Annotated in this window: 60 protein-coding genes and 1 pseudogene (1 of these 61 running past the window's edge); 32 read left to right on the top strand and 29 right to left on the bottom strand. The window is 48.4% G+C overall.

Annotation, left to right across the window (positions count from 1 at the left end):
- A protein-coding gene (locus KWJ01_RS04810; RefSeq protein WP_224995291.1) for a hypothetical protein crosses the window boundary here: on the top strand, window positions 1-833 show its 3' portion. It extends 673 nt beyond the left edge of the window; 833 of the gene's 1,506 nt are visible here — the last part of the coding sequence; the start codon falls outside the window, past its left edge; it ends in the stop codon at window positions 831-833.
- A 29-nt stretch (window positions 834-862) separates the two neighbouring features.
- Here the strand turns inward: KWJ01_RS04810 and KWJ01_RS04815 are convergent, their stop codons facing one another.
- The 7 genes from KWJ01_RS04815 to KWJ01_RS04845 form a co-directional block, all read right to left on the bottom strand.
- The gene (locus KWJ01_RS04815; protein WP_224995292.1) at window positions 863-1,078 is read right to left on the bottom strand and encodes a hypothetical protein; all 216 of its coding nucleotides are present in this window, start codon (window positions 1,076-1,078) and stop codon (window positions 863-865) included.
- 131 nt (window positions 1,079-1,209) lie between these two features.
- Window positions 1,210-1,539, bottom strand: coding sequence for a hypothetical protein (locus KWJ01_RS04820; RefSeq protein ID WP_224995293.1), 330 nt, complete (start codon window positions 1,537-1,539; stop codon window positions 1,210-1,212).
- A 166-nt stretch (window positions 1,540-1,705) separates the two neighbouring features.
- Window positions 1,706-2,464 (bottom strand): DUF1080 domain-containing protein, encoded by a 759-nt coding sequence (locus KWJ01_RS04825; RefSeq protein WP_224995294.1) that lies wholly within the window; start codon window positions 2,462-2,464, stop codon window positions 1,706-1,708.
- A 140-nt stretch (window positions 2,465-2,604) separates the two neighbouring features.
- Window positions 2,605-4,170 carry a M28 family peptidase gene (locus tag KWJ01_RS04830; protein ID WP_224995295.1) on the bottom strand — a complete coding sequence of 522 codons (1,566 nt, stop codon included), beginning with the start codon at window positions 4,168-4,170 and terminating at the stop codon, window positions 2,605-2,607.
- 97 nt (window positions 4,171-4,267) lie between these two features.
- Window positions 4,268-4,477, bottom strand: a complete 210-nt coding sequence (locus KWJ01_RS04835) for an alkylphosphonate utilization protein (protein ID WP_224995296.1) — start codon at window positions 4,475-4,477, stop codon at window positions 4,268-4,270.
- A 172-nt stretch (window positions 4,478-4,649) separates the two neighbouring features.
- Window positions 4,650-5,636 (bottom strand): bile acid:sodium symporter family protein, encoded by a 987-nt coding sequence (locus tag KWJ01_RS04840; protein WP_224995297.1) that lies wholly within the window; start codon window positions 5,634-5,636, stop codon window positions 4,650-4,652.
- Window positions 5,637-5,796: 160 nt separating this feature from the next.
- Window positions 5,797-6,399: an outer membrane beta-barrel protein gene (locus tag KWJ01_RS04845; RefSeq protein WP_224995298.1), complete on the bottom strand. Its 603-nt coding sequence runs from the start codon at window positions 6,397-6,399 to the stop codon at window positions 5,797-5,799.
- A gap of 369 nt (window positions 6,400-6,768) precedes the next feature.
- Between KWJ01_RS04845 and KWJ01_RS04850 the strand changes: the two genes are divergently transcribed.
- From KWJ01_RS04850 to lgt, 5 genes are all read left to right on the top strand, one after another.
- Window positions 6,769-7,203 (top strand): LexA family transcriptional regulator, encoded by a 435-nt coding sequence (locus KWJ01_RS04850; protein WP_224995299.1) that lies wholly within the window; start codon window positions 6,769-6,771, stop codon window positions 7,201-7,203.
- Complete coding sequence (locus tag KWJ01_RS04855; RefSeq protein WP_224995300.1) at window positions 7,200-8,465, top strand: Y-family DNA polymerase; 1,266 nt, start codon at window positions 7,200-7,202, stop codon at window positions 8,463-8,465. Before KWJ01_RS04850 ends, KWJ01_RS04855 begins: the two co-directional genes overlap by 4 nt.
- A 373-nt stretch (window positions 8,466-8,838) precedes the next feature.
- Entirely contained in the window at window positions 8,839-9,351 is a 513-nt protein-coding gene (locus KWJ01_RS04860) for an RNA polymerase sigma factor (protein WP_224995301.1), read from the top strand.
- The gene (locus KWJ01_RS04865; protein ID WP_224995302.1) at window positions 9,344-9,526 is read left to right on the top strand and encodes a hypothetical protein; all 183 of its coding nucleotides are present in this window, start codon (window positions 9,344-9,346) and stop codon (window positions 9,524-9,526) included. The genes KWJ01_RS04860 and KWJ01_RS04865 overlap by 8 nt, the downstream gene beginning before the upstream one ends.
- 11 nt (window positions 9,527-9,537) lie before the next feature.
- Window positions 9,538-10,356 (top strand): prolipoprotein diacylglyceryl transferase, encoded by an 819-nt coding sequence (gene lgt / locus KWJ01_RS04870; RefSeq protein ID WP_224995303.1) that lies wholly within the window; start codon window positions 9,538-9,540, stop codon window positions 10,354-10,356.
- Window positions 10,357-10,615: 259 nt separating this feature from the next.
- On the opposite strand, the gene KWJ01_RS04875 is transcribed toward lgt, so the two are convergent.
- Window positions 10,616-11,344 carry a hypothetical protein gene (locus tag KWJ01_RS04875; RefSeq protein ID WP_224995304.1) on the bottom strand — a complete coding sequence of 243 codons (729 nt, stop codon included), beginning with the start codon at window positions 11,342-11,344 and terminating at the stop codon, window positions 10,616-10,618.
- 965 nt (window positions 11,345-12,309) lie between these two features.
- Here KWJ01_RS04875 and KWJ01_RS04880 point away from each other — a divergent pair.
- Window positions 12,310-13,446 (top strand): alpha/beta hydrolase, encoded by a 1,137-nt coding sequence (locus KWJ01_RS04880; protein ID WP_224995305.1) that lies wholly within the window; start codon window positions 12,310-12,312, stop codon window positions 13,444-13,446.
- A gap of 106 nt (window positions 13,447-13,552) precedes the next feature.
- Window positions 13,553-14,551 (top strand): NADP-dependent oxidoreductase, encoded by a 999-nt coding sequence (locus KWJ01_RS04885; protein ID WP_224995306.1) that lies wholly within the window; start codon window positions 13,553-13,555, stop codon window positions 14,549-14,551.
- Between the two features lie 181 nt (window positions 14,552-14,732).
- Here the strand turns inward: KWJ01_RS04885 and KWJ01_RS04890 are convergent, their stop codons facing one another.
- From KWJ01_RS04890 to KWJ01_RS28125, 4 genes are all read right to left on the bottom strand, one after another.
- Window positions 14,733-15,494, bottom strand: coding sequence for an isochorismatase family protein (locus tag KWJ01_RS04890; protein WP_224995307.1), 762 nt, complete (start codon window positions 15,492-15,494; stop codon window positions 14,733-14,735).
- Window positions 15,495-15,748: 254 nt separating this feature from the next.
- A complete protein-coding gene (locus KWJ01_RS04895) occupies window positions 15,749-15,970 on the bottom strand; it encodes a hypothetical protein (protein WP_224995308.1) in 222 nt (73 codons plus the stop codon).
- Between the two features lie 365 nt (window positions 15,971-16,335).
- Complete coding sequence (locus KWJ01_RS04900) at window positions 16,336-18,423, bottom strand: alkaline phosphatase D family protein (RefSeq protein ID WP_224995309.1); 2,088 nt, start codon at window positions 18,421-18,423, stop codon at window positions 16,336-16,338.
- A gap of 139 nt (window positions 18,424-18,562) precedes the next feature.
- On the bottom strand, window positions 18,563-21,043 hold the full coding sequence (locus KWJ01_RS28125) for a helix-turn-helix domain-containing protein (RefSeq protein WP_304502761.1): 2,481 nt from the start codon (window positions 21,041-21,043) through the stop codon (window positions 18,563-18,565).
- A gap of 343 nt (window positions 21,044-21,386) precedes the next feature.
- Between KWJ01_RS28125 and KWJ01_RS04920 the strand changes: the two genes are divergently transcribed.
- Window positions 21,387-21,752 carry a BlaI/MecI/CopY family transcriptional regulator gene (locus KWJ01_RS04920; RefSeq protein ID WP_224995310.1) on the top strand — a complete coding sequence of 122 codons (366 nt, stop codon included), beginning with the start codon at window positions 21,387-21,389 and terminating at the stop codon, window positions 21,750-21,752.
- Window positions 21,753-21,764: 12 nt separating this feature from the next.
- Window positions 21,765-24,011 carry a M56 family metallopeptidase gene (locus KWJ01_RS04925; RefSeq protein WP_224995311.1) on the top strand — a complete coding sequence of 749 codons (2,247 nt, stop codon included), beginning with the start codon at window positions 21,765-21,767 and terminating at the stop codon, window positions 24,009-24,011.
- A 170-nt stretch (window positions 24,012-24,181) separates the two neighbouring features.
- Here KWJ01_RS04925 and pnuC read toward each other — a convergent pair whose 3' ends face one another.
- Complete coding sequence (gene pnuC, locus KWJ01_RS04930; RefSeq protein WP_224995312.1) at window positions 24,182-24,853, bottom strand: nicotinamide riboside transporter PnuC; 672 nt, start codon at window positions 24,851-24,853, stop codon at window positions 24,182-24,184.
- Between the two features lie 224 nt (window positions 24,854-25,077).
- On the opposite strand from pnuC, the gene KWJ01_RS04935 reads away from it, so the two are divergent.
- Both KWJ01_RS04935 and KWJ01_RS04940 read left to right on the top strand, forming a co-directional pair.
- Complete coding sequence (locus KWJ01_RS04935) at window positions 25,078-26,631, top strand: GAF domain-containing protein (protein ID WP_224995313.1); 1,554 nt, start codon at window positions 25,078-25,080, stop codon at window positions 26,629-26,631.
- 67 nt (window positions 26,632-26,698) lie between these two features.
- Window positions 26,699-30,844: a chemotaxis protein CheB gene (locus tag KWJ01_RS04940; protein ID WP_224995314.1), complete on the top strand. Its 4,146-nt coding sequence runs from the start codon at window positions 26,699-26,701 to the stop codon at window positions 30,842-30,844.
- Window positions 30,845-30,962: 118 nt separating this feature from the next.
- On the opposite strand, the gene KWJ01_RS04945 is transcribed toward KWJ01_RS04940, so the two are convergent.
- Window positions 30,963-33,086: an ATP-binding protein gene (locus KWJ01_RS04945; RefSeq protein WP_224995315.1), complete on the bottom strand. Its 2,124-nt coding sequence runs from the start codon at window positions 33,084-33,086 to the stop codon at window positions 30,963-30,965.
- A 301-nt stretch (window positions 33,087-33,387) separates the two neighbouring features.
- Here KWJ01_RS04945 and KWJ01_RS04950 point away from each other — a divergent pair, with 301 nt between their 5' ends.
- Window positions 33,388-34,050 (top strand): acetoacetate decarboxylase family protein, encoded by a 663-nt coding sequence (locus KWJ01_RS04950; RefSeq protein WP_224995316.1) that lies wholly within the window; start codon window positions 33,388-33,390, stop codon window positions 34,048-34,050.
- Between the two features lie 97 nt (window positions 34,051-34,147).
- Here the strand turns inward: KWJ01_RS04950 and KWJ01_RS04955 are convergent, their stop codons facing one another.
- From KWJ01_RS04955 to KWJ01_RS04980, 6 genes are all read right to left on the bottom strand, one after another.
- Window positions 34,148-35,947: a secretin and TonB N-terminal domain-containing protein gene (locus KWJ01_RS04955; protein ID WP_224995317.1), complete on the bottom strand. Its 1,800-nt coding sequence runs from the start codon at window positions 35,945-35,947 to the stop codon at window positions 34,148-34,150.
- A gap of 23 nt (window positions 35,948-35,970) precedes the next feature.
- Complete coding sequence (locus KWJ01_RS04960) at window positions 35,971-37,026, bottom strand: FecR family protein (RefSeq protein ID WP_224995318.1); 1,056 nt, start codon at window positions 37,024-37,026, stop codon at window positions 35,971-35,973.
- 73 nt (window positions 37,027-37,099) lie between these two features.
- Window positions 37,100-37,951 (bottom strand): DUF4249 domain-containing protein, encoded by an 852-nt coding sequence (locus tag KWJ01_RS04965; protein WP_224995319.1) that lies wholly within the window; start codon window positions 37,949-37,951, stop codon window positions 37,100-37,102.
- A gap of 12 nt (window positions 37,952-37,963) precedes the next feature.
- On the bottom strand, window positions 37,964-40,315 hold the full coding sequence (locus KWJ01_RS04970) for a TonB-dependent receptor (protein WP_224995320.1): 2,352 nt from the start codon (window positions 40,313-40,315) through the stop codon (window positions 37,964-37,966).
- Window positions 40,316-40,336: 21 nt separating this feature from the next.
- Window positions 40,337-40,504, bottom strand: a complete 168-nt coding sequence (locus tag KWJ01_RS04975) for a hypothetical protein (protein WP_224995321.1) — start codon at window positions 40,502-40,504, stop codon at window positions 40,337-40,339.
- 104 nt (window positions 40,505-40,608) lie between these two features.
- The gene (locus tag KWJ01_RS04980) at window positions 40,609-41,202 is read right to left on the bottom strand and encodes an RNA polymerase sigma-70 factor (RefSeq protein WP_224995322.1); all 594 of its coding nucleotides are present in this window, start codon (window positions 41,200-41,202) and stop codon (window positions 40,609-40,611) included.
- Window positions 41,203-41,585: 383 nt separating this feature from the next.
- Between KWJ01_RS04980 and KWJ01_RS04985 the strand changes: the two genes are divergently transcribed.
- The 4 genes from KWJ01_RS04985 (at window position 41,586) to KWJ01_RS05000 (ending at window position 49,108) form a co-directional block, all read left to right on the top strand.
- A complete protein-coding gene (locus tag KWJ01_RS04985) occupies window positions 41,586-42,578 on the top strand; it encodes a cation diffusion facilitator family transporter (RefSeq protein WP_224995323.1) in 993 nt (330 codons plus the stop codon).
- 740 nt (window positions 42,579-43,318) lie between these two features.
- The gene (locus KWJ01_RS04990; RefSeq protein WP_224995324.1) at window positions 43,319-46,669 is read left to right on the top strand and encodes a T9SS type A sorting domain-containing protein; all 3,351 of its coding nucleotides are present in this window, start codon (window positions 43,319-43,321) and stop codon (window positions 46,667-46,669) included.
- 376 nt (window positions 46,670-47,045) lie between these two features.
- Window positions 47,046-47,858: an SH3 domain-containing protein gene (locus KWJ01_RS04995; RefSeq protein ID WP_224995325.1), complete on the top strand. Its 813-nt coding sequence runs from the start codon at window positions 47,046-47,048 to the stop codon at window positions 47,856-47,858.
- A gap of 506 nt (window positions 47,859-48,364) precedes the next feature.
- Window positions 48,365-49,108, top strand: a complete 744-nt coding sequence (locus tag KWJ01_RS05000) for a hypothetical protein (RefSeq protein WP_224995326.1) — start codon at window positions 48,365-48,367, stop codon at window positions 49,106-49,108.
- 93 nt (window positions 49,109-49,201) lie between these two features.
- Here the strand turns inward: KWJ01_RS05000 and KWJ01_RS05005 are convergent, their stop codons facing one another.
- Together KWJ01_RS05005 and KWJ01_RS05010 are read right to left on the bottom strand one after the other, a co-directional pair.
- Window positions 49,202-49,561: a damage-inducible protein D gene (locus KWJ01_RS05005; protein WP_224995327.1), complete on the bottom strand. Its 360-nt coding sequence runs from the start codon at window positions 49,559-49,561 to the stop codon at window positions 49,202-49,204.
- On the bottom strand, window positions 49,539-50,507 hold the full coding sequence (locus KWJ01_RS05010; protein WP_224995328.1) for a DnaJ C-terminal domain-containing protein: 969 nt from the start codon (window positions 50,505-50,507) through the stop codon (window positions 49,539-49,541). Before KWJ01_RS05010 ends, KWJ01_RS05005 begins: the two co-directional genes overlap by 23 nt.
- Before the next feature lie 289 nt (window positions 50,508-50,796).
- Between KWJ01_RS05010 and KWJ01_RS05015 the strand changes: the two genes are divergently transcribed.
- The 5 genes and pseudogenes from KWJ01_RS05015 to KWJ01_RS05035 all read left to right on the top strand — a co-directional run bounded on the left by KWJ01_RS05015 (window position 50,797) and on the right by KWJ01_RS05035 (window position 58,129).
- A complete protein-coding gene (locus KWJ01_RS05015; protein ID WP_224995329.1) occupies window positions 50,797-51,219 on the top strand; it encodes a helix-turn-helix domain-containing protein in 423 nt (140 codons plus the stop codon).
- Between the two features lie 256 nt (window positions 51,220-51,475).
- Window positions 51,476-51,730: pseudogene (locus KWJ01_RS05020) on the top strand (DUF4212 domain-containing protein); the annotation flags it as partial.
- An 85-nt stretch (window positions 51,731-51,815) separates the two neighbouring features.
- Window positions 51,816-53,522 carry a sodium:solute symporter family protein gene (locus KWJ01_RS05025; protein ID WP_224995330.1) on the top strand — a complete coding sequence of 569 codons (1,707 nt, stop codon included), beginning with the start codon at window positions 51,816-51,818 and terminating at the stop codon, window positions 53,520-53,522.
- A gap of 191 nt (window positions 53,523-53,713) precedes the next feature.
- Window positions 53,714-54,091: a PleD family two-component system response regulator gene (locus tag KWJ01_RS05030; protein WP_224995331.1), complete on the top strand. Its 378-nt coding sequence runs from the start codon at window positions 53,714-53,716 to the stop codon at window positions 54,089-54,091.
- Between the two features lie 447 nt (window positions 54,092-54,538).
- A complete protein-coding gene (locus tag KWJ01_RS05035; protein WP_224995332.1) occupies window positions 54,539-58,129 on the top strand; it encodes an ATP-binding protein in 3,591 nt (1,196 codons plus the stop codon).
- Between the two features lie 99 nt (window positions 58,130-58,228).
- Here KWJ01_RS05035 and KWJ01_RS05040 read toward each other — a convergent pair whose 3' ends face one another.
- The 4 genes from KWJ01_RS05040 to KWJ01_RS05055 all read right to left on the bottom strand — a co-directional run bounded on the left by KWJ01_RS05040 (window position 58,229) and on the right by KWJ01_RS05055 (window position 61,095).
- Complete coding sequence (locus KWJ01_RS05040) at window positions 58,229-58,510, bottom strand: hypothetical protein (protein ID WP_224995333.1); 282 nt, start codon at window positions 58,508-58,510, stop codon at window positions 58,229-58,231.
- A gap of 140 nt (window positions 58,511-58,650) precedes the next feature.
- Window positions 58,651-59,685, bottom strand: coding sequence for a GNAT family N-acetyltransferase (locus tag KWJ01_RS05045; RefSeq protein ID WP_224995334.1), 1,035 nt, complete (start codon window positions 59,683-59,685; stop codon window positions 58,651-58,653).
- A gap of 5 nt (window positions 59,686-59,690) precedes the next feature.
- Window positions 59,691-60,689 (bottom strand): aldo/keto reductase, encoded by a 999-nt coding sequence (locus KWJ01_RS05050; protein ID WP_224995335.1) that lies wholly within the window; start codon window positions 60,687-60,689, stop codon window positions 59,691-59,693.
- Window positions 60,690-60,699: 10 nt separating this feature from the next.
- Window positions 60,700-61,095: a YccF domain-containing protein gene (locus tag KWJ01_RS05055; RefSeq protein ID WP_224995336.1), complete on the bottom strand. Its 396-nt coding sequence runs from the start codon at window positions 61,093-61,095 to the stop codon at window positions 60,700-60,702.
- A gap of 87 nt (window positions 61,096-61,182) precedes the next feature.
- Here KWJ01_RS05055 and KWJ01_RS05060 point away from each other — a divergent pair, with 87 nt between their 5' ends.
- Window positions 61,183-62,100: a mechanosensitive ion channel family protein gene (locus tag KWJ01_RS05060; protein WP_224995337.1), complete on the top strand. Its 918-nt coding sequence runs from the start codon at window positions 61,183-61,185 to the stop codon at window positions 62,098-62,100.
- Complete coding sequence (locus KWJ01_RS05065) at window positions 62,060-62,425, top strand: MGMT family protein (RefSeq protein ID WP_224995338.1); 366 nt, start codon at window positions 62,060-62,062, stop codon at window positions 62,423-62,425. Before KWJ01_RS05060 ends, KWJ01_RS05065 begins: the two co-directional genes overlap by 41 nt.
- Before the next feature lie 60 nt (window positions 62,426-62,485).
- On the opposite strand, the gene KWJ01_RS05070 is transcribed toward KWJ01_RS05065, so the two are convergent.
- Both KWJ01_RS05070 and KWJ01_RS05075 read right to left on the bottom strand, forming a co-directional pair.
- On the bottom strand, window positions 62,486-63,160 hold the full coding sequence (locus KWJ01_RS05070; RefSeq protein WP_224995339.1) for an SGNH/GDSL hydrolase family protein: 675 nt from the start codon (window positions 63,158-63,160) through the stop codon (window positions 62,486-62,488).
- Window positions 63,161-63,321: 161 nt separating this feature from the next.
- Complete coding sequence (locus KWJ01_RS05075) at window positions 63,322-64,791, bottom strand: sodium:solute symporter (protein WP_224995340.1); 1,470 nt, start codon at window positions 64,789-64,791, stop codon at window positions 63,322-63,324.
- 69 nt (window positions 64,792-64,860) lie between these two features.
- Here KWJ01_RS05075 and KWJ01_RS05080 point away from each other — a divergent pair, with 69 nt between their 5' ends.
- The 5 genes from KWJ01_RS05080 to KWJ01_RS05100 all read left to right on the top strand — a co-directional run bounded on the left by KWJ01_RS05080 (window position 64,861) and on the right by KWJ01_RS05100 (window position 70,186).
- Window positions 64,861-65,142, top strand: coding sequence for an ATP-dependent Clp protease adaptor ClpS (locus KWJ01_RS05080; protein WP_224995341.1), 282 nt, complete (start codon window positions 64,861-64,863; stop codon window positions 65,140-65,142).
- A gap of 189 nt (window positions 65,143-65,331) precedes the next feature.
- Window positions 65,332-65,970 (top strand): recombination mediator RecR, encoded by a 639-nt coding sequence (gene recR / locus KWJ01_RS05085; protein WP_224995342.1) that lies wholly within the window; start codon window positions 65,332-65,334, stop codon window positions 65,968-65,970.
- A gap of 200 nt (window positions 65,971-66,170) precedes the next feature.
- On the top strand, window positions 66,171-67,367 hold the full coding sequence (locus KWJ01_RS05090; RefSeq protein ID WP_224995343.1) for a pyridoxal phosphate-dependent aminotransferase: 1,197 nt from the start codon (window positions 66,171-66,173) through the stop codon (window positions 67,365-67,367).
- Between the two features lie 3 nt (window positions 67,368-67,370).
- Entirely contained in the window at window positions 67,371-68,366 is a 996-nt protein-coding gene (locus KWJ01_RS05095; RefSeq protein WP_224995344.1) for a bifunctional heptose 7-phosphate kinase/heptose 1-phosphate adenyltransferase, read from the top strand.
- Complete coding sequence (locus KWJ01_RS05100; protein WP_224995345.1) at window positions 68,363-70,186, top strand: TrkH family potassium uptake protein; 1,824 nt, start codon at window positions 68,363-68,365, stop codon at window positions 70,184-70,186. Before KWJ01_RS05095 ends, KWJ01_RS05100 begins: the two co-directional genes overlap by 4 nt.
- A 105-nt stretch (window positions 70,187-70,291) precedes the next feature.
- On the opposite strand, the gene KWJ01_RS05105 is transcribed toward KWJ01_RS05100, so the two are convergent.
- Window positions 70,292-71,095: an outer membrane beta-barrel protein gene (locus KWJ01_RS05105; RefSeq protein ID WP_224995346.1), complete on the bottom strand. Its 804-nt coding sequence runs from the start codon at window positions 71,093-71,095 to the stop codon at window positions 70,292-70,294.
- A 318-nt stretch (window positions 71,096-71,413) separates the two neighbouring features.
- Here KWJ01_RS05105 and KWJ01_RS05110 point away from each other — a divergent pair, with 318 nt between their 5' ends.
- From KWJ01_RS05110 to KWJ01_RS05120, 3 genes are all read left to right on the top strand, one after another.
- A complete protein-coding gene (locus tag KWJ01_RS05110) occupies window positions 71,414-72,352 on the top strand; it encodes a PorP/SprF family type IX secretion system membrane protein (protein ID WP_224995347.1) in 939 nt (312 codons plus the stop codon).
- Window positions 72,353-72,362: 10 nt separating this feature from the next.
- A complete protein-coding gene (locus KWJ01_RS05115; RefSeq protein ID WP_304502762.1) occupies window positions 72,363-75,542 on the top strand; it encodes an FG-GAP-like repeat-containing protein in 3,180 nt (1,059 codons plus the stop codon).
- A 159-nt stretch (window positions 75,543-75,701) separates the two neighbouring features.
- On the top strand, window positions 75,702-85,540 hold a 9,839-nt coding region (locus KWJ01_RS05120; RefSeq protein WP_224995348.1), incomplete at its 3' end, for a gliding motility-associated C-terminal domain-containing protein.

Consider the following 85,540-nt stretch of genomic DNA (forward strand, 5'->3'; position numbering starts at 1 on the left):
CCATTACCCGCAGCGCCATGCTGGCCAAAAAGGATTTCTACGCTTTTGAACCTTACATTCTGCAGCAGTACCGCAGCCTATCGCAGCAGCAGGCCTTTACCCGGGCCAACCACTTTTACAAGCTTAGCATTCTGTACATGCTCTGCCATGTGCTGTACCGCAACAGAAAGTTCAGGCAGGCCCTTGCCTACCTGCAGCAGTTCGAAAAAGACCTGCAGGAGCACCAGGGTGCTTATCAACGAAAGTTTCAGGTGCAGTACCTGATGCTGCTGGCAGCTGTAAAAAGCTACCTGGGAGAGAGCATGGAATCTATACAGCTGCTGGAAGAGAGCCTGGAAAACTGCAGTTTCCTTAAAGAAGAAGAGCGACTGCAAATGCTCCTCAACCTGGGGCTCTACTATTTTCAGCACCAGAACCTTAAAAAAGCCAACCAGATCTCCTTGCGCATTGGCCATACCGATGCCTGGTGCGCCAAAAAGCTAGGAAAGGAATGGGTAATGAAAAAGAACCTGATGGAGCTAATTATTCAGTACGAGCTTGGCAATACCGACCTGGTTGATGACCGCCTGCGGGCATTTCACCAACAATACAAGGGCATGTACCGAAATCCGCTGTACAAACGGGTAAAGCTGTACCTCGATTTTCTGCAGCAGATCAATGGCCAGCCGCAGCTACTCCATGATAAAACGCTGGAGCAAAAGATAACCAACAGCCTTACTACTGTGCCGGAGGCGCAGGAAGACCTGCAGGCCATGACTTTCTACAGCTGGCTAAAGGCCAAGCTGCACAAGCGCCCATTTTACGAGGTACTGCTGGAAACGGTGCAGCCTTAATACCAGCCGCTAGCCGCTAGCCGCTACAACTAAAAATGATTGAGTAAGGCTTGTTTGATGTTTTCCTGCTGTTGCTTCCGCATATCCTGTTGCAGCAGGCTTTCCTCCAGCCGGAGCTTATTAATTTCCTTATCCAGCTGCTGAATAGCCCTGAGGCGGCGTTGCTTAATCTGCTCGAGCATACGACGGTGCCTGGCCTTAGCCTCAATGGCCTCCTTCAGTTGATCAATCGAAAAAATTTGCATGAGTAGAGAGTTTCTGCTCTAACTCCTAAAGCCCCTGAATGTTTGAATAATTTTAATGAATTTTTAATAAAATTTTCATTTCACTGGACAGGCACGCCTAATAGCCAGGTCCTTACCTCCTCTTACTCCTATCAGGCAGACTGCTTTAGGCTAAAGAAAAGCTTCATTTGGTATGCATCCTGCTCCTGCCACAGCCTGAATTCAGCAATCTCCAGGCGCTCCCTCAGGTAAGCGTCCATGCGCCTGCCAGCCTGCTCCAGCACATAGCGTCGAAATAAAATATTTTTATGACTGCCCTTGAATCCCTTCTGCTGGTAATATGACCGCAGCCCTTCGGGCAGGCTTTCCAGGAACTCCTCGAAATGCTCCTGCTGTGGCCCATCGGCCAAAAGCTGGTAGTATTCCTTGCTACGCTGCGCTATTTTAGACAATACTTCAAGAGGTTCTATAGCTACACTCATCTATAAACTGTTTAATATCTTTGATGCACAAAGCTATTGCGGCAGTAAAAATTAAGTGTGTTGCCAGTTTTAAGAAATCGTCACATCCCTGGCTCCATATAAAGCTTTTGTAAAGCATTGGGCAAGGCAGCAACAAGTATGCGCCCTTCAGCTGGTAAAGTGTAATTTACAGCTGCCTTAGCTTGATGTTGCGGTACCACACTTCGCTGCCCCAGTCCTGCAGGCCCAGGCGCCCCTTATACTCACCCCGGCTGATGGGTGCTGCTTTTAAGCCGCTGCTGGCTATAGCTTGCTGCCATTCCGGATCGTTCAGGTCAATGTTATGAATCATGGTGCCATTCATGTACACCTTAAAAAATCCATCCTGATGCACAACACGAGTCCTGTTCCACTGCCCAGCGGGTAAAACATAGTTACCGCCCGCACTTGCCAGGCTAAAAAGATCGCCTGCCCGGTGGTTGTTCTCCTCCTCTACGCCTCTATAAATGGCATCATCAAATACCTGGAGCTCCATGCCGGTGTGGTAAATCTCTTTGTAGGTGGTGTCTTCCGTCACAAAGAAAAAGATACCGCTGTTGGACAAATGACCAACTTTCCAGTCGATCATCAGCTCAAAATCGCCTTCAATCACTTTATCGGTTACCAGATCTCCGCCGCCGGGCGTTTTATTTCCTGCACGCCGGGGCACCTTCAGGTGAAGCGCTCCACTATCGACCTGCCAGGCCGGACCTACCCCCTCTTTTCCGTAGTTATGCCAGTTCTGTGTTGTTCTCCCATCGAACAGCAGCTGCCAGCCTTCCTGCTGCTCCTGCTCGCTTAGGGTATTGTGTCCCGCTGCCGGCGACGAAAACAGCCCCGGCTTCAGGAATACCAGCATAACTGCCACTACCATCAATAGTATAAGTACGTACAGGAGCTTTTTCATCTGCTATCAGTATTTTTCTGATAAGATATCCCTTTTTTGAAAAGACACATAGATAAATACAAAAAAGCAGCCCCGGAACCGCTCCAAAGCTGCTTTGCGTACTTCATCCACTCCAGAAGTCCGGAATGGACATGAATTTATTAAGGGTTGCTTTGGGCGGGCGCTTTGTCTACAACTGGGCGGCCATCGCGGTTGGCAAGCTCCCAGGCGGTGTAAAACACCAGCTGCGCACGCTTTTGCAGGGCATCAAATTCTATTTTATCTATGGTATCGCTTGGCTTGTGGTAATCGGCATGTACGCCATTAAAATAAAAGATTACCGGGATACCATTCTTCGCGAAGTTCCAGTGGTCGGAGCGGTAGTAGATCCGGTCGGGATGGTTTTCGTCGTTGTAGGTGTAATCCAGCTTAAGATTGGTGTAGGTTGTATTGGTGCGTTCGCTGATGTCGTGCAGCTCGGTAGAAAGGCGGTTTGAGCCTACCAGGTACACATAATCAGGGTTGCCTTCGTGCTGCGGGTCTATGCGGCCAATCATGTCGATGTTAAGGTTTACCACTGTATTCTTCAGCGGGAATATGGGGTTGGCAGCGTAGTACTCAGAGCCCAGCAGCCCTTTTTCCTCACCTGTTACCAGCATAAACAAGATGCTGCGGCGCGGACCTTTACCCTCTTTTTTCGCCTGCACAAATGCTTCTGCCAGCTCCATAACAGCAGAGGTACCGGAGCCATCATCGTCGGCACCGTTATTGATGTGCTCGCCATCACGGCCAATATGGTCGTAGTGAGCAGTGATCACCAGCAGCTCATCTTTCTTATCGCCACCTTCCAGGTAACCCAGCACGTTCTCCGACATTACGGTATCGAGCTCATGCGTTAGCTGAAAGCTTAGGGCTGCAGGCTTTTGCTTAGCCAGTTTTTTATTCCCGGCTTCCTGCGCAGCCTCCTGCAGCTTCTGAAAAGAGGTGCCCATGATGTTGGCAGCTGCCTCGGGAGAGATGAAAAATGCGCCTGTTGCTATGTTTTCCTGTGCCACTGCCATATCGGGACGCTGCAGGCGCAGGGTAGGATGGCTTTCCATTCGTTCCCTGAGGTTCTGCACCAGCGCCTGATGCGCTGCCTGTGTTGCTGCCGCAACAAAGAAAACGGCATGAGCACCTTTTTTACGTGCACGGGCAGAAAGTCCGCGGTACTTGGTCCAGTCGTCGGTCAGGATCAGAACAGCCTTATCTTTTACATTTATTTTCTCATAATCCTGCTCTTCTCCCTTACCCGCAAACACCAGGCTTACTGTTTTTTCAGCATTGGTGTGGCCGGAGCCCATGTACACAATATCTTCGTAGTTTTTGTAGGTCTGCCCCCTGGCCTTTACATAGATATTACCAGGCTTGCCTGAAAAGAGCACTACCTTTTGTAAGTAGCCGTTGCCCTGGTCTTTTACCGGCCCCTGCAGCCCCAGTTCTTCAAAGTGGTGCTGAATAAAAGCTGCAGCCATTTTCTGTCCGCGCTCACCGGTTTCTCTGCCTTCCAGTGCATCTGAAGCCAATACCGATAAATAATCGTGTAAATCTTCTTTTGTAATGGTAGCTGCATATTTTTCAGCACCTTTTTCAGCATTTACCGCTGTTTGTGCCTGGGCCTGCATTACAAACAATGCTAACATCAGGCCTGCTAAAGTCCTCTTCATCATATCTTTTATCTTGATCATCAATCTATTAACCCTAAAAAATACTAATCCATTCCCGCAGCAGGCACAGCCTAAGGCATTCTTTTACAACGGCTGTCAGAGGGCTGCGGAAAAAATTCTATGCTTTCTTCAGAAATTCTGTTTTCAGCACCACCTGGCTTTTGCCAATGCGGCATTCTACCTCCTGCTCGTTATCTGTGAGGCGAATATTCTTGATTACATTACCCCGTTTTAGGGTGGTAGGCATTCCTTTTACTTTCAGGTCTTTGATTACGTGCACAGAATCGCCATCGCTGAGCAGGTTTCCGTTGCTGTCTTTTACTTCCATAAATTTTCGCCTGGCTTATTTAAATTTTGCCCAATATCGGCTTTTGCTTTTGATTTAACCAATGCGAAACAAATAGCCGCTGCTAAATACCTGGCCAAGCCAGCTCACCTCAGGAGCAGCCAGGGCCAGCTTAATGCTGCAGGCTGCACGCTGGCAGTGCTTTATAGTACAGTTACAGGCCGGTTTTTTTCCCGTAGCGCCCTGCAATGGTGCTGATGATGATGATTTGAATGGCATGAAAAAGCATCAGCGGTAACAGAATAAGCCCAACAGCAGCCGAGTTGCCAAACAGGATTTTCGAAAAGACTGTGCCATGCACCAGCGATTTCTTTGAGCCGCAGAACAGGGCCGTAATCTTATCTTCCAGGCTAAACGACAGCAGGGTGGTGATCCAGTACACCACTCCATAAACAGCAAAAAACAGCGCCAGCACCAGCAGCACAATCACCACCAGGTCTGCAGCACCAATGGCGGAGAAAGCGCCTCCGGCAAAGGATTCTGCAAAGCTTTTATAAACGATCAGCAGGATAACGGCCCGATCGAAAAGGCTTAGCTCTTTGCTGTATTTAACGGCCAGCCAGTGCCCCTTGCGCTGCATCAGGATTCCCAATACCACAGGCAAAAGGATTTCAAGGAGCAGCTTGCCATAGATTTGTGTAAAATCGAATGCGCCCTCTTCCTGGCTTTGCAGAAACAGGCCCATCCAGAGCGGCGTGAGCACAATGCCTATGATGCCCGAAATACTGGCGTTAAAAATAGCAGCCGGTATGTTGCCTTTCGCAATGGAAACCATTACCACCGAAGAGGAAACGGTAGAAGGCAGTGCCGCCAGAAAAAACATTGAGAGCCAGATGGTCTCCTGCTGCTCGCCCTGCAGAAAAGGATGAAAGAGGAGCACCAGCAGGGGGAAGATCAGGAAGGTAGTGCTCTGGATCACCAGGTGGAGCTTCCAGTTCTTCAGCCCCAGCTTAATCTTCTCGGGGCTTAGCTTCAGGCCATAAAAGAAAAAGATAAGCGAAACACCAATACTGCTGATGGTATCCAGTGGAATGGGGCTATCATCAGAACCAAAACCGGGAAAGAGATAGGCAAGCAAAACTGTACACAGGATTGCCAGTACAAAGCGATCTATTTTTACAAAGCTAAATATTGATTTCACGCGCGCTACCTTTTAGCTGCAGGCAGCCAAAGCGCTCCCTGATGATTTTTAGCGAAGGTAGGTCCGCAGCAGGCAAATTTGCAAGCTACTGCACAGAGCAGAAAAGTAGTTTGTATTTGAAAGCAGGCACTACAAGCCTACTCCAGAAGTTAGTTTGCGCTTACCTGGTTCTTATCCCCAGCCTTATGCCTGCATCCAAAATTCGGCCCGGGTTATTCTCACGCTGCACCAGCAGAACACCATGCAGGTTCATATAGGGGTTTAACTGCAGGTATATACTATTGAAGAGAGACAGCTCTCCGCCAATACCGAAGCCTACACCTGCCCCGCTCTGGCTGTTTAAGTTCCTGCTGCTGTCCACCCCCATGTTGTTGCTTAGATCTATATCTGCCATCAGTCCCCCATTGATAAAGAAGTAAGGGGAAATGTTATAGCGTAGAAAAGCTGGCAGGTAGAGCAGGTGAATATCGTATTGTGTAGTGATTTGAGGTATACCGGGATAAAAGGCCGAGGTTTCCGTAAGCTTGCTGTAGTGGTAGAAAATTCCGGTTTCAAACTTTACTTTCTCTCCTATTTGCCGGTAGTAATGAGCGCCAAGCTCAAAATTCCTTTCCAGGTCCAGATCTGGTCCTCCCTCCAGGTTTGATCCTGCTACTATTGCACTACCAGCCCCCGCCATTACACCAAAGCTATTTTTGCTCCCCTCCTGCGCATAGGAAGCAAGGCTTACCACCATTAAACAGAGTATCAGAAACTTTTTCATGATTTAGCAGCACGGTTAAAGTACAAAGCAGCTATCCAGAATAACTCTTTTATAGCCGCAAGAGTAAAAGCACGATCATCTTTTAGCATAAGACAGCCACCTTGTACAAAGGGTTGTTTCCGGGAATAATATTTAGGAGGATATTTTTTAGATTTCTCTGATCTCAGGAGTACTACTACAACAACCTGTCTTACTAAAAATAACCAGCAGATCGCTTTTGATATAGCATTGCCAGACCTTAGTTCTCCCTCTTATCCACAGACGGTCTGTATAAGTTGTTGATAAAAATATTAGCATTACAACATTTTTGTGCCAACGCAGTTCGTATACTTGCTAAGTTAATTAGTATTTCAACCAAACCTGTTAGCTATGGAGCGAGTATTAGTCAGGCTGCACCCTTCCGAATCGGTAGCATCCTTAGGCATTCCTGTTGTTGGTTATGTAGCTGCGGGCTTTCCTTCGCCTGCCCAGGATTACCTGGAAGATAAAATAGACCTGAACCAGGAGCTGATCAGAAACCCCGCCGCCACCTTTCTGGCCCGCGTAAGCGGCATCAGCATGAGCGGTGATATGGAAGAGGGCGACCTGCTGGTGATCGACCGTTCATTGCCCGTAAGGCACGATGCCATTGCCCTCTGCTTTTTGAACGGCGAGTTTACCGTAAAGCGCATTCACCAGAAAAAGGACCGGGTGTTTCTGATGCCCACCAACAAGCTCTTCCCGGTTATTGAGGTAGAGGAGGGCGGCGAGCTGATGATCTGGGGCATTGTTACCTACATCATCAAAAATGCACGCCACACATGATTGCGCTGGTAGACTGCAACAACTTTTACGTGAGCTGTGAGCGGGTTTTTGACCCCGGCCTTAACGGAAAGCCTGTGGTGGTGCTCTCCAACAACGATGGCTGCGTGATTTCGCGCAGCCAGGAAGCCAAAGACCTAGAGATCTGGATGGGTGCCCCCGCCTTTCAGATACGGGAGTTGGTGGAGCAGCACAACATAAAAGTATTTAGCTCCAACTATACCCTCTATGGCGATATGTCGGGGCGGGTGATGCAAACCTTGCGCACCTTTAGCCCTAATGTAGAGGTTTACTCTATTGATGAGGCCTTTCTGGATGTGGCTGGCTTGCCGGAGGGTCTGGACGAGTGGGCGCAAAGACTACGAACAACGGTACGCAAAAATGTAGGCATTCCGGTAGGCGTGGGTATTGGCCCCACCAAGGTACTGGCCAAAGTAGCTAACTGGCTTGCCAAAAAACACCCTGACTACAAAAAAGAAGGTGTTTTTGTACTTCGGGAAGAGGTGCGGGAGCAGGTACTGAAAGAAGTACCAATAGCAGAAGTCTGGGGTATTGGCCGAAAGCATGCCGAGCGGCTAAAGCAAAAAGAGGTCTTTAGCGCGCTGGATTTTATCACCAAACTTCCCGAAAGCTGGGTAAAACAGCATATGTCGGTGGTAGGCCAGCGGCTGCAGCGGGAGCTAAAGGGTCAGTCCTGCCTTTCGCTGGAGCTGATGGCGCAGGCCAAGCAAAACATCTGCACCTCGCGCTCCTTTGCCGATATGCTCGAAGATGTGGAGCTGATCAAGGAAGCTGTAAGCACCCACGCCAGCCGCTGCGCCTTTAAACTGCGCAGAGATGGCAGCTGCGCCGGGGCTATTACTGTTTTTCTGCACACCAACCGCTTTAAGGTAAACGACCTGCAGTACGCCAATGCGCAAACCCTGCTCCTACCCCAGGCCTCGGCCGACAGCCGGGTGCTGGTAAAAGCCGCTATGCGGGGACTGGAGATGATCTACAAAAAAGGCTACCGCTATAAAAAAGCCGGCGTTATTGTAAGCCAGATCGTGCCCCGCCAGCAGGTGCAGCAGGATCTTTTTGCCTGCTCAAGCGAAAACCCGGAGCTGATGAAGGTGGTAGACAAGCTCAACGGCCGCTACGGCCAGGAAAAGGTACGGGTAGCCGCCCTGGGCTACAAAAAGGGCTGGCACCTGCGCCGCGAGCACCTTTCTCCTTGTTATACTACAAACCTGCGGGAGGTGCTAAAAGTAAAGCATGCAGATTAAAAGCATGCTACCCTTAATCTGCTTTTGAATGTAGTAAAACACATGAATTACTTTGAGGGAGCAGTGCTTTAGCAATTGCTTTTAAGCCCTCTGCACTTCAGCCTCCTACTCCCTCTCCTGGTAGTTTCCTGCTGTAAAGCCGAAGGTTTGTATGAACCTGTTCCGGGTATTGATCTGGCAGATTGCCAGCATTTAACAGGCGTTTTTTTCCCTTGCTGAAATACAAAAGCAGGGGGTGAAAAAGCATTATCTGCCGGCAAAAAGCTAAGAGATCCACTCATTCAAGCTGTCTGATATTTTGCTCCGGAAAAAAATTTATCTTTCGCTGTGACATTTTGGCTATGTTCTGCGACTAATAGAGAAACAAGCTATTATGATGGACGATCCTGCTTTAAAGGAACACTTTGTGCAAATGATCAGGGAACATCAGGGTATTATCAATAGCCTGTGCAGCCTCTATTATCAGCACAAGGAAGACCAGCATGATACCAGGCAGGACATTATTCTTCAGCTCTGGAAGTCCTTTCCCTCCTTCAGAAATCAAGCTAAGGAGAGTACCTGGATCTATAAGGTGGGGCTTCACACCATTTTCTCTAAGCTTAGAAAGGAGAAAAAGTGGCCCAAGAGCGAATCACTGGAGGAGATAAAGGCACAAAACCTGTCCATAGAAGCCCCCACAGATGATGATGTGCAGCAGCTGAAACAACTCATCCAGTGCCTGCAGGGGCTTGACAAGGCCATTATAGTGCTCCACCTGGAGGGCTATCAGCATAAAGAAATCGCTTCCATGCTGGAGCTTACGATTACAAACGTAAGCACCCGGATGAACAGGATCAAAACCGCACTTAGAGCAAAGTACAAGAGAGGAAAATATGAGCTTGAATAGATTAAAACCGGCCTGGCAGCAGTTTAAACTGGAGCAGGGGCTGGATCAGCTGGAGAGAGAAGCAGTACTGGCTATTATTGACAGCCCGGAACCGGGGAGACATCGGATGAACAAAATTACCCTCATCAACGGGCTGCTGCTATGTTTTATGATGGCCTGCTGCCAGGGAGGCTAAAACTTATCCATATGCACCCCCTCTACATTGTTTGGGACGTAGATCCCAGGATATTTCCATCATCTGAACTGCTCCGCTGGTATGGCCTGTTCTGGGCCCTGGGCCTTTTTGTAAGCTTTCAGCTGATGTTCTACATTTACCGAAAGGAGGGCAAGCCCCCGCAGCGGCTGGACTCCCTGGCCCTTTACCTTGTTATTGGGGCCATCGCCGGGGCAAGACTGGGACATATATTGTTCTACGATCCGCTTCACTACTGGCAGCACCCTATTGAAATACTGCCCATCCGGCTGGAGCCCCGGCTTGAATTTACCGGCCTGGCAGGACTGGCAAGTCACGGAGGGGTAATAGGGGTTTTGCTGGCTCTTTTTCTTTACTGCCGAAAATATAGTGAAAACTACCTCTGGCTCCTGGACAGACTGGTAATAGCGGCCACCCTGCTGGGTAGTTTTATACGGCTGGGCAACCTGATGAATTCAGAAATAGTGGGCACCCCAACAGAGGTACCCTGGGCTTTTATCTTCACCAGGCTAGATGGGGCCCCGAGGCATCCGGCGCAGCTGTATGAGGCAGTCTTCTATATGCTGCTGTTTGTGCTGCTCTTCATTTTGTGGAAAAGGAGACAGACAGCGCAGCAGGGATTATTGGTAGGCACAGGCATGATTACGGTCTTCAGCCAGAGGTTTATTGTAGAGTTTCTGAAGGTAGACCAGATGCCTTTTGAAAGTGATTTACTTTTTAATATGGGGCAGATCTTAAGCATTCCCTTTATCCTCACTGGCCTGTTCCTGGTGTTAAGATCGCTGGGGCAAAACAAGCAGCTGAGTTCTTAAAACTTCCAGAAGGTACCGAGGGGTGCGGGGATAGTAATCTTATACTGCACTCAAAATTATCACGTGCTCAATCCCGCAGCTAACCTCTGTAGAGAAACACCAGCTGAAACAAATAATGGCTCTTTTCTCTTCCTGTCAGGTCTAAAAGCAGGCGATTAACAGCCATAGTGCGGTAAGTGCATTGCCCCTGATGAGCATAAAAAAAGAGAGCACCCGCTGCTGCAGGTACTCTCTTATAAAACTAAAATCGGAAGATAATTTACTTCTTCATGATTTCGCCACAGGCTACGGGAAGCGCCGGCATGTATTCAGCACCTTCGCTGTACCGCTGCATTACAACCCCGTCTTTCACAAAAGCGCCATGAATCACAATCACACGATTGATCAGCATCAGATCTTTTTCTGTTTGTGTACCATCGTACATATTATCAAAAGCCTGTAACAGCTCTTTTGTGGCTGTCATTTTATGATAAGAAAGATCTCCGGCACCAATACCAACAAATGGAAAACTGCCAGCGTTTAGCGGTACAAGATTATCATCCAGGGGTACCAGCACCGGACCATAGTATGGAAGGCCCTCTGGCAGTGATAATATACCATCATCTCCTGCAGCACTTGCCGGCGGGCACACGGCATCTTTGTTTTTCATATCGCCATCCGGAGCAAAACCATGGATGTGCTGTGGGTGCACCCGGTTCGGCGAGAGACCTTTCGCATTGATCATCACTTCAAAATTTCCGTTCAGGCTGTACTTAATTGTAGCTTTGCCTGTTACACCTGAATTGTTCAAAGGCGTTAAATAAGCTTCGAACATTTTCACTTCCTGCTCTTCTGCTTCATTAATGATGTCTTCCAGCTGCTCCTCTAAGCGATCGCAGCCTGCAAAAACAAATGCACATAGCAAAAGAGCTAAAATGCCTTTCAGGCCTGGTTGCGAATTCTGCTTTACGGAATTCATTACTTTGCTTACAGTCAAATTTGTCTTCATAATTATTGAAAGTTGGGTTAAAAAAATATACCTGTTACTTTATCATTGATACTCCCGGAAGTGTATAGCCCAACTATACTTATTTAAAGTACAGCAACAGAGCTACAGTTTGCTACACGCCACAACCTGCTATACATATAGCGCTGCCACATATATCAAAAGGCCACTACGCGCTTTGCCTGCCTAAAAGAAATGAGAAAAGGCAGCTTTCGTTATTTAAACCATTCAGACACTTATTTTAGCAGGATATGGTAGTTTTTACTCTGCAAAACTTATAAGAACAGATTCAAAGACTGTATTTATTCACTAAAAAGCATGAAACGGAAGCACACCAGCTAAAAAGCAGTGTTTTTAGGTAAAAATATGATTATGAAGAGCATTAGCTTTGGCTGAAAGCTTAACCGTACATCTATGCCATATTCCCAGACCTCAAAATATTAACCCACAAATAAAAAAGACATATAAATACGAAGCCCAGCTTCATCATCCACTTGTGTAGACTTACAACTTAGGCCTTTTAGTAATGTTTCAAAGTATCTTATAAATTTTTAGAGCTATCAAAAGCATATCCCGACCGTGCGGCTATCTCGCGTATTTACACAAATCATAAGCTTCATCAGAATAAGCGCTGTACACTCCGGCAAAAGCTTAATTTGTATAGTTATTCCACAGGCTACAGCCTCACGTAAATAAAAAATACTGCACAAAGTCCATCCTTATAAATGAAAATTGTTTAGCAATAGAGGCCTTTTAAATGCGTTTCTACAAACAAAACCTACTAATTTTCAAAACAACAAAAAGCACCACCTCCCCAGCTTTCAACAATTATTTAAATATTGTATACTTTTTTCACACTTACAGGAAACATACTCCTATAAATCCACTTTTATCATATACAATCAGGTGACGGCCATCACAAGAAACATCAAATTTTAAGATTACATTTTTTTAATAGTTCTATTATCATGGAAACAACTAAAAGGAAAGAAAGAGCATTCTCCTGGAGAAATGCAAAGGGCTGGCTTGTGGCAATTGCAGCTGTTTTAACAGTATCATCCTGCGAAACCATTGATGATATCTTTGAGGAAGAGCCTACTGTTCGGGCAGAACACATCAAACCCAAAGGGCCTGCCCCGGAATGGGCACCAGATATAGACCCACAAATGCTGGCAGTTATTGAGGAGTTTCAAAGCTTTAACCCAGTGCCATACCCTATGCTTACAGCAGAGCAGGCTCGTGAAGAGCCAACGTTCAAAGATGCCCTGGAAGCGCTGCTAAGAGAAAATGACATTAGCCCGGAGCCTGCCAATGTTATGATCAATCACAAAGTAATTCCCAATGGTACCGACGAAGGGCTGCTTGTGCGTACCTACACCCCAAAAACAGGCACAGCGCCATATCCTGTTGTTGTTTATTACCATGGCGGTGGCTGGGTAATCACAAACCTCGACACTTACGAAGCTTCGGCCAGTGAACTTGCCGAGAAATCCGGAGCCATTGTAATTTCTGTTGCTTACCGGCAGGCACCAGAGCATATGTTCCCAACTGCACACGAAGATGCCTTTGCTGCTTACCAGTGGGCCCGCATGCATGCAGCAGAAATAAACGGAAATCCTGAAATGGTGGCTACAGCCGGAGAAAGTGCCGGCGGTAACTTAGCCGTAGCTGTGGCGCTGATGGCAAAGGAGCGCGACGTAGTAATGCCAGCGCATATTGTTTCTGTATATCCAATTGCAGACGGAGACATACAATCGCCTACATACGAACAATACGAAAATGCTTTATTCCTGAACAAGGCCACCATGAAGTGGTTCTTTGATCTGTATGTACCTGACTGGGAATCTGAGGTGCACCCGCTCATCAGCCTGGTCTCTGCCGATCTTAGCGGCTTGCCACCTACAACCATCATCAATGCAGAAATTGACCCGCTGCGCTATGAGGGTGGCGTTTTGGCCGAAAGAATGCAGGCTGCTGGTGTACAGGTGGAGCGCAGGGTTTATGAGGGTGTTACCCATGAGTTCTTTGGCATGAACATCTTATTAGAAGAGGCCGAACATGCACAGAAATTTGCTGCCTCAAGACTCAGAGGAGCTTTTAAATAAGAACAGCCATTTCCTCACAGAATAACAGAAAAGAAAAAAGGCTTAGGGTTTAACTACCTTAAGCCTTTTTTAAAACGAGACAATAGTAACCATTTAAATCCACCGCATGGAAATAAAACAAATAGTACTGGACAGCCGCCCAAAGGGCATGCCGGATCACAAGAACTTCAGGTTTGAAACAGTTACATTGCCCGAATTAAAAGAAGGTGATGTGCAGGTAAAAGGATTATTCTATTCTGTAGATCCTTATATGCGCGGGCGCATGAACGATGCAAAATCATACGTTCCTCCCTACCAGGTAGGTGAGCCTATTTATGGCGGTGTGGTAGCCGAGGTAGTAGCCAGTAAAGGAGAGCAGTTTAAGAAGGGCGATAAAGTTTTGGGCAACCTGCCCTGGGCCACACAGGCTGTGGTGCCGGCAAAATGGCTTACAAAAATAGATGATACCATAGCGCCCGCCAGCTACTATCTGGGCATACTGGGCATGCCGGGCTTAACAGCTTATTTTGGCCTGATGGATATTGGCAAACCAAAGGAAGGCGAAACAGTAGTTATTTCAGGCGCTGCCGGAGCTGTGGGTGTTGTTGTAGGGCAGATAGCAAAAATCCAGGGCTGCCGGGTAGTAGGCATTGCCGGCGAAGATTACAAGCTTAAAATGCTGAAGGAAGCGTTTGGCTTCGATGAGACTATCAACTACAAAACAACCAGTGATATAGCCGCAGCCATCGCAAAAGCCTGCCCTAACATGGTAGATGTTTATTTTGATAATGTAGGGGGCGAAATTTCAGATGCTGTGATCAGGAACATCAATTTCCATGCGCGCATTCCGCTGTGCGGACAGATTGCCTTATACAATGCAACAGAGGTGCCTGTAGGACCCCGCCCGCAACCTACACTGCTCACCCGCAGCGTGTTAATGCAGGGTTTTATTGTGAGCAACTACCAGAGCCGGTTTGGCGAAGGCATTCAGCAGCTGGCGCAATGGGTAAAAGAAGGAAAGCTCAAGTACACCGAAACCATCAGGGAAGGCTTTGAGCAACTACCCGAAGCCTTATTAGGACTCTTTTCTGGCGACAACACCGGTAAAATGATTGTAAAGGCTTAAAGCCCGGTGAGTACAAGCTTAAGATAGTCTATCAATCCTGCAGGGAATGGAAATGTCCCTGCAGGATTGCTTTTTTTGCTTCAGTCGGAGCTTAGGATCAGGCAGGAAAGCTGGTTAAACAGTTAAACATTTCCTGCCCTTACACCCAAAGCCTACACCCCATCCTTTTACATCAGTTTATTCAGGCATTCACCTGATCTGCTGTTTGTTCAGGGGTTATCTCCTTTATTTTAGCGCTCTTTTTTGCTGATTTACGGGAAGAGCCTGCTGACTTGGCAGCCCCATTCTTTCTTTTGCCCTTTTGGGTGGAAGTTGCAGGGGCTGCATCAGCCTCCAGAGCAACCTTTGTTGCCTCCAGAATTGCTTCCTGCTTTGCTGCAGCCTTGCTCTGCTTCTTTCTTTTCTTTTGCTCGGCTTTGATAAAGGCTTTGGTAGTGGATATTTCCACATCTGTATTACGCAGCATTGCCATGGCTACTTTAAGCACTACCTCTGCTTTAAGCTTTTCGCCATCGAGCTTAAGGGTACTGGCAGCGCAGGCATCCTGTACTACTGTACAGTTATAGTTTAACCCCTGGGCCGCCTGTGCAGTGGCCAGTATTTGCTTTTCTGCTGTTAAGCCTGCAATTAACAGGTGATCTGCCTGCAGGCCCTGGAGCATTTCATTTAACTTCTGGTCTGCAAAGGCATTAACTTCACTGGTAACCAGCGTAGCTTCATCCTGGTGAGGCTCAAGCAGCTCATAGGGAATCAATTTATCGGCAGTGATATCTTCCATCTTACCCGTTTGCAGCACATGGATCACTGGCAGCCCGTTTTCCCGGAAGTAAGCCAAAAGTTTCGCGGCAGATTTGGCACTTTGCTTAGCACCCTTAACACGATGGTTGCCTTTTTTCTTAAAGTAAGTGCTTTGAAAAGCAACAAGTAGCAGTACGGTTTGCATGTGCGAAGGTCTAAGGGTTAGTATTTCTAAACTACTACTAAAGGTCTGTACATGAGAGGGGTTTCCCAAGCAGGCAATGTTAAGGCTTTGTTAATTATATCTTAAAAAAAGCACTTATAACTTAACAATGCACTGCTGCCTGGCACCTCTTTGCTGTCACACAGCAGTTTGCGGAATAAAAAGGTGAGCCTCCGGATTTATTCTCCAGGCAAATGACCAGTAGTTCTGATGCACCAGCATCTGTATTTTCGTTATTAGTCCTGTGCTATATCATCCAGGGCACCCTCAATACTATGCAGGGTTACTCCCAGGTATTTAAGGCGGGATACTACATCATCCATTGTATAAGCCTTCCAGTTATCCTGGAGCTTATTTACCTCCTGATGGACATTACCAACCCTGGTATTCACACTCTCCAGCTGAGTCTCCAATAGATTCAGCTTGTTAAGAATTTCCTGTAAGAGGGCTTCATTCATGATAAATATGCTGTTTAATTGCCTCTCAAAGGTCCTGACAAGGGCATAGCTTAGCAAACAGATCAGGTTAAGCTTTGACTAAATTGTGTGCTGCAAACGCAACAGCAACTTCACATTGGTAAAAGCACAAGTAAAACAGGAAAAGAAGCCAGGTAACAGCTTTACACTAAAAGCACCACTGGTATGATGAGCAGCAGCTTTTCTACTTTAAAAGAGGTATTGTACCGCTGGTAACACGGGCAGGAGAATGAGGCATCTGCTAACTGATCAGCAAAAAAAGCCCCGGATTAGGCCGGGGCTGATGCTTTAGCTTCTATTGCTGATAAACTAAGCGGCTGATGCACCTGTGAGGCCAGCCTCTTCTGTTAGCGCACAACAATTCTGTGGGAGAAGCTGCCGCTGGCAGTCTCAAAATACAAGAGGTAAATGCCCTTTTTCAGGTCAGCTGGCAGCTGGTAGGTCATGGTGTGGTTTCCGGCGCTAAGCTGCTGCGCAGGCAGACTTGCCACAACATCTCCATTCATCTTACGGAGACTTATGGTTAACTGACCTCCCGCTACAAGCCCATAGTTAATGTAAAGCATTTTACCCTTTTCAACCGGGTTGGGGTAAACGCCAAACACTGTTCCCTTCTCCTTTTCATCCTCTTCAACAAACTTTCTGAAGGGTTGTGCAGGGGCCAGCGCCGGCTGCTCCTCTTTTGCAGGGGCAGCACCTTCGGCAAACTGCAGTCGCTGCGTGCCATCGGCGGTGTATAATCCTCTCCCAAAAGATTCACTGGTATTTTTCTCAAGTATCGTATGCATAAAAAACCAGTCGGCCTGTGCACGGTCCTCTTTTAGATCCATAATGAAATAACCATGCTGATCAAGGTCCACATACTTCATGTGCGGATTGGGATTGAGGTTATAGGGTGCAGGAAGCGGGTTGTTGATTTGCTTTTCGAAAGCATCGGATAAGGCTTTACCTGCAGCCGCACTGCCCGCTGCCGCCGCCAGGTTTTCATCGAAATTGGCAGAGCTGATGCTGGGGGTGGCAAACTCAACAGCCACGGAACCATTGCCAGTGGCAGGATCATACCCCAGGGTTTTAGCAGCATTCAGCGGGTCCTGGAGGCTGAAAGGCGAAGGAAACTTAGCCACATCGAAAGCAAAGGTAGAATGGAAGTCGCCGGTTAGGATGATCACATTATTGATGTTTTGCGTTGCCAGGGCATCAATAAGGCTGTTGCGCTCTGCCGGATAGCCATCCCAGATATCCAGAAACTGGCTCTCCAGCGCTTGCGGGCTTTGCCCCTGCTGTGCACTGGCAGCCCAACCCACATGAAATTCGGAAAAGATCACCTGGTTCGCCAACACCTTCCACCTGGCTGTAGAAGCCTGCAGTTGGTTCAGCAGCCACTGCTTTTGCGTTTGGCCCAGCAATGTGCGGGTGGGCGAGTAGAGTGCAAGGTTTGTAATATCATTGATCTGCTGGTCACGTGCTTCCAGGCGTGTATCAACCATCATGATATCGGCCAGGTTGCCATAGCGAATGGTGCGGTATAATTTATTTTCTACCTGATCGCGAATGGGCATCCACTCAAAATACACCTTTTTAGAGATGGCTTTTCGCTCTTCCCAGCTACCTTCCCCTTCGTTGTGGTTCTCTGCCCCGTGTTCGTAGGCATCGTTGGCCGATTCATGATCATCCCAGATAGGCAGGAAAGGGTGCTGCTGATGGGCAGCCCGCAGGTCGGGGTCCAGGCGATAAAGCGAGTAACGGGTTCTGTAATCGGCAAGGGTTAAAATCTCGGTATCAGGTACGTTCACACGGTCCGGACGATCAGGAGAATAACCGTAAGTGCCTTCGCCGCCTCCATATTCATATATGTAATCGCCCAGGTGAATAACCGCATCCAGATCCCCGCGGCGGGCAATAGCCTGGTAGGCATTAAAATAACCAGCCTGGTAATTGCTGCAGGATACAACAGCAAAGCGCAGCTGATCTGCCTCTGCATGGGCAGGCGCTGTACGCGTACGGCCAACAAGCGAGTTAGCATTACCTGCGCTGAATAAATAGTAATAAGTAGTGGCAGGCTCCAGTCCGTCTACATCTACTTTTACGGTATAGTCCCTGTCTGCATCTGTAAGCAGATGGCCCCGCTTAACAATGCTCGATGGTTGAAAAGAAGGATCTTTTGCCACCAGGTAGCGCACGTTTACAGGACCGTTTCTGTCGGGGGTTACCCGGGTCCAGATAATTACCCGGTCGCTAAGCGGATCGCCAGAGGCCACTCCGTGGTAGAAAGGCTTGAGGCTTTCGTCGTAAGGCAGCTGCTGATTTTGCTGATCGCCTGCACGCTCCAGCCGTTTGTGGGAAAGGTGCTGCACCTTGGTGGGGCTGTCGAACTGCTGTGCGTAAAGCCCGGCACTGCATAGCATAAACAGCGCTGCTGTAAAAAGTGGTTTCATAAAAAAGTTTTGAAACAAAGATATGGAGCCACTTTCTCCGGCAGGTCAAGGGTGTATTACCCAATCTTGAAGTTATGCAGGCCTGCCTTACACAGAAATAACAAAGTATTAACAAAGAAACCGGAAGTACAACACGGATCTACATCCCCTCCTCGTACTCCAGGTGCCGCATTACGGCACGCAGCTCGAAATAAGAAACAGCATCGCCCAGGGCCTCTTTGGCTTCACCCAGTTTGATGGACCCTTTTTCGCCGTAGTAGCCTAAGATTGTTTCCAGCGTATGCCGCGACATCAGGCGTTTAATGTCAATTTCACCTGTGCTTATGTAGTTAAGCAGGTGTGTTTCTACAGTGCCGGTGGCAAGGCCACGGATTTGGGCAACCTCTTCAATGGATTTGCCCTCCTGAAAAAGCTCAAAGCTCTGCTGTTTGGTATCTTTCTTTTCCTTTTTAGGTTTGGCTGCCTCTTTTTCTTCTTCTATGGCAGCAGCCACTGACTCCTGCTCCGGAATATCTCCTTTGGCCATGCTGTTGATGATGGCCAGCAGGTCTTCGCCCATTTGCTCAATTTTCTTCTTGCCCAGGCCTTTTACCTTCTTCAGGGCGGCCATGGTGCGCGGCTGCCGGGAGGCCAGCTCTTCCATGGTCTTAAGAGGCAGGATCATATAGTGCGGCAAGTCATACTCAATGGCCTTCTCATCGCGGTATTCCCTGATTCGCCTGTAGAGATCAGGATTATCAGAAGCAGCATAATATTGTTCTGATTCCTTCTCCTTCTTTTGCGGCTTTAGGTTTACCTCCTCCAGCGCCGCCTTGGCACGGGCCTCCAGGTAAGTGTGTGCCTTAAACCCTTCGCGGCACGCCAGCAGCGATGCTTCTTTGATAAAGGCTTCCTGGTAAAGGTTTTCGGAGGCCTGCTTCAGGCTTTTCCTTACTTCCTTGTTATCGGTTTCCAGGGTTAGCTCTTTTAGTGGATGCAGCACAAGGTCTCCGAGCTTCTCTGCAAAATAGGTAGCTGCCTGTTTTATCCGTGCCTGCAGGGGCTCATTCTCCTCTACAGATGCTTCGTACAGCCCCAGTTTCACCATCTGGCCGGCAAATTTATGGCTTACATCTGCAATAGTCTTGCGGAAATCAAGCTCCAGGGTACCCACTACTTCTGCGGGCTTCCCAGCCAGGCTGCCCATATGCTCCCGCACAAGTTTGTAGAGATAACCAATTCGTCTGCCGAGCTGATCAAAATCAAAAAGCTCCAGCAGCAGGCGCTGCTGGTAAGCCTGCCGGGCTGCCTGCAAAGCCTGCTGCCCGGGCTGGTTTTGCGCCACCCTTCCGTTAAACCCAAGGATAGAAGCATCGCTGATGATGCTGCCGGGAGAAAGCGGCTGCGTGAGCACAAGCCCCTCCAGCGAACGGCAGCGGCTTAAGGCCACATACACCTGACCGTGGGTAAAAGCGGCATTGGCATCTATAATGGCCCTATCGAAGGTAAGGCCCTGGCTTTTGTGAATGGTAATGGCCCAGGCCAGCTTAAGCGGGTACTGCCGGAATACACCCGCTACACTTTCCTCTATCTCTTTTGTATTATCATTGAGGGCATATTTATAGTTGTGCCACTCTACCCTTTCTACATAAATAGGATCTTCGTCGCCGGGGCACTGCACCACAATCGTATCTTCATATACATCTTTTACCGTGCCTATTTTGCCATTGTAATACCGCTTTTCACGCCCCTGGTCGTTCTTTACAAACATCACCTGCGATTCTTTCTTAAGGATCAGGTGCTGCTCAGTAGGGTAAAGATATTCCGGGAAATCACCTTCCGTAGAGGCGCTGAATTTAAATTCCTTTCCTTTTAGCTTCTGCAGCTCCCGTTCGTTGATTTGCTGCGCCTGGTTGTTGTGGGTGGTAAGTGTTATATAACCTTCGTCGGCACTGGGGCTAAAGCCCTCCAGGCAGCGGCTGTTGAGGTGCTGCAGCAGCTCGCCGTTCAGTTTGTTTTCGCGGATGCCATTGAGGATGTTGATAAAGGTGGAGTCGCTCTGGCGGTAAATGTGCTGCAGCATTATAGGCACATACTCGGTTTGCTGCAGTGCCCGGCTGCCAAAAAAGAACACGGTCTGATAGTATTCCCGCAGCAGCTTCCACTCCTCCTCGCGGGCAATGGGTGCCAGCTGCTGCAGATCGCCGATCATGAGCAATTGCACACCACCAAAAGGCTGGTTGCGGTCTCTGTAACGGCGCAAAACCTCATCAATGGCATCGAGCACATCGGCCCGTACCATACTTATTTCATCGATCACCAGCAGATCCAGGCTGCGGATAATGTTTATTTTTTCGCGGCTGAACTTCTTGATCTGCCGCTCGCTCCCTGCAGCGGCAGCTCCCGGAATGTAGGGCCCGAAAGGTATCTGGAAGAAGGAATGGATGGTAACACCGCCGGCATTCATGGCTGCCACACCTGTAGGGGCTACCACTACCATGCGCTTGGGCAAACGCTTTTTCAGGTTTTGCAGAAAAGTGGTTTTGCCGGTGCCGGCTTTGCCTGTCAGGAAAACGTGCTTGCTGGTGTATTCAACAAAATCGTTGGCCAGCTGTAGCTGTTCGTTCTGGTGTTGCGCCATAGAGGATAAAAGCTGTAGTCTAAAAAGTTTAATCTATAAGCCCAATAGCCACAGTACTATTGAAAGGATATACAGCCCCACAGGTACAGGAAACGCAGCAGATAGTCAGGACCATACTACTAATATCGGCAAAACAGACAAACTTAGCCAGTAAAGGCTTTGCAAATTACAAATAAGCACCTGAAACCAGTTGCACAATATTTTTTCCCTGTGCTCCTAAACACCCTGCAGCCCTCCCTTTTCAGCACCATCCGGAACATAAATTACTAACAGATTAGTTTTACTACTAATTCATTAGGATTATTACTAATCAATTAGTAGTATTGTATAAACACCTAACCCCATGCAGAAATTAGGAAAAAGAGAAGAGCAGATCATGCAGGTAATCTGGAAGCTTAAGAAGGCCTTTATCAAGGATATTATAGATGAGCTGCCAGAGCCCAGGCCCCACTACAATACTGTGGCCACCATGGTAAAAATCTTAAAGGACAAAGGCTTTTTAAGTGATGAAAAGCTGGGCAACACCTACCAGTACACGCCACGGGTTACCCTGGAGGAGTACAGAAAGCAGGATGTGGCAAACATCAAGCAAAAGTACTTTGGCAATTCCTTCACCAGAATGATATCGCACTTTGCAAAAGAAGAGAACCTCTCTGACGAAGAGCTCGATGAGATCATCCGCATCATTAATTCCCAAAAAAGCAACTAAACCCTTACGGCCATGATAGCGCTTCTCTTAAAGGCTTCTTTCGTTATTGGCATTGCCTTACTTTTTTACAAAAGTGTATTACAGCAGGAAAACTTTTTTGCCACCAACCGCCTCTACCTCCTGTGCTGTATTTTTTTAGCCTTTGCCCTGCCCTATGTAGCGCTGCCTAAGCTTGTGCAGCAACAGGGGTACCTGGCGACCATCATCCGGGAAAGCAGCAGTTCGGATTCAGCGCCAGTGCTGGCCGAAACCACGCTCCCAACACCAGCACCGCAGCACGAACACAGTAAGAGTGAAGCAGCCCCCACTACTACCGCTACAGCAGTTGAAAATGCAGTAGAGAATAACCCCAAGGCGCTGGAAAACTCCAGTAGCAGCAGCATAGGAGAAAAGGGCTGGATGTTCTGGCTGCTGATGCTCTACTTTTTTGGTGTAGTCATATTCGCACTCAACCTGCTCCTCCAGGCCGGCAGCATTTTGTATAAAGCCATCAGGGCTACCGATAAGATCGAGGATATGGATTGCACTATTATCAACACCGCTGGCAAGCAAGCCCCCTGCTCCTTTTTCCGCTATATTTTTATCCATCCCGATGATTATGATTACGACACCTACCAGCAGATCATTGCCCACGAAAAAATACACATCAGGCTGGGGCACAGCCTGGATCTGCTGATCGCCGAAATAGCCACAGTAATCCTCTGGTTTAATCCGCTCATCTGGCTGCTCAAACGGGAGATTGAAAAGAACCTGGAGTTCCAGACAGATGCCCTTTTGCTTGAAGAAACCGCCATCAGCAAAAGGGAGTACCAGCTAAGCCTGCTGCAGATTGCCACGCCCCACAAGCCCCTCTCCATCACCACCAATTACAATCAATCACTTTTAAAACAACGGATCCTTATGATGAACGCCAAAAAGTCTACCCTGCACAGCTATTGGAAATATGCGTTCCTGGCACCTCTGCTTTTCGGAACGCTCCTGCTGCTGAACGAACCTGCCACCAGCCAGACTACCCCTCCTCTTACAGAAGAAGCCCCCCTGCAGGAGGAGCAAACAGAAACCGTATCCGAGCAGGAGGAGATGACGATCCCCATCGAAGCGCACGAAGATATTTCGGAAGGTTACTGGTACAGCCAGCAAAGCAACGATCAGTACTGCCTTGCATTAAAAGGAAAACCGCTTGCTTCCAGAGAGTCTGACCGCAATACCTACGACTGGAGCATAACAGAATGTTTCGATAAGGCACTCATCGAAAAGAAAGAAGCACAGGTATTTGAGCTGAAAAGAGAAAGCGGCACCCTAAGCCTGATGGGAGCGCTGGACCAGGAAGTAAGCCAGGGTAAATACAAGTTCACCAAAGACCCTTCTTTTGAAAATTACCTGGCCAGCAACAACATCAGGAGCGGAGATAAAAATCTTATCTTTTTCCTGTTCATGAATGATGTAGACAGAAAGTATATCGATTTTCTGAAGGAGCACTATAGCACCATCAACGGAGACCGGCTGCTGGAGCTTGCCGTACATGATATCTCCATAGCCGAGTTTAAGGACCTGATCGCGCTCTTCAACACCTACAACAACAGCAAACCAACCATGCAGGAGGTGGTGGAGGCCCACATTCACGATATCGATGCAGCCTATGTGCAGGAGATCCAGGCCATGGGCTTCAAAAACTTAAGCCTTAGGAAAATGATGGAGATGAAGATCCACGACATCAGCCCCACTTTTATCAATGGATTGAAGGAAGCTGGTTATGAAGCCCTTTCTGCCGATAAGATCATTGAGGCCAAAGTACATGACCTTAACCCACAGGCTATCCAGGAGATCCGCGCACTGGGTTATAACCTAAGCATGGATAAAATCATCCAGTTCAAGATTCATGAGGTGAATGCTGATTATATAGCAGAGCTGAATGCAGCCGGCTTTCAAAACCTGGATGCCGACCAGATCCTGACGGCCAGGATCCACGACATCAGCGCCAGCACCATTCAGGAAATCAGGAGGCTTGGCTTTGATCGTTTAAGCTTCGATGATGTTGTTCAGGCGAACATCCATGAAATTGATGCAGCCTACCTTGCCGGGCTTAAAGCCGCCGGCTTCGACAACTTAAGCATGGATGAGATTGTAGCAGCCAGGGTACATGATATTAACGGTGACTTCATCAAGAAAGCCAGGGAGAAGGGTTTTAATTTTGATGACCTAGACCGCTATGTAGCCCTGAAAATTCATGGCTTTGCCGACAATATTGATGTAGACTAAGCTCCTTCCACTACCTGTACGCAGGCGCTGATGAGGGAACCAATCTCCCCATCAGCGCCTGCTTTCTTCCAGGCATTTCTACTTACCCTACATATAGTAAGTTTACCAATAATGAAGTGGTGAAGCCTCACTGAAAGAGTTCAAAGTATAGCGTGTACTGCTGTAGAAACCTAATTCAATACTTTTTCCTGCTGTACCGCACGCTCCTGGTAAAGCTTTTGCCACTGCCACAGGCCCCACACAGACATCAGCAGAAACACCACATACTCCGCAGCAATAAAGCGGATATCCTTAGCCCAGTATATGCCAATGGCTACTACATCAAGGGCAATCCAGAGCCACCAGCTCTCCAGCTTTTTGCGGGCCTGCAGGATAATGGCCAGCACACTGGCCGCTGTGGTAAAAGCATCGCCATAGGGAAAGGCTGCGGGCAGTGTAAAGATTGCGGGCAGCCAGAGATGAATGCGTGTCATCACAGCGCCAAGCCCTGCCGTAATAAGCACCAGCACCAGCATGTGCCACAACCTGGCCTGCCGGCTAAGCCTGCTTACCGGCACCTGGTGGTGCAAGCCACTTTGCCAGTTGCGCCATCCCCACACACTTACACCAAAGAATACCAGCTGCAGCAGCATATCGGAATAGAGCTGCACCTGGTAAAAAAGCAGGAAAAAGAAGATCTGGTTAATAATGCCGGTAGGCCAGGTAAGCACACTGGCCCTGCTGGCATAGTAAACCGAAGCCAGCCCGGTAAGCGTACCTGCCAGCTCCAGAAAGCTTAAAGGGTAATCGCCAATATGTACCAATACCTGGTTTGCATCCCAGAGGTATCTTAATATTTCCATTAAATAATTATCATCAGCCTGTACTGCGCCAGCATTGAATTTTCCCTTCGGGCAATGCCCAATGAGGGCGCAAGATACAAAACGGGCAGGCTTTTCAGCCAATGCAGCTATTGTGGTGCAGGCAATTTTTGTTAAAACTTTATATTGAATTGCCAGTTAATGTTCTTTGAAAAACTAATGAAAATTACTTATCATGTGCCTTTTATTGAGAAGGAACCTCTATTTTGACTAACAACAACCTTCACTTTTCTGAAAGAAAGAACTATGATTCAGATTTTTGTGGTAGCATACCGCTAAATTTCATCAATCTGATACAAGGCCATGGTGTGCTGCTTGTTCTTGAGCCGGCCTCTTACACCATTGTACAGGCCAGTGAAAATGCATCTGCAATTCTTGGCAGTGCAGCAGCAGCACTGGTGCAACAGCCCCTGCAAAACTACATTGGAGAAAAGCAGCTGCAGACCCTAAGCAGTGAACTTGGCAGAAAAGATACAGGCAGTAATATTCCCCTTACCCTTCAGTGGCAAGCCAGCGGGGGCAGCAATGTATTATCAGCCACACTTCATAACCGCGAGCTATACCTGCTCCTGGAGCTGGAGCCTGCCCGGCAAACATCGGGCAGTGCCTTTGTAAGTACTTACCAGGCTATTAGTTACACCATTTCCTCTCTGAAGGAGGCCACAAACCTGGATGAGGTGAGCAGGGTTGCCGTTACGGAATTAAAGAAGCTATCGGGCTTTGACCGGGTGATGGTTTACCAGTTTGATGATAACTGGAACGGCACCGTGATTGCCGAGGCACAGGAAGAGAGCATGGGAGAATCCTACCTGGGCCTGCGCTTCCCGGCCTCAGATGTACCTAAACAAGCCCGCGACCTCTACTTTAAAACGCCCTTTCGTATTATTCCGGATATAGCAGCCCCAACAGCAAAGCTGTATCCTGTTATAAACCCCATAACCAGCAGCCTTACAGATATTTCGGATTGTACCCTGCGGGCAGTACCGCTGGTACACATTGAGTACCTGCAAAACATGGGCGTTATGGCATCCATGTCTACGCCTATTATTGTTAATAATAAGCTGTGGGGCCTTATCTCCTGCCATCACCGCAAGGCAATGCCTGTTGGTTTTGAGCTGCGAACCTCTTTTGAGATTGTTTCAGGCATTATTGCCTCCCAGATCAGCAACCGCGAAAAGGAAGACAGCTTTCAGTACCGCAGCATGCTGCACGAAATAGAACTAAAGCTTATGGAGCAGGTGTACACCAGCAAAAACCTTAGCGATGGTTTACTGGAAAACCCCGCCTACCTGCTGGAGCTCCTTGGCGTAAATGGCCTGGCATTGGTTTTTAACAACGAATACTTAACGGCAGGCGAAGTACCGGATGTGCGCATGATCCGCAATCTTGTAAAATGGCTAAGCCGCTACAGCAAGGATAAAATCTTCACAACCGACTCGCTTCCCGCTTTTTTTGAGGAAGCTACGCAATACCGCGATACAGCCAGCGGACTAATTGCGCTACAGATAACGGGCGGTAAACACTACCTGCTGGGGTTCAGGCCAGAGGTAAGCAAGTCTGTTAACTGGGGCGGGAATCCCAATGAAGCCATAAAATTTGAAGCGAACAGTAAAAAATATCATCCCAGAAATTCGTTTAATTTGTGGCGGGAACAGGTAGAATTTACCTCTCATCCCTGGAGACAGGAGGTGGTGGAAGTAGCACAGCATGTACGCACAGCCATGCTGGAAAAATTACTAAAAGAGGAAGAAATTTATTAAAAATTTCCCGCAGCTATTGTAAATTAGATTAAGCAGGCACTTCCCGGTGCTGAATGTAGGAACCTATATGCGCTCTTCTGCTCCAGAAAATAAACTTGCCTCCTCTCCAAAAGAGAAGTCCGGTTCAAAGAAACAGGACGATCACTATGTTGTAGGCATTGGGGCCTCCGCAGGAGGGTTGGAGGCTATCAACGAACTCTTCGATAATATTCCCCACGGTGGTAACTTTTCTTTTGTGGTAATTCAGCACCTCTCGCCCAACCACAAAAGCATGATGGATGAGCTGCTGGCCAAGCATACACAAATGGAAATAGTACGGGCCGAAGAAGGTACCCGCCTGCGGCCCAACCATGTGTACCTCATCCCCAGCAAAAAGAACATGACGGTAAAGCATGGCAAGCTGCACCTTACCGAAAAGCCTGCTACTACCGGTGCCAACCAAACCATCGACATTTTTCTGGAATCGCTGGCCAGGGATAAAAAAGATCATGCCATTGCCATTATTCTTTCCGGCACAGGCTCCGATGGCACCAAGGGTATAGAAAGCATAAAAGAACATGGCGGGATGGTGATTGCCCAGGACCCTGCCACTGCCAAGTTCGATGGCATGCCCAACAGCGCCATTGCCTCCGGCTGTACCGATCTTATTCTGCCCCCGGAGCTGATGCCCGAGGAGATTTTCCGCTACCCTGAGCATGCCAGCCATAAGGAAGCCGGCAAGCTTATGCTCCAGGATGCCGACATCAACCAGCTGGTAGAAATCATATCGCTGGTGCGGGAGCAAACCTCTCACGATTTCTCTTCTTATAAAGAGCAAACCCTGCACCGCCGCATTCTCAGAAGAATAGCCCAGGTAGACATTGACAGCCCCAAGGAATACATTCACTACCTGCGCAATAACCCCGACGAGGTAAGCTACCTTGGAAAGGAGTTTCTGATTGGTGTTACCCGCTTTTTCCGCGATCCGGAGGCATTTGCTTTTCTGGAAGAAAAAGTGCTGCCGGAAATCATTTCCAAAAAATCAATGGATTCTCCGGTAAAGATATGGGTAACAGCCTGTAGCACCGGCGAAGAAGCCTATACCCTTGCCATGCTTGTTTGCGAGGGGCTGGCAAAGCTAAAAAAAGACCTTGATGTAAAGATTTTTGCCACCGACATAGATGGCAGCGCCCTGGAGTATGCCGCAAAAGGAGCCTATCCGGAGAGCATCCAGAAAGATGTTTCGCCCGAGCGGCTGGAGAAGTTCTTTACGAAGGAGGGTAAAAAATACTGTGTGAACCAGAAAATAAGGCGCATGGTAATTTTTGCCCAGCACAATGTGATCAAAGATCCGCCATTTAGTAAAATGGACCTGGTGAGCTGCCGCAACATGCTCATTTACATGAAGCCTGCCCTGCAGCGTAAGGTGCTGGCTACTTTCCATTTTTCGTTAAAAGTAGGTGGTTACCTCTTTTTAGGCCCCAGCGAAAGCAGCGAAGAACTGCTGCCCTCGCTAAAGGTGCTGAATAAGAAGTGGAACATTTATAAGATTATCTCCAAGAGCAGAAATTTTATTTTTGATGGCAATGTGCTGGAGAAAGAAAAGCAGCTTGCCCAGCGCATACCAGATGTACAACCCAAACGCCGCTCTGCCGAGCAGGAAATGCAGGAGGCTTTTCATGAGCTGGTAACCGAGGAACTTGGCTTTGCAACAGTGTTCATCAATGAAGATTATGAACTGCTGCAGGCCATTGGCGACTATAAGCGCTTTCTGGAAATGCCCGATAAGGTGTTGCAGAACAACCTGCTCAAAATGGTTCCGCGCGAGCTTTCCCTGGCACTTAACCTGGCCCTGCGCAAAGCTACCCGCGATAATGAAAAGGTGGTTTCCAAACGTATTGAGCTACTGAAGAAGGGCAACATCCACTATGTTTCGCTCATTGTAAAGCCTTACCTCTCTGCCGATCAGTACAGCCGTAAGTTTATAACAGTGCTGTTCAAAGAAGACAGTTCTGAAAAAATAAAGCCTGGCGAACGGGCACTCTTTGAGCAGCAGGTAAGCATTGAGCGGCTCATTGAACTGGAAAATGAACTGAAACAGACCAAGCACGATCTGCAGGCAATGGTAGAGGAGCTGGAAACCTCTAACGAGGAAATGCAGTCGAGCAACGAAGAGCTGATCTCCAGCAACGAAGAACTCCAGAGCACAAACGAAGAGCTGCAGTCGGTAAACGAAGAGCTGCATACGGTAAATGCCGAGCACCAGCAAAAGATCCGGGAGCTGGAAGAGCTTAACGACGACCTGAACAACTACTTCCGCAGCACCGATATCGGGCAGATCTTTGTAGACAGAAACCTGGTGATCCGCAAATTTACACCCAGCATCAAGCAGCAGATCAACCTTATTGAGTCTGATATCGGGCGGCCAATCAACCACCTCTCCTACAACATCCGGCACGAGGATCTGATAGAAGACATTACCTCTGTGCTTAAAAGCTCACAGGTAGTGCAAAAAGAGATAGAAACACGCAATGGCAAGTACTACCTCATGAAAATTCAGCCTTACCTCAGGCATGATAAAAGCGTGGATGGTGCAATTGTTTCTTTCGTGGACATTTCTGAGGTTAAAGGCCTCAACAACCTGCTGGAAGGCGTACTGAACAGCTCCATGAGCGGCATTATGGCCTTTAGTCTGGTTACCGATCAGCAGGGTAAGCCTCTGGACCTGGAGTGGACACTCATTAATAAGGCAGGCAAACGTATTTTCGGAAAAGAAGGCATGGAGCTGGAAGGCAAGCGCCTGCTGCAGGAGCTGCCAGGCTTTAAAAAAGAAGGCCTGTTTAAAAAGCTACTGTCTGTTTCTTCTGCCAAAAGGCCCCTGCACCTCGAGCAGCACTATACCTTCGATGGCATAGATGCCTGGCTGGAAATTATTGCTGTTCCGCTGGATGCTACCGGAATAGCCCTCACCATTGTAGACATCACAGAAAAGAAAGCTGCCGAAGAAGAGCTGATTGCCACCTACGATGAGGTAAAGGATGCAGAAGAAAAGCTGCGCAAGCTTAACCTGGAGCTGGAGAAACGGGTAAAAGACCGCACCAAGGAGCTTTCGGAAAGCGAAGAACGTTTCAGGCTGCTCTCAAGGGCAACCAACGATGCCGTATGGGACTGGGACCTGGTAACCAGCGAATTCTGGTGGAATGAAGGCTTCCAGGAGATCTTTGGGTTTAAGGAACAGGATATTGAGCCCGGCGTAGAATCCTGGTTTAACCGCCTGCAGGCCGATGAGCGCAAAACCATTATCGATGAGCTTAACGAAGCAATTAATAATGGTGAAAAGCAGTGGGCTGCCGAGCATCAGTTCTTAAAAGCAGATGGCAGCTATACCTGGGTGTACAACCGGGGCTACATCCTGAAGAATGAGTACGGCATACCCTGCCGGATGCTTGGCTCTATGGTAGATCTCTCCAGCCTTAAGAAAGCACAGGACGAGCTGGAACAAAGCAATAAAAACCTGCGGAAGATCAATGCCGACCTCGACAACTTTGTTTACACCGCCTCGCACGACCTGCGCGCCCCGGTAGCAAACCTCGAGGGCCTGCTGATGCTGCTCAAACCCAAGTTCAGGGAGTATATGCCGCAGCAGGAGCAAAAGCTTATTCAGCTGGTAGAGGCTTCTATCGAAAAGCTGAAGCGCACCATTCATGGCCTGCTGGAGATCACCAAAGTGCAGAAAGACCTTGAGCGTAAGGTAGAGGATGTATCGTTTGCCGAAGTACTGGCAGATGTTGAGGGTGATATCCGGAACCAGATTCAGGATACCGCTGCCCACATTACTACCAATTTTAAGGTGGAGCGGCTAAAATATAACCGTGTTAACCTGCAGAGCATTCTTTATAACCTGCTAAGCAATTCGCTGAAGTATAAGTCTCATGACCTGCCTCCGCAAATTAAGATCAGCACCGAGCGTAACGAGGGGCATGTGGTGCTAACCTTCTCCGACAATGGCCTGGGCATGACCACCCAGCAGCAGAAAAAGCTGTTTACCATGTTTAACCGTTTCCACACCCATGTAGATGGTACCGGTATTGGATTGTACATGGTAAAGCGGATTATAGAAAACAACGAAGGCCGCATAAAAGTAGAGAGCAAAGAAGGCAAAGGCACCACCTTTAAAATATACTTTAAGGAAAAGGCTTCTGAAAAAGAGGTAGACCAGGCAGTGCTGGTGTAGTTGCCATACAAGTTAAATGCCAGATGCTGATGATGGAACGGCAGCATCTGGCGCTTAGCCCATTTCGGGGAGGCGCTTTCAGAAACATAGAGGTTTTAGAGTACCGGTTTCTCCTCAATCATGAGGCATAGCGTTTAAAGAATACCCTAAAGGTTGAGCCAACCCCTACCTCACTTTCTACTTCAATTTTGCCTCCTGCATTTTCCACTACTTTTTTTACAATATACAGGCCAACCCCCGAGCCCTCTACATGATCGTGCAGCCGCTTAAACATGGAGAACATTTTATGCTCCTGCGCCAGGTCAATACCCAGGCCATTATCCGATACTGAAAGAATGATGTACTCGGGTGTATTTTCTGTGGCAATTCTGATAAAAGGGGTGCGCCTGGCAGCCCGGTACTTAATTGCATTGCTAAGCAGGTTGTATACCACGCTGCGCACATTTTTTGCTGAAAAGCGAACGTACGAATCCTTTGGAAACTCCAGCTCCAGCGCTGCCCCTGATTCGATGATGGCAGACTCAAGATCCAGCTGTACCTCTGCCACCACTTCGGCCAGATTCACATACTGCACATCTTCGCCAGACTCCCGCTGTATTCTGGCAACTTTGGTAAGCTCTGTTACCGTTCTTTTAAACCGGTCTATAGAAGCTTTTATATAGTCCAGAAGCTGTTTTACGGTAGGTGATTCGAGCACCTCAGGGGGTAGTTGCATGCGCAGGGCATTCATCAGCCCTTCTATGTTGGAAATGGGTGCCTTTAAATCATGCGAGGCAGAATAAACAAAGTTATCCAGATCTGCATTTGTTGCCAGCAGCTGTTTGTTAACTTCTTCAGTTTCGTACCTGGCTTCTACCTGCTCATTAATGCTGACAGCCACTACAATAACCCCTGCAATACCATCCTGAGCATTACGGAGGGGGTGGTAAACCAGGTTAAAGTAGTTATTTTCCAGCTGACCGCTACGCATGAGCTTTACCGGCAGTTCGTTGGCTACGTAGGGCTCTCCTGTGTTGTAAACACTATCAAGCAATTCCTTTATGCCCTGATCCCTTATTTCAGGCAGGGCTTCCAGCACTGGCTTGCCCAGTACATCTTTGGGGCGGCGGCCCCACAGCTCACAAATACCCGGGTTGGCAAGATCTATAATATACTCTGGGCCTTTTAGGATGGCAATGGCCACAGGCGCCTGCTGAAAAATATCGTTCAGGTACCGCTGTTGCTGCACGATCTGTTCGCGTGCCTGCACACTGGCAACAGAGGTAGCTATTTGCCCGGTCAGCAGGGCATGAAAACCCTGGTAGTTGCTGTCGTACTCTAATTTTGGGGAAATGCCGGCTATAAAAAAACCAATCACATTATCCTGTGCAGGTTTGAAAACAGGATAAATCACTGCCTGTTCCGGCAGTTCATCATCCTCAGCTGCGGAATGCAGTACACCGGCAGCCGGCAGCCCATGCATGATCAGAACTCTTTTTTCCTCCTTTACCTTTGCCAGGGGCCACACAGCTTTTTCATCAGTTATGTCAATGAAAAGGGGAGCCCCTTCAGCGCTTAATCCTCCTGATTTTCCCCAAAGGCGTGCCATGGTACCCTTGCCGTCTAAAAGATAGATCAGGCTGAAGGGAATATCGCGATTGTCTACATTCAGGAACTCGCAGGTTAGCTGGCAGGCCTGCTCCAGTGTCAGTACCTGGTTCATGGCCTCGGATATATCCTTTATTGTTCTTTGTCGTCTTTGTGCCAGTACTGTATTGGTTACCTCAAAGCAGGCACAAAAAACACCTTGCACCTCCCCTGCATCATTAAAGGCAGGGCTGTAGGAGAAAGTCCAGTAGGTTTCTTCTATAAAGCCTTTCCTGTCCAACTGAATCAGGAGACTATCTGCATAAAACTGCCTGGCATTTTCTAAGATGCCCTCGGCTACTACACCCAGCTGCTCCCATATTTCAGCCCACATATCGCGCGCCCTTGCGCCTAATGCAGCAGGATGCTTTTTCCCCAGGGCAGGCAGGTAGGCATCGTTGTGGAACATGTAAAATTTATCAGACCACCAGATAAACATCGGAAAGCCGGAGTTGAGCATCAAACGGATGCACGATTTCAGGCTTTCGGGCCAGCCTTCCGGGTTTCCAAGAGGATGATCGTTCCAGTTATAGGCCCTCATCAGGGCTCCCATCTCCCCTCCTCCGAGAAAGATGTTGGATTCATTAACTGGCGAATTGGATTCTTCATGAAGCATCTGAAAAAATTTTGGCTGACAGTGGTCTTTTTACTGATCACTACAATATAATAATAAAAATAAACTGATGAGTAGCAGCACCGTAAACTGTTTGCTGTACTGTACTCCTAACACCTTCTGCACAGTCTGCTTATAAATCCATAAGCTTCCCCTGGTGATCCTGGAAAAGGAAATCATTTATACAGGGACTTTGCGCTCGTCATAGCGCTTTACAGACATCGAAAATAATACCTAACAACCTACTAACAGTTTGGTTGTAGAAGGCAAATCCTTTGCAATAAACAACCAAAACTGCGTAGCCATGGCCTCTACTACCATTGCGCCGGCACCCTGGCATTTAAGCGGCAGGGGTGCCGTACTCCTCTATCATTTCACCCACAACTTTAACGCCCGCTACGGCTTTATGGAGGAGTACCAGCGCCAGGGCTACCTGGGCTGGCTTGGTGCTGTGATGATGGTAGATTACACTGCCTCGAACGTAGGTCCTTACCAGGAACTGCTTTTTATTCCGGGCCTCTTTCGGCTGGGAGGCAGGTGGTCCTTTTCTGTTTCTAAAATATTTGTTTCTACAGAAGACAGTATGCTGAATGGACAGCGGAACTGGGGCATTCCTAAAGAACTGGCAAAGTTTGATGTAAAGCAGCAGGCAGGTGGCAGCCAGCATTTCAGGGTAAGCAAAAACAGCACTACTTTTTTCGAAGCCTCTTTAAAAACCGGCGGCTTTTCACTCCCCTTCTGGAGCCGCCTGCTGCCGCTAACCCGCATTACCCAGCAGGCACTGCAGCAACTGCTCTTTACCAGAATTCAGGTGCAGGGCCACACCCAGTTTGCAAAACTGCAAAAAATAACCAGCGACGAAGACTACTTCCCGCCCCTGCAGGGCCTGCGCCCCCTCCTGGCTTTATCAGTAAAAGATTTTCAGATGACATTCCCTCAGCCAGAAGTATTGGCGCAAAGAAGGTAGATGTTAGAAGAGGGTCAACAGACAATAGATCATAGACAATAGATAGCGGGCAGCAGGCAATAGCCTGTGGCAGCAAAGTTAATACCCCACATTCCCTCTAAAACCTGACACCAGCATTAAAACCTATCCACATTTTTACGTTGGTGCTGCCCCGGGTCTCATCGTAAAAGGAATAAGAAGGTAGCTGCGATCCAATCACACCTTCCTCATTCTCCACCTGCGAAACCATTACATTATAGGTAGGGCCGGCGAAGATGCTGAAGTGACGGGCAAATTGCCAGCCAGCCAGCAATCTGAATTTACTTAACTGGTTAAGCTCCCATTCCCAATCCCAGCCTTCATCAATTCCACTTTCAAACACATGATAGCTGATGGCATCTGTATTTAACCTAAAGCGATTGCTTAAGCGCCATTGGGCGCCTATACCATAGCCAAAGCCCCAGCGGTTAGGATCCTGCACCTGGCCGCCTGCAGCAAATATGTTATAAAAGCGCTCCACACCTGTTTTAAAGGCAAGATTTGCTTCAAAATCGTCGGCAGTCCACAGTTCCAGGCTACGATGCCCGTTCTTAACGATGCTCAAAAAGCCAATAGGAATACCATTCATGCTGTCGGCAATATTGATAAAGCCTAACTGCACCCCTTTTACATAGCTGGCCGCATTCAAAAAGCCAGCCATTTGCACACCCTCTACCCTGCCGGCAATGTTACCAAAGCCTGCAGCCTGCACCCCTTTAATGGATCCGGCAATATTGCCAAAGCCGCCAAACTGGGCTCCTCTGCCTACAGAATCTGCTATGTTGCCGAAGCCGGCCGCCTGCAAACCCTCTACATCAGCAGCAATATTTCCAAAGCCACCAAGCTGGGCTCCTTCCAGATCTCCTGTAATGTTTCCAAAACCTCCTGCCTGCAAACCATAAATGCTACCGGCCAGGTTACCAAAACCGCCCGCCTGCACCCCGTACATGTAGTTGCGGGTAAAGTTAGAAAAGCCGCCAAACTGGCCTCCTCTAAGGCTATCGCCACTAAAATTGGTAAAGCCACTGGCCTGCACCCCCCGCACACTATGGTTTACCACGTTAAAGATGCCGGCAAACTGCGCTCCCTGCACATAATTGTTTTCAATATTGCCAATGGAGGAGGCCTCCACACCCTCCAGACCTGCGCTGTAGCCAATGAGCAGGTGTAACGACAGGCGGTTTACATACTGGCGGGAGTTAACGCCCAGGTTGCTTAAGGGATATACAAGGCCTACATGCACAGGATTGATTTCAGGATCGGACTCTGTTTCAATCTTAGAGAAAATGGCTCTGTCTACAGAAGCGTATAATAAGCCGCTGGGCGGCTCCACCACGTTTGGCGATGGGCTCTCATCAGTATATTCCGGCCTTGGTGCAACCGCAGGCACCTTAGCTGGTTCTTCAGGCTGGCTGCCCTGCGCCGGGGCAGACTCCGCCGGGGCCTCCTCTTCCTCCTCTTCCTCTTCCTCATCATCCTCCTTTGGCTCTGGTGCCTCCTGCTTTACCTCATTTACCTCAGGGGCGGCAGGAGCTGCTACCGGCACTGCAGAAGCCTGCTTTTTTGGCAGATTTTTACTGATAATGATGCGGCCGTTATGTTCCCTATAGCCCAGGTTTGTGCTTGCCAGTAAGCGCTCCAGCACCTCATCGAGCGGAGCGTTTTTAAGCTGCAGCTTTACCTTAGGCGTGGCTGGCAGGTCGTTGTTAAAGTAAGAGAACTGTATGCCGTGTTGGGTATGTATTTCTTCCAGTGCAGTTTGCAGGCTTACATCTTTAAAGCTGATGCTTATTTTTTTCTGCAAAACCTGTGCAAAAACAGGCAGGCTAAGGCATAGGAAGAGCCAGCCTAAAACAATCGTTTTATGTATAAGTGACATGATATGTAAAATTGAAATTGGGTTTACTGGCAACCCTGACCTGAAATCAGGTAACCTTTTTGTGTTTGGGTAATGGTAAAATTACCAGTGAGGCGCAGTACCTCCAGCACTTCTTCAAGACTTGGATTTTCGAAGGTGGCTGTAAAACGACAGTTGCTTAGCGCAGGATCCTGCAGCACCACTTCCTGATCGAAATAATCTGACAGGGTGTGGCTTAGCTGCTCCAGGCTGGTGTTGGCAAATTGTAGCTCACCATTTTGCCAGGCCCTGAAATTAGGATTGCTGATCTCCTGCCTTTGCACCTCTGCCGCTGCAGCACCAGCCACGTTTCCGCCAAAAGTGGCCTGCTCGCCCGGGCCCAGGAAAACAGCTTCTTCTTTTTGTGCATCAGCAAAAGCCACACGACCCGTTACTACCTGTACCGTAACAGGCTGCTGGCTGTAGGCATTTACGTTAAAGGAGGTGCCTATTACTTCTGTAATGGTGCCGCCTGCCAAAATAGTAAAGCGCTTGCCCTCGGCTTTTTGTACTTCAAAAAAAGCTTCGCCTGATAGCTCCACCCGCCTGTCGTCTACCGAAAAGCTTTTTGCGTAGGTGAGGATACTGTTTTCGTTCAGCCACACCTTGCTGCCATCGGGCAGCAGTACCTCCTGCTTTTCGTTGGCGGCTGTAGCAACTTTCATAATTTCTGCCTCTGCCGGTGTTTGGCGAACCACCCACACCCCCAGCAGTAACAGCATAACAGCTGCTGCCGATGCCAGCCACCAGCGCAACGAACTTGTGGTCTGTAGCTGGCGCTCCCTGCCCTGGGGCTGAATTGTGTTGCCTGCAGGTGCTATGGGTCTATCTGCTGCTGGCATTTGCTGCTCCCGCGCCATTGCTTTTATGCTGAAGCGCTGCCAGGCTTTATCGACGTCGGGCTCCCAATTATCCATAGCACCCGTTTTATCCCACAGCTTTTTGGCCTTATCCCATTCCTCTCCCCCTTCTCCCTTAGCAGCAGCGCGCTCCTGCTCAGTGGCATTGCCACTAAGTAGTTTGGCTAGTTTTTCCATTTGCTCCTGCTGCTTATCCTGCATAAGGTTACATAAGAGGGTGATGTTGGGCTACCTAAGGTACGAAGATAGCAGTTCGTTAAATTACTTCCAGCATTTAGCGGTTAATTACACCACTTTCGGCACTAATGGTACCTTCTATGGTATCTATGGAGGCCCCTGCAAAGTAGCCGGCAGCTTTTTTACCCTCGCTGCTGGTGTTTACCACATTGGTGCGCACGTTGGCAATCGGGTTTGGAAACATGCCTCCATTGTTGATCTGCTGCGAAAGTTCCAGCAAAAACTGGTAGGTATCTTCTGTGATCACCAGCATTTCCAGCTTTACCTTGTCGTTAAGGGAAAAGGGCTCCCAGTTAAGCTGCAGGTCGTGAATATAATTGCCATCTACCATCTGGTCTGATACAAAGATCAGCTGACCGGGCTCGCTCAGGTACTGGTCGTTCTGGTACATGCGCAGGTGGTAATGATCGCCTTCTGTTTCCAGCTCCTGCCCAAAGAACTTCAGGAAATAACCTTCGTCCATGCCACCGCTCTCCTCCTTAAACTCATAGGTAAGATAATCTACTGTTACCCCCGGCTTGATATTAGTTACAGCCCTGTAGCTTTCGCCATCGTAGTCGATGCTAAGGGTGTAGGTGTTGCCCACCTTGCCCCGTATATTTTGCGTCTGGTACTTGCCGGGTGCTACCTCTATCAGTTCTTCGGTAAAGCCCTCATTATCGGCAATGCGTACCGTTGCGCCGGTAACCCTTGGGGTTTCGGCGTTGCCAAAATAGGGAGCTGTGGTAGAAAGCGTAATGGTATAGGGGCCGGGGGTATCGTAAATCCAGCCATCTACCACCAGCAGGGGCTCTCCCTCCGGCAGCTCTACATCAATTACATCGGTACAGGCAGCCCCGGTGAGCAGCAGGGCCAGCATCAGCATATATGTTTTTAAGTGCTTGATCATTGGAAGAAAAGATTAGAATTTAAAGTTGTAGGTAACCGCAGGGATCACAGAACCAAAGAGGGCAAAGCGTACGGCCTCGGTCTGTTTGGGATTATCCTCGTTCTGGCGGAAATAAACTGTAAAAGCATTTTTGCGGCCGTACACATTATAGAGGGTAAACACCCAGTCGCTCTCCCACTTTCTGCCGGGGTGTTTGCGGCCTGCCAGCGTAGCCGACAGATCGAGCCTGTGGTAAGCAGGTACCCGGTAGTTGTTGCGCACACCCAGGGTGTTGTGCGGTACAGTGTAACCACCCCATTCGTACCTGCCGTTGGGGAAGGTAGTGGCCACACCAGTGGCATAAGAGAAATTACTGCTTAGGCTCCAGCGCTCGTTCAGGTCGTAAAGGGCTACAACCGAGAGGTTGTGGGTACGGTCGTATTTGGCGTTGTACCATTCGCCATTGTTAATCCCCGCTATCTTACGTTCAGATTTAGAGAGCGTATAGCTCACCCAGCCAGTGAGAAGGCCTTTGCTCTTCTTTGCGAACAGTTCCAGGCCATAGGCCCGGCCCCGTCCGTACAGCAGTTCCCCTTCCAGGTGCTCATTCAGCAGGGTTTCAGCTCCATCAATAAAGTCTACCCCATTCTGCATGTCTTTATAGAAAACCTCTGCAGATGCTTCTACCGTATTTTCCCTGAAGTTGCGGAAGTAGCCCAGTGCCACCTGGTCGGCCAGCTCCGGCTTTATATTGTTGGTAGTAGGGCGCCAGATATCCCAGGGCGATGCGGCCGTTGTGCTGGAGATCAGGTGAATGTACTGCGCCATGCGGTTATAGCTGAACTTAAGCGAGCTGCGGTGGTCCAGGGAATAGCGCAGTGAAAAGCGCGGCTCGGGATTGGTATACTGAGAAACAGTTTCTCCTTTTCCGTATTCTTTTGGGTTAACGGGTGCTTTGCTGTCGCCATCCACACCCGCATACTCATATACCGTGGTGCCCCCCAGGTAGCGGAAGTGCGAAAGCCTAAGCCCTGCCTGTACCGAAAGCTTGTCAGAAACAGTCCATTCGTCATCAGCATAAATACCCAGCTCAACCGCATTTTGCTGGTCCATTTCCATACCATTGTAAATAGACTCGCTGCCCACGCTAATTTTACCTGGCGAGAACTGGTAACGGATGGCACTGGCACCAAAGTTTACCGTATTGCTTGGGTTCAGGTACCAGGAGAAATCGGTTTTACCACTGTAGTTGATGATGTGCGAGGTCCACTTAAAAGCTTCGGCGCCATCTGGTATGCCAAGGGAGTAGTTGTAGCGGCTGGCCACGCCTGTAAAGTTGGCAAACAGCTTGTCGCTGATAAGCCTGTTCCAGCGGATGGTGCCGGTGGCGTTGCCCCAGTCGGTGCCAAAATCGTCGCCAAAGCCTGCTACATCACGGCCAAAATAACCGGAAAGGTAAACGGTGTTCTTATCATCCAGCTTGTAGTTAACCTTGGCAGTAAGGTCGTAGAAGTAAAGGGTATTGTTGTTGAGCTCCGGATCTGAGCTGGCCTTCAGGAACAAATCGGCATAAGAACGACGACCTGTGATGATAAAAGAGCTCCTGTCTTTCACAATGGGCGCCTCTACCGTTAAGCGGCTGGAAACAGTACCAATACCACCAGATACCGAAAGTTGCTTGGCGTTCCCTTCTTTCATGCGTACATCCAGCAGGGAGCTAAGGCGCCCGCCGTATTGCGCAGGGATTCCGCCCTTGAGCAGCTTTACATCTTTTACGGCATCGGGGTTAAAAACAGAAAAGAAACCAAAGAGGTGTGAACTGTTGTATACGGGGGCTTCATCCAGTAAAATCAGGTTCTGGTCTATGCTGCCACCGCGTACGTTAAAACCGGTTGCACCCTCACCTACCGAGCTTACACCGGGCAGTAGCTGAATGGAGCGTACAATATCTACCTCACCCATCAGGGCTGGCATTTTGCTTACCGTTTTTATCTCCAGCGTGTTGGCACTCATTTCGGTGCTCACTACGTTGGCATCGGGTCGTTCGGCAGTTACCACCACCTCCTGCATCTGATCAGACTCTTCGCTTAGCTGAATGTTGAGGGTGTGGTTCTGGTTTACATTGAGTTTTGTTTGCTGCGGCACATAGCCAATGTAGCTAAAGGTAAGGGTGTAAACCTCTTGTGGCAGGGTGAGGGAATAAAAGCCGTACTGGTTGGTAACGGCACCGGTTTTCAGTTCCTGAACATATACAGTAACGCCAATAAGGTCTTCGCCATTGGCCGCATCTTTTACATAGCCGCTGACGGTAAACTTTTGTTGTGCAGCGGCAGTGAAATATAGTAGGGTTAGGACCAGTAGCAGTCCTGTTTTCTTAAGGTTCATGGGTAAGGAAAAAAATAAGGTCTAGATTAGGGAGCTGGCAGGTTTGGTCTGCTGCAGCCATTGTTCCAGCATGCGTTGTGCTAACTGCCAGCCCTTGCGGTAGCTGGCGACAGTAGTGGCTTTTTCCTGTTGGGTAGCAACCCGTAACACAGGGCTCCCCTCGGGCAATCCCTTTACTTTACTATTCATGGTTGATAATTTTAAGGTTAATGGTTAAAAGGGCTATGCATGGCCTGGGGATTCTCTCCCCTTTGTAGATAAAACACCTAAGCCTTCTGCTACCCTACCCTGCCCTAGAAAAATTTCTTAAAAAAGATGGAGGAGATCAGCAGCAGGAGGCAGAGCAGGTCGCTCAGCTGGTAACGTAAGCGCCCCAGGGCAATGCCCATATGTTTTTCAACAGCTTTTACTGATATATCTAAATGCTCCGCAATGGTTTTGTAAGACATTTCTTCGTAACGGCTTAGCGAAAAAACCATGCGTGTATTTGGGGGTAAGGATTCTATCGCCTGTGCGATACGTTCTTCCACCTCCATCAGCTGCATGCTTTTATCGGCAGTATCGTCGCTGGCCAGCATGGCTGCGGCAGCCTCGGGCTGCTCCTGCGGCTTGCGCTGGCGTAGTACATTAAGTGCCGTGTTATAGCAGGCCCTGTATAAATAGGAGATGGTGGCTGGCCCAAGTTCCAGGCTCTGGCGGCGGTCCCACAACTTCAGAAAGGTTTCCTGCACAATATCTTCTGCCTCTTCCGTATTGCGTAAGATGCGGTACAGGCTTTTGCAAAGCATGGGGTAGCAGGAGCGGAAAAGGGCTTCTATCTTTTCTTCCGGCGACTGGTAGTCATAGAGGGATACTATATCTTTTGCCTGCTCCACTTTTAAAAACACAAGAAGCGCTGAATTACAGGGCAAACTTAAGGAGAAGTGGAGCGAATGTTTCTTCCGCCTGTGTAATTTTTTTGCCGGTCCTCAAAAGCTTAACAAGGCGTTAATCTATTGTTTAAACACCAGTAAAGCAGACTATAAATTATCTTCAGGCAAATTTCTGAAACACTTCACAACCAGGTCAGAAGCCTGCAGGCAGAAAATTTGCCGGATTGCCCCTGCTTCAGAATAAATCTAAAGCAAACAGGGCTGCTCAAAAAGCTCTTTAAAAACATCGTTCTTACTAAACCTGCGTAGAATTTACAAAGCTTTGTATTGGGCGCTTAGTCCGGCAGATTGCTTAACTTGCACCCCCTGCGGTTTTAATTTGTAGCCATACGCTAGTTTTGACAGATACCAAGAAAAAATACCAGCGAATTGCCTTAACTGTTGGCATTGTTCTGATGCTGATAAAATTTACAGCCTGGTGGATCACCGGCTCCAATGCCATTTTATCTGATGCGCTGGAATCTATCGTAAATGTAGTAGCCAGTGGCTTTGCCCTTTACAGCATAGGCTATGCCGCCCGCCCGCAGGACCTTGACCATCCCTATGGCCATGGTAAGATTGAATTTCTGTCTGCCGGACTGGAGGGCGCCCTCATTGGCATAGCCGGTGTGGCGGCAATGGGCAAAGGTATATACAACCTCTTACACCCCCAGCCGGTGGAGGCGTTAGGGCTAGGTATTGTGTTTACCCTGCTTACCGGCGGTGTTAACTTTTTACTGGCACGCATGCTGTTGCAACGAGGAAGGGAGCTCAATTCCATCAGCATGCAGGCCGATGGCCGCCACCTGATGACCGATGTGGTAACCAGCGGTGGCCTGATCCTGGGCCTGGGCCTTATCTTTCTCACCGGCCTGGTGTGGATTGATAACATCATTGCCATTATTTTCGGCGGCATCATTATCTTTTCCGGCTATCGTCTGCTGCGCGATTTTGTGGGGGGCATTCTGGACGAAGCTGATCTTACACTGGTAGAGCGGGTAATTAAGCTCCTGAACCAGCACCGCAGCAAAAACTGGATGGATGTGCATAACCTGCGCATCCAGCGTTTTGGCGCTAACATTCACCTCGACTTTCATTTTACCCTCCCCTACTATTTTACCCTGGAGGAAGGGCACCGGGAGATTGATGTAGTCACGGGGCTGGTAAGCCAGTCGCTGCCCCATGAGGTAGAGTTTTCCATCCACGCCGACCCCTGCGTTCCGCCTATCTCCTGCGGCATCTGCATGAAAGACGACTGCCCTGTGCGCAAGCAGCCTTTCAGACGCAGGATTGAGTGGGATGTAAGCAACGCTTTCCTGAATGAAAAGCACAGCCTGCAAACGCCGGAGTAGCTACTCACAATACATGTAAGATAAGCCCATCTTGTTCTACTTTTTCATAAAAGCCTGCACAGATAGCCTCCTATTAACTTAAGGGAGGTTCTCTGACAATCTGCTTTTCAATAATCGGGCTTTCAGTGCATTAACCAGGCTTATTTTTACGAACGCTCCATCTATGAGTTGTGAGAGAACCCGTAAAAGCACAAAAACTTATTTTATCGATTTAATTTTTTTTTAATGTAAGGTTTATTGTTTGATGTTGAAACAATCCTTAGCTTCGTACTAAATATTCTGGAAAAGTGACAAAGCTTTCCTAGGGTCTTGGCTTATATTTTCATAAACACATAGTACCGGATGAGCACTTTTAATTTCCGACTATTCAGAGGCAAATGTTCTTATATATCTGCATCTGTCTACTACACGGAAACATCTGGTAAAAGAGCTATACTCCTACCCTATAATCTTTATTGCCGGCCCGAGGCTTTGGTCAAAAAGCGATCACCAAAGCACTCTCAAAAATAAAAAGCTCCCTCTGTGCGTATTGCAGCAGGGATGTTGCAGGCGCACGCACCACGTGCTAACAGACAATACAAGATCACACCCCATTGACACCAGATGCTGCCCTTAGTGGGCAGCTGCATATAACAAATAACAGGTCTGTACGGAACCGCCGCCTCAAGTGCTTTAGGGCACTTGAGGCGGCGGTCGACAACCATTCTGCTAAAACATCTAACAACAAAATCCAAATACACATGAACGAACTTTTACGAATCGGGTGGAGTACAACCAGGAATAGTCTGGCCCACTACACCCTCACCCTCCTCGCCCTGCTGCTCTTTGTGAGTAGTGGCTTTGCGCAAGAAACAACTACCACCACTGAGCCTACATCAACCAAAGTGGTGTATGGAACAGCAGCCACCTACAGCACTCTTCCTACTGTTAGTTCAGACAAGGATGATTATGCTCCCGGTGAAACTGCTATTATCACCGGCACAGGCTGGACATTAGATAGTCTGGTAGATATTCACTTAGAAGAGGAACCCGCTCATGATCACCACCATGGCTATCATGATACTAAAGTGAATGCTGATGGTACTTGGGAGATTAGGTATCCAATCGAGGAGCGGCACTTAGGTACCAAGTTCACAGTGGTTGTGGATGGCCAACAGACAGGTTATCAGGGTTTGGCTTATTTTACAGATGGATTTGTAAGAGTTAGATCGGATTCACCCGATGTTAGTTTCTATGTCAGCTACAAGGTGACAAATACATCAAATTGTAGTGGAGATGCAATAACACAGGCAGATACCCATGAAAATCCTAGTAGTAGAAACAATGTTCTAATCAATGATTCAGGGGGTGATGGCACAACTTTGTATAATGTTTCCCCCGGAGATAAAAATACTCCCACTCAGTACATTCAAATAACAGCAGCTTCAACGTCAGTACAAGGTGGAAATTTTATCAGTTGGACAGGACCGAATGGGTTCGTAAGTAATAGTCCTACTATATGTATAAGCGGAACAACTCCTACAAGATTATACACTGCAAATTATGCTTCTTGTACCACTCCTACCGCAACTATAAGCAGTAGTGATGCCGATGATACTATTTGTGAAGGTAATTCTGTAACCTTTACTGCAGGAGCTATCACAGGCGCAACATATGAATTTTTTGTAAATGGTACATCTACTGGTGCAGCAAGTACAAATAATGCTTATACTACAACTTCACTTACTAATGGTCTGACAGTAACAGTACAAGTAACCAATGGAGGCTGTTCAGCTACAAGTGCAGGTATAACTACCACTGTTAACCCAAACCCAGCTACGCCTACAATAAGTACTACTACAAGCACAATAGTTTGCCCTAGTAGTTCAGTTGTATTAACATCATCTGCTACTACGGGTAATCAGTGGTATAGGAATGATGTTTTGATTTCTATGGCAAATGGCCAAACTTATACTGCAACAGAAAGTGGTTCTTACACTGTGATAGTGACAGAAAATGGTTGTTCTTCAGCTGCGTCTGAACCTATTACCGTAACGGTAGAGGATACACAGGCACCAAATGCACCAGCTACTTTTGAAGCAGCCACAGGCGAGTGCGCTGTAACGGTTGTTGCTCCAACAGTTGAAGACAACTGCGCAGGCACCATCACTGGTACAACTACAGACCCTTTGACCTACACAGAACAGGGCGAGTATGAAATCACCTTCACCTTCAATGACGGCAACGGCAACACTTCCACTACGACCCAGCAGGTGATCGTGAATGATGTAACAGCTCCAGTACTCACTGCCGCTGCCAATCAGGATGTAAACCTTGGTACAGAATGCTCTATCGTTGTTCCAGATGTAACTGGTTCTGCTATTGACAACTGCGCAGGCACTACCATCACCCAAGCTCCAGTAGCTGGCACCGTGGTAACTGCAGTAGATGGTCAGACCATCAATGTAGTGGTAACCGCTACTGATGCCGCCGGTAACACAGATGAAGCAACTGTAGTCTTAACAGCACAGGATGTAACAGCTCCAGTACTCACTGCCGCTGCCAATCAGGATGTAAACCTTGGTACAGAATGCTCTATCGTTGTTCCAGATGTAACTGGTTCTGCTATTGACAACTGCGCAGGCACTACCATCACCCAAGCTCCAGTAGCTGGCACCGTGGTAACTGCAGTAGATGGTCAGACCATCAATGTAGTGGTAACCGCTACTGATGCCGCCGGTAACACAGATGAAGCAACTGTAGTCTTAACAGCACAGGATGTAACAGCTCCAGCTATTGCATGCCCTGAAGATCAAACAAGACCAAATAACTCAGGAACTTGTACATATACAGCGGTAGGTAATGAATTTGACCCCACTTATGACGACAATTGTGGTGTGGAGTCCATTACTAATGACTACAATAATTCTGCAACCTTAGCAGGCGCTGTATTTGAAGAAGGAGAAACAGAAGTTACGTGGACAGTAAAAGATGCCGCCGGAAATGAATCTACCTGCTCGTTAACAGTAACAGTAACTAACGAAGCTCCAGTGATTAATAGCATCACTGGTCCTGCAGGTCCTGTACAAGTTAGAACGGGAGTAACGTTAACCGCAAACTTTACAGATACTAATCTTGAGTCCGCAACATGGAGATTAATAACCAATGATGCTGTTGTAAATGAATACTCTTGTAAAAACTGTATAGAAGGCAATACGATTTCAGGAAGTTTAAATCCTGAACCAGGAGTCTACATTGTAGAACTGGAAGTTTCAGATGCTTGTGGAATAACTCATAAACTGCAGTACGAATATGTAGTTATATATGATCCTAACGGTGGTTTTGTAACCGGAGGCGGATGGATTGAATCTCCTGCAAATGCAATGCTTTCTGGAGTTTCTGGTAGAGCTAACTTCGGTTTCAATGCTAAGTACAAGAATGGTAAGACTAACACTGCTGAAGTGGACGGACATACTAACTTCCAGTTTAAGGCAGGAAATCTTCATTTCTCAAGCTTTGAGCACGAGGATATGAGTTTAGTGATTTCAGGTAAGAAAGCTACCTATACCGGTTACGGAACTGTGAATGGTTCTGGAGTACACCGATTTAGAGTGATCGCAATAGACGGTGACGCCAATGGTGGAAGTGGTCCGGATCAATTCAGGATCAAAATCTGGGGTAACGGATCTAACAGTGACGAAGACGTGCTTTACGACAACCATCGTGGCATAGCAGAGAGCTCAGACCTTGCCACAGTACTTGGCGGCGGCTCCATTGTAATCCACAAACCAACTACAAAAACCACCACTACCGCTACCACCAAACGTGTAATCGAGGAGCCTACTACAGTTTCTGAGATCAGCACTGTTACTGCTTACCCGAATCCACTGAAACAGCAGCTGTTTGTGGAGCTTCCTGAGATGGAAGAGCAGCAGGTGGCGCTGACCATCTACACCCTGGACGGACGTGTGATAACACAGAAGAAGGTTCAGACCAGCGGTCCTGCTATGCGTGTGGAACTGGAAGAGCACTTCGATCAGTGGTCTGCTGGCATCTACCTCTTGAAAGTGGAAGCTAAAGGACAACAAAAAGTAATCAGACTTGTGAAATAATAGATGTTAAACGCGTGAAGAAGCCCGGCCTTTTGGTCGGGCTTCTTTTGTTTTAAGCCAGAGCCAACTCCACATCAGGCTTATGTATCATTACACTACACCTAAAATGCAAAACAGCCCCTGAATGATTCTTTATTTATTACAAAAAACATATATGTAAGAGTTTTGAGCTTTATGTGAAAAATAAGAGCCGTCATTACTAATATCTTGCAGCATATTTCTGTACAAGACAGGCTTCTAGCAACGAGACACATACATTAGTCATAATTCAGATAAAAACACGACCCAAAGATTCCCTGAACAGAAATTGAACCACACTTATTAAAAAATTATTAAAATCACAAAAACCCCTTACACCTAACCTCTGATTAATACAATGAAGAAACTCTTACTCACACTCATGCTCCTTGCATTCAGCACGGTAATGTTTGCCCAAACCCTGCGTAACGGGTCAGGCAATGGCTTAAACCTTAGGAGCGAACCGAGCACAAATTCAAGTGTCCTTACCTCTATTCCAGCCAATGCGAAAGTAACCGTTGTAGACAGCAGCAACAGCGAGTGGACCAAAGTAAAATATGACGGAAAAACCGGTTATGTGGCTTCAAAATACTTAACCGAAGAAAACAACCCAAACCGCAACAACAGTAACAACAACAATAACAGCGGAAGCAACAATCGTAGCAGCAACAACAATTCTTCCGCAAAGAGCAAAAGCTCTAATGGAGGTGGCACCGATTATACCACTGGTATTGGTGTACGTTTGGGCAACTGGGAAAGTGGCTTAACCATTAAGCACTTCTTCAAAAGCACTGCTGCCATTGAAGGCATCATCAGCAGCGGCTGGTACCACCGCGGCACCCGCCTTACGGCACTCTACGAAGTACAGAAACCTTTAGGCGGCAACGGCTTTTACTGGTTCTGGGGTGTTGGTGGTCACCTGGGTCTGTACAACGACCGTTACTGGAACGATGGCGACTGCAAAGATGGTGGCTACTGGCATAAAGGCAAGTGGTACCCATGCGATGGCGGTACAAGGGCAACCCTGGGCATCGACGGTATCATAGGTCTTGAATATAAATTTCCTACTGCACCTTTTACCCTGGGCTTAGACTTTAAACCTTCTATCGACATTCTGGGATGGGGCCGCCACTATGGTGATGGTGCCTTTACCGCCCGTTATGTTTTCTAAAACTTAGCACTTAAACAAGATAAAGGGTTTGCCTCTGTGGATGCAAACCTTTTTTTTATGGTTAAAGCTTTACTTTAAAGAATGTATGATACATACAAGCCTACAGGACACAAAAGCAGCGGAATACGAGAATAACTGCAGTTTATTGCACGTAGTGACTTACAAAAGATAAGACCGGTACCGCTATACCCCTTCATTGTACCCCCAGAATGCAATTCTTAATTCAGCATCCATCTCTTCTGCAATAAACATAATCTATGTAAGAGATTGGACTATTGAGAAAAGTATTACCGCTACAATAATTGAAATTTTGTAAGGTCGCCTAACGGTACTTATCCCTGATGCAGGTAACAACTATTAGTAACACCGTTAAGCCATTTTAGGTAAAGCGAGAGACTCAACTGCCCCTTAACTCTACTGATTGCCCAAAGTACGCCGGGCATACCAATGTGGGGGGAATGTTGATGGTCAAAACAAACTATACTATCAAACCTTTGATTATGCTCATGAAAAAGCTTACGCTAACTCTTTCCGCCCTGGCGTTTAGCACTGTTCTTTTTGCTCAGTCTGGTCATGCTATTGCTGATGCTCACATAGGTCTGGAAGAAGCCCCTGCGAATGCCAGCGCCAGCTACACAAACGATCAGTGGGAAAACAACTGCTCTGACAGTCAGTCTGAAAGTATTTCCCTACAACATATTTCTGAAGAGAGTACAGCAGAATGCAGCAGCAGCCTTCCGCCCAGGAAGCGGCACAATGTGCCCAACAAAGCTTATTCTGTGAGAGGCGGTGTATCCTACATCACAAGCTTTGGCCTGCGTTTGGGCGCCAACGAAGGTGGCTTAACCATCAAACACCTGCTTACCAGCAACACTGCAATTGAAGGCATTTTAAGCACCAGCTGGCGCTACCGTGGCGCCCGCGTTACCGGTTTGTTTGAAAAGCAGCGGGCCATTGGCAGCGAAGGCTTTTACTGGATGTGGGGCGTAGGTGCCCATGGCGCTTATGAAACCCAACGCCCCTGGAACAGCAAAGACTGCAACGACGACCGCTACGTTTATAATGGCGAAGTGTACAACTGCGACGGAAGCAAAGTTACTGCCGGCATAGATGCACTGATTGGATTTGAATATCACTTCAGCGATGCACCTTTCACTGCAGGTATTGACCTGAAGCCATCACTGGACCTGTTGGGCTGGGGCAGCCGTAACTATGGCGATGCCGCATTCACGATCAGGTACGTGTTTTAAAAAATACAGCACTTAGCAACAGATAGGTTTTGCCGCGGGGCAAAACCTTTTTTGTTTTACAGGCCCTGCCCTCTTTATGCCTGCACAAGCCCTCTACTGTCCATTAAAGCTTTTCCCGATCAGGGCTAGCTGCATGCGCGATACCTCCGGATGCTTTGGGTTTGCATTGATGAGTACCAGGCACCAGGCCAGCGGCGATAGCTTCCAGTCTTTTACTACGCCCGTTTCCTCACATCTATAAACAGGCTTAAAATGCTCTGCCAGCTCCAGGTGCTGGCTCCGGCATACCTCCATTGCCCGCCGCAGGGCTTCCTCCAGCTCTAACAGGCTGGGCAGGTCCAGGATCTTCTGCAGTTCGCTGGCATAATAAAGCAGCTTACTCTCCTGCAGGCTGTGAAGAAAAGATTCAAAATGTGGATTATTGCTCTGATCAACTTGAATGTGTACCAGCATATTTCTGCTCTTTTAGGCGCTTAAGCTCTTCGAACAAATGTTTCTCTTCGCTACTGAGCTGGCTGGGCAGCTCCACCTGAATACGTACATACAAATCTCCAAACTGGCCCGGGTTGTTATACCTGGGCATGCCTTTATCACGTAAACGCAGCACCTTGCCATTTTGTGTTAGCGCAGGCAACTGCATGTTCACAGGACCAGACAATGTATTAACAGTAACTTTACCTCCTAAAAGGACTGTATACAGATCTACCGGCAGATCTGTGTGAAGATCATCCCCCTTGCGCTCAAACTGCTGATGGGGAGCCACATGTACGGTCAGGTACAAATCGCCTGCCGGGCCTCCGTTTACACCGGGAGCTCCTTTCCCTTTTAGCTTCAGTGTTTGCTTATCTTCTATACCAGGCTTTAGCTTTATGCGCAGCTGCTCACCATGCACATTCATGATGTGGGTAGTGCCATCGTAAGCATCCTGCAGGCTAATGCCCATTTCACTTTGCAGATCCTGGCCCTTGAATCCGGAAGCCTGCCTGCTGCCGGCACCTTCGAAACCACCGCCAAAGAAGTTCTGAAAGAAATCAGAAAAGCCTCCCCTGCCTCCAGACTTGGTGTTCCCTCCAAAAACATCTCCAAAATCGTAAGCCTGGTAAGTACGCCCACCCTGTTGCTGGCGTGCATATTCTGTCCAGTTAAAACCTCCGGCACCACCCGTTTGCTGGTAGCGGTTCCAGTTTGAGCCAAGCTCATCATACTGCCTGCGCTTTTCAGGATCACTCAGCACATTGTTGGCCTCGCTGATCTCCTTAAACTTTTCCTCGGCTACCTTATCTCCCTTATTCTTGTCGGGATGGTACTTCACTGCCAGCTTCCGGTAGGCTTTCTTGATCTCATCCTGGGATGCTGTTTTACTTACCCCTAATATCTTATAGTAGTCTTTGTAGTCCATGCAATAAATCTTCGTGTAGTTCACATAAGTAACAAAATTGGAGCCACACTTTCTCCAATCACTAAAAAAAATACTTTATAAATATTCAAATAATCCAGCTTAAAGCATGTTCCAGCCATAGCTGGCCACTACTTCCCCTACCCCTGCTTTCAGAAATAAAGCGGCTGTTTACCCCCCACTCTTCAGAACAAGCCAAAGGCATCTGGGCATCAATTCAGAATAATATTCTGAGTGCAATTGCTAAATTAGTATATGTTTGCTAAGTTGGTATAGTAAATTTTTTCCAGTCATGAATACTCTTTCCTGTCCAAAATGTCAGCATGACAAAACTGCCAAAAGCGGCATAGTAAAAAACCGGCAGCGGTATCGCTGCAAGCAGTGCAATTATCATTTTACTGTTGAAAAGGCAGGAAAACAGATTGATAGTTACTACGTAATAAAAGCCCTGCAGCTGCACCTGGAAGGTGTTGGGTACCGCGAGATAGAACGCCTGCTTGGCGTGAGCCATGTTACCGTTATGAACTGGGTAAAGAAATGGGGCATCAAAGCGCCGGACCAGCTGGAGTATCGCCCCACCTACAGCGTGATGAACCACCAGGAGCTGCTGCATTTCATGAAAGATAACCGCCAGCTGAAAGGCATGGGCATGCTGGTAACAGAACTGGGCGATAAGTACATGGTGATCCGCTGGGAAAGATTCAGAGTACAGTAACTATACCGTTAGCACAGCTATACCAGCAGGCAAGCCTCCCCACAAACGTTTTCTGAAATTAAATCTGACAAGTGCTACAGCATGCCGGCACTGCCGGCTTACGCTACCTTTTTACTACAGCCACATGAGTCAGAGCAGGAAGTGTGCGGCAGAGCTCCGTTCATCCATTTCCCCTGACCTTAGCGGCTAGCGTAATGCACCACAGGCAGGCTGAAAGCACAAGCGCTTATACCGACACTATTACCAAATCTAAATTATGCAAAAACGCAACCTGGAGGGCTACTGGCGTAAAAACATACGTTACGTGCTCGCACTACTGGCAGTATGGTTCCTGGCCTCTTACGGAGCAGGCATCCTGTTTGCCGACGAGCTGAACAACATTCGTATGGGTGGTTTCAAACTTGGCTTCTGGTTTGCCCAACAGGGCGCTATTTACATTTTTGTGGTCATTATTTTTATATATGTGTACCTGATGAACAAGCTGGACAAAGAGTATGATGTAGATGAGGAAGAAGCAGAAGCACTTCCGAAAAAATCTTTCTCCGACCGCTTCCGCAGCCAGAAACCTAATCCTTCCAAAGTAAACAGCTAAACGCATGGACGTTCAAACCTGGACCTACATTATCGTAGGGTTCACCTTTGCCCTATATATTGGTATCGCTATCTGGTCACGCGCAGGTTCTACCAAAGAATTTTATGTAGCCGGTGGCGGGGTATCTCCCCTGGCCAACGGCATGGCTACCGCCGCCGACTGGATGTCTGCCGCCTCTTTTATATCCATGGCAGGCCTTATCTCCTTTATGGGCTACGATGGTGCCGTGTACCTCATGGGCTGGACGGGCGGCTATGTGCTGCTGGCCCTGCTGCTGGCCCCTTACCTCAGGAAGTTTGGCAAGTTTACAGTTCCTGACTTTGTAGGCGACCGCTATTACTCTCAAACCGCCCGCCAGGTAGCTGTAGTATGCGCCCTGTTTGTAAGCTTTACCTATGTAGCAGGCCAGATGCGCGGCGTAGGCGTGGTGTTCTCGCGCTTCCTGGAGGTTTCTGTTGAGTGGGGCGTGGCCATTGGCATGCTCATCGTTTTCTTTTATGCCACCCTGGGCGGCATGAAAGGCATTACGTACACACAGGTGGCCCAGTATTGCGTACTGATCTTTGCTTTTATGGTGCCGGCCATTTTCATCTCTATCATGATGACGGACAATCCGATTCCGCAGCTGGGATTTGGAGGCACCCTGGAAGATGGCACCTACCTGCTGGATAAGCTGGATAACCTGCACCAGGAACTTGGCTTTGCTGCCTACACCAGCGGCTCCAAAACGATGATCGATGTGTTTTTTATTACAGCAGCCTTAATGGTGGGCACTGCCGGTTTACCGCACGTGATTGTCCGTTTCTTTACGGTAGCCAGGGTAAAAGATGCCCGGATTTCAGCAGGATATGCCCTTGTATTTATTGCCATTTTGTACACCACCGCACCTGCAATTGCTGCATTTGCCCGCACCAATCTTATAGAAACAGTTCGGGATGCAGAATATGCCAGCGTGCCCGAGTGGTTCAGCAAATGGGAAACAACAGGGCTCATTCAGTTTGAAGATAAAAATGGCGATGGCCAGATCAGGTATGTAAAAGATGCCTCCATCAATGAGCTAACCATCGATAAAGACATTATGGTACTGGCAAACCCGGAAATTGCAAACCTGCCAAACTGGGTCATTGCCCTGGTAGCAGCGGGTGGCCTGGCAGCAGCGCTCTCTACAGCAGCGGGCCTGCTCCTGGTAATTTCAGCCTCCGTTAGCCACGACTTTATCAAGAAAATGGTGAACCCCAACATTAGTGAGCAGGGCGAGCTTTGGGCTGCGCGTGGTTCTGCAGCTGTTGCTGTACTCATTGCCGGTTACTTTGGCATTAACCCACCTGGTTTTGTGGCCGAAGTGGTAGCCTTCGCCTTTGGTCTGGCGGCTTCAAGTTTCTTCCCGGCCATTATACTGGGTATTTTCAGCAAGCGCATGAACAAGCAGGGTGCTATCTGTGGCATGATCTCGGGCTTACTGTTTACCCTGGGGTACATTATTTACTTTAAGTTTGGCGAAGTGCTTTTTGGGCTGAGCCCTGAAGCGGTAGCACCGGCAAACTGGTGGTTCGGCATTTCTCCGGAGGGCATTGGTACCCTGGGCATGCTCATCAATTTTGCTGTTTCTTTTATTGTGATGAGCCTGACACCACCCCCTCCTGCCCATGTGCAGGACCTGGTAGAGAACATCCGCTATCCCAGGGGTGCCGGTGCCGCATCGCAGCATTAGCATAAAAAATGCAGCTGCGGTCTCCTGCCGCAGCTGCATTTTACATTGCCTGCTTCCAAAATATATGTGGTTTATCCATGATGGCCGCCAAACAACAAACATGGCTGGAGAACATCCCTGGAGAAGGCTCCATTTTTCCCTTTCTTCCTGTTTTGTAGCCCTACATCGTCAACAAGGAAATCACCTGCTCAATGCATATACAACGCAAAGCTAAAGTACTGGTGGTGGATGGTGAGCCTAACATCCTGATGTCGCTTGAATTTTTAATGCGAAAGAGCGGCTACGAGGTTTTTATTGCCCGCGATGGTGCCGAAGCGCTCCAGCTGGTACATGAGCAGCGCCCCAATGTGCTGGTGCTCGATGCAATGATGCCGGAAGCAGACGGCTACAAAGTCTGCCGGCTGATAAAGGCCAACCCTGATCTAAAGCAGACACGCGTTATCTTTCTATCAGCCAAAAACAAAGAATCCGATATTGAAAAAGGCTACGCAGCCGGTGCCGACCTATACCTTACCAAACCATTCTCCACCAAAGAACTGGTAAAGCGCATACAGGAATTTCTCCCCTAGTAAACAGTGAATCAACAGCTTGCTCATTAGCACAAGCAGATCTGGCCTGCTCAGGATTACGAAGCTGCTTGTACAAAATGTTTCAATAAGTCGGGGGGGCTGGTCGGCAACTAATTGATGCCTTTTGTAAAGCTAAGAGCATCTTCACCAGTGTCTTTCATCACCGCTACACCCTTACTTTCAGAAGGTAAAACAAAACTTTAACCTTACATGGGCAAATTAATGCAATTAGTGTACATAAACGCCAGCAACATTGTGAATAAGCAGATCAGGTATTGCATGCACACTATTTGATAAAACAACACTCAACAATAAGCCCAGCATACAGCCCAATACTATAGGAAACATTACAGGCATTCAGGCTTCAGAAAGCAGCTACAACATCTAATGTTCTGAAAATTAAGGTATTTTCAGGGATAAACTATCTGAAAAGTGCCTGCTGCCGCTATGCCAAGGTTACTCCCCACTTGTTTATTTGTGCTTTTGATATGCCTGTACCCGGGCATAATTAATGTTTATGGCCAGCACCAGCTATTAAAAAAGTTTAATACCCGCAGCTACTACGAAGAAAACGATGGCCTGATTTCTAAAAACATTTTTGTTTCGGCCCAGGCTAGCTCCGGCGAAATATGGTTTGGTACGCAAAAAGGCATCAGTACCTTTGATGGCATTCGCTGGAGCACCATAGAAGGGTCTGAGAACCTGCCGTTTCATTACAGCAGTTTATTGAAGGCATTGCCCGGGGACAGCATGCTGCAGATAAGCTACACGCCTAACAGAACACTGGGCCTTCGCTTATTTCATCATAAAAAAGCCGTAGAACTGCAAAATCTACCAAAAGATTTTGGTGTAGTAAATCAATCGGGCCTCAATGCGGCGGTACTGAAGCGGGGCAACGAACTGGAAATAGCCATTCAGGCAGATAGTGCTCTGTGGCTTGGCAATACTGCAGACAAGCAGTGGCAGCAGTTTGCACTGCCGGAAGATGTAAGCCCTGCAGACATCACCAAGCTGGTCTACTACCAGAAAACCCTGCTTATGCTTACCACAAAGGGTTTGTACAGTTTTCATCCTGCTACCAGGCACTACAGCACGATGTGGCCTGCTCAACTAAAAAACAGAGAAGTTATATCGGCCACTACCTCTCCCGATGCCGGTAAACTGTACCTGCTTGGCAACGACTGGATTGGGGAGTGGGATGATAAAGGCTTCAGGTTTCTGGCACAGCAGCTGTACCAGGAAAAAAACTCTTACCTGCCCACCAGCTTTTACAATATTACTGCCACCAACTCCGGACTGGTTATTTTTCAGCACAACAACTCCCTGATGCTGTACAATACCGGCAATAAAAACATACTACCCTTCCGGCTGGCCGGTTCGTTTTCTTCTTCGGTTCCTACCTCTATCCTGGAAGACCGGGAAAATAACCTTTGGTTTACCAGCATGCGTGGTGTTGCCATGGTAAATAACCTTGGCTTTGCCACTGTAGATATTGTGGCAGGCCTGCCAGACAGCGAAGTAAGCACCATTCTGCCCATAGACTCCTCTACAGTACTGCTGGGCAGCAATATTGGTGTTAACGTTCTTAAAAGCGGAAACTGGCACAGCGAAACACAGGGCAAGCGTATCTACAGCATCAATAACTACCGCATTATGGATGCCCGCAGAGTTGACCAGCAAATATTTATTGCAGGCAATAAGCATGGCCTTGGCGTGATGGAAAATGACTATACCATAAAATGGTATACACTACCCAATGAGTTCTGGGGCTCATGTGTTGGTTACTGGCAAGGGCAGGTTCTGGTCGGTACAGACAATGGCAAAATATTAAAGTTCGAGAACGGAAAATTCCAGACCTTTTCCGATTTTAAGCAGAGCCTCTACATCCGTAAACTATTCACTGATAAGGAAAACCGCTTACTAGTACTTACACCTAAAGGGCTTTTTCATTTTGATGGCGCAAACCTCAGCCGGATTGAAGCAGAAAACCTACACCACAACAGCCTTTTCAGCTATGCCCAGTGGCAGGGGCGCATACTGTTTGGAACATCACAGGGCGTTTGTGAGCTTATAGACAATAAAGTGGTTCCTGTTTCCGGCATTGCTGTAGACAGGCCGGTGTATGCCCTGCTGCCAGATAAGAAAGGCAGGCTATGGATGGGAACCGACAAAGGGGTGTACATTCTGGACAATGGCCAGCTAAAAAACTACAACCGCAACAACGGACTGGTAGGGCATGAAATTAACCGGAGCGCCCTTGTTGAAATGACAGATGGAAGCATCTGGATTGGTACCGACAGGGGCTTGTCTGTTTTTGACCCGGTGCTGTACCGGGAGCCTACTGTTGTTCCAACGCTTACACTGGAAACAGTAAAATCAAACGATAAACTGCTAAGTGCAGAAACTGGCTACAGGGTAGATTATAACCAGAACACACTGGAGTTTAGCTTTAAGCCTGTTACCTTTTACCTGCCTGAAGCTTTGCAGTACCGCTATCGCCTGGAGGGGCTGGAGAAAGAATGGACATACTCCGATAATTACCTGCAGAACAGTGTACGCTTTACCAGTCTGCCCCCGGGAACCTACAGCTTCAGCATACAGGCGAGGGTGCAAAACGGTTCCTGGAGTCCTGTGGCAAGCAGCCCTGCAGTAATTATTGCGCCACCTTTTTATACCCGCTGGTGGTTTATTACACTCCTGATCCTGGGCGTTGGCTTTGTGGGCTACACCATACACTCCTTTATCTTCTATAAAAGCAACGAAAGCCGCCTTAAAGCAGCTATTCAGAACAAAAAGAGCCAGATCAGGCAAAGCGAATCCAAGTTTAAGGCTATATGGGAAACCATGGATACCGGCGTGGTGCTCACCACCCGCGAGGCAAAGATCGTAATGGCTAACCCTTCGTTTTGCCGCATGTTTCAGCAGCCTGAGGATGCGCTGGTTGGAAACGATATTGCAAACCTGTTAGAGCACGAGCGTTTTTCCAAAGCCTTTATTGAAGACTGGTACCAGAACCCCAGGGTGCTAAGGTTTGAGGTGGAAGCAAAGGTTGGCAGAATGCCCCTGTACCTGCTGGTAACTTTCTCGTTCCTGAATAAGCTTACCCCAAAAGAACCCCTGCTGGTTATTGGCCTTAAGGATGTTTCTGACCAGAAAGAAGCTGAAATTAAAAACCTGCGGCTGAATGAACTGCTCATTCGCCAGAACAGGGACCTGGTGAAAAAAGAGCTGGAGCTGGCCACCTTTAACAGCGAACTGCTGGAGCGCCAGACTGAACTGCAGCAAGCCCTGCAGATCCTGGAAGACCGCAATTTTGAGCTAGACCAGTTTGTGTATAAAACCTCGCACGACCTGCGCGCACCTATTGCCTCTGCCATTGGCCTGCTCAACATCATGAAAATGGAGGATAAGCCGGAAGCCTGGCCCCGCTACGTTGACCTGATTATGCGCTCACTGCAAAAGCAGGATAATTTTATAAAGGCCATGCTTAATTTCTCAAAAACGGCAAGGGCCATGGAAAAAGCTGAACTGATCCTTTTTGAACCGCTTATCACACAATGCCTGCTGGACCTGCAGTACCTGCCCGGCCTGGAAGAGATCAGCAGACACATAAAGGTGAATGAGCAGGGCGCAGGATTCTATTCCGATAAGATGAAGATCAACATCATCCTGTCGAACATATTTTCAAACTGCATCAAGTACCGCGATACCACTAAGGCATCCTCTTACCTGGAGGTTTGCGTGGAAGCAGACGAACAGCAGGCCAGGATCAGGATTAGCGACAATGGAATTGGCATCAATGAGGCTTACCTGAAGAACATATTTGATATGTTTTACCGGGCTACCGAACGCTCAGATGGCTCCGGCCTTGGCCTTTACATTGTAAAACAAACCGTGGAGCGCCTGGGCGGTAAAATAGAGGTAAGCTCTGAGCTGGGCACCGGAAGCTGCTTTACTATTATCATTCCCAATATGGAAGCAAAAGCAGAGACCGCAGCTGCCCAACAGACAGAAGTTGCCTCCGCTTTTAATTCATAAGCTGCCATAGCTCTGCCTGGCAGCCAGTTTAACCGCTGCATGCCCATCTTTATCCCTCTTAGTAAAGGATTAGAATAAATAATTTATGCTAAGTGGCTCTTAGCGGTTTGTGGTGGTGGTAGGCGGTTTAGTTTGCTCTTCCTTGTTATTGGCAGGTACCTGCTTGCCGGTATTGCCGCCCGATTGTTCCTTTGCTGCCGGGGTTCTGTCAGTTCCGGCATCAGGTGCTTTTCCTGATTTTTCATTTCCGCCCTCTCCTCCTTCAGCACTTGCTCTGTTCCCGGGGTCTTTCTTCTGCGGGGGTTCGGGTGTTTTGATGCCTTTGTTTGGCTCTACACCCTCATCGTTCTGCTGTATGTTTTCTTTGTTGTTGTCTTTCATGCCTGATAGCTTTCTTTTCTACAACAACTTGCCTGCCAGGCAAATGTTGAAAGCATGCATAAAAAAGCTTTGTGTGTGGGTACATATCTGCACTGGTGCAGCAGATCCGAAGATGGGAGCCAAGCAGCAGGAGTAGGTAGTTATACAAAAAGCGGGTACAGTGCCTGGCTGAACGATTGGGTACGGTCTGCGGGCAGCTTATTCTGCACCACAATGCTGGCCATCTGGTTTACCATACCTTTCAGCTTAGTTTCCAGCGCCTGCGGAAAGCCTGGCGGATATAAGCTATAGCTGTAAATAGAGGAGCGCCTGCCTCCCATATTGTCCTTAAAGCGTATCAACCCACGGGTCTCGTCCAAATCGCTAAGGCCAAGGTCCAGTACCTGGCAACCAGTATTGCCAGCATGTCGAATCAGCTCACTGAACAGCAGGTTATTAGGCCGCATGTACAGATGCTCCCGGCTGGAGCAGCCCCACTTATAGTAGAGGGTATTTCCATCTCTGATAATAACAGCACTGGCCAGTAACTGCTCTCCTTTTCTTACTTCAAAAAAATAGCCCCGCTCCTGTTGTATGAACTGTTCGTACACCTGCTCAAAAAATGAAAAAGCTTGTGGTATAAGGCCTAGCTTCTCGGTGCGTAAACGGTAAAAAAGATGGTAAAACTGGTGCAGGGAGTTTCTGCTTGTGCTAATGAACACCTCCAGGTTGTTGCGCTGCGCCTTTTTTATGCCACGCCTGAAGGAGGCCGACATATACATTTCGGGATAAGCCGTTACCTGAACCCGGTGCAGGCAAGCCGCAGCAACTGGTTTGCCAAGGAAGCGTAGCTCATGCGGGCTTGCATAGAAATCTGCCGCCTTTATCAGAATAGGAGCATTTTGGTAAAGCCTTTGCAGTGCTGCAATGTGAAGCGGAACACGATCTGGTGCAAGCTGTGGAATGGTGTAATCTGAAAAAGGCAAGCTTACCAGCTTTGGCCCAAGAAGGCCGTTTACCTTTGCAAAAAGCATGTATTCACCCCCTGGTCCGCTGGTCAGCAAAAAATGATAACCATAGTGCTGCCTGAGCAGGCGCAGCCAGTTAGTGTGATAGAACAGATGCCCCGGCCTACGCTGCTCATCAATGGCACCGGCAAGTGTGAGCTCTGTTACTTCTATGCTTTTATCAGGCATACAGCTTAGTTCCACTCCAGGGTACTTCTGGTTTGCCAGTAGCTTTCTGCAGGCTCCTGCAGGGCAGATAGCCGCTCAAGCTGGCTGGTATTCAATTTTAAAGTAAGGGCTTTCAGGTTTGACTGCAGCTGGGCTGTGGTAGCCGCACCACTAAGCACCACATCGGCCCAGGGCTTTGCCAGAATTGCAGCAAGCGCAATGGCATCGGCAGGGCAGCCTGTTTCCTGGCTTACTTCCTGCAAAACTGCTAGCTTTTGAGCAAAAGCAGGATCGGTATTACGGTGGGTAAGGCGTCCGTTTGCAAGACCTTCCTTAATAATAACCCCCCAACCGGCAGCATGTGCTTCGGCAAGCGCATCGCCGGCTGCCTGCTCCAGCAGGTTCCAGGTAGCTTGCACGGTTTCAAAGAGCTGCTCTCCATCGTAACGAATGGCCTGTGCCTTTCTGATGGCCTCTGCCTGGCGTGGTCCGCTCACGGTAAGGCCAATGTGCATGCCATGCATTTTAAGCGCATGCAGCCTGTCAAGCACCAGGCGGTTCTCCAGCACACCGGATTCCAGCGTTACCGAGTGAATCTGGTACAGCTTCAGGTAGCCGCCCAGCAAAAGATTACTTTCTTCCCGCTGCTTATCCAGCTGCGTAATAGAGTGCTGCTTTACCTCGTGCTCCTCGGCCTTTACCTGCCAGTTTGCGGTATAGGTATAGCCCCATTTGGAGCCAACAATCACCTCGCTTTCCGGTATGTTACGTTCTCTAAGCCAGCTTCCTAAAAATTTCTCAGCACGCCCGTAAGAGCGTGCCGTATCAAAGTACCTGATACCCCTTCGCCAGGCCTCATCCAGCACCTGCCGGTTATGCTCCTCCAGGGCAGCTGTGTTATGCTTGCCCTGCAGATCTTCCATATGGCCTATATTGATGTAACCAGGCCGCCCAAGGGCGGCCAGTCCAAGGCCAATACGCGATACCCGTAGTTCTGAAGAAGTAATTTTGCGATTATGCATCATAGATTATGCATCATAATTGTTTGCCCTGTGCTATTCTACGAATTTCGTAACCAAAGGGCGTAAATGATAAAACAGCCAGCTTCATATGCTGGCGGGCAAATGGAATTCCGATAATGGTAATTGCCAAAAGCAGAGCAAAGATAGCATGGGTAAGCGCTACCCAAATGCCTCCCACCAGTATCCACACAATATTCATAATGGTGGAGAGGCAGCCTCCTGTTTGCCGGGTCTGCACCACTTCTCTCCCAAAGGGAGTAAGCGCAAGACCCGCCAGCTTAAATGCCTGCAGGCCAAAGGGTATCCCGATAATGGTAAGGCAAAGAATAAGACCGCCGATCAGATATTCCAGAAAAATAAATATTCCTCCGCCAAGAATAATCCAAAGTACATTTCCAAGCGTTTTCATCCTATCTGGTATATCTTTGCATTGAACATAAAAGCTTCCGGCGTATCAATTTGTTATTTGCCAAACTATGCTGGCAGCTATTTAAATATGGAACACAAAAAAGCGACAGATAAAACAAGTATCAAAGAAAGCCGCCGCCGGTTAGAGTTTCTGGTAAAGCTAATTCTTTTTGTTGGAGTTGTTGTATGGCGCATTTATTATCCTGATCTGCTGGAGCAGGACTATGGCATTCCGCGCAACCTCATTAGTGCTGTTACATTTTATCTTACTGCACACATCATTATCTCCTTCAGCCGCTTAACGCTGGTTGCCATTTACCTGCGCCGCCGGCAGCGGCAAATCGACTATCGTGATAATTTCATCATCGGCATTAACCAGATTGCCTCTATTCTTTCATTCATGGCGCTGGTATTCAGTGCATTTTTCCTGTTTGAGATATCACCCAAGGACTTTGTAACCTCTATCTCCATTTTTGCAGCTGCCATTGCCATCCTGTTCAAGGATTACATCAACAACATGATCAATGGACTTATCCTGATGTTTTCCAGCCACTTAAGCATCGACGACTATGTTGGCATCGGTAACTACCGTGGCCGAATCATAGACATTACACTCATGAATGTGCACCTGCTCACCGATGATGATGATGTGATCTACGTTGCCAACAGCACCATTCTTACCAGCAACATTGTAAACTTTACCATACGCAACCATAGAAAGCTAATTATCGAATTTGCCCTTCAGCCCGATAAGATCGAAGGGCTTAATGAGCTGGAAACCCACCTGGTGAACTCCCTGGATGAATGGAAAGCGCAGATGTTACCGGAGTCCGCTCACCTGCGGGTGGTAGACATTAACACCTCTACGGTACTCATCAAATTTCAGCTTATTTTACAGCGCACCAACCGCCGGCTGGAGCGCGATATACGCCGGCACCTGAACTGGCAAATCATCAGCTACATCAATGAGCGTAAAAAAACAGAAAGCCTCAACCCCCAAACCTGATAATTTTTTTGAGGATGTATATGCCGTGGTGAGGCTTATACCCGCTGGCAGGGTAAGCAGCTATGGCGCCATTGCCCGCTACCTGGGCCGCAGTGGCAGTGCCAGAATGGTAGGCTGGGCGCTTAATAACGCCCTGGTACTGCACGATGTACCTGCCCAGCGGGTGGTAAACCGCGAGGGCCGTTTAAGCGGTAAAATTCATTTTGGCAGCCCCACCCGCATGCAGGAACTCCTGGAAGCCGAAGGCATAAAAGTTGAAAACGACCAGGTAGTGGATTTTAAGGAGCGCTTCTGGGACCCGGAGCTGGAGCTGGGAAGTACTTAATGTGCTGATTTGCTCATTTAAGGAATAACAGAACAGCCAATGCAGGTGCCTCACTCACTCTCACTCACTCACCAAATACGGCTCAATCACCTCCGTCCAGATCCTGTAGCCCTTAGCGTTCATGTGCAGCTTGTCTTCTAAAAATATATCGGCTTTAGGATTGCCGCTTTCGTCGAGCATAGGGTTATATATATCGATGTACTGAGCATTGGGCTTGTCTTTCAGATAGTCTTTAACCAGGGCATTTGCCTCTTCCAGCACCGGCATGTACTGCTCCCTGCTGGGGCTTGGTTTCATGGATACAAAGGCTATTGGCACCCGGGGCATTTCTGCTCTGATTCCCTCAAATACTTTCTGAAAACGCTGCAGCAGCTCCTCGGCACTGATGTTTCCACCAGCAACATCGTTCTCGCCGGAGTAAATAATGATCTGCTTTGGCTTGTAAGGCAACACAATATCGTTCAGGTAGTAATCCAGGTCTCTTAGGGTAGAACCGCCAAAGCCCCTGTTCAGCACTGTGCGCTCAGGAAAATCGCTTTCAAGGCTTTTCCACATACGGATCGAGGAGCTTCCTACAAATAAGATTGCATCCTGCGGCGGCGGATTTTGCTTATCCTGCTCTTTAAAGTTCTGGATTTCCTGCCAGAAGGGCGGTTTGCTAAGCTGTGCACAGGCAGGTAAAATAAGGCAGCTGCATATCAGCAAAAAAATAAGGAAGTACGGAAGCTTTTTCATATTAAAGTTTAAACACCTTTATAGGCAACAGACGATGGTTTATCGCCTGAAGATGGAAATTAAAAAATTTTAACCCTGCCGGCTTGGCACTGCACAGGAGCCCGGACAGCCCTGCCGGAAATAACAGAACACAAACAACATTCCCTGCGCTACCCCACTCCCTACACATTTGCAAGCCTACGGCCTGCACCCAGTGAGATCAGCCACAGGCCTATCAGCATCAGGGCTCCGTTTAGCAACAAGATAAAAAAACCAAACTTAAAGCCACCAAACCACTCTTCTGAATTATAATCGATAATAAAGGAAAGCACCGGCGCCAGCACACAAACCAGGGGAGCCCAGCCGTCTCTGATGCTTCTCTTTGTTAATATACCAAACATGAACAAGCCAAGCAAAGGACCATAGGTAAAGCCAGCTGCTTTGAACAGCACTGTTATTACACTTCTGTCGTTAAGGGCATTAAAAAGTACAATCACCAGCAGGGTAAGAATCGAAAAGCCAATGTGCACCAGCAGGCGGGTACGCTGCTTACCGGCTTCTTCCGTTCGTTTCTCAAAGCCCAGAATATCTACACAAAAAGAAGTAGTAAGGGCTGTAAGGGCAGAGTCGGCAGAGCTGTAAGCTGCCGCTATAATGCCCAGCAGGAATAAAATACCCGCCAGCGGCGGAAAATAGTTCAGGGCCAGCAGGGGGTAAAGGCTGTCGCTGCGCTCGGGCAGCGCAATGCCTTTGGTCTCTACATACAGGTACAGCATGGCGCCCAGGGTGAGGAAAACAAGGTTGGCAAACACCAGCACAACCGTAAACCAGAACATGTTTTTCTGGGCATCACCCAGGGTACGCACGGTCAGGTTTTTCTGCATCATATCCTGGTCAAGGCCAGTCATTACAATGGCTATGAAAGCACCCGATATAAACTGTTTCCAGAAATAGTTGGGGCTGTTCACATCATCGAAGAAAAATATCTTGGAAAAGCGGCTCTCTTCTACGGCACTCACCAGCCCGCCAAGGCCCATACCCAGCTCCTGCCCGATCAGGTAAATACTAACCCCCACAGCCAGCAGCATAAACAAGGTTTGCAGGGTATCGGTAAAAACAATGGTTTTGATGCCCCCTTTAAATGTATAGAGCCAGATGAGTACAATGGTAACGGCCACTGTAACAAAAAATGGCACATCCCATGCATCGAAAACAGCCAGCTGCAATACGTTGGCTGCCAGGTACAAACGAAAGCTGGAGCCAATCATGCGGGAGACCAGGAAGAAAGCTGCCCCGGTTTTATACGACCAAAAGCCAAAACGTTCTTCCAGATATCCATAAATACTTACTAAATTGAGGCGATAATAGAGCGGCAGCAGCACCAGGCCTATAACAGCGTAGCCAACTACATAACCCAGCACTACCTGAAAATAGCTGAAAAAGCTGGTTCCGACCTCTCCCGGTATGGAGATAAAAGTAACCCCGCTTAAAGATGCACCGATCATGCCAAAGGCTACCAGGTACCAGGGGCTCTGCCGGTTTGCTGTAAAAAAAGTTTTGTTGTCGGACTCCCCGCGGGAGGTTAACCAGGCAATAAAGATCAGGAGCAGAAAGTAGGCCACAATAATGCCAACAACCAAAGCAGGACTCATATCGTAACAAAGAGGTAAAGAGTAAAATTGAACATTATTCCTTATTTTGCCAACTTAAAGGCTTAAAGTATGAAGTTTACAACCGCTTACGAAGAAGAGGTCGAGGTACTTGAAGTAGTAGTGGATGTAGATGAGCGAGACCTGATGGTCTATAACGACGACTACAACACCTTCGACCATGTAACCAACACACTTGTGCGTGTATGCAAACACGATTTGCAGCAGGCAGAACAATGCACCTGGCTCATCCACTACAAGGGCAAGTGCTCTGTAAAAAAAGGCAGTTACGAAGACCTCAAACCCATGCGTGACGGCATCCGCGAAGCAGGCATTGATGCTAAAATTATTTAATTTTTCAACCCCTTTAAATTACCCGGCCTGATTTGCTTCAGGCTTTTTTTGTATGCACTATCCAGAGTAAAGAATGGCTGATACTCCGTAAAATAGACCGTTTTTAAGGGTTTTCCACCCTCTTTAGCCCCACATTCGGCGAATGTTTTTATCAGATATTATGTTGATATAACAGCAAAAAAGTACAAAATGCAATACCCATCTCAGCATATAGAAAAAGCCGTAGAAGAGATCTCTAAATTACCCGGCATAGGCCGCAAAACAGCCCTGCGCCTTGCTCTGCACCTGCTGCGCCGCGAAGAAACAGAAACCAGCGCACTGGCACAGGCACTCATAGACCTGCGCACCAAAACCCGCAACTGCAGCAACTGCCATAACCTGGCCGACAGCGAAATCTGCAGCATATGCGCCAACCCACGCCGCGATGCATCTGTTATTTGCGTAGTAGAAAACCCGCAGGATGTAATGGCTATTGAAAATACAGCACAATACCATGGTCTCTACCATGTTCTAGGAGGTGTTATATCGCCTATTGAAGGTGTAGGCCCCTCAGACCTGCGCATTGATTCCCTGGTGAACCGAGTGGCTGGTGGCAACTCAGCCGGCGGCGGCCCCAAAGAAATAATTCTGGCCATTAGCCCAACCATGGAAGGCGATACCACTGCTTTTTACCTTACCCGCAAGCTTAAGCCATTTGGCATACGCATCAGCTCCATTGCCCGTGGCGTACCTGTTGGCGGAGAGCTGGAGTATACCGACGAAATTACGCTGGGCCGCAGCATTTTAAGCCGCACCCTTTACAACACCAGCGGAGAAGATAAAGAGTAAGCCGCAGCACCTGGTCCCGCCATTGTTGTTCCCGATTTGCCTAAAGCGCATAATCGGGATTTTTTTTATCCTGCTCCAATATGGGAGCAAACACATATTAAATATAAAGATCCACAATATCAGGCAATAGCACATATACATTTGAGTTGATTTAGTAACTTGGGGCCGAATATTTAATTAGCGCCTAAAACAACCCCAGTATGAATCTCTTAAGTGAGCGTATTGCCAACCTGGAAGAGTCGGCTACCATTGCAATGGCCACCAAAGCCCGGGAGTACAAAGAAAAAGGCATTCAAATCATTAACCTTAGCCTTGGCGAACCCGATTTCCCTACCCCGGGGTACATCAACGAGGCAGCCAAAGAGGCCATCGACAGCGGTAAGTACTTTACCTACCCTCCTGTACCAGGCTACCTTGATCTGCGCGAAGCCCTTGCCCAAAAGCTGCAGAAAGAAAACGGCATTAAGTGTACTGCCGCCAACATCGTAGTAAGCACCGGTGCCAAGCAGTCTATTGCCAATGTGGTGATGTGCCTGGTAAACCCCGGCGACGAGGTTATTGTGTACACCCCATACTGGGTGAGCTATAAAGCTATTGTAGAGCTGGCCGGCGGTGTTTGTGTGGAGATCAAGGGCAGCATAGAAGAAAACTACAAAGCCTCTGCCGAACAGCTGAAGGCAGCCATTACCCCACGCACTAAAGCGGTGGTATACTCTTCGCCAAGCAACCCTACCGGCGCTGTTTTCACAAAAGAAGAAATAGCTGCTATTGCAGGAGTACTCAAGGATCATCCGAACATCATGATCATTGCCGACGAAATCTATGAGTACATTAATTTCCAGGGCGATCATGTAAGCCTGGGCGCCTTCCCCGAGGTAGCCGATCGTGTTGCCACGGTAAATGGCTTTTCTAAAGGCTACGCCATGACTGGCTGGCGCATTGGTTATGTTTGTGCTCCAAAGTGGCTGGCCGACGCCTGCAATAAAATGCAGGGACAGTTTACCTCTGCCACCAGCAGCATAACCCAGCGTGCAGCACTGGCAGCCGTTAAAGGCGGTCTGGAAGCCCCCTCCAAAATGCGCGACGCCTACCTGCGCCGCCGCGACCTGGTACTGGGCCTGCTGAAGGAGATCCCCGGCCTGAAAACATATGTACCGAACGGTGCCTTCTACATCATGCCTGATGTTAGCTCCTACTTTGGCAAAAGCCATGAAGGATCAACCATTAAAGATGCCGACGATCTGGCCCTGTTCCTGATTGATCATGCGCATGTATCGCTGGTATCCGGTGGTGCATTTGGTGCTCCTGAAAGCATTCGCATTTCTTATGCTGCTTCTGATGATGACCTGCGCGAAGCTATGAAACGCATTAAAAACGCTCTTGCACTGCTCAGCTAAAGAATGAGTAAGCATTCCTTAGAGGATATATTCGAAGGTTTTAACCACTTAACTGCCCTGATTGTAGGCGACGTAATGGTCGACGCCTACATCTGGGGCAAAGTGGAACGCATTTCGCCGGAGGCCCCTGTACCAGTGGTACAGGTGACCCACCGGGAAAGAAGAATGGGAGGCGCTGCCAACGTAGCCCTCAATGTATTGGCCATGGGTGCCACTCCCCTGCTCTGCAGCGTGGTGGGCAACGATGCCGATGCACTTATTTTTGAAGAACTGCTCCATAAAAGAGGTATCTCTGATGAAGGGCTGGTAAAAAGCCCCCACCGGATCACCACCATCAAAGAGCGGGTGCTCTCGGGCTCCCAGCATATTTTGAGGGTAGATTCGGAACACGACAAAAACCTACTGGCCGAAGAAGAAGACCTGCTGCTGGAACGCATCGAAAAGCTGCTGCCCCGCTGCCAGGTAGTTATTTTTGAAGACTACGACAAAGGTGCCCTCACGCCGCGCATCATTTCCGAAACCATTCGGCTGGCGCGCAGCCAGGACATACCAACTGTTGTAGACCCCAAAAAGCGTAATTTCTTTGCCTACCAGCAGGCCACACTCTTCAAGCCAAATTTAAAAGAACTCAGGGAAGGCCTTAAAACCGACTTTGACAAAGACGACCAGACCGCCCTGCAGGCCGCTGTGCATGAGCTAAAAGAACGGCTGGAGCTTGAGTATGCCCTGATTACTCTGTCAGAACGCGGGGTATATATTGATGCTCCTGAAGAACACTACCTCCTGCCTGCCCATGTGCGTACCATTTCGGATGTATCAGGCGCAGGCGATACGGTTGTGAGCATAGCGGCGCTGGCCCTGGCCCTGCAATTACCCCCACGCAGCATTGCAGCACTGGCCAACCTGGGTGGCGGCCTTGTTTGCGAGCACGTAGGTGTTGTACCGATAGACAAAGCCCGGCTTTACGAGGAAGCAAAACAAAACCTCCTGCATGCATGAACTTTAAGAGACTGAAGGACGATTTTGCTGAAAACCTCAACAGAATTCTCTACGAAAGCCGGGGCAAAGCCTATACTTCCATCAGGGCTGTTACCTTTATCAGCTCACTGGCAGCCATTGCCCTGCTGATTTATAACCTGGGTTTTGACCTGGAGCCTTACCAGCAACGCCAGGTATACTACGGCCTCGACCTGGTCTTTGCCATTTTTGTACTCTCTTATATGGCCAGATGGCTCTATGCCTTCCGGCGAACAGACTTTGTGCAAAGACACCGGTTTGAAGGGGTACTGATGCTGCTGATCCTGCTCAACGGCTTATCGGTTTACCTGCTCGATTATCCACTGATACCGGAAATACTCAGATCCTTTGGTCTGGAAAACCCGGTACAGTTCTATCACTTCTTTATTGGCTGTTTTATGTTTCTGCTGCTGGTGTACGAGTTTGGCGTTGCCAGCACACGCCTGGGCAATCTTAACTTAAAGCCTGCAGCAGCATTCATCATCAGCTTTCTGGTACTGATTGGCATAGGCACTGCCGTGCTTATGCTCCCCGATATGACCAGGGCACCCGGCAGCATGCCATTGCTGGAAGCACTTTTTACCGCTACCAGTGCCGTGTGTGTTACCGGGTTAATTGTAGTAGACACTGCCACCTATTTTACCATCAAAGGGCAGCTTGTTATACTGGTACTTATACAGCTGGGTGGTCTGGGTATTCTTTCATTTGCCTCCTTTTTCACCCTGGTTTTCAGGCAGGGCGTAGGGATCAGGCACCAGGTTATGCTGCAGGACTTCCTTAGCAGCGAGTCTTTGCTTACCGCTAAAGACCTGCTGCGCCAGATTGTGTTCATGACCTTTTTCATAGAGTTTATCGGCTTTCTGCTGATTTTTGCAACCTGGGGCGACGATATTACCTTTACCTCGCTGGACCAGAAAATATTCTTCTCGGCCTTTCACTCTGTATCGGCCTTTTGTAATGCCGGCTTTAGCCTGTATACCAATGGCCTTTACGAAGGGCTGGTGCGCGAGGCATACGTAATGCACCTAGTAGTAGCAGGCCTTGTAATTTTTGGGGGTATTGGTTTTCCTGTTATTCAGGACCTGTTTTCGCGCAAAAGGCTTCGGGAGCGCCTGCGTAATCCATGGCGCGAATGGCAGCTGGGCACTAAAATAGCCGTGTATGTTTCTGCTGCACTGCTGGCGTTTGGTACCATTACCTTTTACCTGCTGGAGATTAACAACACGCTGGCAGATTACACTTTTATGGAGGCACTGGTAACCAGCTTTTTCCAGTCTACCATTACCCGTACTGCAGGCTTTAACTCAGTAGATATTGGTGCACTGCGCACACCTACCTATATCATCTTCCTGTTCCTGATGTTTATAGGAGCCTCTTCCGGCTCCATCGGGGGTGGTATTAAAACCTCTACCTTCTTTCTGGTGGTAGCCTCTACCGCTGCTACCGTTCAGGGAAAAATGAAGCTGGAGATCGGTAAAAACTACATCAGCAATTCACTGGTATTCAGGGCACTTTCTATTTTTGTGTTTGCTGTTGGCATTAACATGATAGCCGTGCTGCTGCTCACCATTACCGAGCCTGGCATGGAGCTGATAGATATAACCTTTGAACAGGTATCGGCTTTTGCCACGGTAGGCTTAAGTACCGGCATTACCTCGCAGCTATCTGATTTAAGCCGGATCATCATTATTTTCAGTATGTTTATTGGCCGTGTTGGCACACTTACCTTTGCACTGGCCTTCTCCAGCAGGGCAGTAACCCGCTCTTACCAATACCCCAAAGCACACATTATGGTGGGCTGATGTATTTAAGAGGAGTAGTCTGCAGCACACACCACAAATGGCAGTAAGCACCAGAAACATCAGCTGCACACATTGTACTATAACAAGGCGGCGGTTAAGCTGGCATTAACCGCTGCCTTTAGGCCTTCTGATTACCCTTTTAGACTTTTTCTTAGTTGCAGAAGGCCGCCTGTTTACCGATTTACCCTTTTTCAGCACTGCCCGCACATCTATATCCTGCATAAATCCAGCCGATAAACTCCAGCTCATGATCGACGACTGCAGGTTATCTTTGTAAAGCTGCAGGCCAAAATCACCTCCCTTTTCAGCACTTGAGAAATAACTCTTGGCCGGTCCAAGACTGGTTCGTGCATCCAGCCATATGTGGCGGCCAAAGCCTAAATCGAAAATAACTCCACCACCTGCATACAGCGACATCTGCCAGCGGTTTGCAGGGTTAACATACTCAGAACTACCATACTCTCCGACTTCGCCAAAGCGTACCTGATAATTCATGCTGCCGTTTTCGAGAAAGGAGGCCTGCTCATTTGTCTGTAGCTTACCCCGGCCACCCATCCAGTAGTGAAGTGCCGGCCCTGCATTTAGGTACCACTCCTGGTGGCTTTTCTTAAATTCAGAATGAAAACTTACCCGGTACAGGATAGGTACTGTAAGATAATTAAGGCTTGCCTGGTCTCTTACTGCCAGCATTCCTCTGTTATAGGATACATCTTTCTGGCGGTATACATACAACCACTCCAGATGTAGTGAATAACGATCGTTTACTTTGTAATTTGTGGCAATACCACCGTGGTAGCCTGGTTTTCTGTTGCTTGAGTAGTACTCGCTGCCCTCTGCTTCAGCAAAGCGCACGCGGTTTAAGGATGCACCCGCCAGAGGCCCGATCCGCAACTGAGCAAACCCACACATGGGCACCAAAAATGTGAAAGAAAGTAATAGAAATACTATAGGTCTCATTCTGTTTGCTGGAAAAATAACAATTAGTACTTTCGTTATCCCAAAAGGAAGCCGGGGCTCCTGTAATGGCATCAATCATGAAATGCATACCCGGGAAAGGCCTGTAATGCAGCTTTATCGGGAGTTTAAAGTTACGTGCTGCTGATCTTGTAAAAGTTTAAAAAAAGTTTGAATTGTTACGTAAGGCATGAAGTTGTAAAAAAAGAAGAGGTTGCCGGCCGGCCATACATTAATTTAGCATCCATATCTCTGGTACATTAAAAAGATATCATGCTATACCGGCTGTTTAAACTTGGGCTCTTTTGTATCCTATTTTCATGCACCTGGGCTTATGCACAGGAAGCCCCCCTGTACAGCCAGTATTTCTCTAATCCCTACCTCTACAATCCTTCTTTTGCAGGCACTGATGGTTACCCGGTTCTTTTCCTGACCCACCGCAGACAATGGGCCGGCATAGAGGGTGCTCCCACCGCTTACGCCCTTAGCTATCATAGCCCTGTAAGTAAGGTACTGGCAATAGGGGCACACATCCGTACCGAGAGCCGCGGCGTTCTACGGTCTTCACTTGCAATGGGTTCCCTGGCATATGTGGCTCATTTTTCAGAGAAACATTTTCTTAGAATGGGATTGTCGGCGGGAGTGAGCCATCATACGGCAGATTTTACCGAGGCAACAGAGGCACAGCAACCCTACCTGGCCAACTGGGCCAGCAAAGCCCTTCGGTTTGAGGCTGCCTTTGGCATAAATTACCACCTGAAGAATTTAAACCTGGGCCTGGCACTGCCTTACCTAACCGAGCAAAAAGTGCTGGGCAGTGAAACCCAGGGCATGTTTACCTTCTCTCCCCTGGATCAGTGGGTGGCAACTGCCAGCTATTTTGCAGAATTAGCACCCGATAAACTGGCACTGGAACCCCTGCTGGTGGTGCAAAAGGTAGGCGAACAGAAAACAAGGCTGGAAGCAGGAACCGTGCTGTACATGAACAAAGCCCTCTGGGCAGGAGCCACCTACCGTCATCAATATGGTATTACAGCGCTTGCAGGTGTTAACATCAAACCGGGCATCAGCTTTGGCTATGCCTACGAAATGGCACATGCCTATACCGGCAGCTGGCTGCAAAGCACACATGAGTTGCAGCTAAAGTTTAAGCTCGGGGCCGAAAAAGAATACGGAAAAGAAGTGCAGCATAAGCCACGCTTTGAAATGTAATTTTAAACTGATGAAAAAGCTGATTTTTATAGCCTTATCCCTTTTGCTGCCACAACTGGCCGTATTTGCCCAGCGCCCGACAGTGACCGGCATAAGCCCCGTTACAGCTACTGTAAACGAAGCAGTTATTATTACCGGTACAAACTTTCCGGCAGCCACCGATCTGCTGGTATATTTTGGTGCAGCTAAAGCCAGTGTTGTAGAGGCTAACAGCACCATGATCAAGGCTTTAGTTCCTGCAGGCGCTACTTACGAACCCATTACAGTTACCAATCTTGTATCAGGTCTTTCGGCTAAAAGTCTTAGCCCGTTCCAGCTTTCTTTCGGAGGTGGCACCTTCGATCCTGCTCTTATAGCAGCTGAAACAGGCTTTTCGGCCGGCACTACCGACATGGGGGCTATGTATGAGCTTTGCACCTGTGATTTTAACAATGATGGCAAGGTAGATGCTATTACCACAAATTATAGCCGGACCTCTATTTCAGCATTTCGCAATTTCAGTACCCTGGGAACCATAAATTTTGCTAAAACCGATGTTATCATCAATGCAAGCAGCCGCAATGTGGTATGTGGCGATCTGGATGGCGACGGCCGGCCGGATCTTGTAGTCTCAGGCGCAGGCAATTCTGTCGACAGGATCTATGTTTTGCGGAACCTGAGTGCAACTGGCGGAGCACTTACTTTTAGCGCCCCCACTGTTATTCCGATTGGCAATTCCGGGGCTGCCCGCCTGGCCCTGCATGACCTGAACACCGACGGACGCCCTGAGATCATCATGACGAACCGCTCGCTTAATATTGTTTCTATTTTCAAGAATGCTTCTTCTCCGGGATATATACAGTTTGATGCACAACCGCAGAACATATCCATAACCGGCCCTCCAAATACCTACGGCCTAAGCGTACAGGACCTGGATGGCGATGGATTACCCGACCTGGCCGTTAGCCCCCTGCAGGGTAGCAACGTTTATTTACTGCGCAACACCAGCAGCGGAAACACCATCAGCTTTAACAGCGATTACTCCATTACAACAGATCCTGGCCTTGCAAACATTACAGCCGCTGATTTAAACAACGACGGCAAGCCAGATCTGGCAGCCACTCTTTTTTATGATAAAGGAGTGATTATATGGCTTAATAATAGTAGCAGCGGCAATCTTCAGTTTGCTTCAGAGTATATAATTATAACTAGTGGTAGCGCTCCCTGGGGAATTACTGCCGGCGATATTAATGGCGACGGTAAAACAGATCTGTTGGTTGATTATGTTGGAAATCCTGACGATGCTAATTTCAACGTAGCGCTCATCAACCAAACCACCTCTGCCCTTCAACTACAGGAACACCAGGTAAACACCCGGCAAAACGGAAGATACATAAAGCTGGCAGATGTTAATGGTGATGCCAAACCAGATATACTGTATACCGGTGTTGCGGGGAACCAACAGAAGGGCGTTGCAGGGAACCAGCTGGAGGTAATGCGAAACAAACATTGTGTGGTACCCCGTCTTTCGCATACTGGCACTGTTACCCTTTGCAGCGGGCAAAGCATGCTCTTAGCAACTACAAAAGCGCTGGGGGTAACTTATAAATGGACCCGTAACGGGGTAGCTTTAAGTACCACCGAACCTTTCATTACAGTTACCGATGCAGGTATATATGGAGTAACAATCACTTCTACCCTGGATGGCTGTGCCCTTACCTCAGAAACTGTGCAGTTTATATCCGGTACAGGTGGCGGCGGCAGCAGTGCTGTTGCAATAGACCCTATACCGGCAGTATGTGTGGGAGGCACTGTAGAATTAAAAGCTACAGCAATCAATGGGGCTACTTATGTATGGAATGGTCCCAATGGATTTACAGCTACTACAACAACACCTTCTTATTCGCTAAGCAATGTACAACCGGCAGCAGCAGGCTCTTACAGTGTCGTGATCAGATCAGGTGAGTGCCAGTTTACAACTACTGCACAAACCTTATCGGTAAACCAGAATCCGCAACCACAGATCACCTCCTCTGCCACTGCGTTTTGTGCCGGCACTACGGTAAGTCTGCAGGCCCCTGCCGGCTTTACCAGTTACCAATGGAAACTCAATGGTGCTAATTATACCGGCCCGGGCGCTACTACTGCCAGCATTACTACCGGCACTGCAGGTAACTATTCGGTAGTGGTAAGCAATGCAACAGGCTGTAGCGGAGAAAGCGGCATGCTTGCCATTGCCCAGACACAGGCACCGGTAGCCGCATTTAATGCACCTGCAACCGCTTGTTTACAGCAGCCGGTGGCCTTACAAAACACCTCTACCTATGCTGCCGGCAGTACGCCAACGTTCCTGTGGACTTTCGGAGACGGACAAACCTCCACCGAGGCCAATCCTTCTCACACCTACACCAATACTGGTACCTACACTGTTAACTTAACCGTTAAATATGGGTCACAAAGCTGCAGCAGCAACACCAGTAAAACAATTTCAGTGGTTGTGTCTCCGGTTGTGCAACTTGTTGCCGAAGGCGGCACAACTACCTTCTGCCCGGGAGATAGCGTACTGCTAAGCCTGGAAGGAGATGTACAGAATGTTCTATGGAGTACAGGAGAAACTACACCCGCCATATATGCTAGAGATAGCGGTATTGTTAGTGCACAGGTAGTTACCAGCGCCGGTTGTACTCTAGATAAAGCCATTACACTCACGCACCTGGAGCAGCCACAGCTAACGCTTAGCGCCTCCTCTACCAGCCTTGCTGTTGGTGAAATTGCCACTCTAACTATTGGTGGCGCTCTACAGTATGAATGGGAGCAGGCCGACGGGCTCGACGATCTATATAGCTCATCCGTTAGTGTAAAGCCGCTTAAAACTACTACTTACACCGTTAGAGGCTGGGGAGAAAATGGCTGTGCTGCACAGGCTTCCGTAACAATAGAAGTAGACAACACTTTACGCATCAACCCGCCTAAAATATTTGTACCACAGGTAGATGGCACCTGGACCATCAGCAACATAGAATCATACCCCGACCTGCACCTCAGCCTGGTAAACAGCCTGGGACGCACCATTCTGGAAGCCGCTCCCTACAACAACAGCTGGGATGGCTCCGACAGCGGAAGACCACTGGAAGCGGGCGTTTATTATTACATATTCAAGGACGCCAGTGGTAAAGTACTGAAGACGGGCAGCATTACCCTACTCAGGTAAAATCCTATTCTTTCTCCTCATAAAATAACAGCAGGCTTTCCGCCCGAGCAATCTATAGTGATATATTACATGTTTCTCTAGTGAGAATCTAAAGTGCGTAATTTAGTTCCCTGGCATCCTGCCGCTTACTAAACTACTAAAACCATTCTGCCTCCCTTTATGAAGCAGTTTTACGCACTTTTCATTTTACTGATAAGCTTTACGCCTGCCTTCAGCAGCAACTTAGTATTATCCAATTCCGAAGATTTTGCCTGTGGCTGGACGATCAAAGTATCCACTACTCCGCAGACAAAATGTAAACAAAGCCTTATAGACGGCACTGTTAGTGCTGAGGTTTTCAGTGGCAACAAAGCAGTAGAGGGTCTCCACTACACCTGGTACTACTCCGGCACTGTAACCAAACTGGGTACAGGACCAAGCCTTAGCATGCTGGAAGCCGGCTCCTACTATGTAGAAGTTAGAGATCCCGTAAGCAAATGTATCCAAAGGGCCGAAGCTACTGTTGAATTCAAAGGCGAAAAGCCCTGGTTCGTGGTAGAGCACGTAGAAAACGTGCTGACCTGTAATGCAGATCCCTACGGCAGGATAGTGATGAGAAGCGAAAATAAATGGAAGTCTGTCTGGTTCCGGGGCGATCAGGTGCTGGATGGAAAAGGCATTACCATCTGTATGAGCACAGACGAATGTAATGATATACCTCCCGGCACATATACTATTGTATATGAAGATCCCTCCTCCGGCTGCAGATCCGACCCTTATACTTTAACTGTAGAAGGCTGGCCAACAACACCGGTGGTTAATGCCGCCATCATTGCAGATACTACCTGCTCCGGCACAGGCAGTGGCTCCCTTAGCTTAACCGCCATTACCCCATCTCCAGGTACAGAGCCCGAGATGGGGTATTCCTATGTATGGCGCAACAGCAGTGGTGTTGTTCTTAGCCAGTTTGCCAATCAGGCTGTAGCAAGCCCCTTAGCTGCGGGCACCTATACAGTAGTAGTACAAGGAAACTACAGCAACCCAAGCCTTGAGTGTGGTACCTCAGCAACTTTTACAGTACCACATCAGCCTGTAATCCCTGTAGTAAGCGCTACCGCTACTCCCAATACTATATGCACACCGCCCGCCGGCGGCAGCTACAACGGCACCATCACTGCAGCAGCCACCTATAAAGGGCAAACCGTAACCAACTTCAGCAACTACACTTTTACCTGGACTGACACAAACGGTAATACCGGTTCTGTTACCGGAACAAACAAGATTGAGCAGCTGAACGGTGGCACCTACACGATCACGGCCAGGCAGATTACTACGGGCTGTACATCAGACCCCTATACTGTTACCGTCAATAATCAGCTACCTGTACAGACACTTACACTTAGCCCGGTAGCACAAACCAATTGTAACAGCAGCGCACCAAACGGCTCCATCACAGCCAGCTACAGTATTACTCCTGCCAATACAAGTACTCCTGTATTCAAGTGGTACAAAGGCACTACGGTAAGTGCAGCCAATGAGATCAGCGGTGTTACCGGCAATGAAGCCTCTGGTCTGGCCGGTGGTGTAACCTATACTGTTGTAGTTACTGATCCAGGCTCCGGTTGCCAGATCAGCAGGTCTGTTGAGGTACCTCTGCAATCAGGGGTGGTAACTATCACAGCCGCCGCAAAACCTAATTTAGTGTGTGCTCCGGCCACCAGTGTAAATGGCAGCATTGATGTTACAGAAGTCCGCTTCAATGATACCCCGGTTACTGATCTGAGCGGCTATACCTTCAGCTGGTATAAAGGCAGCAGCACTACTCCAATTGCAGGGCAGTCTTCAGCTACACTAACAGGACTGGCCGCAGGCATGTATAGCGTAACTGCCACCAGAACCGACCTGGGCTGTACCTCTGATCCCATCACTGTAGAGATCAAAGACCAGCTGCCCCTGCTTAGCCTCTCCCTTACCCCTGTTGCACAAACCAACTGTAACAATGCTGCTCCCAATGGAGAGCTTACTGCTGCCTTTACGGTAGCTGGCACTACTGCCACAGCAGGTTCTTACAGGCTCAACTGGTACAGAGGAACAACGGTAAGTGCAGCTACTGAAATCACCGGCATTACCGGCAACACTGCCACTGATCTGGCCGGTGGTGTAACCTATACTGTTGTGGCTACTGATGTTGCCTCCGGCTGTAGCACTACTGCTGCTGTTGAGGTACCCCTGCAGCCGGCTGTTATCACCTTTGATGCCACTCCTGCTGCTAATGCTATCTGTGCTCCGGAGAGTGCGGCCAATGGTGAGATAACCGTAGATCAGCTCTACCTCAATGGAAAGGCTGTTACCGGCTTCACTGGCTATACCTTTAGCTGGGCTAAAGAAGTGAACGGCACCTTTACTGCCATTGCAGTTGCAGATGCCAGCAGCAACAAACTAACAGGACAGGCTGCAGGCAGATACCAGGTAAGGGTAACACACAGCCTGCTGGAGTGTACCTCTGATCCCATCACCTTAGAAATAGTCAACCAGCTGCCAGTACAGACACTGACACTGAACCCAACGCCACAGACCAACTGCGACAACACTGCTCCTAACGGTTCCATCACTGCCAGCTACACCATAGTACCTGGTACTGCCACACCACAGCTAAGCTGGTACAGAGGAACAACGGTAAGTGCAGCAACTGAAATCACCGGCATTACCGGCAACACTGCCACTGATCTGGCCGGTGGTGTAACCTACACTGTTGTGGCTACTGATGTTGCCTCCGGCTGTAGCACCACTGCTGCTGTTGAGGTACCCCTGCAGCCGGCTGTTATCACCTTTGATGCCACTCCTGCTGCTAATGCTATCTGTGCGCCTGTAAGTGCGGCCAATGGTGAGATAACCGTAGATCAGCTCTACCTCAATGGAAAGGCTGTTACCGGCTTCACTGGCTATACCTTTAGCTGGGCTAAAGAAGTGAACGGCACCTTTACTGCCATTGCAGTTGCAGATGCCAGCAGCAACAAACTAACAGGACAGGCTGCAGGCAGATACCAGGTAAGGGTAACACACAGCCTGCTGGAGTGTACCTCTGATCCCATCACTGTAGAGATCAAAGACCAGCTGCCCCTGCTTAGCCTCTCCCTTACCCCTTTTGCACAGACTAGCTGTAATGGTACCCCCAATGGTGAGATTGCTGCAGTATTAAGCATCGATGGTGCTACTGTTAGCAGCAGCGCCTACAATCTGGAGTGGTTTGCCGGCACCGACACCAGCACCCCGCTTACTACCGGCACTTTAACTGATGATCTTGCCAAGAACATAGCAGGTGCTCTTTATTATACTGTAAGAGCCACTGATATTAACAGCGGCTGCCAGACTGTAGCTTCTGTTTATGTACCAGCCAAAGAAGGAGTTATTACGTTAGCCTACAGCACCTTTGCTAATAAGATCTGTGACCCAGACAAGATTGTTGGCGGATCATACGATGGTAACATCGAACTCACCTCTGTGATGTTCAATGGAGCTGATCAGGCAGATGTTAGCCGCTATGAGTTTGTCTGGTACAATCAGGTTGGTGGTGTATTTACTGAGTACCACAGGGAACAAGGATCTGCAGGTAAAAAACTCAGCAACTTACCAGGAGGAATATACCAGGTTGAAGTGAAGAATATTGACCTTGAGTGTATTTCCAGCAGAATTACCATTCAGGTAAATGACGAGCCAGAACAACCAACGGTAGCACTTACACAAACCCAGCAAACCTCCTGCGATCCGGCTAATGCAAATGGTACAATGACTGCCACTGTATCGGTTGGTGGAGTAATGGTAACAGACCTTAGTGTTTATTCATTTAAATGGTTTAGTGGTACTAATACAAGCGGCACTGCTATCACTACTAACCTCACTAACAATGACAGCAAAGCCAATCAGCTTGCAAGCGGTTACTATACTGTACAGCTTACTAACACCAACACTGGCTGCGTTGCTACAGCTTCTCTTTATCTGCAGGAAAATTTAACAATGCCAGCAGCACAGCTTGATGTAAAGAATATCACAAGTTGCGAACCAGATGATCACGGTGTTTTAACTGCCAGCGCATTTGAAAACGGAGTTGAGGTTGATTACACGCATCATAATTTTAGCTGGTACCAAATCAAAAGTGATGGTACTACCGTAAAGCTGACTGCCACAGGCAGGTCTTTAGATAAACTGGATGATGGAAGTAATCTTCCTACAGGATACTACACTGTAGTGGCACATAACACCCAAACCAGCTGTTCATCTGCTCCACAAACAAAGTATCTTGCGCCGCCACCAGCCTTGTTTGCTGTTTCCAGCACCATAAACCGCCGGCCAACAATCTGCAACCAGTTTGCTGGTGTTATTACGGCCTGGGTTGACGTTTCAGGAAGCAGAAATACGGATGATTACACCTTTGAATGGTACAAAGGACGCCCAACGGATCCAAATGCGACATTCTATTCTGATCCGGAAATAAGCTTTGAGGATAACACTCCTCTGCAAACCATTCCTGATACATACGACTTTACTGACCTTGATGATATGGGAGCGGTTGCCGGAACTGATTATTACCTCAATGGTGCCAGTATCTTTGGACTACGCGCGGGTATTTATTCAGTAATAGTCACTGATAAAATCTCTTTGTGTAAAGAGATTCTGATTGTAGAACTGCCGAACGATAATGGCCATAAGGCTATGCGTATTGATCTCATCAACTCAGAGACCTGCCCAACCGGTGTTGGTAGCGTACTTGTTCGGGCAACGGATAAAGATGGTAATCCTTTTACTAACCAGGAAGACTACATATTCTATCTCTATAAGGGAAACAACCCTGTTGGTGTTCCTTATGCACAGAAAGCTGGCGATGCTGGTTATACTGAATTTAGTAATCTGCCTGTTGGCTACTATACTTTTCTTGCCAAAGAAACAATTTCGCAAGATCAGTGCGAATCGATTTCGCAGTCATTCGAGATAAAGCAGGTAGCCGTACCACCTGCAGCAAATATCAGCAACATCATCGTTAACACAATGTGCGCAGGCGGTAATGGTGCAGCAGATATTATGGTAGGCCCTGCCGAGTATGAGCCTGGTGCTACTGACCCGGTTACCAGTAAATTCACTGTTACACTTACTGGTCCAACTGCAGTTACTCCCTTAACACTTGTTGCTGCAGGAACCTATAAGTTCGAGGATCTGGAAGCTGGCACTTATACCGGCACGGTTCAGGGATTTGATGAAGACGACAACTACCTGGGCTGCGCAACTCCCATCACCTTTAAGGTACCTTACCAGCCACCAGTGATTACTGTACAGGCTGCTGTTACACATCAAACCTACTGCTCGCCTCTGAATGGAGAGATCAACATCACGGCTGTTTCCGGAGGAGCTACCACTCTTATTTCAGACTACACTTTTACGTGGATGGATGCAAGTGGAACAGTTATTAGCGGCAGCGGAAACGGACCAGCTATTACTGGCCTGGCAGCCGGAACATATTATGTTGTGGCAACGCAAAACAATGCTACAGGCGCAGGCAGTGGTTGTAGTTCAGCACCACTGGAAATCAAGATCAGTAACAAGAGTGTTAACCCAACAGTAGCGCTGGAGGCCGATCCAAATACCTCCTGCGATCCTGCAGTCTATACGGGAGAAGTAAGAATCAAAACCATGCCAGTTGGCAACTTTGATTACGAGTGGTTCTTCATCCAGGCCGATGGTACGAAAGTAAGCAAGGGAACCGGAGACCAGAATACTTATCTTCCTGTTGCCAGTGCAGCCCCTGGTTTATACCGCATTGAGATTACTGCTGAAAATGGTTGCCAGGTAGCTGCTGAAGTTGTAGTGACCGAGCAGATTGTTGTACCGGCAATCACCAAAGTTACTGCAACACCACAAACCACCTGCGATCCTTTAAAAACTGATGGCAGCATTACAGTAGAGGAAGTTACCTATGATGGAACTACCTACGCAGCACCTTTCACTGACTTTATCTTTGAATGGAAAGATGCAAGCGGTAATGTTATTACAGGCTACACAGGAGCTACCATTCCATCTCGTGTTTCCGGCACATATACAGTAGAGGTGTACAGAAGTGTGAATCCGCATAAGAATTGCTACTCTGCACCATTTACTATTACAGTGCCTTATGAGCCGGTGTATCCTGCTGTTGCTTTCCAGACCAACACGCCAAACAATGCCTGCGACACCAACTATACCGGTGAGCTGACTGCTACTGTTAGCTTCACCGACAGCTACAGCTATAAGCTCTTCCGCAATGGTGTTGCCCTGACTGCGCATGCTGGTTCAGCATCAACACTAACCAGCCTTAGCTTCAAAGGGCTGCAGGCAGGCCTTTACACCCTGGAGATCATACAGCTCAACGGCTGTCCTGTTGAGGCTGAAATCACGCTTCAGGATGCCATCCTAAAGCCGGCGATTACTACCGCTACTGCTTCTGCTCAAACTGCCTGTACCTTTGGTGATGGTAGTGCTGCTGTAACAGGTGTCAGCTACAATGGTGCACCAGCTACACTTACTGATTTCACCTACGAGTGGTACAGCGATTTAGCCCTGACTACTCATGTAGCAAGTGGCAGAATACTCAACCAGCAGCTTACTGCCGGTACCTACTATGTGGTAGCCAAGAAGATAGCTTCTCCTCCGGGTTCTGGTTGTGAGTCTGCTCCTTTTGCCGTTACAGTACCTTATGAGCCGGTGTATCCTGCTGTTGCTTTCCAGACCAACACGCCAAACAATGCCTGCGACACCAACTATACCGGTGAGCTGACTGCTACTGTGAGCTTCACCGACAGCTACAGCTATAAGCTCTTCCGCAATGGTGTTGCCCTGACTGCGCATGCTGGTTCAGCATCAACACTAACCAGCCTTAGCTTCAAAGGGCTGCAGGCAGGCCTTTACACCCTGGAGATCATACAGCTCAACGGCTGTCCTGTTGAGGCTGAAATCACGCTTCAGGATGCCATCCTCAAGCCGGTGATTACTACCGCTACTGCTTCTGCTCAAACTGCCTGTACCTTTGGTGATGGTAGTGCTGCTGTAACAGGTGTCAGCTACAATGGTGCATCAGCTACACTTACTGATTTCACCTACGAGTGGTACAGCGATTTAGCCCTGACTACTCATGTAGCAAGTGGCAGAATACTCAACCAGCAGCTTACTGCCGGTACCTACTATGTGGTAGCCAAGAAGATAGCTTCTCCTCCGGGTTCTGGTTGTGAGTCTGCTCCTTTTGCCGTTACAGTACCTTATGAGCCGGTGTATCCTGCTGTTGCTTTCCAGACCAACACGCCAAACAACGCCTGCGACACCAACTATACCGGTGAGCTGACTGCTACTGTGAGCTTCACCGACAGCTATAGCTACCAGCTCTTCCGCAATGGTGTTGCCCTGACTGCACATGCTGGTTCAGCATCAATACTTACCAGCCTTAGCTTCAAAGGGCTGCAGGCAGGCCTTTACACCCTGGAGATCATACAGCTCAATGGCTGTCCTGTTGAGGCTGAAATCACGCTTCAGGATGCCATCCTAAAGCCGGTGATCACCTCTGTGAAGATAAGCCCGCAAACCAACTGCCAGAGCATTGGCGATGGTGAGCTGGAAGTAGATGGCATCAGCTATAACGGCATCAGCGGCACACTTGCCGACTACACCTATGAGTGGTTTGATGCAACCGGCAACAGTATTGGCAGCAACATCCTGAAAGATCAGCTTACTGCCGGTAACTACTATGTGGTGGCTAAAAAGATAGCTTCTCCTCCGGGTTCTGGTTGTGAGTCCGCTCCTTTTGCCGTTACAGTGCCTTATGAGCCGGTGTATCCTGCTGTTGTCTTTACAACCAGCATCAACAACACCTCCTGTAATGCTTCGGCTAATGGGTCTTTCACAGCCACTATCAATAATTTTGGTAGTCACTACAGCTACACCTTGTATAAAAATGGTGCTGCCACTACCTATGCTGCTACAAACATTACCAACAGCACCCTCAGCTTCTCCGGAATGGAGGAAGCTGAGTATAAGCTAGTGGTTACTGCTGTAAATAGTTGCCCTACCGAAGCCATAGTAACCCTGGTGAAAGAAGAGGTAAGCAGCAGCCTGCTGATAAGCGCCACAGATCAGTTAACCTGTAATCCTGATGGTACTATCACTGTAAATGAGATTAGCTTTAACGGTCAGTCTTACAGTGGTGCCGCCATTCTGGCTAACTTTTCTCTAAGCCTGCTCGATGAGGCTAATGTTGCTTTAAACTATACTGCTGCCAGCACGGCAGAAGGTGCCCTTTACAGCAATTTGCCTGCAGCCATTTACACCATAGTTGCAACCCGTCTGCAGCCTGGGGCTGGATCTGTGGCAGGCCAGGGATGTTCCGTAAGTTACAGACAGGTTATAAGTGATGTAAGTGTGGCGCCAGCTATTGAGGTGGTTGAGTACAACATGATCTCTGACTGCTTTGGAAATCCAAAAGGCTTGATTCAGGTAGCTGTAGATGGCACGACCACTAACCCTGGTAATTACACAGTAAGCTGGCAGTTCCGCCAGACTACTGCAGATGCACTGCAGCCATTCCCTGGCACTGGCTTCAGGATAACAAACCTGGATCCCGGCTTCTATACCATAACCACCAATGACAATAACACCGGCTGTACCAATACTTTCGAGTTTGAAATCAGTGAGGTTGTGGTTGACATTGCAATTAGTGCCAGCGCCAACGACCAGACCTACTGCCAGCCGCTGGATAACGGTGAATTGTTTGTGCGGGTAGTGAACCAGGAAGAAATCAGGAACACCCTGGGCTTCCTGCCTAAGTTCGACTTTGAAGTGTATGCAGGTGAGTGGACTACCCCACCCGGCAGCGACTACAAGTACGATGCCCGCAACGCCAGCCAGTTCAGCCAGCTGAATGTAAGCACCAGTGCCTATACTGTTTTTGCCTGGTTTAACGGTCACCTGGTTTGTTTGGGAAGCGATAAAGCCTTTGTTGGTTATGTGGATAATACCCCGATGCCAACCGCGCAGGCAGATGCTTACTTAACCATATGCGATCCTGAACGCCCCAATGCCAGTGCCTCTGCCAGTGTAAATGGCGTAACCGATGGTTATACCTTTACCTGGTACAAAGAGACAATTGCTCCGGCCAACAAGCACCACCAGGAAGGCCCTGCGGTAACAGAGCTTAGCGAGGGTAAGTATGTTGTTGAGGTATACAGCATCATAACGGGCTGCACGGGTTATACAGAAGTTGAGGTAAGTGCGCAGTTCCCTGATGTTCCTTTTGTAGACGCCATGCTAACAGCAACATCCTCTACCAGCTGTGCTGCCCCTAACGGCAGCCTGGAGGTGAATGTTGTAAACCGCGATGGTTTTGACTTTACCTGGTACAGAGGCGAAACAGCAGATCCAGCCATGCTGATCCAGAACGGACCGCTTCCTTACAGACAGGATAACCTGGCCGAAGGAACCTACACGGTAGTAGCTACCGACAAGGCTAATGGTTGTATCTCAAATGCTGTAAGCAAACACCTGGGTGGCAACTACACCTATCCTGATTACGACATCCAAGTTACGCCGGCAAACTGCTCTATCAATGGTACAGCCCGTGTGGTAGACCTAAGCGGCAGGTTACGTGAGTACTTCATTTACCGTGGTACCGATACCAGCGGAACGCCGCTTGCCGATCATAATACGGGCACTTTCTCAGGTATTGCGGGCACCTATACCCTTAAAGTAATTTCCGAGGATGGTTGTGAGCAGACACGACCTTTTGAAATTACCGATGTGGTAGCTCCTTTCAATGGTGTAACCGCTAATGGTGATGGTGACAACGATTACTTCCACCTGGCCTGCATCGATCTGTTCCCGCAAAACCTGGTGCGCATATACAACCGTGCAGGCGGGCTGGTATTTGAGATGTCGGGCTACGACAATAACCTGCGGGTGTTTGACGGAACCGGCAACAGGGGTCTTTACCTGGGCAACAAGCAGCTGCC

Origin of the sequence: Cesiribacter sp. SM1 (genome assembly GCF_020178975.1) — a bacterium.
GTDB lineage: Bacteria > Bacteroidota > Bacteroidia > Cytophagales > Cyclobacteriaceae > Cesiribacter.

What these genes read in the sequence shown, in the direction of transcription:
- KWJ01_RS04815 (WP_224995292.1), bottom strand. Translation starts at nt 1,078, where the DNA reads ATGCAAATTTTTTCGATTGATCAACTGAAGGAGGCCATTGAGGCTAAG.
- KWJ01_RS04820 (WP_224995293.1), bottom strand. Translation starts at nt 1,539, where the DNA reads ATGAGTGTAGCTATAGAACCTCTTGAAGTATTGTCTAAAATAGCGCAG.
- KWJ01_RS04825 (WP_224995294.1), bottom strand. Translation starts at nt 2,464, where the DNA reads ATGAAAAAGCTCCTGTACGTACTTATACTATTGATGGTAGTGGCAGTT.
- KWJ01_RS04830 (WP_224995295.1), bottom strand. Translation starts at nt 4,170, where the DNA reads ATGATCAAGATAAAAGATATGATGAAGAGGACTTTAGCAGGCCTGATG.
- KWJ01_RS04835 (WP_224995296.1), bottom strand. Translation starts at nt 4,477, where the DNA reads ATGGAAGTAAAAGACAGCAACGGAAACCTGCTCAGCGATGGCGATTCT.
- KWJ01_RS04845 (WP_224995298.1), bottom strand. Translation starts at nt 6,399, where the DNA reads ATGAAAAAGTTTCTGATACTCTGTTTAATGGTGGTAAGCCTTGCTTCC.
- KWJ01_RS04850 (WP_224995299.1), top strand. Translation starts at nt 6,769, where the DNA reads ATGGAGCGAGTATTAGTCAGGCTGCACCCTTCCGAATCGGTAGCATCC.
- KWJ01_RS04855 (WP_224995300.1), top strand. Translation starts at nt 7,200, where the DNA reads ATGATTGCGCTGGTAGACTGCAACAACTTTTACGTGAGCTGTGAGCGG.
- KWJ01_RS04860 (WP_224995301.1), top strand. Translation starts at nt 8,839, where the DNA reads ATGATGGACGATCCTGCTTTAAAGGAACACTTTGTGCAAATGATCAGG.
- lgt (WP_224995303.1), top strand. Translation starts at nt 9,538, where the DNA reads ATGCACCCCCTCTACATTGTTTGGGACGTAGATCCCAGGATATTTCCA.
- KWJ01_RS04875 (WP_224995304.1), bottom strand. Translation starts at nt 11,344, where the DNA reads ATGAAGACAAATTTGACTGTAAGCAAAGTAATGAATTCCGTAAAGCAG.
- KWJ01_RS04880 (WP_224995305.1), top strand. Translation starts at nt 12,310, where the DNA reads ATGGAAACAACTAAAAGGAAAGAAAGAGCATTCTCCTGGAGAAATGCA.
- KWJ01_RS04885 (WP_224995306.1), top strand. Translation starts at nt 13,553, where the DNA reads ATGGAAATAAAACAAATAGTACTGGACAGCCGCCCAAAGGGCATGCCG.
- KWJ01_RS04890 (WP_224995307.1), bottom strand. Translation starts at nt 15,494, where the DNA reads ATGCAAACCGTACTGCTACTTGTTGCTTTTCAAAGCACTTACTTTAAG.
- KWJ01_RS04895 (WP_224995308.1), bottom strand. Translation starts at nt 15,970, where the DNA reads ATGAATGAAGCCCTCTTACAGGAAATTCTTAACAAGCTGAATCTATTG.
- KWJ01_RS04900 (WP_224995309.1), bottom strand. Translation starts at nt 18,423, where the DNA reads ATGAAACCACTTTTTACAGCAGCGCTGTTTATGCTATGCAGTGCCGGG.
- KWJ01_RS28125 (WP_304502761.1), bottom strand. Translation starts at nt 21,043, where the DNA reads ATGGCGCAACACCAGAACGAACAGCTACAGCTGGCCAACGATTTTGTT.
- KWJ01_RS04920 (WP_224995310.1), top strand. Translation starts at nt 21,387, where the DNA reads ATGCAGAAATTAGGAAAAAGAGAAGAGCAGATCATGCAGGTAATCTGG.
- KWJ01_RS04925 (WP_224995311.1), top strand. Translation starts at nt 21,765, where the DNA reads ATGATAGCGCTTCTCTTAAAGGCTTCTTTCGTTATTGGCATTGCCTTA.
- pnuC (WP_224995312.1), bottom strand. Translation starts at nt 24,853, where the DNA reads ATGGAAATATTAAGATACCTCTGGGATGCAAACCAGGTATTGGTACAT.
- KWJ01_RS04940 (WP_224995314.1), top strand. Translation starts at nt 26,699, where the DNA reads ATGCGCTCTTCTGCTCCAGAAAATAAACTTGCCTCCTCTCCAAAAGAG.
- KWJ01_RS04945 (WP_224995315.1), bottom strand. Translation starts at nt 33,086, where the DNA reads ATGCTTCATGAAGAATCCAATTCGCCAGTTAATGAATCCAACATCTTT.
- KWJ01_RS04950 (WP_224995316.1), top strand. Translation starts at nt 33,388, where the DNA reads ATGGCCTCTACTACCATTGCGCCGGCACCCTGGCATTTAAGCGGCAGG.
- KWJ01_RS04955 (WP_224995317.1), bottom strand. Translation starts at nt 35,947, where the DNA reads ATGTCACTTATACATAAAACGATTGTTTTAGGCTGGCTCTTCCTATGC.
- KWJ01_RS04960 (WP_224995318.1), bottom strand. Translation starts at nt 37,026, where the DNA reads ATGCAGGATAAGCAGCAGGAGCAAATGGAAAAACTAGCCAAACTACTT.
- KWJ01_RS04965 (WP_224995319.1), bottom strand. Translation starts at nt 37,951, where the DNA reads ATGATCAAGCACTTAAAAACATATATGCTGATGCTGGCCCTGCTGCTC.
- KWJ01_RS04970 (WP_224995320.1), bottom strand. Translation starts at nt 40,315, where the DNA reads ATGAACCTTAAGAAAACAGGACTGCTACTGGTCCTAACCCTACTATAT.
- KWJ01_RS04975 (WP_224995321.1), bottom strand. Translation starts at nt 40,504, where the DNA reads ATGAATAGTAAAGTAAAGGGATTGCCCGAGGGGAGCCCTGTGTTACGG.
- KWJ01_RS04990 (WP_224995324.1), top strand. Translation starts at nt 43,319, where the DNA reads ATGAACGAACTTTTACGAATCGGGTGGAGTACAACCAGGAATAGTCTG.
- KWJ01_RS04995 (WP_224995325.1), top strand. Translation starts at nt 47,046, where the DNA reads ATGAAGAAACTCTTACTCACACTCATGCTCCTTGCATTCAGCACGGTA.
- KWJ01_RS05000 (WP_224995326.1), top strand. Translation starts at nt 48,365, where the DNA reads ATGAAAAAGCTTACGCTAACTCTTTCCGCCCTGGCGTTTAGCACTGTT.
- KWJ01_RS05005 (WP_224995327.1), bottom strand. Translation starts at nt 49,561, where the DNA reads ATGCTGGTACACATTCAAGTTGATCAGAGCAATAATCCACATTTTGAA.
- KWJ01_RS05010 (WP_224995328.1), bottom strand. Translation starts at nt 50,507, where the DNA reads ATGGACTACAAAGACTACTATAAGATATTAGGGGTAAGTAAAACAGCA.
- KWJ01_RS05015 (WP_224995329.1), top strand. Translation starts at nt 50,797, where the DNA reads ATGAATACTCTTTCCTGTCCAAAATGTCAGCATGACAAAACTGCCAAA.
- KWJ01_RS05025 (WP_224995330.1), top strand. Translation starts at nt 51,816, where the DNA reads ATGGACGTTCAAACCTGGACCTACATTATCGTAGGGTTCACCTTTGCC.
- KWJ01_RS05030 (WP_224995331.1), top strand. Translation starts at nt 53,714, where the DNA reads ATGCATATACAACGCAAAGCTAAAGTACTGGTGGTGGATGGTGAGCCT.
- KWJ01_RS05035 (WP_224995332.1), top strand. Translation starts at nt 54,539, where the DNA reads ATGCCAAGGTTACTCCCCACTTGTTTATTTGTGCTTTTGATATGCCTG.
- KWJ01_RS05040 (WP_224995333.1), bottom strand. Translation starts at nt 58,510, where the DNA reads ATGAAAGACAACAACAAAGAAAACATACAGCAGAACGATGAGGGTGTA.
- KWJ01_RS05045 (WP_224995334.1), bottom strand. Translation starts at nt 59,685, where the DNA reads ATGCCTGATAAAAGCATAGAAGTAACAGAGCTCACACTTGCCGGTGCC.
- KWJ01_RS05050 (WP_224995335.1), bottom strand. Translation starts at nt 60,689, where the DNA reads ATGATGCATAATCGCAAAATTACTTCTTCAGAACTACGGGTATCGCGT.
- KWJ01_RS05055 (WP_224995336.1), bottom strand. Translation starts at nt 61,095, where the DNA reads ATGAAAACGCTTGGAAATGTACTTTGGATTATTCTTGGCGGAGGAATA.
- KWJ01_RS05060 (WP_224995337.1), top strand. Translation starts at nt 61,183, where the DNA reads ATGGAACACAAAAAAGCGACAGATAAAACAAGTATCAAAGAAAGCCGC.
- KWJ01_RS05065 (WP_224995338.1), top strand. Translation starts at nt 62,060, where the DNA reads ATGAGCGTAAAAAAACAGAAAGCCTCAACCCCCAAACCTGATAATTTT.
- KWJ01_RS05070 (WP_224995339.1), bottom strand. Translation starts at nt 63,160, where the DNA reads ATGAAAAAGCTTCCGTACTTCCTTATTTTTTTGCTGATATGCAGCTGC.
- KWJ01_RS05075 (WP_224995340.1), bottom strand. Translation starts at nt 64,791, where the DNA reads ATGAGTCCTGCTTTGGTTGTTGGCATTATTGTGGCCTACTTTCTGCTC.
- KWJ01_RS05080 (WP_224995341.1), top strand. Translation starts at nt 64,861, where the DNA reads ATGAAGTTTACAACCGCTTACGAAGAAGAGGTCGAGGTACTTGAAGTA.
- recR (WP_224995342.1), top strand. Translation starts at nt 65,332, where the DNA reads ATGCAATACCCATCTCAGCATATAGAAAAAGCCGTAGAAGAGATCTCT.
- KWJ01_RS05090 (WP_224995343.1), top strand. Translation starts at nt 66,171, where the DNA reads ATGAATCTCTTAAGTGAGCGTATTGCCAACCTGGAAGAGTCGGCTACC.
- KWJ01_RS05095 (WP_224995344.1), top strand. Translation starts at nt 67,371, where the DNA reads ATGAGTAAGCATTCCTTAGAGGATATATTCGAAGGTTTTAACCACTTA.
- KWJ01_RS05100 (WP_224995345.1), top strand. Translation starts at nt 68,363, where the DNA reads ATGAACTTTAAGAGACTGAAGGACGATTTTGCTGAAAACCTCAACAGA.
- KWJ01_RS05105 (WP_224995346.1), bottom strand. Translation starts at nt 71,095, where the DNA reads ATGTGTGGGTTTGCTCAGTTGCGGATCGGGCCTCTGGCGGGTGCATCC.
- KWJ01_RS05110 (WP_224995347.1), top strand. Translation starts at nt 71,414, where the DNA reads ATGCTATACCGGCTGTTTAAACTTGGGCTCTTTTGTATCCTATTTTCA.
- KWJ01_RS05115 (WP_304502762.1), top strand. Translation starts at nt 72,363, where the DNA reads ATGAAAAAGCTGATTTTTATAGCCTTATCCCTTTTGCTGCCACAACTG.